The organism is Streptomyces sp. NPDC101166 (assembly GCF_044768125.1).
Lineage (GTDB): Bacteria > Actinomycetota > Actinomycetes > Streptomycetales > Streptomycetaceae > Streptomyces.
Map to the genome: position 1 here is coordinate 282,630 of NZ_JBIWPF010000003.1, position 113,890 is coordinate 396,519.

Annotated in this window: 107 protein-coding genes and 1 riboswitch (2 of these 108 only partly in view); of the genes, 32 read left to right on the forward strand and 75 right to left on the reverse strand. The window is 72.3% G+C overall.

Translation table 11 applies throughout. The features are described 5' to 3' along the window. The 8 genes from trpB to hisI form a co-directional block, all read right to left on the reverse strand. Nucleotides 1-767, reverse strand: partial view of a tryptophan synthase subunit beta gene (trpB, locus tag ACIRS4_RS08105; RefSeq protein WP_404191693.1) — the 5' portion only. The gene continues 517 nt to the left of window position 1, outside the view; 767 of the gene's 1,284 nt are visible here — the first part of the coding sequence; it begins with the start codon at nt 765-767; its stop codon lies beyond the left edge, outside the window. Nucleotides 768-845: 78 nt separating this feature from the next. Continuing rightward, nucleotides 846-1,073 (reverse strand): tryptophan biosynthesis modulator TrpM, encoded by a 228-nt coding sequence (gene trpM / locus ACIRS4_RS08110; protein WP_404191696.1) that lies wholly within the window; start codon nt 1,071-1,073, stop codon nt 846-848. 23 nt (nt 1,074-1,096) lie between these two features. Continuing rightward, nucleotides 1,097-1,906 (reverse strand): indole-3-glycerol phosphate synthase TrpC, encoded by an 810-nt coding sequence (trpC, locus tag ACIRS4_RS08115; RefSeq protein WP_351093124.1) that lies wholly within the window; start codon nt 1,904-1,906, stop codon nt 1,097-1,099. A gap of 139 nt (nt 1,907-2,045) precedes the next feature. Continuing rightward, the gene (locus tag ACIRS4_RS08120; protein ID WP_404192112.1) at nt 2,046-2,477 is read right to left on the reverse strand and encodes a DUF2752 domain-containing protein; all 432 of its coding nucleotides are present in this window, start codon (nt 2,475-2,477) and stop codon (nt 2,046-2,048) included. Nucleotides 2,478-2,666: 189 nt separating this feature from the next. Then, complete coding sequence (locus ACIRS4_RS08125; protein WP_404191698.1) at nt 2,667-2,918, reverse strand: HGxxPAAW family protein; 252 nt, start codon at nt 2,916-2,918, stop codon at nt 2,667-2,669. Nucleotides 2,919-3,076: 158 nt separating this feature from the next. Further along, nucleotides 3,077-3,730 carry a TIGR02234 family membrane protein gene (locus ACIRS4_RS08130; protein WP_404191700.1) on the reverse strand — a complete coding sequence of 218 codons (654 nt, stop codon included), beginning with the start codon at nt 3,728-3,730 and terminating at the stop codon, nt 3,077-3,079. Between the two features lie 71 nt (nt 3,731-3,801). Next, complete coding sequence (locus tag ACIRS4_RS08135) at nt 3,802-5,289, reverse strand: anthranilate synthase component I (RefSeq protein WP_404191703.1); 1,488 nt, start codon at nt 5,287-5,289, stop codon at nt 3,802-3,804. Nucleotides 5,290-5,300: 11 nt separating this feature from the next. Then, the gene (hisI, locus tag ACIRS4_RS08140; protein ID WP_404191706.1) at nt 5,301-5,693 is read right to left on the reverse strand and encodes a phosphoribosyl-AMP cyclohydrolase; all 393 of its coding nucleotides are present in this window, start codon (nt 5,691-5,693) and stop codon (nt 5,301-5,303) included. 130 nt (nt 5,694-5,823) lie between these two features. Between hisI and ACIRS4_RS08145 the strand changes: the two genes are divergently transcribed. Both ACIRS4_RS08145 and ACIRS4_RS08150 read left to right on the forward strand, forming a co-directional pair. Continuing rightward, nucleotides 5,824-6,459 carry a TIGR03085 family metal-binding protein gene (locus tag ACIRS4_RS08145; RefSeq protein ID WP_404191709.1) on the forward strand — a complete coding sequence of 212 codons (636 nt, stop codon included), beginning with the start codon at nt 5,824-5,826 and terminating at the stop codon, nt 6,457-6,459. A gap of 11 nt (nt 6,460-6,470) precedes the next feature. Beyond that, on the forward strand, nt 6,471-6,869 hold the full coding sequence (locus ACIRS4_RS08150) for a VOC family protein (RefSeq protein ID WP_404191711.1): 399 nt from the start codon (nt 6,471-6,473) through the stop codon (nt 6,867-6,869). 9 nt (nt 6,870-6,878) lie between these two features. Here ACIRS4_RS08150 and ACIRS4_RS08155 read toward each other — a convergent pair whose 3' ends face one another. The 9 genes from ACIRS4_RS08155 to hisD all read right to left on the reverse strand — a co-directional run bounded on the left by ACIRS4_RS08155 (nt 6,879) and on the right by hisD (nt 13,997). Next, on the reverse strand, nt 6,879-8,138 hold the full coding sequence (locus ACIRS4_RS08155) for an MFS transporter (protein WP_404191714.1): 1,260 nt from the start codon (nt 8,136-8,138) through the stop codon (nt 6,879-6,881). A 163-nt stretch (nt 8,139-8,301) separates the two neighbouring features. Next, complete coding sequence (gene hisF / locus ACIRS4_RS08160) at nt 8,302-9,057, reverse strand: imidazole glycerol phosphate synthase subunit HisF (RefSeq protein WP_404191718.1); 756 nt, start codon at nt 9,055-9,057, stop codon at nt 8,302-8,304. Further along, on the reverse strand, nt 9,054-9,449 hold the full coding sequence (locus ACIRS4_RS08165; RefSeq protein ID WP_404191721.1) for a RidA family protein: 396 nt from the start codon (nt 9,447-9,449) through the stop codon (nt 9,054-9,056). Before ACIRS4_RS08165 ends, hisF begins: the two co-directional genes overlap by 4 nt. Then, complete coding sequence (priA, locus tag ACIRS4_RS08170; protein WP_404191724.1) at nt 9,446-10,171, reverse strand: bifunctional 1-(5-phosphoribosyl)-5-((5-phosphoribosylamino)methylideneamino)imidazole-4-carboxamide isomerase/phosphoribosylanthranilate isomerase PriA; 726 nt, start codon at nt 10,169-10,171, stop codon at nt 9,446-9,448. Before priA ends, ACIRS4_RS08165 begins: the two co-directional genes overlap by 4 nt. Beyond that, nucleotides 10,168-10,818: an imidazole glycerol phosphate synthase subunit HisH gene (hisH, locus tag ACIRS4_RS08175; RefSeq protein WP_404191727.1), complete on the reverse strand. Its 651-nt coding sequence runs from the start codon at nt 10,816-10,818 to the stop codon at nt 10,168-10,170. The genes priA and hisH overlap by 4 nt, the downstream gene beginning before the upstream one ends. Then, nucleotides 10,809-10,973, reverse strand: a complete 165-nt coding sequence (locus ACIRS4_RS08180) for a hypothetical protein (RefSeq protein ID WP_177244423.1) — start codon at nt 10,971-10,973, stop codon at nt 10,809-10,811. The genes hisH and ACIRS4_RS08180 overlap by 10 nt, the downstream gene beginning before the upstream one ends. Before the next feature lie 2 nt (nt 10,974-10,975). Then, nucleotides 10,976-11,569 carry an imidazoleglycerol-phosphate dehydratase HisB gene (hisB, locus tag ACIRS4_RS08185; protein WP_130437248.1) on the reverse strand — a complete coding sequence of 198 codons (594 nt, stop codon included), beginning with the start codon at nt 11,567-11,569 and terminating at the stop codon, nt 10,976-10,978. Continuing rightward, entirely contained in the window at nt 11,566-12,675 is a 1,110-nt protein-coding gene (locus ACIRS4_RS08190; RefSeq protein WP_404191732.1) for a histidinol-phosphate transaminase, read from the reverse strand. Before ACIRS4_RS08190 ends, hisB begins: the two co-directional genes overlap by 4 nt. Continuing rightward, nucleotides 12,672-13,997 carry a histidinol dehydrogenase gene (gene hisD, locus ACIRS4_RS08195; RefSeq protein WP_404191735.1) on the reverse strand — a complete coding sequence of 442 codons (1,326 nt, stop codon included), beginning with the start codon at nt 13,995-13,997 and terminating at the stop codon, nt 12,672-12,674. The genes ACIRS4_RS08190 and hisD overlap by 4 nt, the downstream gene beginning before the upstream one ends. Before the next feature lie 174 nt (nt 13,998-14,171). Between hisD and ACIRS4_RS08200 the strand changes: the two genes are divergently transcribed. From ACIRS4_RS08200 to ybaK, 4 genes are all read left to right on the forward strand, one after another. Next, nucleotides 14,172-15,752 carry an oxidoreductase gene (locus tag ACIRS4_RS08200; protein WP_404192115.1) on the forward strand — a complete coding sequence of 527 codons (1,581 nt, stop codon included), beginning with the start codon at nt 14,172-14,174 and terminating at the stop codon, nt 15,750-15,752. 107 nt (nt 15,753-15,859) lie between these two features. Then, entirely contained in the window at nt 15,860-16,897 is a 1,038-nt protein-coding gene (locus ACIRS4_RS08205) for a hypothetical protein (RefSeq protein ID WP_404191738.1), read from the forward strand. 11 nt (nt 16,898-16,908) lie between these two features. Further along, entirely contained in the window at nt 16,909-17,649 is a 741-nt protein-coding gene (locus ACIRS4_RS08210) for an LON peptidase substrate-binding domain-containing protein (protein WP_404191740.1), read from the forward strand. Between the two features lie 16 nt (nt 17,650-17,665). Beyond that, nucleotides 17,666-18,169 (forward strand): Cys-tRNA(Pro) deacylase, encoded by a 504-nt coding sequence (ybaK, locus tag ACIRS4_RS08215; protein ID WP_404191743.1) that lies wholly within the window; start codon nt 17,666-17,668, stop codon nt 18,167-18,169. Nucleotides 18,170-18,652: 483 nt separating this feature from the next. Here the strand turns inward: ybaK and ACIRS4_RS08220 are convergent, their stop codons facing one another. From ACIRS4_RS08220 to ACIRS4_RS08235, 4 genes are all read right to left on the reverse strand, one after another. Continuing rightward, a complete protein-coding gene (locus ACIRS4_RS08220) occupies nt 18,653-19,345 on the reverse strand; it encodes an AAA family ATPase (RefSeq protein WP_404191746.1) in 693 nt (230 codons plus the stop codon). Between the two features lie 34 nt (nt 19,346-19,379). After that, the gene (locus tag ACIRS4_RS08225; protein WP_404191748.1) at nt 19,380-20,204 is read right to left on the reverse strand and encodes an ABC transporter permease; all 825 of its coding nucleotides are present in this window, start codon (nt 20,202-20,204) and stop codon (nt 19,380-19,382) included. Nucleotides 20,205-20,320: 116 nt separating this feature from the next. Further along, nucleotides 20,321-21,298 (reverse strand): ABC transporter ATP-binding protein, encoded by a 978-nt coding sequence (locus tag ACIRS4_RS08230; protein ID WP_404191751.1) that lies wholly within the window; start codon nt 21,296-21,298, stop codon nt 20,321-20,323. A 155-nt stretch (nt 21,299-21,453) separates the two neighbouring features. After that, complete coding sequence (locus tag ACIRS4_RS08235) at nt 21,454-22,674, reverse strand: NYN domain-containing protein (RefSeq protein ID WP_404191754.1); 1,221 nt, start codon at nt 22,672-22,674, stop codon at nt 21,454-21,456. Between the two features lie 221 nt (nt 22,675-22,895). Here ACIRS4_RS08235 and ACIRS4_RS08240 point away from each other — a divergent pair, with 221 nt between their 5' ends. Continuing rightward, nucleotides 22,896-23,060 carry a hypothetical protein gene (locus ACIRS4_RS08240; protein ID WP_165430298.1) on the forward strand — a complete coding sequence of 55 codons (165 nt, stop codon included), beginning with the start codon at nt 22,896-22,898 and terminating at the stop codon, nt 23,058-23,060. Nucleotides 23,061-23,132: 72 nt separating this feature from the next. Here ACIRS4_RS08240 and dnaE read toward each other — a convergent pair whose 3' ends face one another. Further along, nucleotides 23,133-26,672, reverse strand: coding sequence for a DNA polymerase III subunit alpha (gene dnaE / locus ACIRS4_RS08245; protein ID WP_404191757.1), 3,540 nt, complete (start codon nt 26,670-26,672; stop codon nt 23,133-23,135). Between the two features lie 369 nt (nt 26,673-27,041). On the opposite strand from dnaE, the gene ACIRS4_RS08250 reads away from it, so the two are divergent. From ACIRS4_RS08250 to ACIRS4_RS08265, 4 genes are all read left to right on the forward strand, one after another. Next, nucleotides 27,042-28,391, forward strand: a complete 1,350-nt coding sequence (locus ACIRS4_RS08250) for a DUF2252 domain-containing protein (RefSeq protein ID WP_404191760.1) — start codon at nt 27,042-27,044, stop codon at nt 28,389-28,391. A gap of 92 nt (nt 28,392-28,483) precedes the next feature. After that, nucleotides 28,484-29,176 (forward strand): hypothetical protein, encoded by a 693-nt coding sequence (locus ACIRS4_RS08255; RefSeq protein ID WP_404191763.1) that lies wholly within the window; start codon nt 28,484-28,486, stop codon nt 29,174-29,176. Nucleotides 29,177-29,245: 69 nt separating this feature from the next. Then, a complete protein-coding gene (locus tag ACIRS4_RS08260) occupies nt 29,246-30,058 on the forward strand; it encodes a thioredoxin domain-containing protein (RefSeq protein WP_404191766.1) in 813 nt (270 codons plus the stop codon). Between the two features lie 75 nt (nt 30,059-30,133). Next, on the forward strand, nt 30,134-31,816 hold the full coding sequence (locus tag ACIRS4_RS08265) for an alkaline phosphatase D family protein (RefSeq protein WP_404191769.1): 1,683 nt from the start codon (nt 30,134-30,136) through the stop codon (nt 31,814-31,816). Between the two features lie 16 nt (nt 31,817-31,832). On the opposite strand, the gene ACIRS4_RS08270 is transcribed toward ACIRS4_RS08265, so the two are convergent. Then, nucleotides 31,833-32,402, reverse strand: a complete 570-nt coding sequence (locus ACIRS4_RS08270; RefSeq protein ID WP_404191772.1) for a dienelactone hydrolase family protein — start codon at nt 32,400-32,402, stop codon at nt 31,833-31,835. 122 nt (nt 32,403-32,524) lie between these two features. Between ACIRS4_RS08270 and ACIRS4_RS08275 the strand changes: the two genes are divergently transcribed. Next, a complete protein-coding gene (locus tag ACIRS4_RS08275) occupies nt 32,525-33,661 on the forward strand; it encodes a mechanosensitive ion channel family protein (protein ID WP_404191775.1) in 1,137 nt (378 codons plus the stop codon). Nucleotides 33,662-33,683: 22 nt separating this feature from the next. Here ACIRS4_RS08275 and ACIRS4_RS08280 read toward each other — a convergent pair whose 3' ends face one another. The 6 genes from ACIRS4_RS08280 to ACIRS4_RS08305 form a co-directional block, all read right to left on the reverse strand. Then, nucleotides 33,684-34,424 (reverse strand): SDR family NAD(P)-dependent oxidoreductase, encoded by a 741-nt coding sequence (locus ACIRS4_RS08280; RefSeq protein WP_404191778.1) that lies wholly within the window; start codon nt 34,422-34,424, stop codon nt 33,684-33,686. A 96-nt stretch (nt 34,425-34,520) separates the two neighbouring features. After that, nucleotides 34,521-36,107 (reverse strand): Na+/H+ antiporter, encoded by a 1,587-nt coding sequence (locus ACIRS4_RS08285; protein WP_404191780.1) that lies wholly within the window; start codon nt 36,105-36,107, stop codon nt 34,521-34,523. 114 nt (nt 36,108-36,221) lie between these two features. After that, nucleotides 36,222-36,698: a GNAT family N-acetyltransferase gene (locus tag ACIRS4_RS08290; protein WP_404191783.1), complete on the reverse strand. Its 477-nt coding sequence runs from the start codon at nt 36,696-36,698 to the stop codon at nt 36,222-36,224. Further along, nucleotides 36,695-37,639, reverse strand: a complete 945-nt coding sequence (locus ACIRS4_RS08295) for an RluA family pseudouridine synthase (RefSeq protein WP_404191786.1) — start codon at nt 37,637-37,639, stop codon at nt 36,695-36,697. The genes ACIRS4_RS08290 and ACIRS4_RS08295 overlap by 4 nt, the downstream gene beginning before the upstream one ends. 98 nt (nt 37,640-37,737) lie before the next feature. Next, nucleotides 37,738-38,385: a signal peptidase II gene (lspA, locus tag ACIRS4_RS08300; protein WP_404191790.1), complete on the reverse strand. Its 648-nt coding sequence runs from the start codon at nt 38,383-38,385 to the stop codon at nt 37,738-37,740. Between the two features lie 67 nt (nt 38,386-38,452). Then, the gene (locus tag ACIRS4_RS08305; protein ID WP_404191793.1) at nt 38,453-39,844 is read right to left on the reverse strand and encodes a TraR/DksA C4-type zinc finger protein; all 1,392 of its coding nucleotides are present in this window, start codon (nt 39,842-39,844) and stop codon (nt 38,453-38,455) included. Nucleotides 39,845-40,447: 603 nt separating this feature from the next. On the opposite strand from ACIRS4_RS08305, the gene ileS reads away from it, so the two are divergent. Continuing rightward, nucleotides 40,448-43,591 carry an isoleucine--tRNA ligase gene (gene ileS, locus ACIRS4_RS08310; protein WP_404191796.1) on the forward strand — a complete coding sequence of 1,048 codons (3,144 nt, stop codon included), beginning with the start codon at nt 40,448-40,450 and terminating at the stop codon, nt 43,589-43,591. Between the two features lie 221 nt (nt 43,592-43,812). Here the strand turns inward: ileS and ACIRS4_RS08315 are convergent, their stop codons facing one another. From ACIRS4_RS08315 to rsmH, 16 genes are all read right to left on the reverse strand, one after another. Beyond that, a complete protein-coding gene (locus ACIRS4_RS08315; RefSeq protein WP_404191799.1) occupies nt 43,813-45,012 on the reverse strand; it encodes a DivIVA domain-containing protein in 1,200 nt (399 codons plus the stop codon). 54 nt (nt 45,013-45,066) lie between these two features. Then, nucleotides 45,067-45,351, reverse strand: a complete 285-nt coding sequence (locus tag ACIRS4_RS08320; protein WP_404191802.1) for a YggT family protein — start codon at nt 45,349-45,351, stop codon at nt 45,067-45,069. 63 nt (nt 45,352-45,414) lie between these two features. Next, nucleotides 45,415-46,056, reverse strand: coding sequence for a cell division protein SepF (locus ACIRS4_RS08325; RefSeq protein ID WP_130437220.1), 642 nt, complete (start codon nt 46,054-46,056; stop codon nt 45,415-45,417). 128 nt (nt 46,057-46,184) lie between these two features. Next, nucleotides 46,185-46,919, reverse strand: a complete 735-nt coding sequence (locus tag ACIRS4_RS08330) for a YggS family pyridoxal phosphate-dependent enzyme (RefSeq protein WP_404191805.1) — start codon at nt 46,917-46,919, stop codon at nt 46,185-46,187. 6 nt (nt 46,920-46,925) lie between these two features. Continuing rightward, nucleotides 46,926-47,654: a peptidoglycan editing factor PgeF gene (pgeF, locus tag ACIRS4_RS08335; RefSeq protein WP_404191807.1), complete on the reverse strand. Its 729-nt coding sequence runs from the start codon at nt 47,652-47,654 to the stop codon at nt 46,926-46,928. After that, entirely contained in the window at nt 47,651-48,868 is a 1,218-nt protein-coding gene (ftsZ, locus tag ACIRS4_RS08340; protein WP_404191810.1) for a cell division protein FtsZ, read from the reverse strand. Before ftsZ ends, pgeF begins: the two co-directional genes overlap by 4 nt. Before the next feature lie 288 nt (nt 48,869-49,156). Then, nucleotides 49,157-49,951, reverse strand: coding sequence for a cell division protein FtsQ/DivIB (locus ACIRS4_RS08345; protein WP_404191812.1), 795 nt, complete (start codon nt 49,949-49,951; stop codon nt 49,157-49,159). A 78-nt stretch (nt 49,952-50,029) separates the two neighbouring features. Continuing rightward, on the reverse strand, nt 50,030-51,115 hold the full coding sequence (murG, locus tag ACIRS4_RS08350; protein ID WP_404191815.1) for an undecaprenyldiphospho-muramoylpentapeptide beta-N-acetylglucosaminyltransferase: 1,086 nt from the start codon (nt 51,113-51,115) through the stop codon (nt 50,030-50,032). Between the two features lie 6 nt (nt 51,116-51,121). Further along, complete coding sequence (gene ftsW / locus ACIRS4_RS08355; RefSeq protein WP_404191818.1) at nt 51,122-52,486, reverse strand: putative lipid II flippase FtsW; 1,365 nt, start codon at nt 52,484-52,486, stop codon at nt 51,122-51,124. Between the two features lie 72 nt (nt 52,487-52,558). Beyond that, nucleotides 52,559-53,986 carry a UDP-N-acetylmuramoyl-L-alanine--D-glutamate ligase gene (gene murD, locus ACIRS4_RS08360; protein WP_404191820.1) on the reverse strand — a complete coding sequence of 476 codons (1,428 nt, stop codon included), beginning with the start codon at nt 53,984-53,986 and terminating at the stop codon, nt 52,559-52,561. Then, nucleotides 53,968-55,041, reverse strand: a complete 1,074-nt coding sequence (gene mraY / locus ACIRS4_RS08365; protein ID WP_130437212.1) for a phospho-N-acetylmuramoyl-pentapeptide-transferase — start codon at nt 55,039-55,041, stop codon at nt 53,968-53,970. Before mraY ends, murD begins: the two co-directional genes overlap by 19 nt. Continuing rightward, nucleotides 55,038-56,453, reverse strand: coding sequence for a UDP-N-acetylmuramoyl-tripeptide--D-alanyl-D-alanine ligase (murF, locus tag ACIRS4_RS08370; protein WP_352246300.1), 1,416 nt, complete (start codon nt 56,451-56,453; stop codon nt 55,038-55,040). The genes mraY and murF overlap by 4 nt, the downstream gene beginning before the upstream one ends. A 4-nt stretch (nt 56,454-56,457) precedes the next feature. Then, nucleotides 56,458-57,978, reverse strand: coding sequence for a UDP-N-acetylmuramoyl-L-alanyl-D-glutamate--2,6-diaminopimelate ligase (locus ACIRS4_RS08375; protein WP_404191825.1), 1,521 nt, complete (start codon nt 57,976-57,978; stop codon nt 56,458-56,460). A gap of 170 nt (nt 57,979-58,148) precedes the next feature. Next, a complete protein-coding gene (locus tag ACIRS4_RS08380) occupies nt 58,149-60,119 on the reverse strand; it encodes a peptidoglycan D,D-transpeptidase FtsI family protein (protein WP_404191828.1) in 1,971 nt (656 codons plus the stop codon). A gap of 5 nt (nt 60,120-60,124) precedes the next feature. Then, nucleotides 60,125-60,613, reverse strand: coding sequence for a septum formation initiator family protein (locus tag ACIRS4_RS08385; protein WP_404191831.1), 489 nt, complete (start codon nt 60,611-60,613; stop codon nt 60,125-60,127). Nucleotides 60,614-60,641: 28 nt separating this feature from the next. Then, entirely contained in the window at nt 60,642-61,571 is a 930-nt protein-coding gene (gene rsmH / locus ACIRS4_RS08390) for a 16S rRNA (cytosine(1402)-N(4))-methyltransferase RsmH (protein WP_404192118.1), read from the reverse strand. 502 nt (nt 61,572-62,073) lie between these two features. On the opposite strand from rsmH, the gene ACIRS4_RS08395 reads away from it, so the two are divergent. The 4 genes from ACIRS4_RS08395 (at nt 62,074) to ACIRS4_RS08410 (ending at nt 67,748) form a co-directional block, all read left to right on the forward strand. Further along, nucleotides 62,074-62,652: a beta-class carbonic anhydrase gene (locus ACIRS4_RS08395; protein WP_404191833.1), complete on the forward strand. Its 579-nt coding sequence runs from the start codon at nt 62,074-62,076 to the stop codon at nt 62,650-62,652. Nucleotides 62,653-62,824: 172 nt separating this feature from the next. Beyond that, on the forward strand, nt 62,825-63,856 hold the full coding sequence (locus ACIRS4_RS08400) for an AAA family ATPase (protein WP_404191836.1): 1,032 nt from the start codon (nt 62,825-62,827) through the stop codon (nt 63,854-63,856). After that, a complete protein-coding gene (locus ACIRS4_RS08405) occupies nt 63,856-65,223 on the forward strand; it encodes a DUF58 domain-containing protein (protein WP_404191839.1) in 1,368 nt (455 codons plus the stop codon). The genes ACIRS4_RS08400 and ACIRS4_RS08405 overlap by 1 nt, the downstream gene beginning before the upstream one ends. A 2-nt stretch (nt 65,224-65,225) precedes the next feature. Further along, nucleotides 65,226-67,748, forward strand: a complete 2,523-nt coding sequence (locus ACIRS4_RS08410) for a DUF3488 and DUF4129 domain-containing transglutaminase family protein (RefSeq protein WP_404192120.1) — start codon at nt 65,226-65,228, stop codon at nt 67,746-67,748. 162 nt (nt 67,749-67,910) lie between these two features. Here the strand turns inward: ACIRS4_RS08410 and ACIRS4_RS08415 are convergent, their stop codons facing one another. The 3 genes from ACIRS4_RS08415 to ACIRS4_RS08425 all read right to left on the reverse strand — a co-directional run bounded on the left by ACIRS4_RS08415 (nt 67,911) and on the right by ACIRS4_RS08425 (nt 70,189). Next, nucleotides 67,911-68,312 (reverse strand): DUF3040 domain-containing protein, encoded by a 402-nt coding sequence (locus tag ACIRS4_RS08415; RefSeq protein ID WP_130437204.1) that lies wholly within the window; start codon nt 68,310-68,312, stop codon nt 67,911-67,913. 287 nt (nt 68,313-68,599) lie between these two features. Continuing rightward, complete coding sequence (locus ACIRS4_RS08420; protein ID WP_404191843.1) at nt 68,600-69,421, reverse strand: methyltransferase; 822 nt, start codon at nt 69,419-69,421, stop codon at nt 68,600-68,602. A 168-nt stretch (nt 69,422-69,589) separates the two neighbouring features. Continuing rightward, a complete protein-coding gene (locus tag ACIRS4_RS08425; RefSeq protein ID WP_404191846.1) occupies nt 69,590-70,189 on the reverse strand; it encodes an SAV_6107 family HEPN domain-containing protein in 600 nt (199 codons plus the stop codon). Nucleotides 70,190-70,363: 174 nt separating this feature from the next. Here ACIRS4_RS08425 and ACIRS4_RS08430 point away from each other — a divergent pair, with 174 nt between their 5' ends. The 4 genes from ACIRS4_RS08430 (at nt 70,364) to ACIRS4_RS08445 (ending at nt 76,013) form a co-directional block, all read left to right on the forward strand. Further along, complete coding sequence (locus tag ACIRS4_RS08430) at nt 70,364-71,344, forward strand: ATP-binding cassette domain-containing protein (RefSeq protein ID WP_404191849.1); 981 nt, start codon at nt 70,364-70,366, stop codon at nt 71,342-71,344. Beyond that, nucleotides 71,316-73,400: a YhgE/Pip family protein gene (locus ACIRS4_RS08435; protein WP_404191852.1), complete on the forward strand. Its 2,085-nt coding sequence runs from the start codon at nt 71,316-71,318 to the stop codon at nt 73,398-73,400. Before ACIRS4_RS08430 ends, ACIRS4_RS08435 begins: the two co-directional genes overlap by 29 nt. A gap of 50 nt (nt 73,401-73,450) precedes the next feature. Continuing rightward, entirely contained in the window at nt 73,451-74,077 is a 627-nt protein-coding gene (locus tag ACIRS4_RS08440; protein WP_404191854.1) for a TetR/AcrR family transcriptional regulator, read from the forward strand. Between the two features lie 448 nt (nt 74,078-74,525). After that, on the forward strand, nt 74,526-76,013 hold the full coding sequence (locus ACIRS4_RS08445; protein ID WP_404191857.1) for a phytoene desaturase family protein: 1,488 nt from the start codon (nt 74,526-74,528) through the stop codon (nt 76,011-76,013). 16 nt (nt 76,014-76,029) lie between these two features. Here ACIRS4_RS08445 and ACIRS4_RS08450 read toward each other — a convergent pair whose 3' ends face one another. The 6 genes from ACIRS4_RS08450 to ACIRS4_RS08475 all read right to left on the reverse strand — a co-directional run bounded on the left by ACIRS4_RS08450 (nt 76,030) and on the right by ACIRS4_RS08475 (nt 80,881). Continuing rightward, nucleotides 76,030-76,986 (reverse strand): hypothetical protein, encoded by a 957-nt coding sequence (locus ACIRS4_RS08450; protein WP_404191860.1) that lies wholly within the window; start codon nt 76,984-76,986, stop codon nt 76,030-76,032. 55 nt (nt 76,987-77,041) lie between these two features. Further along, nucleotides 77,042-77,965 carry a methylenetetrahydrofolate reductase [NAD(P)H] gene (metF, locus tag ACIRS4_RS08455; protein ID WP_404191862.1) on the reverse strand — a complete coding sequence of 308 codons (924 nt, stop codon included), beginning with the start codon at nt 77,963-77,965 and terminating at the stop codon, nt 77,042-77,044. Nucleotides 77,966-78,090: 125 nt separating this feature from the next. Then, nucleotides 78,091-78,738, reverse strand: coding sequence for a thiamine phosphate synthase (gene thiE / locus ACIRS4_RS08460; RefSeq protein WP_404191865.1), 648 nt, complete (start codon nt 78,736-78,738; stop codon nt 78,091-78,093). A 78-nt stretch (nt 78,739-78,816) separates the two neighbouring features. Beyond that, on the reverse strand, nt 78,817-79,182 hold the full coding sequence (locus ACIRS4_RS08465) for an Rv2175c family DNA-binding protein (protein WP_404191868.1): 366 nt from the start codon (nt 79,180-79,182) through the stop codon (nt 78,817-78,819). Nucleotides 79,183-79,256: 74 nt separating this feature from the next. Next, a complete protein-coding gene (locus ACIRS4_RS08470) occupies nt 79,257-80,498 on the reverse strand; it encodes an NAD(P)/FAD-dependent oxidoreductase (RefSeq protein ID WP_404191871.1) in 1,242 nt (413 codons plus the stop codon). A gap of 32 nt (nt 80,499-80,530) precedes the next feature. Next, complete coding sequence (locus ACIRS4_RS08475) at nt 80,531-80,881, reverse strand: hypothetical protein (protein WP_404191873.1); 351 nt, start codon at nt 80,879-80,881, stop codon at nt 80,531-80,533. Nucleotides 80,882-80,933: 52 nt separating this feature from the next. Further along, nucleotides 80,934-81,045: riboswitch (TPP riboswitch) on the forward strand. Here ACIRS4_RS08475 and thiO point away from each other — a divergent pair. The 5 genes from thiO (at nt 81,043) to ACIRS4_RS08500 (ending at nt 86,207) form a co-directional block, all read left to right on the forward strand. Continuing rightward, nucleotides 81,043-82,215 (forward strand): glycine oxidase ThiO, encoded by a 1,173-nt coding sequence (gene thiO, locus ACIRS4_RS08480; protein WP_404191876.1) that lies wholly within the window; start codon nt 81,043-81,045, stop codon nt 82,213-82,215. It overlaps the preceding riboswitch by 3 nt. After that, entirely contained in the window at nt 82,212-82,412 is a 201-nt protein-coding gene (gene thiS, locus ACIRS4_RS08485; RefSeq protein WP_404191879.1) for a sulfur carrier protein ThiS, read from the forward strand. Before thiO ends, thiS begins: the two co-directional genes overlap by 4 nt. Before the next feature lie 3 nt (nt 82,413-82,415). Further along, nucleotides 82,416-83,210, forward strand: a complete 795-nt coding sequence (locus ACIRS4_RS08490) for a thiazole synthase (RefSeq protein ID WP_404191882.1) — start codon at nt 82,416-82,418, stop codon at nt 83,208-83,210. Between the two features lie 131 nt (nt 83,211-83,341). Next, nucleotides 83,342-85,291, forward strand: coding sequence for a Stk1 family PASTA domain-containing Ser/Thr kinase (gene pknB / locus ACIRS4_RS08495; RefSeq protein WP_404191885.1), 1,950 nt, complete (start codon nt 83,342-83,344; stop codon nt 85,289-85,291). Nucleotides 85,292-85,325: 34 nt separating this feature from the next. Next, nucleotides 85,326-86,207 (forward strand): deoxyribonuclease IV, encoded by an 882-nt coding sequence (locus tag ACIRS4_RS08500; protein WP_404191888.1) that lies wholly within the window; start codon nt 85,326-85,328, stop codon nt 86,205-86,207. 33 nt (nt 86,208-86,240) lie between these two features. On the opposite strand, the gene ACIRS4_RS08505 is transcribed toward ACIRS4_RS08500, so the two are convergent. Then, on the reverse strand, nt 86,241-86,873 hold the full coding sequence (locus ACIRS4_RS08505) for a sulfite oxidase-like oxidoreductase (protein ID WP_404191891.1): 633 nt from the start codon (nt 86,871-86,873) through the stop codon (nt 86,241-86,243). Nucleotides 86,874-87,047: 174 nt separating this feature from the next. On the opposite strand from ACIRS4_RS08505, the gene bfr reads away from it, so the two are divergent. Then, the gene (gene bfr, locus ACIRS4_RS08510; protein WP_404191893.1) at nt 87,048-87,527 is read left to right on the forward strand and encodes a bacterioferritin; all 480 of its coding nucleotides are present in this window, start codon (nt 87,048-87,050) and stop codon (nt 87,525-87,527) included. Between the two features lie 31 nt (nt 87,528-87,558). Here the strand turns inward: bfr and ACIRS4_RS08515 are convergent, their stop codons facing one another. From ACIRS4_RS08515 to ACIRS4_RS08525, 3 genes are all read right to left on the reverse strand, one after another. After that, a complete protein-coding gene (locus ACIRS4_RS08515) occupies nt 87,559-87,786 on the reverse strand; it encodes a bacterioferritin-associated ferredoxin (protein ID WP_404191896.1) in 228 nt (75 codons plus the stop codon). A 157-nt stretch (nt 87,787-87,943) separates the two neighbouring features. Then, nucleotides 87,944-89,296 (reverse strand): class II 3-deoxy-7-phosphoheptulonate synthase, encoded by a 1,353-nt coding sequence (locus ACIRS4_RS08520; RefSeq protein WP_404191898.1) that lies wholly within the window; start codon nt 89,294-89,296, stop codon nt 87,944-87,946. A 145-nt stretch (nt 89,297-89,441) separates the two neighbouring features. After that, nucleotides 89,442-90,944 (reverse strand): hypothetical protein, encoded by a 1,503-nt coding sequence (locus ACIRS4_RS08525; RefSeq protein WP_404191901.1) that lies wholly within the window; start codon nt 90,942-90,944, stop codon nt 89,442-89,444. 135 nt (nt 90,945-91,079) lie between these two features. On the opposite strand from ACIRS4_RS08525, the gene ACIRS4_RS08530 reads away from it, so the two are divergent. Together ACIRS4_RS08530 and ACIRS4_RS08535 are read left to right on the forward strand one after the other, a co-directional pair. Beyond that, the gene (locus ACIRS4_RS08530; RefSeq protein WP_358795328.1) at nt 91,080-91,142 is read left to right on the forward strand and encodes a trp operon leader peptide; all 63 of its coding nucleotides are present in this window, start codon (nt 91,080-91,082) and stop codon (nt 91,140-91,142) included. A 140-nt stretch (nt 91,143-91,282) separates the two neighbouring features. After that, the gene (locus ACIRS4_RS08535; protein ID WP_404191903.1) at nt 91,283-93,172 is read left to right on the forward strand and encodes an anthranilate synthase family protein; all 1,890 of its coding nucleotides are present in this window, start codon (nt 91,283-91,285) and stop codon (nt 93,170-93,172) included. On the opposite strand, the gene ACIRS4_RS08540 is transcribed toward ACIRS4_RS08535, so the two are convergent. The 4 genes from ACIRS4_RS08540 to ACIRS4_RS08555 are packed head-to-tail and all read right to left on the reverse strand — an operon-like array spanning nt 93,169 to nt 96,967. After that, nucleotides 93,169-94,197: a 6-phosphofructokinase gene (locus ACIRS4_RS08540; RefSeq protein WP_404191905.1), complete on the reverse strand. Its 1,029-nt coding sequence runs from the start codon at nt 94,195-94,197 to the stop codon at nt 93,169-93,171. The two genes, ACIRS4_RS08535 and ACIRS4_RS08540, sit on opposite strands and share 4 nt — an antisense overlap. Nucleotides 94,198-94,256: 59 nt before the next feature. Continuing rightward, a complete protein-coding gene (locus ACIRS4_RS08545) occupies nt 94,257-94,934 on the reverse strand; it encodes a response regulator (RefSeq protein WP_404191908.1) in 678 nt (225 codons plus the stop codon). Continuing rightward, complete coding sequence (gene macS, locus ACIRS4_RS08550) at nt 94,931-96,169, reverse strand: MacS family sensor histidine kinase (RefSeq protein WP_404191911.1); 1,239 nt, start codon at nt 96,167-96,169, stop codon at nt 94,931-94,933. Before macS ends, ACIRS4_RS08545 begins: the two co-directional genes overlap by 4 nt. Nucleotides 96,170-96,196: 27 nt before the next feature. Beyond that, a complete protein-coding gene (locus tag ACIRS4_RS08555) occupies nt 96,197-96,967 on the reverse strand; it encodes a lysophospholipid acyltransferase family protein (protein WP_404191914.1) in 771 nt (256 codons plus the stop codon). Nucleotides 96,968-97,113: 146 nt separating this feature from the next. On the opposite strand from ACIRS4_RS08555, the gene ACIRS4_RS08560 reads away from it, so the two are divergent. Both ACIRS4_RS08560 and ACIRS4_RS08565 read left to right on the forward strand, forming a co-directional pair. After that, nucleotides 97,114-97,893, forward strand: coding sequence for an alpha/beta hydrolase (locus ACIRS4_RS08560; RefSeq protein ID WP_404191917.1), 780 nt, complete (start codon nt 97,114-97,116; stop codon nt 97,891-97,893). Continuing rightward, nucleotides 97,886-98,626: a hypothetical protein gene (locus tag ACIRS4_RS08565; RefSeq protein ID WP_404191920.1), complete on the forward strand. Its 741-nt coding sequence runs from the start codon at nt 97,886-97,888 to the stop codon at nt 98,624-98,626. Before ACIRS4_RS08560 ends, ACIRS4_RS08565 begins: the two co-directional genes overlap by 8 nt. 56 nt (nt 98,627-98,682) lie before the next feature. On the opposite strand, the gene ACIRS4_RS08570 is transcribed toward ACIRS4_RS08565, so the two are convergent. From ACIRS4_RS08570 to ACIRS4_RS08595, 6 genes are all read right to left on the reverse strand, one after another. Next, on the reverse strand, nt 98,683-99,429 hold the full coding sequence (locus tag ACIRS4_RS08570; RefSeq protein WP_404191923.1) for an endonuclease/exonuclease/phosphatase family protein: 747 nt from the start codon (nt 99,427-99,429) through the stop codon (nt 98,683-98,685). Nucleotides 99,430-99,512: 83 nt separating this feature from the next. Further along, nucleotides 99,513-100,466, reverse strand: a complete 954-nt coding sequence (locus ACIRS4_RS08575) for an ROK family glucokinase (protein WP_404191926.1) — start codon at nt 100,464-100,466, stop codon at nt 99,513-99,515. Between the two features lie 53 nt (nt 100,467-100,519). After that, the gene (locus tag ACIRS4_RS08580; protein ID WP_404191929.1) at nt 100,520-101,026 is read right to left on the reverse strand and encodes a DUF5304 domain-containing protein; all 507 of its coding nucleotides are present in this window, start codon (nt 101,024-101,026) and stop codon (nt 100,520-100,522) included. A gap of 56 nt (nt 101,027-101,082) precedes the next feature. Beyond that, nucleotides 101,083-102,249 carry an ArsA family ATPase gene (locus ACIRS4_RS08585; RefSeq protein ID WP_404191932.1) on the reverse strand — a complete coding sequence of 389 codons (1,167 nt, stop codon included), beginning with the start codon at nt 102,247-102,249 and terminating at the stop codon, nt 101,083-101,085. A 123-nt stretch (nt 102,250-102,372) separates the two neighbouring features. Next, the gene (locus ACIRS4_RS08590; protein WP_130437173.1) at nt 102,373-102,813 is read right to left on the reverse strand and encodes an SRPBCC family protein; all 441 of its coding nucleotides are present in this window, start codon (nt 102,811-102,813) and stop codon (nt 102,373-102,375) included. Between the two features lie 93 nt (nt 102,814-102,906). Further along, complete coding sequence (locus tag ACIRS4_RS08595) at nt 102,907-103,704, reverse strand: metallophosphoesterase (protein WP_404191935.1); 798 nt, start codon at nt 103,702-103,704, stop codon at nt 102,907-102,909. Nucleotides 103,705-104,014: 310 nt separating this feature from the next. On the opposite strand from ACIRS4_RS08595, the gene ACIRS4_RS08600 reads away from it, so the two are divergent. Beyond that, the gene (locus ACIRS4_RS08600; RefSeq protein WP_404191937.1) at nt 104,015-105,811 is read left to right on the forward strand and encodes an AMP-dependent synthetase/ligase; all 1,797 of its coding nucleotides are present in this window, start codon (nt 104,015-104,017) and stop codon (nt 105,809-105,811) included. A gap of 51 nt (nt 105,812-105,862) precedes the next feature. Here ACIRS4_RS08600 and ACIRS4_RS08605 read toward each other — a convergent pair whose 3' ends face one another. The 7 genes from ACIRS4_RS08605 to ACIRS4_RS08635 form a co-directional block, all read right to left on the reverse strand. Then, complete coding sequence (locus ACIRS4_RS08605; RefSeq protein ID WP_404191940.1) at nt 105,863-107,449, reverse strand: GMC oxidoreductase; 1,587 nt, start codon at nt 107,447-107,449, stop codon at nt 105,863-105,865. Between the two features lie 101 nt (nt 107,450-107,550). Then, nucleotides 107,551-108,693 (reverse strand): glycosyltransferase family 4 protein, encoded by a 1,143-nt coding sequence (locus ACIRS4_RS08610; protein ID WP_404191943.1) that lies wholly within the window; start codon nt 108,691-108,693, stop codon nt 107,551-107,553. A 31-nt stretch (nt 108,694-108,724) separates the two neighbouring features. Then, nucleotides 108,725-109,915: a hypothetical protein gene (locus ACIRS4_RS08615; RefSeq protein WP_404191946.1), complete on the reverse strand. Its 1,191-nt coding sequence runs from the start codon at nt 109,913-109,915 to the stop codon at nt 108,725-108,727. A gap of 63 nt (nt 109,916-109,978) precedes the next feature. Continuing rightward, nucleotides 109,979-110,986: an NlpC/P60 family protein gene (locus ACIRS4_RS08620; protein WP_404191949.1), complete on the reverse strand. Its 1,008-nt coding sequence runs from the start codon at nt 110,984-110,986 to the stop codon at nt 109,979-109,981. A gap of 214 nt (nt 110,987-111,200) precedes the next feature. Beyond that, the gene (locus ACIRS4_RS08625; protein WP_404191952.1) at nt 111,201-112,235 is read right to left on the reverse strand and encodes an NlpC/P60 family protein; all 1,035 of its coding nucleotides are present in this window, start codon (nt 112,233-112,235) and stop codon (nt 111,201-111,203) included. 210 nt (nt 112,236-112,445) lie between these two features. Then, a complete protein-coding gene (locus ACIRS4_RS08630) occupies nt 112,446-113,789 on the reverse strand; it encodes an NYN domain-containing protein (protein WP_404191954.1) in 1,344 nt (447 codons plus the stop codon). A 37-nt stretch (nt 113,790-113,826) separates the two neighbouring features. Then, on the reverse strand, nt 113,827-113,890 hold the end of the coding sequence (locus tag ACIRS4_RS08635) for a hypothetical protein (RefSeq protein ID WP_020939540.1). The gene runs 176 nt beyond the window's last position; the window shows 64 of its 240 coding nt (coding positions 177-240); the start codon falls outside the window, past its right edge; its stop codon occupies nt 113,827-113,829.

The window sequence follows — 113,890 nt, forward strand, 5'->3', positions numbered from 1 at the left end:
GCGTGGAAGAGGCCGATGGCGTTGGAGCCGCCGCCGACGCAGGCGACGGCCGCGTCGGGGAGGCGTCCGGCGCGCTCGAGGAGCTGGCGGCGGGCCTCGACGCCGATGACGCGGTGGAAGTCGCGGACCATGGCCGGGAAGGGGTGCGGGCCGGCGACGGTGCCGAACAGGTAGTGGGTGCGGTCGACGTTGGCGACCCAGTCGCGGAAGGCCTCGTTGATGGCGTCCTTCAGCGTCCGGCTGCCGGACTTCACCGCGACGACCTCGGCGCCGAGCATGCGCATGCGGGCCACGTTGAGGGCCTGGCGCTCGGTGTCGATCTCGCCCATGTAGATGGTGCACTCGAGACCGAACAGAGCGCAGGCGGTGGCGGTGGCGACGCCGTGCTGTCCCGCGCCGGTCTCGGCGATCACCCGGGTCTTGCCCATGCGCTTGGTCAGGAGGGCCTGGCCGAGCACGTTGTTGATCTTGTGGGAGCCGGTGTGGTTGAGGTCTTCCCGCTTCAGGAAGACCCGTGCGCCACCGGCGTGTTCGGCGAACCGCGGCACCTCGGTGAGGGCGCTGGGGCGGCCGGTGTAGTTGACCAGGAGGTCGTCGAGTTCCCTCGCGAACTCCGGGTCGTGCTTGGCCTTGTCGTACTCGACGGCCACCTCGTCCACGGCCGCGACGAGGGCCTCGGGGATGAACTTGCCGCCGAAGGCCCCGAAATAGCCTTCTGGGCTGGGGGTCTGCCCCTCGGGGTCGGGGATGAAGAACTGACTGGGCATGCGAATACCTTCACGGTGAGTTGTGTGTGGATGCACTAGTCGCCGTGGGGGCGGGGATCAGTCGTCGGCCGCGGACAGTCAGTGGCTTGTCGCGCCCGCGCGGCGGTGGCCGCACATCAAGCAGAGCCCCGCGCCCCTCACGGGGCGCTGCTGCCATCGCATGCCGTTCACCTGCCCGGGTTCGTCACCGATGACGTACCGGACCCGGCGGCCGTGGACCCGGCGGGCGGGTGCGCGGCAGCCTCGCGGGCGGCAGCCGCGCGCGAGGCGGGCGTACCGGTCCACGGTCGTCACGGTGAGAGTCATCGCCGGCCAGCCTACCGAAAAGGTCAGCCGCGGCCGTGCCGCAGTGCCGGGTGCTCGCCCGCGGCGACCAGGTCGGCCACCGCCGTCCTGGGGTCGCGGCCGGTGACGAGGGACTCGCCGACCAGGACCGCGTCGGCGCCGGCGTTGGCGTACGCGATGAGGTCGTGCGGGCCGCGGACACCGGACTCGGCGACCTTGACGATGTGGTCGGGGATCTCGGGGGCGACCCGGTCGAAGGTGCCCCGGTCCACCTCCAGCGTCTTCAGGTTGCGCGCGTTGACGCCGATCACCTTGGCGCCCGCGTCCACCGCGCGCTCGACCTCGTCCTCGTCGTGCACCTCGACGAGCGGGGTGAGGCCGATGGAGACGGCGCGCTCGATCAGCGACTCCAGGGCCGGCTGGTCGAGGGCGGCCACGATCAGCAGCGCGAGGTCGGCGCCGTAGGCGCGGGCCTCCCAGAGCTGGTACGAGGTGACGATGAAGTCCTTGCGCAGGACGGGGATGTCCACGCGCGCGCGGACCGCCTCCAGGTCGGCCAGCGAGCCGCCGAAGCGGCGCTGTTCGGTGAGGACGGAGATGACGGCCGCGCCGCCCGCCTCGTAGTCGGCGGCGAGTGCGGCCGGGTCGGCGATCGCGGCCAGCGCGCCCTTGGACGGGCTGGAGCGCTTGACCTCGCAGATGACCTTGACGCCGTCGCCCCTGAGCGCGGCGACCCCGTCCTTGGCGGCGGGAGCCTTGGCCGCGCGCTCCTTGAGCTCGTCGAGGCTGACGCGCGCCTGCCGCTCCGCGAGGTCGGCACGGACTCCGTCGATGATCTCGTCGAGCACACTCACGCGAGCGGCCCCCTTCCAGACGGGTGACAGTTCGGGCGACCAGTGGAAACCCCTTGGCCACTGCGATGGTATCCGGAGGAACCCGAAGGCCTCACATCCGCTTGACAGCGGTCCCACCACCTGGACTTTCGCCCCGCGATCAAGGATGCAGCCAGCTGCCGAACGGCAGGTTCCGGACAACTGTGAAGACCAGGAGCGCCACGCCCAGTGCCCACTGGTGCGCCGGCCGGAGGTCGAGGCGGACGGGGCGGCCGCGGGCCGCGCGGACCACCCAGAGGGTCCACAGCGCGGCGAGGAGCGGGTAGGCGGCCACGGCCGGCGCGTTGGCGTGCAGAGCGGTCACGAGGTCGCCGTGCACGAGGGCGTGGGCGCCGCGCAGGCCGCCGCAGCCGGGGCAGTACAGGCCGGTGAACCGCAGGAGCGGGCAGACGGGGTAGTGGCCGGGCTCGTTCGGGTCGACGGTCCCGACGTAGGCGAAGGCGGCGGCGACGGTCGCGAGGAGGGTGGCGGGCACGGCCAGCCGTCCGAGGGCGTGTTGCGAAAGTCCCGTCCGGCTCGCGACGCCTGGCACGCGCGCTCGGGCGGTCCCCCGGGCCGGGGGCGTCGCGGGGGGCGGCGGGGGCGGCGGTGTCACGCTGCGGCTGTCGGCGGTCACGCCTGGAATTGTGCCCCGCCCGGACGCCGCGCGCGCGTGAGGGGCGGCCGGTCGGTAACCGGCCGCCCCTCACGGCGACACATGAGTCCTTGCGGACAGCCCGGATCAGCTCTCGGCGGTGGCCGGGGCGGGGCGGGCCGCGACCTGGTGCACCGGGTGGACCTCCTTGGGCTGGCCGAGGCCCATCGCGCGCATCACGGCGCCGACGACGCCGCCGAGGACGACGATCACCATGCCGGCCCAGAAGCCCAGCGGCTCGGCCATCACCATGAACGCGCCCGCGACGCAGAAACCGATGATGGCGATGGTGACACCGGTCCAGGCGGCCGGGGTGTGTCCGTGGCTGCTGCCCGCCATGACTTTGCTCCTCGTTGCTGTCTGTGGTTCGCACGTGTTGCACGTGTCCGAGCCGGAGGCTCGCCGTCCATTGTCCCGTACGCGTACGCGTGGCGGATGCGGGGGTCGGTTCCCGGGGCGTCTGTTCCGCCACACCGGGGGCCGAGGGGCGATCGGCGTCAGGCGGGGCCCGTGCCCGTCGGGTCCTCGCCGCGGTCCAGGGCCTTCCAGATCTCCTCGGGGCGGTCCGGGTCGGCGGCGGCCGGGGCCCTGCGGCGGGGGCGGGGGGCGCCGCCGCGCTCGTAGCGGCCGGACATGGCGGGCCACAGGCTGCCGTAGCGCAGCGCGAGCAGTCCGGCCAGGAGGATCAGGGCGCCGCCCGAGGCGGCGGCGTAGGGCCAGCCGGTGTGGGTGAGGGAGGCGACAGTGGCGGAGGTGTCGCCGGAGGCCTGGGCGGCCTTCTCGTCGAGCGCGGAGCTGTCGGAGGCGCCGAAGAGGGAGGCGGCGACGATCCCGGCGCCGGAGAGCGCGAGCAGGACGGCGACCGCGAAGCGGCCGGCCCTGCGGACGGCGAAGACGGCGACGAGCGCGGCGAGGCCCACTATGGCGAGCGCCGCGGGGACGCCGGTGACGTCGCTGCCCTGGGCGGTCAGGGAGAAGTCGCCGCCGGGCACCGTCACCGTGCCCTGCGACCAGCGCTGCCGGGTGGCGAGCAGGGCCACGGCCGCGCCCAGCGCACCGCACAGCAGGGCGAGGGCGAGACTCCGGCGGCCGGACCGGGCGGGGGCGGCGGTTTCGGATCGGGGGGGAGGAACAGCAGTCACGTACCCCACTATCGCCTGAACCCCGCCCGTTCCGTCACCCGGGGTTGCGTGAGAAGTACCCCACTCGCCTTGGAAAGCGCCTACTTCCCCAGCCGGTTCGCGGTGTGTACCGCGCGCAGGACGGCGGCGGCCTTGTTGCGGCACTCCTGGTCCTCGGCGACCGGGTCGGAGTCGGCGACGATCCCGGCGCCGGCCTGGACGTAGGCGGTGCCGTCGCGCAGCAGGGCGGTGCGGATGGCGATGGCGGTGTCGGAGTCGCCGGCGAAGTCGAGGTAGCCGACGCAGCCGCCGTACAGGCCGCGGCGTGAGGGCTCCAGTTCGTCGATGATCTGCATGGCGCGGGGCTTGGGGGCACCGGAGAGGGTGCCGGCGGGGAAGCAGGCGGTGAGGACGTCGAAGGCGGTGCGGCCGGGCGCGACCTTGCCGGTGACGGTCGAGACGATGTGCATGACGTGGGAGTACCGCTCGATCGACATGAAGTCGACGACCTCCACCGAGCCGGGTTCGCAGACCCGTCCGAGGTCGTTGCGGCCGAGGTCGACGAGCATGAGGTGCTCGGCGCGCTCCTTGGGGTCGGCGAGGAGTTCGTCGGCGAGGGCCTGGTCCTCCTGCGGGGTGGCCCCACGGTGCCGGGTGCCGGCGATGGGGTGGACCATGGCCCGCCCGTCCTCGACCTTGACCAGGGCTTCCGGGCTGGAGCCCACGACGTCGAAGCCGTCGAGGCGGATCAGGTACATGTACGGGGAGGGGTTGGTGGCCCGCAGCACCCGGTAGACGTCCAGGGCGCTGGCCGTGCACGGCGTCTCGAAGCGCTGGGAGGGGACGACCTGGAAGGCCTCGCCCGCGCGGATGCGCTCCTTGACGTCCTCGACGGCCGCCCGGAAGTCGGGGCCGCCCCACAGGGCGGTGTACTCGGGCAGTTCTGAGGGCGGCAGGACGGCGGGCGGCTGGGCGACCGGGCGGGAGAGGTCGGCCTCCATGGCGTCGAGGCGGGCGACCGCGTCCGCGTGGGCCTCGTCGACGCCCGTGTCGAGGTCGTTGTGGTTGATCGCGTTGGCGATCAGCAGGACCGAGCCCTCCCAGTGGTCCATGACGGCGAGGTCGCTGGTGAGGAGCATGGTCAGCTCGGGCAGCTTCAGGTCGTCGCGTTCGCCGGGGCCGATCTTCTCCAGGCGGCGGACGATGTCGTAGCCGAGGTAGCCGACCATGCCGCCGGTGAAGGGCGGCAAACCCTCCTGGTGGGGGGTGTGGAGGGCCTCGATGGTGGCGCGCAGGGCGGCGAGGGGGTCGCCGTCGACGGGGACGCCGACGGGCGGCACGCCGAGCCAGTGCGCTTGGCCGTCGCGGGCGGTGAGAGTCGCCGCGGACCGCACGCCGACGAAGGAGTACCGAGACCACTGAAACGCCGTGCGGCCGTTCTCCGCGGACTCCAGCAGGAAGGTGCCGGGGCGCTCGGCGGCGAGCTTGCGGTAGAGGGCGACGGGGGTGTCGCCGTCGGCGAGGAGCTTGCGGGTGACCGGGATGACCCGCCGGTCGGTGGCCAGCTTGCGGAACGTCTCGAGGTCCATGGCGGCTGACCTTACTGATCCGGGGCGGTGACGCCGGAATCGGCGGTCTCGAGGAGCACGTCGGCGTCGAAGCAGGTGCGGTCGCCGGTGTGGCAGGCGGCGCCGACCTGGTCGACCCGGACCAGCACGGTGTCGGCGTCGCAGTCGAGGGCGACGGACTTCACCCACTGGAAGTGGCCGGAGGTGTCGCCCTTGACCCAGTACTCCTGTCGGCTGCGGGACCAGTAGGTGCAGCGGCCGGTGGTGAGGGTGCGGTGCAGCGCCTCGTCGTCCATCCAGCCGAGCATGAGCACCTCACCGGTGTCGTACTGCTGGGCGATCGCGGGGACGAGCCCGTCGGGGCTGCGCCTGAGGCGCGCGGCGATCTCGGGGGCGAGGCTGCTGCGGGAGGGCGTGCTGGTCATGGGGCCATTGTGCCGCGCGGGAGTGACGGTCCCCGGCCGGCGTCCACTGGATGGGCACGGCGGGGCCGGGGCCGGCCCTCGGCCGGGGTGACGGGTGGGCGGACCCGCCGCGCGGTCGTAGGCTGACGGCATGTCGACTTTCGCCAAGCGTGAACGGCTCCTCCTCGCCGACCTCTTGGAAACCGCGGGTCCGACCGCGCCGACCCTGTGCGAGGGCTGGCAGACCCGTGACCTGGCCGCGCACGTGGTGGTGCGCGAGCGGCGGCCGGACGCCGCCGGGGGTCTGCTCATCAAGCAGCTGGCGTCCCGGCTGGAGCGGACGATGGAGGAGTTCGCCGCCAAGCCGTACGCGGAGCTCATCCAGTTGATCCGTACCGGGCCGCCGCGGTTCTCGCCCTTTCAGCTGAAGCCGGTCGACGAGGCGGCCAACACGGTCGAGTTCTACGTCCACGCCGAGGACGTGCGTCGTGCGCAGCCCGAATGGTCGGCGCGCGCGCTCGACCCGGTGTTCCAGGACGCGCTGTGGTCGCGGCTGGAGCGCACGGCCCGGCTGACGGGCCGCTCGGCCCCCACGGGGCTGGTGCTGCGCCGCCCGGACGGTCGTACGGCGGTCGCCAATCGCGGCACGCCGGTGGTGACGGCGACCGGCGAGCCGTCGGAGCTGCTGCTGTTCCTGTACGGCCGGCAGAGCGCCGCCCAGGTGGACCTGGCCGGCGACCACGAGGCGATCACCAGGCTGCGGGGCGGCAAGCAGCTCGGGATCTGAGAGGACGAGCCGTGATCAAGGTCGCCATGACGAGCGTGTACGTCGACGACGTCGCCGAGGCCCACGCGTTCTACACGCGCGTGCTGGGGTTCGAGACCCGTATCCACATGGATCTCGGCGGCGGCGCCCTGTTCGTCACCGTGGGCGCGCCCGAGGGGGCCCAGCCGGATCTCCAGCTGCTGCTGGAGCCCGGTCAGGGGCCCATCGCGGAGCCGTACCGTGCGGCGCTGCGGGAGGCGGAGCTGCCGTGCATCGTCTTCTCCGTGGACGACATCCACGCGGAGTACGAGCGGCTGCGCGGCCTCGGCGTCCGGTTCGCGCAGACGCCGCGGGAGCAGGGGCCGGTGATCTCGGCCGTCCTGGACGACACGGTCGGCAACTTCGTGCAGCTGGCCCAGCCGAAGGAGTGAGCGCTCCGGTCAGCCGGGGAGTTCGGCGCGGCGCAGCGCCGGGACGGCGAGGGCGACGGCCCCGCCGAGCGCGCAGACGGCCGCGCTGACGGCGAACATCGGGCCCGTGCCCCAGACCTGGACCGCGGCGGCGGACACCGGCATGCTCAGCGGGGCGAGACCCAGGCTGACCAGGCCGGAGACGGCGCTGACACGGCCCAGGAAGGCGGGGTCGGACTGGGTCTGCAGGAGGGCCCCGCACAGGGCGCCGCTGAGACCTGCCAGCAGTCCGACCGCCAGTGCGGCGCCGGCGGCCCCGGCGACGGTGGGCACCTGGGCGAGGGCGCCGATGGCGGCCGAGCCGGCGATGACGGCGGCGCCGGCGACCAGCCCGGCGTGCGGCACGCGTCCGCGTACGGCGAGCAGCAGGGAGACCGCGCCCGCACCGACGCCGAAGGCGGCGAGGATCCAGCCCATGCCGGCGGCGCCCCAGCCGCGTTCGTCGGCGAGCAGGGTGAGGCCCACGTTGAGGGGGCCGACGAAGCCCAGGTCGCCGAGGGCGATGGCCAGCATCAGGGGCGCGAGTACGGGGTGCCGGCGGACGTACCCGAGACCGTCCGCGAGGTCGCGCCAGGGGGTGGGGCGCCGTTCTGCGGTGTCGGCCGCCTCGTCCAGGGGCGGCGTCGCGACCCGCAGGGTCACCAGCAGTGGCAGGGACACGGCGATCAGCAGTCCCGCGACGGCGAAGGCGGCCGCCGCCCCGCCCGTCGCGACGGCCAGGCCGCCGAGCGGGGCGCCGACGACGTTGGCGGCGCGGACCGCGAGCCCGCGCATGCCTTGCACCCGGGCGAGCTGTCCCTTGCCGGTGAGCCGCGCCGGCAGCGCGCCCACGGCGGGCAGGAACACGGCGTCGACGGCCCCGAACACCAGGGCGAGCAGCGCGAGGAGCCACAGGCCGGGGTGGGCGAGGAACAGCAGGGCGGCGACGGCGAGCACGGCGGCGCACCGCAGGGCGTCGCTGCCGATGACGACCCGACGCGGCCCCAGCCGGTCGACGATCACTCCCCCGCCCAGCATGAGCAGCGCCCGGGGAAGGGCGCTGACCGTCATCACCAGCCCGGCCTCGGCAGGCGTCCCCTCCTGCACCGCCGCCCAGGAGAGAGCGAGGTAGTACACCCCGTCCCCGACCATGGAGGCCGTGTAGGCCCCGACCCAGCGCAGCACGTTCCCGTCCCGATGAGCGGGCCGTTCGACGACCGGCTCGGCCGGAGCGGTGACCGGTGACGTCACTGTGGGACCTCTCTCCTCAGACACGGGCGGCGGTCGGCCTCAGGGCCGTCTCGGCCTCCTCGATCAGTCCGCGGTACAGCTGGATCCGCAGTGGATGTTCTTCTCGTGACAGTCCGTGAGTAAGCCCCGGCCACCTGGTGACCGGGGCTTACTCACGGGGGTGTCAGCGGACCGGGTGGCCCGCTTCGCGGAGGGACTGTTTCACCTCGTTGATGCGGAGGTCTCCGAAGTGGAAGACCGAGGCCGCCAGGACCGCGTCCGCGCCCGCTTCCACGGCCGGGGGGAAGTCGGTGAGGCGGCCGGCGCCGCCGGAGGCGATCACCGGGAGGGTGACGTGCTTGCGGACGGCGGCGATCATCTCCAGGTCGTAGCCGTCCTTCGTGCCGTCGGCGTCCATCGAGTTCAGCAGGATCTCGCCCGCGCCCAGTTCGGCCGCCCGGTGCGCCCACTCGACGGCGTCGATGCCGGTGCCCTTGCGGCCGCCGTGGGTGGTGACCTCGAAGGAACCGGAGGCGGTGCGGCGGGCGTCGACCGAGAGGACCAGCACCTGGCTGCCGAAGCGCTCGGCGATCTCGCGGATCAGCTCCGGGCGGGCGATCGCCGCGGTGTTGACGCCCACCTTGTCCGCGCCTGCCCGCAGCAGCTTGTCGACGTCCTCCGGGGTGCGCACCCCGCCGCCGACGGTGAGCGGGATGAACACCTGCTCCGCGGTGCGGCGCACCACGTCGTAGGTGGTCTCGCGGTTGCCCGACGAGGCGGTGATGTCCAGGAACGTCAGCTCGTCGGCGCCCTCGGCGTCGTACACCTTGGCCATCTCGACGGGGTCGCCCGCGTCGCGCAGGTTCTGGAAGTTGACGCCCTTGACGACCCGGCCGTCGTCGACGTCCAGGCAGGGGATGACTCGTACGGCCAGGGTCATGCGGGGGCTCCTCGGAATGCCTCCACCTCGACCTCGACGACCAGGCTCGGGTCCACGAAGCCGGAGACGATGATCATGGATGCTGCGGGCCGGACGGTGTCGAACAGCTCCTTGTGCGCACGTCCGACCTCCTCCACGTCCCGCGCGTGAGTGAGGTACATGCGCGTGCGCACCACGTCGTCGCGGCCAAGGCCCAGCTCCGCCAGGGCCGAGAGCGCGACGTTGAAGGCGTTGACCGTCTGCTCGTACGGACCGCCCCCGGTGATCTGGCCGTCCACGGTCGAGGTGCAGCCGGCGACGAGCACCAGGCCGTTCGGCAGTTCCACCGCCCGGGAGTACCCGAAGGTCTCCTCCCAGGGCACGCCGGTCACAACGCGTCGCAGATCGCTCACCGGGCTACCGCCTCCAGAGCCTCTTCCAGGGTGAACGCCTTGGCGTAGAGCGCCTTCCCGACGATCGAGCCCTCGACACCGAGCGGCACGAGTTCGGCGATGGCGCGCAGGTCGTCGAGGGAGGACACGCCGCCGGAGGCCACGACGGGGCGGTCCGTCGCCGCGCACACGTTCCTCAGCAGTTCCAGGTTCGGCCCCTGGAGGGTGCCGTCCTTGGCGATGTCGGTGACGACGTACCGCGCGCAGCCCTCCGAGTCGAGGCGCTCCAGCGTCTCGTAGAGGTCGCCGCCGTCGCGGGTCCAGCCGCGGCCGCGCAGGGTCGTGCCGCGTACGTCGAGACCGACGGCGATCTTGTCGCCGTGCTCGGCGATGACCCGGGCGACCCACTCGGGGGTCTCCAGGGCGGCCGTGCCCAGGTTGACCCGGGTGCAGCCGGTGGCGAGGGCGGCGGCGAGGGTGTCGTCGTCGCGGATGCCGCCGGACAGCTCCACCTTGATGTCCATCGCCTTGGCGACCTCCGCGATCAGCTCGCGGTTGTCCCCCGTGCCGAACGCGGCGTCCAGGTCCACCAGGTGCAGCCACTCGGCGCCGGACCGCTGCCATGCGAGGGCGGCGTCGAGCGGGGATCCGTAGGAGGTCTCGGTGCCGGACTCGCCGTGGACCAGGCGGACCGCCTGGCCGTCGCGGACGTCGACGGCGGGGAGGAGTTCGAGCTTGCTCACAGGGTTCCGATCCAGTTGGTGAGGAGCTGGGCTCCGGCGTCGCCGGACTTCTCGGGGTGGAACTGCGTGGCCCACAGGGCGCCGTTCTCCACCGCGGCCACGAACGGCTTGCCGTGCGTCGACCACGTCACCTTGGGGGCCCGGATCGCCGGGTTGTGCGACTCGAGCGACCAGTCGTGGACGGCGTAGGAGTGCACGAAGTAGAAGCGGGCGTCGGCGTCCAGGCCGGCGAAGAGCTCGGAGCCGGCGGGCGCGTCGACGGTGTTCCAGCCCATGTGCGGGACGATCTCGGCCTGCAGCGGCTCGACCGCGCCGGGCCACTCGTCGAGGCCCTCGGTCTCCACGCCGTGCTCGATGCCGCGCGCGAACAGGATCTGCATGCCGACGCAGATGCCCATCACCGGGCGCCCGCCGGACAGCCGGCGGTCCACGATCCAGTCGCCGCGCGCTTCGCGCAGGCCCTTCATGCAGGCGGCGAAGGCGCCGACGCCCGGCACCAGCAGCCCGTCGGCGTTCATGGCCGTGTCGAAGTCACGGGTGATCTCGACGTCGGCCCCGGTGCGCGCGAGGGCGCGCTCAGCGGAGCGGACGTTGCCGAAGCCGTAGTCGAAGACCACGACCTTCTTGCTCGCGGTGCTCAATTCCACACCTCCAGCCGCATGACGCCGGCGACGAGACACATCGTGGCGCCGATGGAGAGCAGCACGATGAGGCTCTTGGGCATCTGCTGCTTGACGAAGGAATAGATGCCGCCGGCGAGGAAGAGGCCGACGACGATCAGCAGGGTGGACAGTCCGGTCATGCCTACAGCGCGCCCTTCGTGGACGGGAGGATGCCGGCCGCGCGCGGGTCGCGCTCGGACGCGTAGCGCAGAGCCCGGGCCAGCGCCTTGAACTGGCACTCCACGATGTGGTGCGCGTTGCGCCCGTAGGGCACGTGCACGTGCAGCGCGATCTGCGCCTGGGCGACGAAGGACTCCAGGATGTGCCGGGTCATGGTGGTGTCGTACTCGCCGATCATCGGCGCCATCTTCTCCGGCTCGGTGTGCACGAGGTAGGGGCGGCCGGAGAGGTCGACGGTGACCTGGGCGAGGGATTCGTCCAGCGGGACCGTGCAGTTGCCGAAGCGGTAGATGCCCACCTTGTCGCCGAGGGCCTGCCGGAAGGCGGCGCCGAGCGCGAGCGCGGTGTCCTCGATGGTGTGGTGGGAGTCGATGTGCAGGTCGCCGTCGGTCTTGACGGTGAGGTCGAACAGACCGTGCCGGCCGAGCTGGTCGAGCATGTGGTCGTAGAAGCCGACGCCGGTGGCGATGTCGGTCTTCCCGGTGCCGTCGAGGTCGATCTCGACCAGGACGGCCGTCTCCTTGGTCGTACGCTCCACGCGTCCAACGCGAGTCATGAACCCTGCTCCTTCTTGATCTCCCGGACCGCGTCGAGGAACGCGTCGTTCTCTTCGGGCGTGCCGGCGGTGACCCGCAGCCACCCGGGCACTCCGTTGTCCCGGACCAGGACGCCCCGGTCGAGGATCTTCCGCCAGACGGCGTGGGCGTCGTCGAACCGGCCGAACTGCACGAAGTTGGCGTCCGAGGCGGTCACCTCGTAACCGAGGCCCAGCAGTTCGCTCACCAGGCGGTCCCGCTGCTCCTTCAGCTGCTCGACGTACTTCAGCAGCGTGCCGGTGTGCTCCAGCGCGGCCAGGGCGGTCGCCTGGGTGACGGCCGACAGGTGGTACGGCAGCCGGACCAGCTGCACGGCGTCCACGACGGCCGGGTGCGCGGCGAGGTAGCCGAGGCGCAGTCCGGCCGCGCCGAAGGCCTTGGACATCGTGCGCGAGACGACGAGATTCGGCCGGTCCTCGAGCAGCGGCAGCAGCGAGTCGCCGTGGCTGAACTCGATGTACGCCTCGTCCACGATCACCATGGACGGCTTTGCGGCCTGCGCCGCCTCGTACAGCGCGAGGACGGTCTCGGCCGGGACGGCGGTGCCGGTGGGGTTGTTGGGGGTGGTGACGAAGACGACGTCGGGCCGGTGCTCCGCGATCGCCTTGCGCGCGGCGGAGACGTCGATGGTGAAGTCGTCGTGGCGCGGGCCGGAGATCCAGCCGGTGCCGGTGCCGCGCGCGATGAGGCCGTGCATCGAGTACGACGGCTCGAAGCCGATCGCGCTGCGGCCGGGCCCGCCGAAGGTCTGCAGCAGCTGCTGGATGATCTCGTTGGAGCCGTTGGCCGCCCACACGTCGGCGAGGCCGACCTCGTACCCGGTGGTGTCGGTGAGGTACTCGGCGAGCCGGGTGCGCAGTTCGACGGCGTCGCGGTCGGGGTAGCGGTTGAGGTCCCGGGCTGCCTCGCGCACCCGCTCGGCGATCCGCTCGACCAGCGGCTCGGGCAGCGGGTAGGGGTTCTCGTTGGTGTTCAGCCGTACGGGGACGTCCAGTTGGGGCGCGCCGTAGGGGGACTTGCCGCGCAGCTCGTCCCGTACGGGAAGATCGTCGATTCCGAAGTTCACTTGCTCGTCGGTACCTTCCAGCCGAACCTTGCCTTGATGGCCGCGCCGTGCGCCGGCAGGTCCTCCGCTTCCGCCAGCGTGACCACGTGGTGCGCGACGTCGGCCAGCGCCTCGCGCGTGTAGTCGACGATGTGGATGCCGCGCAGGAAGGACTGCACGGACAGGCCGGAGGAGTGGCAGGCGCAGCCGCCGGTGGGCAGGACGTGGTTGGAGCCGGCGGCGTAGTCGCCGAGGGAGACCGGGGCCCAGGGGCCGACGAAGACCGCGCCGGCGTTGCGCACCCGGGCGGCGACGGCGGCCGCGTCGGCGGTCTGGATCTCCAGGTGCTCCGCGCCGTAGGCGTCGACGACCCGCAGGCCCTCCTCGATGCCGTCGACGAGGACGATCGCGGACTGCCGGCCCTTGAGGGCGGGGAGGATCCGGTCGTCGATGTGCCGGGTGGCCGCGACCTGCGGCTGCAGTTCCTTCTCGACCGCGTCCGCCAGCTCGACGGAGTCGGTGACCAGCACGGCGGCGGCCAGCGGGTCGTGCTCGGCCTGGCTGATGAGGTCGGCGGCGACGTGCACCGGGTCGGCCGTGGAGTCGGCGAGGACCGCGATCTCGGTCGGGCCGGCCTCGGCGTCGATGCCGATCTTGCCGGTGAAGTAGCGCTTGGCGGCGGCGACCCAGATGTTGCCGGGGCCGGTGACCATGTTCGCGGGCGGGCAGGACTCGGTGCCGTGCGCGAACATCGCGACGGCGGTCGCGCCGCCCGCCGCGTACACCTCGTCGACGCCGAGCAGGGCGCACGCGGCGAGGATCGTCGGGTGGGGCAGGCCGTCGAAGTCGGCCTGCGCCGGCGAGGCGAGCGCGATGGACCCGACGCCGGCCTCCTGGGCCGGGACGACGTTCATCACGACGGAGGACGGGTAGACCGATCGCCCGCCGGGCGCGTACAGCCCGACGCGCTCCACGGGCACCCACTTCTCGGTCACGGTGCCGCCCGGCACCACCTGGGTGGTGTGCGTCTCGCGGCGCTGGGCGCGGTGGACGAGGCGGGCGCGGCGGATGGACTCCTCCAGAGCCGCGCGCACGGCCGGGTCGAGTTCCTCCAGCGCGCGCGTGAGGGCCTCGGCGGGCACCCGCACCTGGTCGAGGCGGACCCCGTCGAACTTCTCGGCGAAGTCGATCAGCGCCGCGTCGCCCCGATGATGCACGGCCTCGCAGATCGGGCGCACCTTCTCCAGGGCGGCCGAGACGTCGAAGTCGGCTCGGGGCAGCAGGTCGCGCAGGGCGGGGCCCTCGGGGAGGGCGTCGCCGCGCAGATCGATTCGGGAGATCACGTCGTCAATTCTCTCAGACCGGAATCGGGGGGCGTCCGCGCGTATCAATGGCTGATACAGAACCTGGCCGGATTCGGAAGATCCCCCTCAGCCGTAGCGTCAGCGGTCGGCGGGGCGGGCATCAACGGTTGCGCGGGGACCGTGAGCCGTGAGCAGCAGGAGGGACACGACAGCGTGACCGAGGGGGCCGGCATCCACGCCGGACAGGACGTGCCGGAGGATCTGACCGCCGCCGAGGCGGGCATGTGGGAGGCCTTCCGCAACGGCAGTGTGTACGACCTGAGCAGTGGCGAGGCGGTCGTCGACGATCCGCACGGGGGCCATCCGTGGGGCGCGGAGCGCACGGTGCGGGCGCGGATCGTGGCCTGGCTGCTGCTGGCGGGGCCGACCGCGCTCGCGGGCCGGGTGTCCTCGCTGAAGCTGACCGGCGTGCAGATCAGCGGCACGCTCGATCTGGCGGGCGGCACGGTGGAGCCGTACGTCGAGCTGGAACGCTGCCGGTTCGAACGGGACGTGCTGCTTCCGGAGGCGCGGGTGACGACGCTGCGGATGGTGGACTGCTCGGTGCCCCGGCTGGAGGCGGCCCGGCTCCAGACGGAGGGCGATCTGCATCTGCCGCGCTGCCGCTTCCACAACGGGGTGCGGCTCACCGACGCGCACATCGGCACCGATCTGCTGCTCAACCAGGCGATCGTCTACCGCGACCGCACCGGGCGCTCGATCGCCGCCGACGGTCTGACCGTCGGCCAGGACCTCCAGGCCGAGCTGCTGGAGTCGCACGGCGAGCTGCGGCTGCGCAGCGCCAAGATCGGCGTCTCGCTGAGTCTGCGCGGGGCGCGGCTGGCGAACCCGTACACCCGGTTCGCGCTGAACGCGCCGCAGCTGACGGTGGAGCGCTCGGTCTATCTGACCCCGGCAGGCGTGGGCGGCACGGCGCTCAGCGGGACGACCCCCGCGCGCGGGACGCGCGTCCAGCGCTTCGAGTGCCGGGGCGGGGTGCGGCTGGACGACGGGCGGTTCGGGGACGCCGTCGACCTGGAGCGGGCCCGTTTCGATCTCACCGACGAGCAGGAGCTGTCGCTGCGCCGGGTGCAGACGCCCGAGCTGCGCTTCCTGGGGGAGAAGCCGCAGCGGGGCAAGGTGGTGCTGTCGGGGGCCCGGGTGGTCAACCTGGTGGACCGCGCGGCCGCCTGGCCGGGCCCGGGGCGTCTGCACATGGGCGGCTTCGCTTACGAGAATCTGGTGCCGCAGGGTCCGTTTCCACTGGCCGAGCGGCTGGAGTGGGTCGCGGCGGCGACCGCCGAGTACAACCCGGAGCCGTACGAGCGGCTGGCGGCGGTGCTGCGGGCAGGCGGCGAGGACGAGGACGCGCGCGAGGTGCTGCTGGCCAAGCAGCGCCGGCGGCGCGAGACGCTGCCGCCGGCGGCGAAGCTGTGGGGGTACGTGCAGGACTGGGCCGTCGCCTACGGGTACCGGCCGGGCCGGGCCGCGGTGTGGATGGCGGTGCTGTGGGCGGCGAGTTCGCTCGCGTTCGCGCACGCCGACCATCCGCCGGTGAACCCTCAGGGGCACCCGCCGTACAACCCGGCGCTGTTCGCCCTGGATCTGCTGCTGCCCGTGATCGACCTCGGCCAGACCGGCCAGTGGCGTCTGAACGGCGGCTGGCAGTGGCTTCAGGCGGCGATGATCCTGCTGGGCTGGATCCTGGCCACGACGGTGGCGGCGGGCGCGACACGGCTGCTCCGGCGCGGTTGACCCCAGCGGCAGTTTTACCTTCCCTTGACCTGAGGTCATACAACTTTCCACAGAATGCCTTCGCCCTCTGGCGCATCCAGGAGTCGCGGCTTTTCAATAGCGAAACCATGGCTCTGCTGCCCCCCTTCATCCGTGCCCCGCGGACGGTCGCGTCCCGGCGCGCGCGGACCATCGCCCCCCACCTCCTCGCAGGGCTCCCCGCCGACGACGAGGTGCTCCTCGACGCGCCCGACGACCGTCTCGGACCCGCGCTGGTCGCGGCCGGGCTCGGCACGTACGAGGCCGCCGCCGCGCTCCTGGCCGACACCCGTGACCGGGCCGAGTGGGAGTACCGCGACCGGTACGCGACCCGCCTCGCGTCCTTCGCGTGTTCGCGCCCCGAATGGTTCGAGGAGTGGCGTGCCGCCGCTCCGCGCGACCCCGACGTCCTGCTGGTGGCCGCCCAGCTCTCGGTGACCCGCGCCTGGCCCTCCCCGGCCCGCACCGAGCTGCTGCGCGAGGTGAGCCCGCTGATCACGGCGGCCGCGCAGAGCGACGTCCGTGACCCGGTGCCGTGGCGGATCGCGCTGGACCACGCGCGCGGCACCCGGGCCGGCCACACGTACTTCGGCGAGCTGTGGGAGGCCGCCGTGCGGCGCGCCCCGCACCACTACGGCTGCCATGTGGCCGCCAAGCGCTATCTCGCCGAGTCCTGGCACGGCTCGCACGGCGAGTGCTTCGACTTCGCCGACCGGGCCGCGCAGGACGCCCCGGCGCACTCGCTTCTCCAGGCGCTGCCGGTCCGCGCGGCCTTCGCCTACCTGACCGACGGCTGCGGTCCCGAGGTGCCGCGCGCCCGGCTCGACGACGCCGCCGACCGGGCCGCCGTCCTGTCGGCGCGCTTCCCGGCCGCCGACCCCTGGACGGCCGAGATCCGCAACCTCCTGACGTACGTCCTGGTCCGCCTCGGCCGACGCGACGACGCCCTCGCCCAGCTGCGCCTGATCGGCCCGTACGCCACGTCCTTCCCCTGGGGCCGGCTGTCGGACGACCCGCTGGGGCACTTCCTCGCGGTGCGCGAGGGCGTGATCGCGGGACCCTCCGGGCAGCCGTCGGGGCATCCACTCGGTGGGCACGGGGAACACGCGCGCCCCCCGGACCACTAGGCTTCTGCGCCGTGACCACCGTCCGGCTGCCGCTCTTCCCCCTGAACTCGGTCCTGTTCCCGGGGCTAGTCCTCCCGCTCAACGTCTTCGAGGAGCGCTATCGCGCCTTGATGCGCGATCTGCTGAAGACGCCCGAGGAGGAACCGCGCCGCTTCGCCGTCGTCGCCATCCGCGACGGCCACGAAGTCGCGCCCAGCTCCCCCGGCATGCCCGATCCGACGGCCGCCCCCGAGCGGGGCCCCGCGGCCGGCTTCGGCGACGATCCGGCCCGGGCGTTCCACGGCGTGGGCTGCGTGGCCGACGCGGCGACGATCCGGGAACGGGCCGACGGCACCTTCGAGGTGCTGGCGACCGGGACCTCCCGGGCGCGGCTCGTGTCGGTGGAGGCGTCGGGGGCGTTCCTGACGGCGGAGCTGGAGGAACTGCCGGAGGAGCAGGGCGACGAGGCCGGCGCGCTCGCCGAGGGCGTGCTGCGGGCCTTCCGCCAGTACCAGAAGCGGCTGGCGGGCGCACGGGAGCGCTCGCTGGCCACCGGCGCGGACCTGCCGGACGAGCCGTCGGTGGTGTCGTACCTGGTGGCCGCCGCGATGATGCTGGACACCCCGGCCAAGCAGCGGCTGCTCCAGGCCCCGGACACCGCCTCCCGGCTGCGCGACGAGCTGGAGCTCCTGCGCGCGGAGACGGCGATCCTGCGCAGCCTGCCCTCGCTGCCCGCCGCGGAGCTGACCCGCGGGCCGACGAGCCTGAACTGACGGACGGAAGGCAGGCATGGCGAAGAAGGCCAGGAAGACCCAGCAGGCCGGCGGGACACCCGCCACGGTGGCCCTGTCGGCCGCGGGCGTGGACTTCACGGTCCACTCCTACGACCACGACCCGGGCCACCCCTCCTACGGCGAGGAGGCGGCCGAGGCGATGGGCGTCTCGCCCGACCGGGTCTTCAAGACGCTCGTCGCGGACGTGGACGGCGCGCTGACCGTCGCGGTGGTCCCAGTCGCGGGCTCGCTGGACCTGAAGGCGCTCGCCGCGGCGGTCGGCGGCAAACGCGCCGCCATGGCGGACCCCGCTCTCGCGGAGCGCACCACGGGCTATGTGCGCGGCGGCATCTCGCCCCTGGGCCAGCGCAAGCGGCTGCCCACGGTGCTCGACGACTCGGCGAAGGCCCACGCCACCGTGTGCGTCTCGGCGGGCCGGCGGGGCCTGGAGGTCGAGCTGTCCCCCACCGCACTCGCCGAACTCACCGACGCGGTGCTGGCACCGATCGGCCGCGCCTGATCCGAGCGGACCTCCGCGGCCCGGGCGGGCCCGATCGGCCGCGCCTGATCCGAGCGGACCTCCGTGGCCGGGCGGGCCTCTGGCCGGACGGGCCTCCCCAACGGGGCGGGCCGCGCGTGATCCGGACGGGCCCCCGTGCCCGGGCGGGCCTCTGGGCGGGCGGGGTTTCCGTGCCCGGGGGGGGGCCATGGCCGGGCGGGTCGCGCTTGATGCGCGGGCCTCCGTGGCCCGGGCGGACCCCTGGCCGGACGCACCTCCCTAACCGGGCGGGCCGCGCGTGATCCGGACGGGCCTCCGTGACTGGGCGGGCCCTCCCTGGCCGGACAGGCCGCGCGTGATCCGGACAGGCCTCCCTGGCCGGGCCTGCCTCCGTGGCTGGGCGGGCCTCCGTGGCCGGGCGGGCCGTGCTTGATCCGGGCGGGCCTCCGCGACAGGACAGGCCTGCGTGGCCGGGCGGGCCGCCCTCGGCTGTGGGGCTGAGCGCTACTCGGCCGGCTCGGCGGGGCCGGCTGCGGGGGCCTTCGGGGGCGGCGCCTGGGGGTACGGCTCCGGGTCGCGGGGGCCGAACAGGGCGGTGAGGGCCAGGTGGACCAGGAGCGCGGCCACCGGCCAGGCCAGCCAGGCGCCCTTCGCGGTGAGCTTCAGCGGGCCGGAGAACGTCTTGCCCTGGCCCGCCGCCTTCGCGGACGCGATGACGTCCTGGGCCGGGCCGAGCCATATCCCGAGCCGCCACGCCACGAGCGAGGCGAGGAAAGCGCCCACGGCCAGCGCGACGACCAGGGGCACTCCGCCGCGCCGCCGCCACAGGAAGACCGCGAGCGCGCTCAGCGCGCCGCAGGCCAACGCCAGCAGCGTGAACGTCCCGTCCGCGCCCGCGGCCTGTTCGCCCTCGGCGTCGGCCGGATAGACCACCCAGCGGCCGTCCAGCACGCCGCCGACCAGCGGCAGCCGCGGCGCGAGCCACACCCACAGCAGACCGAGGACCAGACCGGCCACCGCTACCGCGACGGTGACCACGGCGGCTTCCCGCAGCTCGGTCTTCATGCCCGGGCCGTCCTGCCCGTACGAGACGGGGGCCGCCGCGCCCGGATACTGAGGATGCCCGCCCGGCGGGGGCCAGGCCTCGTGCGCGGACGGGTCGTGCGGGGGCGGAGGGGGAGTCAGCGGTGCGGTCACCCTGACATCGTGCCAGGCGAGCCGGTGGGACGCGTCATCGGACGGCGGCCCGGCGGTACGCCCAGGTCGCGACGGCCAGCGAGATGACGCCGACACCGGCGCACACCGCGAGGTCGCCGAGGACGAAGGCCCAGTCGGGGCTGGTCCGGAAGGTCCGCGCGAAGGCCTCGACGCCGTAGGTGGAGGGCAGCAGGTCGCGGGCGAAGCGGACCGCCTCCGGCATCCGGTCGGGCGGCAGCACGCCGAGCAGCAGCGCCGCGGACATGCCGAGCTGACCGAGCACGGTGGCCAGCTCGGGCCGGGGCGCGAGCAGCCCGAAGGCCGCGCCGAGCCCGGACAGCGCGGCGCCCGCGAGCGGGATCACCAGCGCCAGCACCCACAGGTGGGCCACCGGCAGTCCGAACAGCGCGCAGCCGAAGAGGGCCGTCACCAGCGTCCCCGGGACGGTGAAGGACGCGTACGCGCCCGCCGCGCCCAGCACGACCGCCGCGGGCGGCACCGGGAGGGTCGCGTAGTGGTCCAGGCCCCCGCTCGCCCGCAGCTGGCCGAAGTACTGGGCGAGCAGGTTCAGCGCGACGAAGGCGACGACGAGGACCGCCGAGCCGGCGACCACGGCCTGCGCCTCGCGTCCGCCGTCGACGACCCCGCGCATCATGATCAGGATGCCGACCGACTGGAAGGTCGCCACGAACAGCAGCGGGATGCGCGCCACGCGCGCGCGGGACAGCTGCGCCCGGTAGACGGCCGCGAGCGACGGCCACAGCCGGGCCCGCGGGCCGAGCTCGGCCGCCTCCCGGGCCGGCTGCCCGTCCACGGCCAGGACGCTGTTCGGCAGAACCTCTGCGGGTACGACACTCACGTCGCGCTGCTCTCCCTCTCGAAAGTCCACTCCGCCAGTCGTCCTGTTCGGTACGGATGCCGTGGCTGTCGTGCTCAACCCGGTCGCCGTGGCGCCGGTGCCCGCGGCCTGTGTGCTCACACCCTCACCAGCCCTTGGCGGGCGGCGCCGCCGAGCGCCAGGTAGACGTCCTCCAGGCTCGGCGTGGCGAGGGTGAAGTCGTCCAGGGCGGCGAAGGCGGCCCCACCGGTGACGGTGGCGACGATCGCGCGGGCCTCCTCCGGGGCCAGCCGCAGCGTCCAGCGGCGCCCGGCCTCCAGCGCCCGCTCGCGCAGCGCGGCGACCTCGGGCACGTCCAGTGGGGGCCGCTCCCGCCACACCAGTTCCACCCGCACCTCGCCGGCGACGCGTTCCTTCAGCCCGGACGGCGTGTCACAGGCGATGACGCGACCCCGGTCGAGGACGGCGACCCGGTCGAGGACGGTCTCGGCCTCGATGACGTTGTGGGTGACGAGCAGGACGGTGGTCCCGCGCTCGGCGCGTCGGCGGTCCACGGCGGACCACACGGCGCGCCGGGCGACGGGGTCCATGCCGGTGGTCGGCTCGTCCAGCACCAGCAGGGGCCGCTCCCCCACCAGGGCGGTCGCGAAGCAGGCCAGCCGGCGCTGACCGCCGGAGAGTTTGCGCAGCGGCCGGCCGGCGAGCGGGGTGAGCCCCAGTTCGTCGAGGACGTCGTCCCGCTCCCGGCGGGCCTGCCCGACGTCGAGGCCGCGCAGGCGTCCGGTGGTCTCGGCGGCGAGGGAGACGGTGAGTTCGTCGAGCGCGGTGGACTCCTGGCCCAGGTAGGCGAGGAGCCGGGCGGCCCGCTCGGGGTGGCGCACGATGTCGTGGCCGAGGATCTCCACGCTGCCCGTGTCGGGGCGCATCAGCCCGGTGACCTGGCGGACGAGGGTGGACTTGCCGGCTCCGTTCGGCCCGAGCAGCCCGAAGATCTCGCCGCGCCGGACCTCCAGCCGTACGTCGTCGGTGGCGCGGACCTCCGGTGTGGCGGGGGATGATCCGCGCCGCCCGCGCACCGCCGGATAGGTCTTGGTCAGGTCGCGCACGGCACACACGACCTCATGCCGGTGCCGAGGTGCCGATGCCGCGCGCGTACTCACAAGGGACGAGACTACGGGGTCGGCACCCCCCGCTCCCCCTCGGGGGCGTCCCAGCCGCCCCCTCCGGCCACTCCACGGCGTCCACGCCCCGCGAGTTCGCGGTGCGCCGCTCAGTCGGCGGCCGGGCTTCGTTCCGCTGCCGTGCGGATGTCGACCTCTCGCCAGAAGCCCGCCCGGATGGCGTAGCGGTCGTGTTCGTCGATCTGGTCGTCCTTGTGGGCGAGCAGGCCGAAGCGCGCCGCGTAGCGCAGGAGTTCGCCGTCGACGCGGTGGGGGATGCGCGGGTACATGCCGGACAGCTTCTGCAGATGGCTCTGGTCGCCGAGGCGGTCCGTCCAGCGCCGGGCGAAGACCTGCCCGACCTCGAAGGGGTCGCCGCCGACGGTGGTGATGTCCTCCTCGCGGTCGGCCCACCGCTGCTCGGCCGTGGTGAGCTGGGCGAGCGTCGGCATGGAGGAGGCTTCGGCCGGTTCGGCGGCGACACCGGGCCGGTCCACCCAGCCCTTGTCGGAGGACCAGCGCAGGGTCGCCGTCGTGGGGTGCTGGACGGCCTGGGCGCCGGGGGTGCGCAGCGCGGCGAGGTCCTTGGGGGTGGGGACGCCCTTCGGCGTGGGGAGGCGTTCCTGTGCGCCGTTCTCGGAGGCGGGGGGCGCGGGCACGCGCTCGCCCTCCTCGGCGGGCCGTTCGCCGGCGGGGGCGAGGCCGGAGTCGGGCAGCGGCGCGGAGAGGATCGCGGCGATCTCGGGCCGGGGCGCGGGCGGAGGCGCGCAGACCCCGCCGTGGTCCTTGGCGCGCACCGCCTTGGTGATCCACGTACGATCCAGGACGCGCCGTTCGTCGGCCTCGGCGACCAGGTCCTCGGACTGGTTGTAGTCGCCGTCGGCGGCCTGGACGGCCCACAGGTGGACGGCGACTCCGTGCTCCTTGGCTGCCATCATGCCCGGCAGCAGATCGCCGTCGCCGGTGACCAGGACGACGTCGGAGCAGGCGCGGTTGCGGGCCAGTTCGGTCAGCTCGGCGTGCATGGCGGCGTCGACGCCCTTCTGCGCCCAGCGGCCGTCGCTGCGGGTCAGGGCGCCCAGGCGGACGGTGACCCGGGGCATCACGCGCAGCCGGCGGTGCTCGGGCTGGGGGACGCGGTCGGGGGCGCCGTCGAACCAGTAGATGCGCAGCAGGGGGCGTTCCGTGTCGGACTCGGCCTGTTCGCGCAGTCCCTGGACGAGCGCGGAGTGGTCGACGGTGATCCGGGACCGCGAGGGCTCCCCGGCGAGGAGACTCGCGGCGGCCCCCAGCAGATACCCGGCGTCCACCAGGACGATGCAGCGGTCCACACGACTCACCCTCTTTCCGGGAGGTTTGCTTCGGGCTTGCTTCGAGTCTGCCCGACGGCGCGAGGGTTAACGGCCCGAACTCGATCTTCGGCGTGGCGTTTCGGGGCGGGACGCTCCGACCAAGCCTGTCACAGACGGTAATTATCCGACATGCGGTGTAAGTCGGGCTATGTGAATCTGGTCGCGGCCCTGGCCCCAACCCTCGAAGGAGGCAGATCCCCATGGCCAAGAACAAGAACCGTGAGCGTAAGCAGCCCCAGTCCCAGCGCGGTCGGCAGGAGGCCCAGCAGCCTTCCCTGGAGACGCAGAGCGAACCGCACCTCGCGCAGCCGACACCCGGCGACTCGGCGCACAAGGGCCGGCAGAAGCGTTTCGGCCACAACTGACGTCTTCACACACCGAGGGGCGCATCCGTCGCAGGATGCGCCCCTCGGTGTGTCACCGCGACCGCGCCGCGGTCAGCCGGCCAGACAGGACGGGCCGAGCAGCACCTTCAGATCGCCGAAGAGCGCAGGGTCGGGCTTGACCCGGTGCCGGTCCAGGCGCAGCACCGTCGTCTTGGTGGGACCCTGGAGCTTGATGCGGACCTCGCTGTCGCCCTTGTGATGGCTGAGGATCTCGCCGAGGCGGCTGACCATCGGCGGGGTGACCTTCACGGCCGGGATGGTGAGCACCACGGGCGCGTTGGCGCCCGCGTTGGACAGGTCGGGGACCATCAGCTCCATCGCGACCAGCCGCGGCACGTCCTCCCGCTTGTCGAGGCGTCCCTTGACGAAGACCACGGCGTCCTCGACGAGTTGGGTCGACACGAGCTGGTAGGTCGCGGGGAAGAACATGCACTCGATGGAGCCCGCGAGGTCCTCGACGGTGGCGATCGCCCAGGCGTTGCCCTGCTTGGTCATCTTGCGCTGGAGGCCGGAGATGATGCCGCCGATGGTGACGACCGCGCCGTCGCCGAAGTCACCGCCGGTGAGCTGGGAGATGCCCGCGTCCGCCTTGTCGGACAGCACGTGCTCCAGGCCGAACAGCGGGTGGTCGGAGACGTACAGGCCGAGCATCTCGCGCTCCTGCGCGAGCAGGTACGTCTTGTCCCACTCGTCGTCGGTGAACTGCACGTCGAGACCGAAGCCGGGCTCGCTGCTCTGCTCCTCGCCCATGCCGCCGAAGAGGTCGAACTGTCCCTCGGCCTCCTTGCGCTTGACCGCGACCACGTTGTCGATCATCGGTTCGTACTGCGCGGTGAGGCCCTTGCGGGTGTGGCCCATCGTGTCGAAGGCCCCGGCCTTGATCAGCGACTCCGTGGTGCGCTTGTTGCACACGACCGCGTCGACCTTGTCGAGGTAGTCGGGGAAGGAGCTGTACTTCCCCTTCGCCTTGCGGCACTTGATGATCGACTCGACGACGTTGGTGCCGACGTTGCGCACGGCGGAGAGGCCGAAGAGAATCACGTCGTCGCCCTGGGCGGCGAAGTTGGACATGGACTCGTTGACGTTCGGCGGGAGCACCTTGATGCGCATGCGGCGGCACTCGTTGAGGTAGATCGCGGACTTGTCCTTGTCGTCCTTGACCGAGGTGAGCAGCGCCGCCATGTACTCGGCGGGGTAGTTCGCCTTGAGGTAGGCGGTCCAGTAGGACACCAGGCCGTACGCGGCGGAGTGCGCCTTGTTGAACGCGTAGCCGGCGAACGGGACCAGCACGTCCCACAGGGCCTGGATCGCCTCGTCGCTGTAGCCCTTGTCGCGGGCGCCCTTCTGGAACAGGACGAAGTTCTTCGCCAGTTCCTCGGGCTTCTTCTTGCCCATCACACGGCGCAGGATGTCGGCCTCGCCGAGCGAGTACCCGGCGATGATCTGGGCGGCCTTCTGCACCTGCTCCTGGTAGACGATCAGGCCGTAGGTGACGTCCAGGACCTCCCTGAGGGGCTCTTCGAGCTCCTTGTGGATGGGGGTGATCTCCTGGAGCTTGTTCTTGCGCAGCGCGTAGTTGGTGTGGGAGTCCATGCCCATCGGGCCCGGACGGTAGAGCGCGGAGACGGCGGAGATGTCCTCGAAGTTGTCGGGCTTCATCAGCCGCAGCAGCGAGCGCATGGGTCCGCCGTCGAACTGGAAGACGCCGAGGGTGTCGCCGCGCTGGAGCAGTTCGAAGGTCTTGGGGTCGTCCAGCGGGAGGCTCAGCAGCTCCAGGTCGACGCCCTTGTTGGACTTCACCATCTTGACGGCGTCGTCCATGATCGTGAGGTTGCGCAGGCCGAGGAAGTCCATCTTCAGCAGGCCGAGCGACTCACAGCTCGGGTAGTCCCACTGGGTGATGGTCACGCCGTCGGTGTGCCTCACCCACACGGGGACGTGCTCGGTGATGGTCTCGCTGGACATGATCACGCCGGCGGCGTGGACGCCCATCTGCCGGACCAGGCCCTCGACGCCCTTGGCGGTGTCGATGACCTTCTTCACGTCCGGCTCGTTCTCGTACATCCCGCGGATCTCGCCCGCCTCGCTGTAGCGCGGGTGCGAGGGGTCGGTGATGCCGTTGAGGTCGATGCCCTTGCCGAGGACGTCCGCGGGCATCGCCTTGGTGAGGCGGTCGCCCATCGCGTACGGGTAGCCCAGCACGCGCGCGGAGTCCTTGATCGCGTTCTTGGCCTTGATCTTGCCGTAGGTGCCGATCATGGCGACCTTGTCGGCGCCGTACTTCTCGGTCACGTACCGGATCACCTCGACGCGCCGGCGCTCGTCGAAGTCGATGTCGACATCGGGCATGGAGACGCGCTCGGGGTTGAGGAACCGCTCGAAGATCAGGCCGTGCGGGATCGGGTCGAGGTCGGTGATGCCCATGGCGTAGGCCACGATCGAACCGGCGGCGGAACCTCGGCCGGGGCCGACCGCGATGCCGTTGTTCTTGGCCCACATGATGAAGTCCGCGACGACGAGGAAGTACCCCGGGAACCCCATCTGGATGATGACGTCCATCTCGTACTCGACCTGCTTCTGGCGGTCCTCGGGGATGCCGTCCGGGAAGCGGCGCTCCATGCCGCGGCGGACCTCCTCCTTGAACCAGGTGACCTCGGTGTAGCCCTCGGGGATGTCGAACTTGGGCATGAGGTTCTTGGCCTCGAACATCCCGGTGGTGTCGATCTGCTCGGCCACCAGGAGCGTGTTGCGGCAGCCCTCCTGCCAGGCGTCCGAGGAGTCGATGGCGTACATCTCGTCCGTGGACTTCAGGTAGTAGCCGGTGCCGTCGAACCGGAAGCGGTCGGGGTCGGAGAGGTTCTTGCCGGTCTGGATGCACAGCAGCGCGTCGTGGGCGGTCGCCTCGTGCGCGTACGTGTAGTGCGAGTCGTTGGTGACCAGCGGGGGGATGCCGAGCTTCTTGCCGATCTCCAGCAGGCCGTCGCGGACCCGGTGCTCGATCTCGATGCCGTGGTCCATCAGCTCCAGGAAGTAGCGGTCCTTGCCGAAGATGTCCTGGTACTCGGCGGCCGACTTCAGCGCCTCGTCGAACTGGCCGAGGCGCAGCCGGGTCTGGAGCTCTCCCGAGGGGCAGCCGGTGGAGGCGATGAGGCCCTCCGACCACTGGGAGATGGTCTCCTTGTCCATGCGGGGCCACTTCTGCAGCCAGCCCTCGGCGTAGGCGTCCGAGGAGAGCCGGAAGAGGTTGTGCAGTCCCGTCTCGTTGGCCGCCCAGATTGTTTTGTGCGTATATCCGCCCGAACCTGACACGTCGTCGCGCTTCTGATGCGGCTGGCCCCACTGGATCTTGCGCTTGTTGCGGCGCGACTCGGGCGCGACGTACGCCTCGATGCCGATGATCGGGGTGACCCCGGCCTTCTTCGCGGAGTGGAAGAAGTCGTACGCCCCGTGCAGGTTGCCGTGGTCGGACATCGCGATGTGGGTCATGCCCATCTCGTTGCACGCGTCGAACATGTCCTTGAGCCGCGCGGCACCGTCCAGCAGCGAGTACTGGGTGTGGACGTGCAGGTGCGTGAACGGCGGCTTTGACACGGCTCGGCCTCCAGGCGGGAAACTCGACGACAGGCTGCGGGCAGCCCGGGGGGTCCTTGCGCTATGAGCGTCCGCTCAGGGCGCGTGATCCGGTGCCGTGCATCGCAAGGCGCCGGAGCCTCCTGGCAGCGGAGCTACCAGGAGGCTTCGGCAACGCGGCGAGGTGCGGTGCCAGGGCGCGCGACCCGGACGGGCATAGCGCAAGGACCCCCAAGGGGGACAGCGTCGAAGTCTATGCCTCGGCGGTGACACTCCGGCGGCTCCCCCGCGTACCTTCTCAGCGGGTCGCGGGCACTTCCGCGCGCGGCCGCACGTTGCACGACGACAGAGACGCTGTCGTCCATGTCATGCACCAGGAGGCACCCCGCGATGTCGGTTCCGCAGCTCAACGACGAGCCTCGCGGCGAGGAGATCCTCGCCGTCTTCGACACCGCCTTCGGCGCGCTCCTGGCCGCCGACCCGGCCGCGTTCCGCGTGAAGTTCCGCAAGATGGCCGCGTCGGCCTTCGCCTTCTACCGGGGCACGGCGTGCCTCTTCTACCACGACCTGGACCGGGAGAACCCCGGGCGCGGCGACGGCCGGGAGTTCAGCGGTCCGTACCTGGACGAGCGCACCTCGCGCGTGTGGATCCACGGCGATCTGCACGCGGAGAACTTCGGCACCTACATGGACTCCCAGGGCCGTCTGATCTTCAACGTCAACGACTTCGACGAGGCGTACGTCGGCCCGTTCACCTGGGACCTGAAGCGGTTCTCCGCCTCCATCGCGCTCGTCGGCTACGCGAAGGCGCTGTCGGACGAGCAGATCACCGAGCTGGTGGAGGTGTACGCGGGCGCGTACCGCGAGCGCGTGCACGCGCTGGCCGGCGGCGCCAAGCGTGACGAGGTGCCGCCGTTCACGCTGGACACGGCCGACGGCCCGCTGCTCGGCGCGCTGCGGGTGGCCCGCTCCCTGACCCGCTTCGGGCTGCTGGACTCGATGACCGAGATCCGTGACTTCGAGCGCCGCTTCGCGCCGGGCGGCGGCGCCATCGAGCTGGACGCGGCCACGCGCTACAAGGTGCTGGCGGCCTTCGACGGCTATCTGGAGACGCTGCCGGAGACGTCCTTGGCGCGCCCGGACTCCTACCGGGTCAAGGACGTCGTGGGCCGCCGGGGCATCGGCATCGGCTCGGCGGGCCTGCCGTCGTACAACATCCTGCTGGAGGGTCACAGCGACGCCCTGGAGAACGACGTCGTGATCTACATCAAGCAGGCCCAGACCCCGGCGGTCTCCCGCCATGTCACCGATCCGGCGATCCGCGACTACTTCCAGCACGAGGGCCACCGCACGGTGATCTCCCAGCGCGCCCTGCAGGCGCACGCGGACCCGTGGCTGGGCTGGACCGAGCTGGACGGGGCGGGCCAGCTGGTCGCCGAGGTCTCGCCGTACGCGGTGGACCTCGACTGGGGCGACATCGACGACCCGGAGGAGATCGCGGCCGTCGTCGCCGACCTGGGCCGGGCCACGGCCACGATGCACGCGGCGGCGGACGACACCTCCGGCGAGTCGCTGGTGCCGTTCTCCACCGAGCGGGCGATCGACGCGGCCATCGCGGCCGACGAGGACGGCTTCGCGCCGCTCCTGGTCGACTTCGCGCACTCCTACGGCGCACGCGCGCGTGCGGACCACCAGATCTTCGTCGACCTGTTCCGCAACGGCCGGATCCCGGGGCTGTGACGGAAGTCCTCGCCCCGTCCATAACGAATAGGGCTCCGACGGGGACCCTTTAGCGGTCCCTTACCGCACCGCGTGACACACTTTCCAGCGCCATGGACATATCCGGGACCCGACTCAGAGCCGTACGCGCGGCGCTGTTCACGGCCTTCGTCGTGACGCTCAGCACCGCGTCGCACGTCCTGCTGTCCCGGGCCCCGCTGCCGCTCAACACGGTGGCCGCCGTCGCGGCCGCCGTGTTCGCCCTGGCCTACGCCCTCGCCGGCCGCGAGTGCGGCTTCGGGCGGATCGCCGCGCTGCTGATCCCGCTGGAGCTGGCGGCCGACACGGTCTTCACCACCGGCCAGCACGTCTGCTACGGCCGGGCGGGCGGCCCCGTCGCCGGCCCGCTGGCCTCCGTCGGCTGGGACGTGCTGTGCGGCGACGGCACCCGCGTCGGCGCGCCGCTGGCCGAGGTCGCCGGCGCCGACCCCGCCAGGCTGGGCGGGGTGCTCGCGCACGCCGACCCGGCCACCGCGTGGCTGCTCCTCGGCGCCCATGTCGTCGTCGGGTCCGTCGCGGCCGCCTATCTGCGCCGGGGCGAGCGGGCGCTGGCCCAGTTGCTGCGGGCGGCCGCCGCGACGACGTTCCGGCCGCTGCTGCTGGCCGTCTCCGCCGTGACCGTACGACGTGCCCCGGCGGCCCGCCGCCTGCCGCGGCCCGCGCACCGTGCGGCCACCGCCCGCGAACGGATCCTCGTGCACTCCCTGGGACGCCGCGGCCCACCGCGCCGGGCCGCCCTCGTCTGAGCACGACCAAGTCCCCACACACGTATTCCGCGCACCCGTGTCGTGCGCGTCCCACAGGAGAACACCCATATGAGCAAGCGGAACACCCAGGCGGCGAAGACGGCGGCGCGGGAGCGGCTGCGCGTCGAACGCGAGCGCGAGGCCAAGCGGGCCAAGGTCAAGCGGCAGGTCATCGTGGCCCTGTCGGCCGTCGGCGTGCTGGCGTTGGCCGGCGGCATAGGTTACGCCGTCGTCCAGGCCAACAAGCCGGGCTACTGGGAAGAGGCCAAGGACGCCAAGCTGGTCAAGCCGGCCAACACCACCGGCGCGAACGGCACGACCGTCGTCATGGGCAAGAGCAGCGCCAAGAACACCCTCACCATGTACGAGGACCCGCGCTGCCCGGTCTGCGCCCAGTTCGAGCAGACCGTCGGCGCGACGGTCAAGGCCGACTACGACGCCGGCAAGTACAAGATCCAGTTCGTCGGCGCCACCTTCCTCGACAACGGCCTCGGCGGCGAGGGCTCCAAGAACGGGCTGAGCGCCCTGGGCGCCGCGCTGAACGTCAGCCCGGAAGCCTTCCTGGAGTACAAGACCGCGCTCTACTCGGCGAAGTACCACCCCGAGGAGAGCGACGACAAGTTCAAGGACGACAGCTACCTGATCAAGGTCGCGGACACCGTTCCCGCCCTGAAGGGCAACAAGAAGTTCCAGGACGCCGTGAAGAACGGCACCTTCGACAAGTGGGCCCTGGAGATGTCCAAGACGTTCGACGACAGCGGGGTGAAGGGCACGCCGACGCTGAAGTTGGACGGCAAGACGATGACCGGCCCGGGCGGCCAGAACGCGCCGATGACGGTCGAGGACTTCAACACGGCGCTCACCAAGGCCCTCAAGGGCTGACGCGCAACCCAAGAGCGGGCGAACTTTCGGCAGTTCGCCCGCTCTTTGGCGTACTGGTCAGTAATCTGATCGCCTGTGACCAGTCGATACAGATCAACTGAGAGCTCCTCCGCGCCCGTTGAAGGCGCCGCCTCCCTCGCCCCGCGCCGCCGTACGGTCGTCAAGGCCGCGGCCGCCACCGCCGTGCTGGCCGGGCCGCTCGCCGCCGCGCTGCCCGCCCGGGCCGCCGCACAGACCCCGGCCTTCCTGCACGGCGTCGCCTCCGGGGACCCGCTGCCCGACGGGATCCTGCTGTGGACCAGGGTGACGCCCACCGCCGAGGCCATACCCGGCTCCGGGCTCGGCCCGGACACCGAGGTCGAATGGATCGTCGCCGAGGACAGGGCGCTCACGCGCGTCGTGGCCAAGGGCTCCGTGACCGCGACCGCGGCCTCCGACCACACCGTCAAGGCCGACGTGCGCGGCCTCTCCCCGGCCACCGACTACTGGTTCCGCTTCTCGGCCGGCGGGACCGACTCGCCGGCGGCGCGCACCCGCACCGCGCCGGCGGCCCAGGCGTCGGTGGCGAACCTGCGCTTCGGCGTGGTCTCCTGCGCCAACTGGGAGGCCGGCTACTTCTCCTCCTACCGCCATCTCGCCGCCCGCGGCGACCTCGACGCCTGGCTGCACCTCGGCGACTACATCTACGAGTACGGCACCGGCGAGTACTGCGCGCGCGGCACCGTCGTACGGCCGCACGCGCCCACGCACGAGATCCTCACGCTGGCCGACTACCGCACCCGGCACGCCCGGTACAAGACGGACCCCGATCTCCAGGCCCTGCACGCCAAGGCGCCGGTCATCGCCATCTGGGACGACCACGAGATCGCCAACGACACCTGGTCGGGCGGCGCGGAGAACCACACCGAGGGCGCGGAGGGCAGCTGGGCGAGCCGTCAGGCGGCCGCCAAGCAGGCCTACTTCGAGTGGATGCCAGTCCGCCCCGCGCTCGCCGGCACCACCTACCGCCGGCTGCGCTTCGGCAAGCTCGCCGACCTCTCCCTGCTGGACCTGCGCTCCTTCCGCTCCCAGCAGGTCAAGTTCGGTGACGGTCACGTCGACGACCCGGAGCGCACGCTCACCGGCCGGGCCCAGCTCGACTGGCTCAAGGCGGGGCTGACGGCGTCCGACACCACCTGGCGGCTCGTCGGCAACTCCGTGATGATCTCGCCCCTGGCCCTCGGCGCGCTCCCGGCGTCCCTGCTCAGGCCGCTCGCCAAGCTGCTCGGCCTGCCCCAGGAGGGCCTCGCCCTCAACACCGACCAGTGGGACGGCTACACCGACGACCGCCGCGAAGTCCTCGCCCACCTGCGGTCCAACGCCATCCGCAACACCGTCTTCCTCACCGGCGACATCCACATGGCCTGGGCCAACGACGTGCCCGTGAACGCCGGGACCTATCCGCTGTCCGCCTCGGCCGCCACGGAGTTCGTGGTCACCTCGGTGACCTCCGACAACCTCGACGACATCGCCAAGGTCCCCGAGGGCACCGTCGCCGCGGTCGCCGCGCCGCTGGTCCAGGCCACCAACCGCCACGTCCACTGGGTGGACACCGACCGGCACGGCTACGGCGTGCTCGACATCACGGCCGAGCGCGCGCAGATGGACTACTACGTCCTGTCCGACCGCACACGGGCCGACGCGACCTCCGCGTGGTCCCGCTCGTACCGCACGCGCAGCGGTACGCAGAAGGTCGAGCGGACGTACGACCCCGTGTGACGGCCGGTCACGGCCGCTACAGCGTGTCGAGGAAGCCGAGCGCCACCCGCCAGGTGGCCTCGGCGGCCTCGGCGTCGTAGTCGGGGAGACCGGGGTCGGTGTAGAGGTGGCCGGCCCCCGCGTACCGGTAGACCTCCACGTCGGCCCCCGCGCGGCCCATCTGCAGGTACCAGGCGCTCAGCCAGTCGTCCGGCTCGAACGGGTCCGGCTCCGCCACGTGCAGCTGCACCGGCAGCTCGTCCACCGAGGCGTTGGGCGCGAGGTCGGAGGTGCCGTGCAGGAGCAGCAGGCCGCGCGCCTTGGCGTCGCCGAGGGCGAGGGTCTGCGCCACGGACGCGCCGAGCGAGAACCCGGCGTAGACCAGGCCCCGGTCGGAGTAGGGCGCGGCGGCCAGGACCGCTCTCCTCAGCAGCTCGTCCTTGCCGATGCCCTCGTTGTGGGCCATGCCCTCCTCGACCGTGTCGAACGTATGCCCGTCGAACAGGTCCGGGGCCCACACTTCGTGCCCGGCGGCACGCAGCCGGTCCGCCGCCGCACGCACCGCGGGGCGCAGTCCATAGGTCGAATGGAAGAGCATGATGTTCATGAGGCCATCGTGCCAGTAGCCACTGACAACGCCTCCTGAGCCGCCCCTCGCAGCACGGCACGTGGGACTCTTCACAAAAGGCACATGTTCAAGGTCCGGCCGAGCCGGTTACGCGCCAAGGCATGGAGAACCTGCTCCGCCCCGTGATCGTGGTCGGGGGTTCGGTCCTGCTGACGTTGTTCATCGGCTGGGCCACCGACCGACTGTTGTCCAAAGCCGACCAACGGCACCCCGAGACCCCCTTGTGGGGTCTGCTGCGCCGTGGCCGGATCCCGTACCAGCTCGTGCTGTGCGCGGCGTTGTTGAGAGGATCGTACGACGAGGCACGTCTGCTCCAGGAGCACCAGGCCGCGGTCGGCCGGACGCTGACGCTGACGCTGATCGGCGCGGCCGCCTGGCTGGTGATCAGGATCGCCGGCGCCGTCGTCGAGACCTCGTACAGCCGCTACGCGCGCATGCACCGCGACGCGGCCCGGGTGCGGCGGGTGCGCACCCAGGTGTCGCTGATCATGCGGGTGGTCTCCGCCGTCGTCGGCGTGGTGGCCGCGGCGGCGATGCTGCTGACGTTCCCGGCGTTCCGCGCCGCGGGCGCCTCGCTGCTGGCCTCGGCCGGAATCCTCGGCATCGTCGCCGGTGTCGCCGCGCAGTCCACGCTCAGCAACCTGTTCGCCGGGCTGCAGATCGCCTTCGGCGACATGGTGCGCATCGGCGACACGGTGGTCGTGGACGGCGAGTGGGGCACGGTCGAGGAGATCACCCTGACCTTCCTGACCGTGCGGACCTGGGACGAGCGCCGGATCACCATGCCGGTCTCGTACTTCACGTCCAACCCGTTCGAGAACTGGTCGCGCGGCACACCGCAGATGACGGGCATCGTCTACTGGCACGTCGACCACTCGGCCCCGCTCGACGCGATGCGCGAGAAGCTGCGGGACATCCTGCGGGAGTCCCCGGCCTGGGACGGCCGCGCCTACGGCCTGGACGTCACGGACACCACCCCGAGCACCATGCAGGTCAGGGCTCTGGTAACGGCGAAGGACTCGGACGACATTTGGACGATCCGGGTCACCGTCCGCGAGCGGATGATCCGCTGGCTGACCGAGGAGCACCCCTACGCGCTGCCCCGCGTCAGCACCGCGGACGCCCCGCTGCCGCCCGGCTCCCCGCAGGGCGAGGCGTCACACGACGGTGCGACGGGCCTCGACAAGACGCCCCCGCGTCAGCGGCGCGCCCATGAACCGTCGGGGGCGGATCGCTGAACCGAGGGCTCCTCGTGGGTCCTCAATGTCCGCGCTCCGCGCCGCCGTTGACCTGCACGATCTGCGAAGTGACGTGTCCGGCGCCCGGGGAGGCCAGCCAGCGCAGTGTGGCGGCCACGTCCCCGGGCGTCGCGGCGCGTCCGTTCAGCGTCTGCGCCACGAGCCGCTCCCGCCGCTCCTCGTCGATGGCCCCGCCGAAGAACTCGGTGTCCTCGACGTATCCGGGCGCGACGACGTTCACGGTGACGCCCTCCGGTCCGAGCCGACGGGCCAGATCGTGCGCGTACGGATGCAGCGCGGCCTTGGCGCCGCCGTACGCTCCGCTTCCGGAGCCCCGGTAGGCGGCGATCGAGCTGACGAACAGCACCCGCCCGCCCGGCCGGGCCAGCCGGTCCTTCAGCGCCTCCGTGAGCAGGGCCGCGGTGAGGGTGTTGAGCCGGAAGTTGACGGTCCAGTCGTACGCGACCCGGTCGAGGGGATCGTCGCTGTCGGGCTGCGGCTCCAGTTGCCCGGTCCCGCCGGCCCCGTGGACGAGCACGTCCACCGTGCCGAGGGTCTCCTCGACGAACAGCGCCACCTGCCGCACCTCGTCGGGCTCCGCGAGGTCCGCGGCGTAGGTGAGCGCTCCGTCCACCCCCGCCTTCTCCAGCACCTCGCGGCGCCGCCCGAGCAGCAGCACCCGATCCCCGTCCGCCGCGAAGCTCCGCGCCGCGGCGAGCCCGATGCCCGTACCTCCGCCACTGATCACTACGTTGCGTGCCATGTCCCCGACCCTAAGGTCGCCCCCGCCCCCCTCAGGGCCGGTTCACAACCCCGCCACGAAGAACGAACCCGCCGGTCACCTCACGCGGGCGGGAGTTCACTTCAGACTGCGCACGTCGAGGTGCCGGAGCACGCGGTCCACGATCTCGGGGTCCGCCCCCGGCTCGCTGCGCGCGGCGACCACCTCGTGCCGGGCCGCGCTGAGCATCTCCCCCTGGATCCGGCGCACCCGCTTCAGCCGCCGCACCCGGTGCTCGTGCCCCTCGCGCCGCTCGTCCTCCCCCATGTCCGGACTGATCCGCAGTCCGATGTCGAAGGCCCTGCGCACCATCTGCTCCGACAGCTCCTCCGGCAGTTCCTCCTCCGCCTCGATCTCCCGCAGCCGGCGCTTCGCCGCCTTCGCCGCGCGCACCGCGAGCTGCTTCTCGAACTCCTTCTCCCGGCCCGTGTCGGCCTGCACCCCCAGCCGCCGCACCAGCCACGGCAGCGTCAGCCCCTGGAGCACCAGCGTCCCCATGATCACCCCGAAGGCGATGAACACGATCTCGTCCCGTTTGGGAAAGCCCGCCCCCAGGTCGGTCTCCAGCGGGATGGCGAGCGCCAGCGCCACCGAGGCCACACCCCGCATACCGGCCCACCACATGACCACGGTCTCCCGCCAGGTCATCGGGATGTCCTCGTCGTGGTCCCGCTTGGCGTGCATCCGCTGGGTGAGCCAGGTGGCCGGCAGCAGCCACATCAGCCGGACCAGCACGACGACGACCAGCACGGCCGCCGCCCACCCCAGCATCTCCCCCCACCGCCCGGACGCCGTGCGGATCGCGTTGTGCAGCTCCAGCCCGATCAGCCCGAACGCGACACCGGTGACCAGGGTGTCGACGATGTCCCAGAAGGTGTGGCCGGCCAGCCGGGTCATCACGTCGTCGGGATCGGTGGCGTACTCCGCGAGGAACAGCGCGGTGGTGAGCACCGCGAGCACCCCGGAGCCGTGGAACTCCTCCGCCATCACATAGGAGGCGTAGGGCACGAGGAGCGTCATCCCGATCTGCAGGGTGGCGTCCCCGAGCAGGTCCATCAGCTTGTTCGCGCCCCACCCGAGCGCGACGCCCACGGCCACCGCCACCACGGCGGACAGCACCAGGTCCAGCCCCGCCTGCCACGGTGAGAAGGTTCCGCTGACGACGGCCGCGATCGCCACGTGGTACAGCACGATGGCCGTGACGTCGTTGAAGAGCCCCTCGCCCTCCAGGATGGACACCAGCCGGCGCGGCAGCCCCAGCTGTCCGGCCACCGCGGTGGCGGCGACCGGGTCCGGCGGCGCGACCAGCGCCCCGAGCGCGAAGGCGGCGGCGAGCGGCAGCCCCGGCACGATCGCGTGGGCCACGGTGGCCACGCACGCCATCGTGACGAACACCAGCGCGACGGCGAGCAGGAAGATCGGCCGTTTGTTGGCCGTGAACTGCCGCCAGGAGGTCCGCCGCACCGCCGCGTAGAGCAGGGGCGGCAACAGCAGCGGCAGGATCAGACCGGGCGGGACGTTCACGTTGGGCACGAAGTCGAGGACCGCCAGGACGATCCCCAGCAACGTCATCAGGACCGGCGCGGGCAGCCCCCACCGGTCTCCCAGCGGGACGCTCACCACGGCCCCGAGCAGAAGGACGAACAGCAGGGCCAGCTGATCCACGGTCAGTGCTCCGGCGGTCTAGAAGATCACGAACAACCAGGGCTCCAGCCTGTCACGCTCGCCCCGCTTGTCACCGCCTTGCCCGTTTCGACGCCGCGACACCCGTGAGCGCCGTTACAGCACGCGTCGCATCGCCCGGTGCGGCATCCCCGCGTCCGGGAACTCCGGCCCGTACGCCCGGTATCCCAGCCGTTCGTAGAACCCCAGCGCGTGCGTCTGCGCGTGCAGGTCCACCGCGGTCAGTCCGCGCGCGCGAGCCGCCTCCTCGATGCCCCGCACCAGCGCGGCCCCGACGCCGAGCCCGCGTGCCTCCCGGGAGACGGCGAGCCGCCCCAGCGAGCCCACCGACGGGCCGCCGTCGGCGGTCTTCGCCGCGGCCGCCGCTCCGTACAGCAGCCGCCCGGTCCCCAGCGGCACGCCGTCCTCGCGGACCGCCAGCACATGCACCGCGCCGGCGTCGTAGGCGTCGTACTCGATGTCCTCGGGGACGCCTTGCTCCCCGACGAAGACCTCCTTGCGGAGCGTGAAGCACGCCTCCCGGTCGGCGGGGTCCTCGGCGACGCGCACCGCGTACGCGGGCGTGCCGCTCATCCGTAGGTCTCCTCGCGGACCTGGTCGAGGGCCTGCTGAAGGTCGTCGGGGTAGCCGCAGGCGAACTCGGCCCATCGACCGTCGCCGGGGTGCTCGAAGCCCAGCCGCACCGCGTGCAGCCACTGCCGGGTCAGGCGCAGCCGCTTGGCGAGCGTCGGGTCGGCCCCGTACGTCAGGTCGCCCACGCACGGGTGGCGGTGGGCGGACATGTGGACGCGGATCTGGTGCGTGCGGCCCGTCTCCAGCTTCACGTCCAGCAGGGAGGCCGCGCGGAAGGCCTCGATGAGGTCGTAGTGGGTGACGGAGGGCTTGCCGTCGGCGGTGACCGCCCACTTGTAGTCGTGGTTGGGGTGCCGCCCGATGGGCGCGTCGATGGTGCCGCTGGTCGGGTCGGGGTGGCCCTGGACCAGCGTGTGGTACCGCTTGTCGACCGTGCGCTCCTTGAACTGGCGCTTCAGCGACGTGTACGCGTACTCCGACTTGGCGACCACCATCAGCCCGGACGTGCCCACGTCGAGGCGGTGCACGATGCCCTGGCGCTCGGCGGCGCCGGAGGTGGAGATGCGGTACCCGGCGGCGGCGAGCCCGCCGATGACGGTCGTCCCCGTCCAGCCCGGCGAAGGGTGCGCGGCCACGCCCACCGGCTTGACGATCACGACCACGTCGTCGTCGTCATGCACGATCTCCATGCCCTCGACCGGCTCGGCGACGACCTGCACCGGCGCGGGCGCCTGGGGCATCTCGACCTCCAGCCAGGCGCCGCCGTGCACCCGCTCGGACTTCCCGACCACCGCCCCGTCGACCGTGACCTTCCCCGCGGCGGCGAGCTCGGCCGCCTTGGTGCGGGAGAAGCCGAACATGCGGGAGATGGCGGCGTCGACGCGCTCGCCCTCCAGGCCGTCGGGCACGGGCAGGGTACGGATATCGGGAATCGTGCTCACCCGTCGAGTATGCCGGACGGGCGCGACCGCCCCGCACGGGCCTGTGGACGACCCCCCGCCTGTGGACGCCCCGGCGGCCGGGACGGCTCCCCGGCAGCTCAGTCCTTGTGGACGGTGCCGTCCGGGTCGAGGCCCTTGAACGACAGCAGCACGATCAGGATGCCGCCGCACACGATCGCCGAATCGGCGAGGTTGAAGACCGCGAAGTGCTTCGGGGCGATGAAGTCCACCACCGCGCCCTCGAAGACGCCCGGCGCGCGGAAGATCCGGTCGGTGAGGTTGCCGAGCGCACCGCCGAGCAGCATGCCGAGCGCGATCGCCCAGGGCAGGCTGTACAGCTTGCGGGCGAGCCGGGCGATCACCACGATGACGGCCGCCGCGATCACCGTGAAGATCACGGTGAAGGCCTCGCCGAAGCCGAAGGCGGCGCCCGCGTTGCGGATCGCCTCGAAGCGCAGCCAGTCCCCGATGATCTCGATCGGCTCGTGGTGCTCCAGCTTGGCGACGACGATCATCTTGCTGATCAGATCGAGGGCGTACGCGAACGCGGCGACCCCGAACAGCACGGCGATCCGGCGCCTGCCGCGGGGCCGCCCGGCGGAGCCCTCGCCCGCCCCCTCCGCGCCGGACGCCTCGCCCGGAGCCGGCGTGCCGGCGCTTCCGACGCTCGCGTCGGGCTGCTCCGGCTCGCCCCCCGCCGCTTCCGGGGTGTCCGGCGTACCGATGATGCGCTCCGCCTCTGCCACGTGAGTCCCTCAACCTAGGTACCTGACTGAGGACGAGGGTACGGCACGCCCCTGGGCAGGCAGGCGATCAGTACCGGCGCTCCTGTTTCTGCTTGCACTCCACGCACAGTGTGGCCCGCGGGAAGGCCTGCATCCGGGCCTTGCCGATGGCCTTTCCGCAGTTCTCGCAGAGGCCGTAGGTGCCGGCGTCCAGCCGCTCCAGGGCGTGCTCGGTCTGGATCATCATCTCGCGCGCGTTGGCGGCGAGCGCCAGTTCGTGCTCGCGCGTGATGTTCTTGGTGCCGGTGTCCGCCTGGTCGTCGCCGGCGCCGTCCCCGGAGTCCCGCATGAGACCCGCGAGGGCCGCCTCGGAGGAGACGAGCTCCGCGCGCAGCCGATCGAACTCGGACTGCAGTTCGGCGCGGGCCTCCTCGACCTCTTTGGGGGTCCACGGCTCCTCACCGGGGCGTACCGCCAGGTCGCCCGCCTCGGCCGCGGCGGGCCGTGCCTTGGGAACGGCGTTCTTCGCCGCCGTGGCCGTGCCAGGAGTCTTCTTCGCAACCACTGTCGTGGCTCCCGTCTGCTCCGCGGCCGAGGCCGCGCCCGCCTTGTTGGCCCTGCTCTTCCTGACGGCGCCTTGCTCGCCGCCCCCCTCCGCGACGGCGCCGCCGTCACCACCCCGCCCCGCTCCCTCACGGCCCGCAGCACGACGGCCGGCGGCAGCGCGGGGCGCGCTCTGCGCGCGGTCGGCCGTCCCGGTCGCGGCCCCGGCCGGGGAGGCCTTCGCCCGCGTCGCCTTCTCGGCCGCCTTCCTCCGCGCGCCCCGCTCCGTCACGCCGCCCGTCCTGTCCGCGGTGACGCTCGCCTCGGCGGTCGCGGGGATCTTCCCGGCGGCCTCCCTCGACCCGCCCGCCCGCGCCGCGTCGGCGTTGCGAGCACTCGCCTTCGCAGCCGTCTTCTTGGAGACCGCAGTCTGATCGGCGGCCACGGTCTCCTTGGCGACCGCCGCCTTCTTCGCCGCCAGCGTCCTCTTCTTGGCCGTCGCCTTCGTCCGCGCGTCCGGCGTCGCCGCCACGGTGCTTTCCGCGGCGGTGTCCATGACCGTGGCCGCGTCGGCGGCCGGCCCCGCACGCGTCGCTCTCTTCACCGCCGTCTTCCGCACCGCCCCCGTGGCCGCCGCCTTCTTCCCAGCCGCTCCGCCGTCCGCCGCCTTGCCCCCGGCCGCAGTCCTGCCCGGCCCCGCTGCCTTCTTCCCTCCGGCGGAGCCCGTCACCCCCGCCCCGCTCCTTCCCGCCCCCGCGGCCGCCTTGCCGCCCCCACTCGCCTTTTTCTGCCCCTTGGCGGCGCGCTCCGAAGCAGCGGACGCCGTCACGGCGCGCGTGGCGCCGCCACCTCGCGCGTCGTTTCCGGCCACACCGCCGGAGGCATCCGCGGATCTGCCGGACGCCGACTGCCGTACGGCGGTCTTCTTCGCCACCATGCCGCGGCCCCTTCACATATTGTGATCTTGCGCGCGAATCGTGCTGGGACGATAAATCGACTTGGGTCCCGCGGCAACGGGGCGCACCGCCCGATTCGCCCGCCTCGCGCACGCCGCGCGGCGGACCTGCATGCGTTGTGCCCAACTCCCCGCGAGGTAATCCGCCCAGTTCGCCGTCCCGGGACCCGGACCAGCACATCGCACCATTCGGGTCATATCGGACCTTGGTCCGCGCCTCGTCCACAGCCCCGGAAATCCGGTCGGCCGTCGTCCGCGCCGCGCCGTACACTGGGCGGAGCGAAAAGCGTGGATGGGGACGAGTAGCGGCGTACGCAGCCCAGAGCGACCCGGGGACGGTGGAAGCCCGGGGGCGAGCGCGACGTGAACATCACCCCGGAGCCGCCGGAAGAAAGCCACGGGCGACAGCCGCAGGCGAGTAGAACCGGCATCGCGACCCCAATGAGGGGGCTCGCCGGCGTGCAGGACGCACCGGAGAGCCAAGGAGGGTGGTACCGCGGGAGCGCGCCGCACACGGCGTAGACAGGCAAGAAGGCTCTCGTCCCTCCGACGGAAGGCAGTACGTCCGCCGGAGGAAGCTCGCCGATGACAACGCCGCAGTACCGCCAGGTGCCCGCCCAGGTCGACCTGCCCGCCCTCGAGCACGCCGTGCTCGACTTCTGGCGCGAGCAGAAGATCTTCGCCAAGAGCCTGGAGCAGTCCGAGGGCCGCCCCGAGTGGGTGTTCTACGAGGGCCCGCCCACCGCCAACGGCATGCCGGGCGCCCACCACATCGAGGCCCGCGTCTTCAAGGACGTCTTCCCCCGCTTCCGCACCATGCGCGGCTATCACGTGGCCCGCAAGGCCGGCTGGGACTGCCACGGACTCCCGGTGGAGCTGGCGGTCGAGAAGGAACTGGGCTTCAGCGGCAAGAAGGACATCGAGGCCTACGGCATCGCCGACTTCAACGCCAAGTGCCGCGAGTCCGTGCTCCGCCACACCGACGCCTTCGCCGAGCTGACGACCCGCATGGGCTACTGGGTCGACCTCGACGACGCGTACGTCACGATGGACCCCGAGTACATCGAGTCGGTCTGGTGGTCGCTGAAGGAGATCTTCGGCAAGGGCCTGCTGGTCCAGGACCACCGCGTCGCCCCCTGGTGTCCGCGCTGCGGCACCGGCCTGTCCGACCACGAGCTGGCGCAGGGCTACGAGACGGTCGTCGACCCTTCCGTGTACGTCCGTTTCCCGCTCACCTCCGGTCCGCTCGCCGGCGAGGCCGCCCTCCTGGTGTGGACGACGACCCCCTGGACGCTGGTCTCCAACACGGCCGTGGCCGCGCACCCCGAGGTCGCCTACGTCGTCGCGACCGACGGCGAGGAGAAGCTCGTCGTCGCCGAGCCGCTGCTCGCCAAGGCGCTCGGCGAGGGCTGGGAGACCACCGGGCAGACCTTCACCGGCGCCGAAATGGAGCGCTGGACCTATCAACGTCCCTTCGAGCTGGTGGAGTTCCCGGCCGAGGCGCATTTCGTCGTCAACGCCGAGTACGTGACCACCGAGGACGGCACCGGTCTGGTCCACCAGTCCCCCGCCTTCGGTGAGGACGACCTCAAGGTCTGCCGCTCCTACGGCCTGCCCGTGGTCAACCCGGTCCTCCCCGACGGCACCTTCGCGCCGGACGTCTCCATGGTCGGCGGCGTCTTCTTCAAGAAGGCCGACGAACGGCTCACCGAGGACCTCCAGCAGCGCGGTCTGCTGTTCAAGCACATCCCGTACGAGCACAGCTACCCGCACTGCTGGCGCTGCCACACCGCGCTGCTCTACTACGCGCAGCCGTCCTGGTACATCCGCACCACCGCCGTCAAGGACCGTCTGCTCCAGGAGAACGAGAAGACCAACTGGTTCCCCGAGTCGGTCAAGCACGGCCGCTTCGGCGACTGGCTGAACAACAACATCGACTGGGCGCTGTCCCGCAGCCGCTACTGGGGCACCCCACTGCCGATCTGGCGCTGCGAGGACGACCACCTCACCTGCGTCGGCTCGCGCGCGGAGCTCAGCGAGCTCACCGGCGCCGACCAGTCGGAGCTGGACCCGCACCGCCCGTTCATCGACGCGGTCACCTTCGGCTGCCCGCAGGAGGGCTGCGGGAAGACGGCCACACGCGTGCCGGAGGTCATCGACGCCTGGTACGACTCGGGGTCCATGCCGTTCGCGCAGTGGGGCTACCCGTACAAGAACAAGGAGCTGTTCGAGAGCCGTTACCCGGCGCAGTTCATCTCCGAGGCCATCGACCAGACCCGCGGCTGGTTCTACACGCTGATGGCGGTCGGCACGCTGGTCTTCGACAAGTCCAGTTACGAGAACGTCGTCTGCCTCGGCCACATCCTCGCCGAGGACGGCCGCAAGATGTCCAAGCACCTGGGCAACATCCTGCAGCCGATCCCGCTGATGGACCAGCACGGCGCGGACGCGGTGCGCTGGTTCATGGCGGCCGGCGGCTCGCCCTGGGCGGCCCGCCGCGTGGGCCACGGCACGATCCAGGAGGTCGTCCGCAAGACGCTCCTGACGTACTGGAACACGGTCGCCTTCCAGGCCCTGTACGCGCGCACGTCCGGCTGGTCCCCCTCCGAGGCCGACCCGGCGCCCGCCGAGCGGCCCGTCCTCGACCGCTGGCTGCTGTCCGAACTCCACGCCCTCACCGACCAGGTGACGCAGTCCCTGGAGGCCTACGACACCCAGCGCGCCGGCAAGCTGCTCTCCGCGTTCGTCGACGACCTGTCCAACTGGTACGTGCGCCGCTCGCGCCGCCGCTTCTGGCAGGGCGACAAGTCCGCGCTGCGCACGCTGCACGAGGTCGTGGAGACGGTCACCAAGCTGATGGCCCCGCTGACCCCGTTCATCACCGAGCGGGTCTGGCAGGACCTCGTCGCACCGGTCACGCCCGGCGCCCCGGAGTCGGTGCACCTGTCCTCCTGGCCGGAGGCGGACCTGTCCGCGATCGATCCGGAGCTGTCCCGGCAGATGGCGCTCATCCGCCGTCTGGTGGAGCTGGGCCGCGCCACGCGTGCGGAGTCGGGCGTCAAGACCCGCCAGCCGCTGCGGCGCGCCCTGATCGCCGCGGCCGGCTTCGACGCCCTCTCCCCCGAACTGCGCTCGCAGATCACGGAGGAGCTGAACGTCGAGTCGCTCGCCTCGCTGTCCGAGGTGGGCGGCAGCCTGGTGGACACGACGGCCAAGGCCAACTTCCGTGCGCTGGGCAAGCGGTTCGGCAAGCGCGTCCAGGACGTCGCCAAGGCCGTCGCCAACGCCGACGCGGCCGCGCTCTCCCTCGCGCTGCGCGAGGGCACGGCGTCGGTGGAGGTCGACGGCGAGACGATCACGCTCGGCCCGGACGAGGTGATCATCACGGAGACGCCGCGCGAGGGGTGGTCGGTGGCGTCCGACTCCGGTGCGACGGTCGCCCTCGATCTGGAGATCACCGAGGAGTTGCGGCGTGCGGGGCTGGCCCGTGACGCGATCCGTCTGATCCAGGAGAGCCGCAAGAACAGCGGTCTCGACGTCGCCGACCGCATCGCGCTCCGCTGGACGGCGACGGACCCGGCGGCCGTCGAGGCCCTGAACGGCCACGCCGCTCTGATCGCCGACGAGGTCCTCGCCACGGACTTCGCCCAGGGCGAGGCGGACGACACCTACGGCGCTCCGTTCACCGACGAGGCTCTGACGCTGACGTTCCGCCTCCGTAAGGCGTAGCGCCCGCCCTGAGCAGATCAACGGCGGCTGCCCCGAACCGGGCAGCCGCCGTTGTGCGTTCCACCGTCGTCGCGCGCGGGCCGTGTGGGAGACGCCGGAGCAGCGCCCGCCGCTCCCGTCGGTTCTCGAGCGCAACGCGCGTAAAAAGGGCGGGGCCCCGGATAGGAATCCGGGGCCCCGCCCTTTGAACGCTGCCGACGCCTGAGGCGTACTACTGGCCGTCAGTTGTCGTCCTCGTCGATGAGGAAGCCACGCATCGGCGAGGGAGCCTGCCCCATCGGGGAGGGACCCTGCGGTCGTACCGGCGCCATCGGCTGGGTCATGGCGGGAGACATCTGCTGCTGGCCGCCGTAGGACGGAGCAGCGGGGCTCGGGCCGCCCATGCCCTGGTTGCCGCCGTAGGACGGGGCGCTGGCGCCGGCCGGAGCCATGGAAGGCGCCGGGGACGGCGGCAGGGAAGCCGTGGCCGGGGTGCGCGGCGGGGCGAGGGAGTCGTCCGCCTGCGTCTCCAACTGGCGCAGCTGGGACTCCAGGTACGACTTCAGGCGCGTACGGTACTCGCGCTCGAAGCCGCGCAGGTCCTCGACCTTGCGCTCCAGCGTGGCGCGAGCGGACTCCAGGGAGCCCATCGCGACGCGGTGCTTCTCCTGAGCGTCCCGCTCCAGGGCGTCGGCCTTGGCCCGGGCGTCACGCTCCAGACCCTCGGCGCGCGAACGCGCCTCGCCGACGATCTTGTTGGCCTCGGAACGGGCCTCCGCGATCGCCTGGTCGGCGGTCTGCTGGGCCAGCGACAGGACACGGGCGGCGCTGTCGCCACCGGGGCCTCCCTGACCGGGGCCGCCCATCGGACCGCCCATGGGGCCGCCCATCGGACCGCCCATCTGCTGCTGCATGGGGGGCTGACCGCCCATCGGGCCCTGGCCCATCGGGCCCTGACCCATCGGGCCCTGACCCATCGGACCCTGACCCATCGGACCCTGACCCATCGGACCCTGACCCTGGGGACCGCCCTGACCGCCGCCGGGGCCGGCGGGCAGCTGCGGGGCACCGCTCGGCAGCTGGGGCGGCCCACCCATGGGGCCACCCATCTGCTGCTGCGGCGGGCCCGATATGCCGGCGGGCACCGGAGCGCCGGGACCTCGCATGCCCTGCTGGGGCATGCCCTGCTGCTGTTGCGGCGGCATGCCCTGCTGCGGGCCGTCCTGCTGCTCCGGGGGCTTGCGCATGTTCTGCTGGTTCTGGGCAGCAGCGCGCGTGGCCGCGGCCAGTTTGGCGCGCAGGTCCTCGTTCTCGCGGAGCAGACGGGTCAGTTCGGCTTCGACCTCGTCGAGGAAGGCATCGACCTCGTCCTCGTCATAGCCTTCTCGGAGGCGGACGGTCGTGAACTGCTTGTTCCGCACGTCCTCGGGGGTCAACGGCATCTCTTCACCTCAACGTAGTCGTCGGCATTCGGCAAGACGGTAGTTCACATCGACTCACAGCTGCCTCACGATCGTGATCAGGATGTAGACGATGATCATCAGTACGAAGAAGGACAGGTCGAGCGCCACGCCCCCGAGACGCAGCGGCGGGATGACCCGCCGCAGAAGCTTGAGCGGTGGATCGGTGACAGTGTAGGTGGCCTCCAGAACGACCACCATCGCCTTGCCGGGTTGCCATGAGCGGGCGAACTGGAAGACGTAGTCCATGACCAGTCGGAAGATGAGCACGATGAGGAAGACCATCAGCGCGATGTAGACGACATCCAGGACCACGCTCATGTTCGGTGCTTCCCTCTCCCCTGCTCACACGCTCACTCGTACTGCTGTTTCCGGCCGAGTCTCTCAGCTCTGGTTGAAGAACCCGCCCTCTGCGATGCGGGCCTTGTCCTCCGCCGTGACATCGACGTTAGCAGGCGACAACAGGAACACCTTCTGCGTCACCCGCTCGATGCTGCCGTGAAGACCAAACACCAAACCGGCCGCAAAGTCGACAAGTCGCTTTGCGTCTGTGTCATCCATCTCAGTCAGATTCATGATCACCGGAGTGCCCTCACGGAAGTGTTCCCCGATGGTACGGGCCTCGTTGTACGTCCGGGGGTGCAGCGTGGTGATCCGGTACGGCTCTCGTTCCGACACGACCTTGGGCATGATCACCGGTGCGTTCTTCTCCAGGGACTGGCGTTCTTGTGTGATGGATGCCACGGGCGCGATGCGCGCGGGGCGTCCGGATTCCGCGGGGAGCGAAGCGGCCCGCGCCACCGGCTCGCGTGGCGCGGGCGGTTGGACGATACGCACCTCTTCGTCCCTTTGGGACTGATGTGCGACATGTGCCTGGTGCGGCGGCTCGTGCCGCCGGTGATCGCGCTCGGGCTCCGGGTCGAGCTCGGGTTCGAAGTCGTCGTCGGGGTCGAAGCCCCGGCCGTCGTACCCATCGTCCTCCACGAGGCCGAGGTAGACCGCCATCTTGCGCATCGCGCCGGCCATTCTCTGAGTCCTCCGCTCTGTGGTGGATCGGCTGACGACTGCCAAGTCCCGCGATCCACGTGGTCCTTACGCCCGCTGTCAAGCGGTAATGACCATATTTTCTGCTGTGGTCCGACTTTCTGGCGACGTTACCCGAGCCTCGCGCGTACTCCGAGTACCGCAGTGCCGACGCGTACATGTGTCGCCCCGGCAGCCACGGCTTCCTCCAGATCCGCACTCATCCCTGCGGAGACCATGTTCGCAGTCGGATGGGCCCGGCGCAGGTCGGTCGACAAATCCATCAACCGCTGGAACGCCGCCCTTTGACGACCGGCGTACTCGCCGGTCAGGGGTGCGACGGTCATCAGTCCGTCAAGCCGCAGACCATCGGCGGCCGCGACGGCGGCGGCCAACTCCTCGACCGAGCCGGGCGACACGCCGCCCCGCTCGCCGACACCGCCCGAGCCGGCCGAACGCTCCGGCGCGTCGAGCGCGACCTGGATGAGGCAGCCCACCTCGCGCCCGGCCCGTGCGGCTTCCTTCGACAGGGCAGTCACCAGCTTGACGCGGTCGACGGACTGCACGACATCGGCGTAACCGACCACCGAACGGACTTTGTTCGTCTGCAGCTGGCCCACGAAGTGCCAGGAAAGGGGCAGATCCGAGCAAGCCGCGGCTTTAGGCGCCGCGTCCTGGTCGCGGTTCTCCGCGACGTGGCGCACGCCGAGCTCCGACAGGATCCGCACGTCCGCGGCCGGGTAGGTCTTGGTGACGACGATCAGGGTCACCTCGTCCCGCCGGCGCCCGGCCGCCGCGCACGCGGCGGCGATGCGCTCCTCCACCTTCGCCAGGTTCCCGGCGAGTTCGTCCCTACGGTCCGTCATGCCCTATCAGTCCAGCCAGACATATCCCGCGAGTCGCCCCGTGGTGCGGTCGCGGCGGTAAGAGAAGTGGTCCTGCGACTCCCGCGTGCACACCGGCGACTGCTCCCGGTCGTGCACCCCGAGGCGCGCGAGCTGCGCGTGCACTCCGGCGGTCACGTCGACCGCCGGCGTGCCCCAGCTCGTTTCGGCGTACGCCGCCGGCTCGACGGCGGCCACCTCGGCGCGCATCGCCGCCGGCACCTCGTAGCACCGGCCGCACACGGCGGGTCCGGTGCGGGCGACGATCCGGGCGGGTTCGGCGCCGAGCTCCACCATGGCCCGCACGGTGGCCGGGACGATCCCGGCGATCATGCCGGACCGGCCGGCGTGGGCCGCGGCGGCGACCCCCGCGACCGGGTCGGCGAGCAGGACGGGCGTGCAGTCGGCGGTGAGGACGGCGAGGGCGAGGCCGCGGCGGGCGGTGACGAGCGCGTCGACGTCGGGGACGGGCCCGTCTCCCGCGGGCTCGCCGACCTCGGCGACGCCGACGCCGTGCACCTGGTTCATCCAGACGACGTACTCCGGGTCGAGCCCGAGCGACTTCGCGGCCAGTTCCCGGTTGGTGCGCACGGCCCCGGGGTCGTCGCCGACCCCGCCGCCGAGGTTGAGCTGCTCATACGGAACGGCGCTCACCCCGCCCCACCGGTCGGTGAAGGCGAAGTGCGCGCCGCTCGCGCTCTCGCGCCGTCCTATCACTTCAGGAAGTCCGGTACGTCCAGCTCTTCGGCCGCGCTGTCGGTGTAGGTCCGCGACGACGGGACCGGCGGGGCGACCGGGATCTCGGCCACCGGCTCGGGAGCCGGCTCCGGGTCCTCCTTCGGGGTGACGCTGCCGAGCGAGCCGAAGCTCGGGCGGCTCTCCGGCTGACGCGCCGGGGCCGGCTCGTCCCGGCGGCTGGGCGCGGGGGACGCCGAGCCCGACGACGACGCGGAGCCGATGACGTTGTCGCGGCGGGCCGGGGGCTGCCCCCCGTCGAAGCCGGCCGCGATCACGGTGACCCGGACCTCGTCGCCGAGCGCGTCGTCGATGACCGCGCCGAAGATGATGTTGGCCTCGGGGTGCGCGGCCTCGCTGACCAGCTGGGCGGCCTCGTTGATCTCGAACAGGCCGAGGTCGGAGCCGCCGGAGATGGAGAGCAGCACGCCCCGGGCGCCGTCGATGGAGGCTTCCAGGAGCGGCGAGGAGATCGCCATCTCGGCGGCGGCCACCGCGCGGTCGTCGCCGCGGGCCGAGCCGATGCCCATGAGGGCCGAACCGGCCTCGGACATGACCGACTTGACGTCGGCGAAGTCGAGGTTGATCAGACCGGGCGTGGTGATGAGGTCGGTGATGCCCTGGACGCCGGAGAGCAGGACCTGGTCCGCCGACTTGAAGGCGTCGAGGACGGAGACCTGGCGGTCCGAGATGGACAGCAGCCGGTCGTTGGGGATGACGATGAGGGTGTCGACCTCTTCGCGGAGTTCGGCGATGCCGTCCTCGGCCTGGTTGGCGCGGCGCCGTCCCTCGAAGGTGAACGGGCGGGTGACCACGCCGATGGTGAGGGCGCCCAGGGAGCGCGCGATGTTGGCCACGACGGGCGCGCCGCCGGTGCCGGTGCCGCCGCCTTCACCGGCCGTCACGAAGACCATGTCGGCCCCCTTGAGGACCTCCTCGATCTCCTCGCGGTGGTCCTCGGCGGCCTTGCGGCCGACGGCCGGGTTGGCTCCGGCGCCGAGTCCGCGGGTGAGTTCGCGGCCGACGTCGAGCTTGACGTCGGCGTCGCTCATCAACAGCGCCTGCGCGTCGGTGTTGATGGCGATGAACTCGACGCCCTTGAGACCGACCTCGATCATCCGGTTGATGGCATTGACACCACCGCCGCCGACACCGATGACTTTGATGACTGCGAGGTAGTTCTGCGGTGCTGCCACGTCGAAGGCCTCTCGCCTCGAGTTACGTGTCGTCGGTTCGCGGGGGCGCTCAGCGCTCCGCGCTCCGGCGACTGATGCCGAATGGGACGGTCCGTTTCGCCGACCCGAACCCTAACCCTGAAGTTTAGGGTTACCAGTGTGTCTGTTCCTTGGAGTCTTCTGAACAGGACACTAAGTCGACAAGTGGCGCCCGTTCAACGAACACGCCGAACCTCCCGTTTTTCTTTTCACCCTATGTGATCAGCCGTAGCGGTGCCCAACCAGGGTGCTGGCCTGCGCTGATGTGCGTCAACTCGCGGATGACGCCGGGGCTGTGGGGACGCTGACGTCGAAGTGCCGTGCCCCCGGGGAGGCTTTCATGAGCGCGGTGAGGGTGCGGGCCTTCGCGGCGCCCTTCTCGGCGCTCCCCCAGGCGACCGTACGGCCACCGCTCAGGTCCAGCGAGATGTCGTCGTAGGAACGGACCTTGACCAGCCGGGCCTCCCGCGCGACGGCGGCCGGAAGCGCCCCCGCGGCCCGGACCGCCTCGCGGACCAGACGCGCCTCGCCGAAGCGGCGCATGCTCGCGGCGGCCGAACCGGAGGAAGCGGCTTCCAATTTCAGCAGCGGAACGCCCGCGGGCGCCTCGGAAACCGTGGCGAAACGGACGCCGTCATCGTCCACTTCCACGAAATTCCGCCCTTTTCGAACCAGCAGGACGGGCTTGCGTTCGGTCACTTTCAAGCCGATTTCATGCGGCCAGGAACGGACCACGTCCACCGAGTCGATCCGGGGCAACTCCGCGCGCAGGCGCGCCTCGATCGCGCCGGTGTCGACGGAGACCAGGGGCGAGCCGACCGGAACGGCCGCGGCGGCACGCACCTGGTCCGGTGTCAGCACCTGGGTGCCGACGACCGAGACGCGCTCCACCCGCAGCCACCGCGAGCCGTACAACGCCCAGACGACGCCCGCCCCGAGGAGCACCAGGACCACCGCGATGATGATGATCGTACGAAGCCGGCGTGGGCCCAGCCTCCGAAGGAGGGGCGGGCCGGACGGCTCCTGCGGGGGTGCACCGCGTTCGGCGGTGGCGGCTCTGGCCACGCGCGCTCCTTTCCGTGGCCCGGGGCGCCGGCCGGGGCGCCCCGGCCGGCGCCCCTCGCCGCCTGTCCGTTACGGGTCTCAGCGCGAGGCGATCGCCTCGTACACCATGCGGACGAGCAGCTCGTCCGCGTCCCGGCGGCCGAACTCACTGGCGGCGCGGGACATCTCGTACAGCCGGTGCGGATCGGCGAGCACGGGCAGGACGCTCTCCCGGACCCACTCCGGGGTGAGCTCCGCGTCGTCGACGAGCAGTCCGCCGCCCGCCTTGACCACCGGCTGGGCGTTCAGCCGCTGTTCGCCGTTGCCGATGGGCAGCGGGACGTAGGCGGCCGGGAGTCCGACGGCGGAGAGTTCGGCGACGGTCATCGCGCCCGCGCGGCAGAGCATCATGTCGGCCGCGGCGTACGCGAGATCCATCCGGTCCAGGTACGGTACCGGGATGTAGGGGGGCATTCCCGGCATCTGCTGGACATGGGGCAGTTCGTTCTTCGGCCCGACCGCGTGCAGGATCTGGATGCCGGCCTGCTGAAGCCACGGCGCGACCTGCTGGATCACCTCGTTGAGCCGGCGGGCGCCCTGCGAGCCGCCGGAGACGAGCAGCGTCGGCAGGTTGGGGTCGAGGCCGAACATGTGGCGGGCCTCCGGGCGCGCCGCGGCCCGGTCCAGGGTGGCGATGGAACGCCGCAGCGGGATGCCGATGTAGCGGGCGTCGCGGAGCTTGCTGTCGGGGGTGGAGACGGCGACGCGGGCGGCGTACCGGGAGCCGATCTTGTTGGCCAGTCCGGGGCGGGCGTTGGCCTCGTGGATGACGATCGGCACACCCAGGCGCTTGGCGGCCAGATAGCCGGGCAGGGCGACGTAACCGCCGAAGCCGACGACGACGTCCGCCTTGGTGCGCTCCAGGATCTGCTCGGTCGCCTTGATCGTGCCGCGCAGCCGGCCCGGGACGGTGATCAGCTCAGGGGTGGGCTTGCGCGGCAGCGGGACGGCGGGGATCAGCGCCAGTTCGTAGCCCCGCTGGGGAACGAGCGTGGTCTCCAGGCCGCGCTCCGTGCCCAGGGCTGTGATCCCCACGGTCGGGTCCTGCCTGCGCAGGGCGTCCGCGAGGGCGAGCGCGGGCTCGATGTGGCCGGCGGTCCCCCCACCGGCGAGTACGACATGCACCGAAATTCACCGCTCTCCGGACGAGCGCGCCGCCGAGGCACGCCGTCGCATCGTGTTCCATCTCCGGGGCCCCCTCAGGGAAGCAGAGCCCCCGGCTCCCCGTTTTCTACCAAAGCGGGGAGGCCGCATCGCAAGCGCTGCCCGCGCAGCGGGCTCGTCGCGTGCGAAGGCGATCAGCAGCCCGATGGCGAACATGGTCGGCAGCAGGGCGGACCCTCCGTAGGAGAACAGCGGGAGGGGGACCCCGGCGATCGGCAGCAGACCGAGCACCGCACCGATGTTGACCACCGCCTGCGCGGTGATCCAGGTGGTCACACCTCCCGCGGCGTACCTCACGAAGGGGTCCTCCGTGCGTCCGGCCACGCGGATACCCGCATAGCCTAGAGCCGCGAACAGGGCGAGCACCGACAGCGTCCCCGCCAGGCCCAGTTCCTCACCGGTGACGGCGAAGATGAAGTCCGTGTGGGCTTCGGGGAGTTGGCCCCATTTCTCCACGCTCGCCCCGAGGCCGGATCCGAAGATCCCGCCGGAGGCGAGCGCGTAGATCCCGTGCACGGCCTGCCAGCAGTCGACCTTGCCCGCCTGGGGCTCGGTGGCGCCCAGGCACTGGAGGCGGGCCATGCGGTTGTCGCTGGTCCGGATCAGGATGAAGCCGATCACCGCCGCTACGGACAGCACCCCGACGAAGAGCCGGGTGGGCGCGCCCGCCAGCCACAGCAGGCCGAACAGGACCGCCGTCAGGATGATCGCCGTGCCCATGTCGCCGCCGAGCATGATCAGTCCGAGCAGCATGAACGCGACCGGCACGAGCGGTACGAGCATGTGCTTCCACTGGGTCAGCAGCTTCCGGTCGTGTTTGCGGGCGAGCAGGTCCGCGCCCCACAGCACCAGGGCGAGCTTGCCGAACTCGCTGGGCTGGATCTGGAAGGAGCCGCCGAGCGAGATCCAGTTCTGGTTGCCGTTGACCGCCATCCCTATCCCCGGGATCTGCACCAGGACCATCAGGAAGACGGCGCCGGCGAGGATGGGGTAGGCGAGCGCCCGGTGCAGCTTCACCGGCATCCGGGAGGCGATCAGCAGCAGCGCCCCGCCCATGGCGGCTGCGAGGAACTGCTTGCGGAAGAAGAACGAGCCCGGCAGCGACATCTGCAGCGCCTTGATCTGCGAGGCCGAGTAGACCATCACCAGACCGAGCACGGTGATCAGCAGGCTGCCGCCGAGGATCAGGTAGTAGGCGGTCAGCGGCCGGTCCCAGGCCTTGCGCGCGCGGGTGTACAGCCGCAGCACGGGGTTCTCCGGTCGCGGCGGGGAGGCGGCGGGCCTGCGGACGGCGCGCTGGACGGGCGGACGCCCGGTTCGGCTACCGGGCACCGCGGCCTCCGCTGAAGGTGAACCTCGACGGTCCCACGCGTCCCTCCCAAGGTCCGCCCGGCGGCGGCCGGGTCACGCGCCGAGTTCGCGAACGGCCTCCGCGAACGCGTCACCGCGCTGGTTGTAGTTGGCGAACATGTCCATGGAGGCGCAGGCCGGGGCGAGCAGCACCGTGTCGCCGGGCCGCGCCAGCCGCTTCGCCTCCTGGACGGCCTGGAGCATCGCCCCAGTGTCGGTCCGGTCGAGGTCGACGACGGGTACTTCCGGGGCGTGTCGCGCGAGGGCGTCCCGGATCAGCTCCCGATCGGCGCCGATGAGGACGGCCCCGCGCAGCCGCGCGGCCGACTTGGCGACCAGTTCGTCGAAGGTGGCGCCCTTCGCCAGTCCGCCCGCGACCCAGACGATCGACTCGTAGGCCGCCAACGAGGCTTCCGTGGCGTGGGTGTTGGTGGCCTTGGAGTCGTCGACGTAGGAGACGCCGTCCACGTCGGCCACATGGGCCATGCGGTGGGCGTCCGGGACGAAGGCCCGCAGGCCGTCCCGGACGGCTTGCGGGGGCACCCCGAAGGCGCGCGCGAGGGCCGCCGCGGCCAGGGCGTTGGCGACGTTGTGCGGGACCGGGGGGTTGACGTCGGAGACCTCGGCGAGCTCCTGGGCGTTCTTCTGCCGGTTCTCGACGAAGGCGCGGTCGACCAGGATGCCGTCCACGACGCCGAGTTGGGAGGGGGCCGGTGCGCCGAGGGTGAAGCCGATCGCCCGGCAGCCCTCCTCGACGTCGGCCTCGCGCACCAGGTCCTCGGTGGCCTTGTCGGCGACGTTGTAGACGCAGGCGACCCGATTGCCCTCGTAGATGCGCCCCTTGTCCCTGGCGTACGCCTCCATGGAGCCGTGCCAGTCGAGATGGTCGGGGGCGAGGTTCAACACGGTGGCGGAGTGGGCCCGCAGGGACGGCGCCCAGTGCAACTGGTAGCTGGAGAGCTCCACGGCGAGGACGTCGTACGGCTCCTCGCCGAGGACCGCGTCCAGCAGGGAGACGCCGATGTTGCCGACGGCCGCCGCACGCAGGCCCGCCGCCTTGAGGATGGAGGCGAGCATCTGCGTGGTGGTGGTCTTGCCGTTGGTGCCGGTGACGCAGAGCCAGGGAGCGGCCTTCCTGCCGTCCAGCTCCCGCAGCCGCCAGGCGAGTTCGACGTCGCCCCACACCGGCACCCCGGCCTCGCGAGCCGCGGTGAACAGCGGCTTGTCGGGCTGCCACCCGGGCGCGGTGACGATCAGTTCGGTGCCTTCGGGCAGGGTCGTCCCGTCACCGAAGCGCACGGTGACGCCGAGCGCCTGGAGTTCGGCGGCCTGGGCACGCGCGCGCGGGTCGTCGCCGTCGTTGACGACGGTGACCCTCGCGCCGAGTCCGTGCAGCACCTTGGCCGCCGGGACGCCGGACACGCCGAGTCCGGCGACGGTGACGTTCTTGCCCTGCCAGTCGGTCACTTGTCCGCTGCCCATCCCGCGTAGAAGAGGCCGAGTCCGACGATGACGCAGATGCCCTGGATGATCCAGAAGCGGACCACGACAAGGACTTCGGACCAGCCCTTGAGTTCGAAGTGGTGCTGGAGCGGCGCCATCCGGAAGACGCGCTTGCCGGTGAGGCGGAACGAGCCGACCTGGATGACCACCGACATGGTGATGAGGACGAACAGGCCGCCCATGATGGCCACCAGCAGCTCGGTGCGGGAGCAGATGGCGAGGCCGGTGAGGACGCCGCCGAGCGCGAGCGAACCGGTGTCGCCCATGAAGATCTTGGCCGGCGAGGTGTTCCACCACAGGAAGCCGAGGCAGGCGCCCATCAGCGCGGCGGAGATGACCGCGAGGTCCAGCGGATCGCGCACCTCGTAGCAGGCGTTGGGGTTGGTCAGCGTCTCGCCGTTGGCGCAGGACTCCTGGTACTGCCAGACGCCGATGAAGGTGTAGGCGCCGAAGACGAGGACCGAGGCGCCGGTGGCGAGACCGTCCAGACCGTCCGTGAGGTTCACGCCGTTGGACATCGCGAGGATCATGAACAGCGCCCAGACGACGAACAGCACCGGGCCGATCGACCAGCCGAAGTCCGTGATGAACGACAGCTTGGTGGAGGCCGGGGTGTTGCCCCGGGAGTCGGCGAACTGCAGCGAGAGCACCGCGAAGCCGATGCCGACGATCAGCTGGCCGGCCATCTTCGCCTTGGCCCGCAGCCCCAGGGAGCGCCTCTTGACGATCTTGATGTAGTCGTCGAGGAAGCCGACCAGGCCCATGCCGCACATCAGGCCCAGCACCAGCAGACCGGTGTAGGTCGGCGGCTTGCCCGTGATCAGCTTGGACAGGAAGTACGCGGCGACCGTCGCCAGTATGAAGGCGATGCCGCCCATGGTCGGCGTACCGCGCTTGCTGGCGTGCTCGCGCGGGCCGTCGTCGCGGATGTACTGGCCGTAACCCTTGCGCGCGAGCAGCTTGATCAGCAGTGGTGTGCCGACCAGGGTCAGGAAGAGGCCGATGACTCCCGCGAACAGGATCTGCTTCATCATCGGGCCGCGACCTCACCCTCGGCACCGGTGTCGAGCAGCGCCTGTGCGACGCTCTCGAGACCGACCGAACGGGACGCCTTCACGAGTACGACGTCTCCCGGGCGCAACTCGCTGCGCAACAGGTCGACCGCCGCCTGTGCGTCGGACACGTGCACCGACTCCTCACCCCACGAACCCTCGTTATATGCGCCCAGTTGCAGCCAGGCGGCTTCCCTGCCCCCGACCGCGACGAGCTTGCTGACGTTGAGCCGGACGGCGAGCCGTCCGACCGCGTCGTGCTCGGCGAGCGCCTCGTCCCCGAGCTCGGCCATCTTGCCGAGCACCGCCCAGGTCCGCCGACCCCTGCCGATGGCAGCCAGCGCGCGCAGTGCGGCACGCATGGACTCGGGGTTCGCGTTGTAGGCGTCGTTGACGATCGTCACGCCGTCCGGGCGCTCGGTGACCTCCATCCGCCAGCGGGAGAGGGAGCCCGCCTCGGAAAGCGCGGTGGCGATCTCTTCCGCGGACATGCCCAGCTCATGGGCGACGGCGGCCGCGGCGAGCGCGTTCGACACGTGGTGCTCACCGTACAGGCGCATGGTCACATCGCTGCACCCGGAGGGTGTGTGAAGGCTGAAGGCGGGCTGTCCGCTGTCCGTGAGTCGCACGTTCTCGGCGCGTACGTCCGCTTCGCCGGACTCTCCGAAAAGGATCACCTTCGCCTTCGTTCGGGAGGCCATGGCCCGGACCAAGGGGTCGTCCGCGTTGAGGATCGCGGTGCCGCCCTCGTCGGCCGGCGGCAGGCTCTCGACGAGTTCGCCCTTCGCCTGCGCGATCTGCTCGCGACCGCCGAACTCGCCGATGTGGGCGGAACCGACGTTCAGGACGAGTCCGATCCTCGGCGGCGTAAGACCAGTGAGGTAGCGGATGTGGCCGATGCCGCGGGCGCCCATCTCCAGCACCAGGAAACGGGTCTCCTCGGTGGCGCTGAGCGCGGTGAGCGGCAGCCCGATCTCGTTGTTGAGCGAACCGGGCGTCCACACGGTGGGCGCCTTGCGCTGGAGCACCTGGGCGATCAGGTCCTTGGTGCTGGTCTTGCCCGCCGAGCCGGTGAGGGCGACGAGCGTCGTGCCGAGCTCGCGCACGACGTGCCGGGCGAGGGCGCCGAGCGCCGCCTGGACGTCGTCCACGACGATCGCCGGCACGCCGACGGGGCGTGACGCCAGGACGGCCGCCGCGCCCGCCTCGACGACGGCGCGCGCGTAGTCGTGGCCGTCGGCGCGTTCGCCGACGAAGGCGACGAAGAGGCTGCCGGGGCCGGCCTCACGGGAGTCCCGGACGACGGGTCCGGTGACCTGGACGGACGGATCCGGTATGTCGTGCGTCTGCCCGCCGACGACTTCGGCGATCTCGGCGAGGGAGAGGGCGATCACAAGTTCATCCCTGGGTCTTCTGGATAGCTTCGCGAAGCACCTGGCGGTCGTCGAAGGGACGGATCACGCCGGCGATGTCCTGGCCCTGCTCGTGGCCCTTGCCCGCGACCAGCACGGTGTCCCCGGCCTGGGCGCGGCCGACGGCCGCGGCGATCGCGGCGGCCCGGTCCTCGAAGAGCTGCACCTCGCCGCGTTCGTGGGAGGGCACGGACGCCGCGCCCTGGAGCATGGTCGCCAGGATCGCGAGGGGGTCCTCGGAGCGGGGGTTGTCGGAGGTCAGCAGGGCGGTGTCGGCGAGCCGGGCGACGGCGGCGCCCATCGGGCCGCGCTTGGTGACGTCACGGTCGCCGCCGCAGCCGAGCACGACGTGCAGCCGCCCCTTGGTGACCTTGCGCAGCGCCCTGAGGACCGACTCGACGGCGTCCGTCTTGTGCGCGTAGTCGACGACCGCGAGGTAGGGCTGGCCGGCGTCCACGCGCTCCAGCCGGCCCGGCACGCCCGGCACGGCGGCGACGCCGTCGGCGGCGGTCTGCGGGTCGAATCCGGCGGCGGCGAGGGCGACGATCGCGGCGAGGGCGTTGGCCACGTTGAACGGGCCGGCGAGCGGCGACCTGGCGGCGATGCGGCGGCCGTCGGGGCCGATGACGGTGAACGTCGAGTCCATCGGGCCGACCTGGACGTCCACGGCGCGCCAGTCGGCGTCGGGGTGGCCCTCGGCGGAGAAGGTGACGACCGGGACCGTGGCCTCGTCGATCAGGCGGCGGCCGTACTCGTCGTCGAAGTTGACCACGCCGAGCTTGCTGCGCTCGGGGGTGAAGAGGCTCGCCTTGGCCTGGAAGTAGTCCTCCATGCCGGAGTGGAACTCCATGTGCTCCGGGCTGAGGTTGTTGAAGACGGCGATGTCGAAGACGCAGCCGTCGACCCGGCCGAGGACCAGCGCGTGGCTGGAGACCTCCATGGCGACCGCCTCGACGCCGCGCTCGCGCATGACGGCGAACAGCGCCTGGAGGTCGGTGGCCTCGGGCGTGGTGCGCTCGGACTTGATGCGCTCGTCGCCGATGCGCATCTCGACGGTGCCGATCAGCCCGGTGGCGCGGGCGGTCCGCAGGCCGCCCTCCACGAGGTAGGCGGTGGTGGTCTTGCCGGAGGTGCCGGTGATGCCGATCTGGAGCAGGTCGCGCCCCGGGTGGCCGTAGATGGTGGCCGCCAGCTCGCCCATCGACCCGCGGGGGTCGTCGACGACCAGGACCGGCAGGCCGGTCGCGGCGGAGCGCTCGGCTCCGGTCGGGTCGGTCAGGACGGCGACGGCGCCGAGGCCGACGGCCTGGGTGACGAAGTCGGCGCCGTGCAGACGGGCCCCCGGGAGCGCGGCGTACAGGTCGCCGGGGCGGACGGCGCGCGAGTCGTGGGTGATGCCCGTGACCTCGGCGGGACTCCCCGGCTGTTCGGCGCCCAGCTGATCGGCGAGCCGCGCGAGGGGTGTCGCGGAGCTGTGAACCGGTCGCGGCGGTCCCGGATAGGTCACGGAAGCGCCTTTCTGGGCGGTTTGGGACTGATCAGCGTGTGGCACGGCGGTGAGCGTACCGGGCGCACCCGCCCGGGAGCGAAGTGAGGGCTCGGACGGGGGCCGGCGCGAGGCGCTGTTCCCCGGGTCGGGAGTGATCATGGTCACGGGCTGGTTCCTGGCTGTGGTGTTCACGGGGAGAAGGAGACGGGCAGCTTCGCGGGCTTCGCCCCGGTGGGCGGGATCTGGAGGGATTTCAGGGAGAACTCCATGACCTGTTTGAAGACGGGGCCGCAGATCTGACCGCCGAAGTAGCTTCCCTGGGTGGCGTTCTGGATGGCGCAGTACACGGTGACGCGGGGGGCGTCGGCGGGGGCGAATCCGGCGAACGACGAGGTGTAGCCGCGGTACTTGCCGGTGGCCGGATCCACGCGGTTGGCGGTGCCGGTCTTGCCCGCCACGCGGTAGCCGGGGATGCGCGCCTTGGTGCCGGTGCCCTCCTCGTCGTCCACGACCGACTCCAGCATCTGGGCGAGGGTCCTGGCCGTCTTCTGGCTCACCACGCGCTTCTTCTGCGGGGCGTCGGCCGGGGTGAAGCGTCCGTCGGGGCCCTTGGTGCCGCGTACGAGGCTCGGCTGGACGCGGACGCCGCCGTTGGCGATGGTCGAGTAGACGGAGGCCGCCTGGAGCGCGTTGACGGACATGCCCTGGCCGAAGGGGATCGTGTACTGCTGCGAGGTCGACCAGGCCCCGGGCGCCGCGAGGATGCCCCGCGTCTCGCCGGGGAAGCCGAGCCCGGTGGCGCGGCCGATGCCGAACTCGCGCAGGTAGGAGTAGAGCACCTTGTTGGCCTCGGACTGCGTTTTGCCGAGCTGGCCGGTGGCCAGGATGGTGCCGATGTTGCTGGACTTGGCGAGCACGCCGTTGAGCGTGAGGTACCAGGTCGGGTGGTCGATGTCGTCCTGGAAGAGCCGGTCGCCTCGGTGCAGCCGGTTGGGCACGGTGACGTGCGTGAGCGGGGTGGCCGCGTTCTCCTCCAGGACGGCCGCCATCGACATCACCTTGGCGGTCGACCCGGGCTCGAAGGCGTCCTGGACGGCCGCGTTGCCGAGGGCCTCGGGGCGGGCGTCGGACAGGTCGTTGGGGTCGAAGCCGGGCGAGTTGGCCATGGCGAGGATCTCGCCGGTGCGGGTGTCCTGGACGATGACGTAGCCGCGGTCCGCCCGGGACTTCTCCACCTGCTCGGTGATGGCGTTCTGCGCGGCCCACTGGATGTCGCGGTCGATCGTCAGCTCGACGTCGGAGCCGGGCACGGCGGGCGTCTCGGTGGAGCCCGCGGTGGGCACCTGACGGCCGCCGGACTGGGCGTAGCGGATCTTGCCGTCCTTGCCGGAGAGCAGGGCGTTCAGCTGCTGCTCGACGCCTCCTCCGCCCTTGCCCTCGGCGTTGACCCAGCCCAGTATCCCGGCGGCGAGGCCCCCGTTGGGGTACACGCGCTTGCTGCTGGGCACGGAGAAGACGCCGGCGAGGACGTTGACGGTGGAGCGGTCGGTGTCCGACTTCGTGGCGAGCGCCGACTTCAGGTCCTTGATCTGCTTCCACACCTGTGGGGTCTGACGCCCGGCCAGCTTGGTGTAGCGCACCTCGGGGTCCTCGGGCCGCAGCTTCCTCACCAGGTCCGACTGCTCCTGGCCGAGGATCGGCGCGAGGAGGGCGGCCGCCCGCTCGGGACCGTCGTCGATCTTCAGCTGGTCGCGGGCGAACATCGTCGGGTCGGCGGTGATGTCGTAGGCGTCCTCGCTGGTGGCGAGGGCGACTCCGGAGCGGTCGGTGATCTCGCCGCGTTCGGCGGTCAGCACCTGGCCGACGTACCGGTTGCGCTCGGCCTTGGCGGCGTAGGTGCTCGCGTCGACGGCCTGGACCTGGAGCAGGCGGACGACGAAGGCGGCCATCACGAGCGTGAGGGCGAGGCCGACCATGCGCAGCCGGGGGCGGGGGCTGCCGAGCCGGATCACGCGCGGGGCCGCCGGCCGGGACGCCGCAGGGCGGCGGGCGGGGCGGGCGCCGGGGCCGGGGCGCCGTGTCCTGGCCGCGGGACGGGCGGGCCGGGCGGGCCGGGCGGGGCCGGGCACGCGCCGGCGCGGCGGTTCCCTGTCGGACACTTCCGTCACCTGCCGTCAGTGGTGGGGGTGGCTGCGTTCGGGGTGTCGCCCGGCGCGGGCGGCGCCGGGGCGCCGGCCCCGATGACCTCCGGCGGGCGCACGGCCACGGGGGCGTCCCGCGCGGAGGACAGGCCGGCGGGGGACGGGACGCCCTTCACGGCGCCGTCGGGGCTGAGGAAGGCGGGGTCCCCGCCGGGCACCATGCCGAGTTCGCGGGCGCGGCGCTGGAGGGCGTCCGGGGCGGAGTAGGAGTCGATGTCCCGCTGGAGCGCCTGTTCCTCGTCGGTGAGGCTCTTGGTGTCCTTCTGCAGATCGTCCATCTTGAACGACCCTTCGCTGAGGGCGGAGTTCAGCACGAGCAGGCCGATGAGTCCGCCGCCGAGGAGGAGGACGACCAGGAGGACGAACGGTGTGCGGGCCGCCCGGCGCGGGCCGGCCGGGAAGAGGCGGGCGAGCCGTGCGGCCCTCCCCCTCAGCTCGGGTTCGCCGCTCACTCGCCCTCCCCCGGGCTGGTCGCGCCCCTCATTCGACGTCCTCCCTGATGCGCTCGGCCCCGCGCAGCCGCGCGGGCGCGGCCCGCCGGTTCTCGGCGACCTCTTCCTCGGTGGGAAGTTCGGCACCGCGCGTGAGCAGCTTGAGCCGGGGCTGGTAGCGCTCGGGGACGACCGGCAGTCCGGGCGGCGCGGTGGTGGCGGCTCCGGCCGTGAGCACCTGCTTGACGAGCCGGTCCTCGAGCGAGTGGTACGACAGCACGGCGATCCGGCCGCCGACGTCGAGGGCCTTCACGGCGGCCGGCACGGCCCTTTCCAGCACGGCGAGTTCACCGTTGACCTCGATGCGCAGGGCCTGGAAGGTGCGCTTGGCCGGGTTGCCGCCGGTGCGCTTGGCGGCCTGCGGGAGCGCGGAGCGGATCAGGTCGACCAGGCGCGCGCTGTTGGCGAACGGCTCTTTGTCCCGTTCGCGGACGATCGCCGAGACGATCCGCTTGGCCTGCTTCTCCTCGCCGTACGCCCGCAGGATGCGCACGAGTTCGCCCGCCGGGTAGGTGTTGAGGACCTCGGCGGCGCTGACGCCGGCCGACTGGTCCATGCGCATGTCGAGCGGGGCGTCCTGGGCGTAGGCGAAACCCCGGTCGGCCTCGTCGAGTTGCATGGAGGACACGCCGAGGTCGAACAGGACGCCCTGCACGCGCGCAATGCCGAGCCGGGCGAGGACGGCGGGGAGTTCGTCGTAGACGGCGTGCACGAGATCGGCGCGGTCGCCGAAGGGGGCGAGGCGCTCGCCGGACAGGCGCAGGGCCTCCTTGTCCCGGTCGAGGGCGACGAGCCGCGCCTCGGGGAAGCGCGTCAGCAGGGCCTCGCTGTGGCCGCCGAGGCCGAGGGTGCAGTCGACGACGACGGCTCCGGGCTGTTCCAGGGCGGGGGCCAGCAGGTCCAGGCAGCGCTGGAGCATCACCGGGACGTGTCGAGCCTCGCCCTCCCGTCGCCCGGCTCCGCCCTTGTTCTCATGCGCTTCGCGCCCCTGCACTGTGGGCACCTCTCAGGTCCGGCGGGCCCGTACGCACCGCCGGGTCCCCGCCCGCTCGAAGAAGGGGAGGCCCGCCGGCGCCGGAAGCGTCAGCCGACCGGGAGCGGGAGGAGGCCGAGCCGTACGTACGCGCCGCGCACGCGGGGAGATCTCCGGCGGCCGCGCCGGGGTCTCTCGGGGAATTCAGTCCAGCGGGGAGATCGCAGCCTCCCGCTTCGCGTCACTTTAGTCCACCCTGTGTCGCGGTCAATCAACCGGCCTGCGCGTCGCGGCTCCACGCGCGCGTGAAGCGGCGCACCGCTCGAAATCACCCGTTCGGGTGCCCGCCTCTCACTCTTGTGGCTTACCTCACAAGTGCGGCGTGATGACGCTCTTTTTCCCTCCCCACCACAGGACCGGAACGGTGGTGACCAGTAACGTCATAGTCATGACGACTTCCGCATCCGTACCCGTCGAGTCCGCCGGCACCGTGGGCGGCGGCACCGTGACCGACCGCCTCGTCGCGGCGAACGAGCGGTACGCCGCGGCGTTCGCCGACCCCGGCATGGACGCCCGGCCCGTGCTGCACGTCGCCGTGGTGGCCTGCATGGACGCCCGTATCGACCTGCACGCCGCACTCGGCCTGGAACTCGGCGACTGCCACACGATCCGCAACGCGGGCGGCGTGGTGACCGACGACGTGATCCGCTCGCTCACCATCAGCCAGCACAAGCTGGGCACGCGCAGCGTGGTCCTCATCCACCACACCGGCTGCGGCCTGGAGGCGATCACCGAGGACTTCCGCACCGAGCTGGAGATGGAGGTCGGTCAGCGTCCGTCCTGGGCCGTCGAGGCCTTCCGGGACGTCGACCAGGACGTACGGCAGTCGATGCAGCGGGTGCGGACCTCGCCGTTCCTCCTGCACACCGAAGACGTCCGCGGGTTCGTGTTCGACGTCAAGACCGGTCTCCTGCGGGAGGTCGACCCCGGGCGGGAAGCCGGTCCGGAGTCGGCACAAGAGGCCTGAGAGCTGACATACCGCTGTCAGTTGTCCACAGGCGAGTGACACGAAACGGTAACGGCGGCAAGAATGCGGTTGTGGCGTCACGCGAACGTTTTCCGCGTGGTGTCCGTATTCGGGGTGGGCCGTTGCGCGTGCAGAAGCGTCGGCCCGGAAAGAACGGGCCGAGGAGGGCCGGGTGACGACCTATGACGATCGAGCGAGCCTCACTGATCTGACCGCCACTGTGGAGCGTGTCCGCAGTTCGGTGGAAGGGGTGATCGAGGGCAAGCCCGAGGTCGTACGGCTTTCGCTGACCGTGCTGCTCGCCGAGGGACATCTTCTGATCGAGGATGTCCCCGGCGTGGGCAAGACGATGCTCGCGAAGGCGCTGGCGCGGTCGATCGACTGCTCGGTGCGGCGTATCCAGTTCACGCCCGACCTGCTGCCGTCGGACATCACGGGCGTGTCCATCTGGGACCAGCAGCACCACGTCTTCGAGTTCAAGCCGGGGGCGATCTTCGCGCAGATCGTGATCGGCGACGAGATCAACCGCGCCTCGCCGAAGACCCAGTCGGCGCTGCTGGAGTCGATGGAGGAACGCCAGGTCACCAGCGACGGGCAGTCCTACGAACTGCCCAGCCCGTTCATGGTGGTGGCCACGCAGAACCCGGTCGAGATGGAGGGCACCTACCCGCTGCCCGAGGCCCAGCGCGACCGCTTCATGGCCCGGGTCTCCATCGGCTACCCGAGCCCCGAGGCCGAGCTTCAGATGCTCGACGTCCACGGCGGGGTGAACCCCCTGGACGACCTCCAGCCGGTGGCGCACGCGCACGAGATAGTGAAGCTGATCGAGGCGGTCCGCGCGGTGCACGTCGCGGAGGCGGTCCGGCGGTACGCGGTCGACCTGGTCGCCGCCACCCGCACGCACCCCGACCTCAGACTCGGGGCCTCGCCACGCGCGACGCTGCATCTGCTGCGCGCGGCGAAGGCCTCCGCCGCTCTGAGCGGGCGTGACTACGCGCTGCCGGACGACGTGCAGAACCTCGCCGTGGCCGTTCTCGCCCACCGTCTGCTGCCCACCGCGCAGGCGCAGCTGAACCGGCGCACCTCGGAGCAGGTCGTCGAGGAGATCCTGCAGCGCACTCCCGTCCCGGCGGCCCCGCAGCAGCGCGGCTACGGCCTGGGCGCGGACGTGCAGTCGTACGGCCGGCCGCCGCGGGGGCTGTGATGGCCCACGGCGGGACGGGGCAGGCGGACACCGGCCGCGGGGAGAAGGGCGGCGCCCGCACCGCCCTGGCCGGTCTGACCACCCGCGGCCGCTCCTTCCTCGCCGCCGGCGTCGCCGCCGCGATCTGCGCATACGTCCTCGGACAGCCCGACCTGCTGCGGGTCGGGCTGCTGCTGGCCGCGCTGCCGCTGGTGTGCGCCGCCGTCGTCTACCGCACCCGGTACCGGGTCGCCGGAAGCCGCCGGCTCTCCCCCGGCCGGGTGCCCGCCGGCAGCGAGGCCCGCGTCCATCTGCGGATGGACAACGTCTCCAGGCTGCCCACGGGCCTGCTGATGCTCCAGGACCGGGTGCCGTACGTGCTCGGTCCGCGCCCCCGGTTCGTGCTGGACCGGGTCGAGCCGGGCGGCCGCCGCGAGGTGTCCTACCGGGTCCGCTCCGACCTGCGCGGCCGTTATCCGCTGGGCCCGCTCCAGCTGCGGCTGAACGACCCGTTCGGGATGTGCGAGCTGACCCGCTCCTTCTCGACGTTCGACACGCTGACGGTCGTTCCGCGCGTGGAGGCGCTGCCCGCGGTCCGGCTGAGCGGCGAGGCCAAGGGGTACGGCGACGGCCGGCAGCGTTCGCTGGCGCTGGCCGGCGAGGACGACGTGATCCCCCGCGAGTACCGCTACGGCGACGATCTGCGCCGCGTGCACTGGCGCTCCACGGCCCGCTACGGCGAGCTGATGGTGCGCCGCGAGGAGCAGCCCCAGCGGTCCCGCTGCACGGTGCTGCTCGACACCCGGGGGGCGGCCTTCCGGGGCGCCGGCCCCGACTCGTCCTTCGAGTGGGCGGTCTCGGGCTGCGCGTCGGTGCTGGTGCACATGCTGGAACGGGGTTTCTCGGTGCGGCTGCTGACGGACACGGGCGCCTCGGTGCCCGGCGAGGGCGCCGACGGTTTCGCCGGGGCCAGCCAGGAGTCGGCGGACGCGGCCGGGCTGATGATGGACACCCTCGCGGTGGTCGACCACTCCGACGGCACGGGCCTGTCCCGGGCGTACGACGTCCTGCGCGGCGGCAACGAGGGGCTGCTGGTGGCCTTCTTCGGCGAACTCGACGAGGAGCAGGCCGCGGTGGCCGGGAAGATGCGCCAGCGCAGCGGGGGCGCGGTCGCGTTCCTGCTGGACGACGACACGTGGGGGCGTGAACCGAACGAGGCCCCCGAAACGATGAACAGGACGAAGGAGCGGCTGCGGATGCTGCGCGAGGCGGGCTGGACGGCCGTGAGCGTGCCGCGGGGCGCTTCGCTGACCGAATTGTGGCAGCGGGCGGACCAGGAGCGTTCCGGTGTCGTGACCGCGGGCCGGACGAGCGGAGGGGAGGCGTGATGCTGAGCGGGCGGGCGCGCCTGACGCTGTGCTCTGCGGCGGCCACGCTTATGGCCTCCCTCGCGATGATGCCCCTGGTCGAGCCGGTCTCGTGGATCCTGCAGGCGGCGTTCCTGCTGGCGGTCCAGTCCGGGGTGGGCGCGGCGACGCGGCGGGTGCCGCTGGCCCGGCCGCTGACCGTGCTGGCCCAGGCGCTGGTGTCGCTGCTGCTGCTGACCCTGGTCTTCGCCCGGGAGCAGGCCGTCGCCGGGCTGATCCCCGGCCCGCGGGCCGTCCAGCACTTCGCCCACCTGCTGCAGGCCGGCGCGGACGACGTGGGGCGGTTCGCGATACCCGCGCCGCTGTCCGAGGGCATCCGGCTGATGATGGTCGCCGGTGTGCTGGTGATCGGCCTGGCGGTGGACACCCTGGCGGTGACCTTCCGCAACGCCGCCCCGGCGGGCCTGCCGCTGCTGGCGCTGTACTCGGTCGCCGCGGGCCTGTCGGACGGGGTCGCGGACTGGCTGTGGTTCCTGGTGGCCGCCGCCGGTTATCTGATGCTGCTCCTGGCGGAGAGCCGGGAGCGGCTCTCGCGGTGGGGCCGGGTCTTCGGCGGCGCGCCGCGCACGCCCGGCGGGCCGTCCGGCCCGGTGGCCCCGCTGCGCACCGGACGGCGTATCGGCGCGGTCGCCCTGGGCGTGGCGCTGGTGGTGCCGCTGCTGCCGCTGCCGGCGATCGGGAGCGGGCTGCTGGACGGCGCGGGCGACGGGGTGGGCGCGGGCAACGGCAGCGGGGGCACGATCTCCGCGGTCAACCCGCTGGTGTCGCTGCGCGACAGCCTGAACCAGGAAGAGGACCGCACGGTCCTGACCCTGCGCACCGACTCCGGCGACATCTCGGACCTGTACTTGCGGATCGTCTCCCTGGACGACTTCGACGGCACCACGTGGAAGCCCTCGAAGCGCCAGATCGTCGCCGTGCCGGACGACTTCCCGACGCCGGCCGGGCTGAGCCCGGACGTCAGGCGCTCCCCGGTGACGACCCGGATCAGGGCCGCCGACTGGTACGCCCAGGACTGGCTGCCGATGCCGTATCCGCCGAGCGGTGTGAAGATCAGCGGGAACTGGCGGTACGAACCGGTCGGCATGACCCTGGTGGGCGACCACGGCCAGAACACACGCGGCAAGACGTACGAGGTCACCAGCCTGGCGGTGCGGCCGACGGCGAAGCAGCTGGCCTCGGCGCCGGAGGCGGCCGGCTCGGTCAGGAACGACTACACCGAGGTGCCGTCGTCGTTGCCGGCGTCGGTGGCGAAGACGGCCCTCCAGGTCACCCGGGGCGCGCGCAACGACTACGAGCGGGCGGTGGATCTCCAGGACTGGTTCGCGGTCACGGGCGGCTTCGAGTACGACACCGAGGTGCAGGTCGGCAGCGGCAAGGACGCGATCTCCCGCTTCCTGCGGGACAAGCGGGGCTTCTGCGTGCACTACTCGTTCGCGATGGCGGCGATGGCCCGGACGCTGGGCATCCCGGCCCGGGTGGCGGTGGGCTTCGCGCCGGGCTCCCCGCAGGCGGACGGTTCGGTGGCGGTGAGCCTCAGGGACGCGCACGCGTGGCCTGAGCTGTACTTCGAGGGCGTGGGCTGGACCCGCTTCGAGCCGACCCCGACGCGGGGCACGACTCCCCCGTACACGCTGCCGGAGAACTCCGGTGACGCGATCGCCGAGCTGCCGCAGGCCTCCCGGTCGGCGAGCGCGGCGCCGTCGGCGCAGCCCTCGGCGAGCACCAGTTGCTCGGCGGCGGACAAGAAGGCCGAGGCCTGCCTCGGCGCGCTGCCGCTCGACGAGGCCGAGCAGGGCGGCGGCGGACCGCCGTGGTACGAGATCGGGGGCTGGACCCTGCTGGGGGCCGCGGCGCTGTTGCTGGCGCTGCTGCCGATGCTGTGGCGGATGAGACGGCGGTCGGTGCGGCTGGCGTCGGCCCAGCACACCGGTGCCGCGGGTGCCGCCGCGACCGCGGGCGGGGGCGGCGGCGGTCCTGGGCGGGGCGACGCCGGCGGCCCGCAGGCGGCTGACCCCGGACCGGGAGTGCTGCTGGACGTGCCGGCGCGGGAGACCGCGGAGGCGGCCGTCGCCCATGTCCTGGCGGTGTGGCGGGAGCTGACGGACACGGCCTGGGACTACGGCATCGCGCCGGACGACGCGCTGACGCCCAGGCGGGCGGCCGCGCGGATCGTCCGCCTGGGCGAGCTCGACGACACGGTGGCCGCGTCGGTGCACCGGGTGGCGGGCGCGGTGGAGCAGGTGCTGTACGCGCCCCGGCCACGGGCCGAGGCCGGGCTGGCCGACGAGGTGCGCGGGGTGCGGGCGGCCCTGCGGGCCCGGGTCGGGCGGCGCACCCGGGTGCGCGCGATCCTCGCGCCGCGCTCGGCCGTCCGGGCCGTCTGGGATCTCGCAGACCGCTGGACGGCTCTGAGGACGGCCTGGGCGGCCCGCCTGACAGCGCTGCTGCGCAGGCCGTCGGGAGAGCAGGGCCAGAGCCTGTAGGTCCTGTCCGGCGGATCATGCCGCCGACGCGGGGCCCGGGCCCTCGCCGGGCACGAGTGAGGGGGCGACCACCTTGTCGGGTGGTCGCCCCCTCATCGCTGTCCGGTGTCCCGATGTCGGCGCGGCGTTGCGCGGCCGGCTGTCAGGAGCATGGGGCCGGTTTCAGTGGCCGTGTCCGCCCTGCTCGTCGCGGCGGCGCTGCCAGCGCTGCTCGATCCGGTCCATCATGGAGCGCTTGGGCCGTCCCTGACCGCGTGGGTGCGCGGCGGCGCCGGCAGGCTGTTCGCCCGGCTTGGGGGCCTTGCGCCAGCCGGTCACGGCGAGCACCGCACACCCGAGCATGACGAGGAAGCCCACCACGCTGAGCCAGACCTGCTTGGCGACCATACCGGCCATGAGGAGCGCGATTCCCACGAGGAAGCCGGCGACTGCCTGGTAGACCCGCCGCCGGGTGTACGTACGCAGCCCGCTTCCCTCGAGCGCCGACGCGAACTTGGGATCTTCGGCGTACAGCGCTCGCTCCATCTGCTCGAGCATGCGCTGCTCGTGCTCCGAGAGCGGCACGGAGTCCTCCTCATCGTGCAGTCGCCGGGGCGACCCGGGGGGTCCCTTCAGGATAGGCAGGGAATCGCCCCCGTGAAACCCGCCCCTCTACGCCAATTGGCCAACCGGAGCCCGCCATGGGCGTCCCGGACTCGCTGGGGGTTCCATTCCCCAGCGGCCGACCCGTCATGCCGGGCGGTCTCCCTCGATCATACGGCGCACAGCGCCCGAACGGGGGGCCTGTGGCGTACTCCATGTGCGGCCAAGTCGCTGATCAGCGTGTGCCTGACGGCCGCCCCACCGGTGACTCAGGCCTCCTTCGCCCCTCGGGTCTCGCCGAGGACGTGGAGCTGGGTCGCCACGGAGTGGAAGGCGGGCAGCCCGGCGGCGGCCTCCTCCAGCTTCAGCAGCGCTTCCAGGGCGCCGGGCTCGGTGTCCACGAGCACGCCGGGCACGAGGTCGGCGAAGACCCGCACGCCGTGCACCGCGCCGACCTCGAGGCCGGCGCCCTCGACCAGGCCGGTGAGCTGTCCGGCGGTGAAGCGGTGCGGCACGGGGTCGCTCTCGCCCCAGCGGCCGGCCGGGTCGGTGAGCGCCTGGCGGGCCTCCGTGAAGTGACCGGCGAGGGCCCGCGCGAGCACGGCTCCGCCGAGGCCGGCGGCGAGCAGGCTGAGCACACCCTCGGAGCGCAGCGCGGCCACCGCGTTGCGGACGCCCTCGGCGGGGTCGTCGACGTACTCCAGGACGCCGTGGCACAGGACGGCGTCGTAGCCGCCGCGTTCGACGACGTCGAAGAGGCCGTGCGCGTCGCCCTGGACGCCGCGGACGCGGTCGGCGACGCCCGCCTCGGCGGCGCGGCGCTCCAGCGCGAACAGCGCGTTGGGGCTGGGGTCGACGACGGTGACCCGGTGCCCGAGCCGGGCCACGAGCACGGCGAACTGTCCGCTGCCGCCGCCGGTGTCCAGTACGTCGAGCGACTCCCGCCCGGTGGCCTTGACCCGGCGGTCCAGGGCCTCCTGGAGAACGTCCCAGACGACGGCGGTACGGAGAGCGGCGCGGGGGCGGGAGTCGGAGCGCAGCGACGTCGTCTCGGGGCGGTGGGGGGCGGGAGGGCGCATCGGGTCCGACACGGCAGTTGACTCCTCGGCGCGGCACCGCCTCTTGCGCGGCGGAGCGAACGGGGCGCCTTCCCGGCCCCGGTCGAGGGGGAAGGCTTCAGGCGCCTTCCACCCTATTGCCTCGCGGCGATCGCCTCAGCGCCGCACCTGGTCACCGTGGCGTCGGGGGGCGTCGCCGTCTCATCCCGCGTCCGGCATGTCCCGGCCCTCCCCCGGGGCGCCCCGCCCCTGCGCTCCGGGGCGGGGCGGCGTGCCTTCTCGGTGCTGTGGTCCGTCCTGGCGGGGCTGGGGCAGGGCCGGCTGGAGGACCAGCATGCGTTCGACGATGCGGAGGAACATCGCCACGTCCCGTATGAGGTCGTCGGCGTCCCTGCGGCCGGCCGCGCCGGGGATGCCGGCCTCGGCCCGGGCGCGGCGGCGGGCCCCGGACGCGAAGAGCGCGCTCCACTCGGTGAGTTCGGGCGCTATCTCGGGGAGCACTTCCCATGCGCTCCGGATGCGGGCCCGGCGCTTGGGCGAGGTCTCGGGCCGGCCGCGCGCGGCGAGCACGGCGGCGGCGGTGCGCAGGGCGGCCAGGTGGGCGATGGCGTAGCGCTCGTTGGGGGTTTCCAGGACGGCGGCCTCGTCCAGTCCGGCGCGGGCCTGGGCGAGCAGGTCGAGGGCGGCGGGCGGGGCGGTGGTCCGGCGCAGCACGGGGTGCACGTCGCTCGCCGGTCCGGTCAGTGAGGGGGCAGGGCCGAAGGCGCGGCGCCGGTGGGCGGCCGCGGGGTGGCTGGCCATGACGAACCTCCTGTCGTCTGTGTGACGGCACGGCCCGATACGGGGTGCCGTATGTGCCCATCGTGGGGTATGGCACTGACAATCCGTTCTGACCTGGGCTTTTGCTTCGAGCGAAGGTTCGCGTTAGTTTTTGCACTGACCAGTCAGTTCAATTAGTGGGACACAGGGGGAACTGTGGACGGAGTCGGTGTCACAGCCGACGGCCTCGGGCTCCGCGGGCCACGCGGGTGGGCGTTCCGCGGCGTCGGCTTCCGGGCGGAGCCGGGCTCGCTGATCGTGATCGAGGGGCCGTCCGGGTCCGGCCGGACGAGCCTGCTGCTCGCGCTCACCGGCCGCATGAAGGCCACGGAGGGCACGGCGACGGTGGGCACGGCACGGCTGCCCAAGCAGGCGGCCGGGGCCCGCCGGGTCAGCGCCCTGGCCCATGTCGCCGGGGTCACCGACCTGGAGCCGGCCCTCACCGTCGGCGAACACCTGCGCGAACGGGCGCTGCTGGAGCGGCGGTTCTCCGGTTCCGTGCGACAACTGCTGCGCCCGCGCGCGGAGAAGGCCGCCGAGCTGGACGCGCGCGTGGACGACGCGCTGGCCGCCGCCGGGCTCGACGTGGAGTCGCTGGCCAAGGGCGCGCGGACGGCCGTTCGCGATCTGGAACGGCTGGAGGCGCTGCGGCTGTCGGTGGCGCTGGCCCTCGTCGGCCGGCCGGGACTGCTCGGCGTGGACGACGCCGATCTGAAGCTGTCCGAGGCCGAACGCGCCGACGTCCGCTCCCTGTTCGCGTCCCTCACAGCCGGCGGGACGACGGTCGTGGCGGTGTGCGGCGACGCCCCCGAGGACGCGGTCAGGGTGACGACGTCCGGCCAGGACGGCGAAGCCGGCGCGACCGGGGCGGGGGGCCCGGAACCGGACGCGGCTCCCGAGGCGGAGGGCGGCACGGACGCCACCGCCGAGGGGAAAGCCGGGGAAGCCGGGGAAGCCGGGGAAGACGGAATGGCCGGGGAAGCCGCCGAGGACGCGGCGGAGACGGCTACGACGACCGACGCGACAGCCGGGGACGCCCCCGCCGGCGCCCGCGACGACGACCGCGACACCGACGGCCGCGACACCGACGACAAGGAGGACTCGGCGGATGCGCTCCCCGAAACTGGCCGCGCTTGAGCTGCGCCGCTTCGGCCGGGGGCGGCTCCCCCGCGCCGCCCTGGTCGCCCTCCTGCTGCTGCCCCTGCTCTACGGCGCGCTGTACCTGTGGTCCTTCTGGGACCCCTACGGACGCCTCGACCGCATCCCCGTCGCGTTGGTCAACGACGACCAGGGGGCGAGCGTAGGCGGCAGGAGGCTCGCCGCCGGCGACGACATCACCGAGGGGCTGCGGGACAGCGCGACCTTCGAATGGCACGAGGTGAGCGCCGCGCAGGCACGCGCGGGCGTGGAGGACGGGACCTACTACCTGTCGCTGACCATGCCGGCCGACTTCAGCCGGCGGATCGCCTCCAGCTCCGGCGAGACCCCCGAGACGAGCGCCCTCCAGGTCCGCACGAACGACGCGAACAACTACATCGTCGGGCAGATCTCACGGACGGTCTTCAGCGAGGTGCGCACGGCCGCCTCGACGAAGGCCTCGCGCTCCTTCCTCGACAAGATCTTCATCTCGTTCTCCGACATCCACGGCAAGACCGTGGAGGCCGCCGACGGAGCCGACAGACTGACCGGCGGCATCGGAAAGGCCGAACAGGGCTCCAAGGACCTCGCCGACGGGCTGAAGAAGGCCAAGACGGGCAGCGACAAGCTGGCCAAGACGCTGACGAAGCTCGACAAGGGCGCCGGCGACCTGGCGGACGGATCACGCAAGGTCGCGGACGGCACACAGACGCTGGCCGACAAGGTCAACGGCATCGACGCCGAGGTGGGGCCGTACGTCGCGAAGAACGAGAAGACCATCGGGGACACCGCGCAACTCGTCGCCGACTCAGCCAAGGTGGTCAGCGGCCACCTCGCCACGCTGGTGAAGTCCGCGCCGATCGCCGCCAAGGGCGCGCACACGGCCGCCGACACACTGGCCGGCGTCTACACGGCGCGCTGCGAGACCCCGGTGCTGCCCGACCCCGCCTGCGCCGACCTGAAGAAGGCCAGGGACGCGGCCGCCGACGCCGCGTTGATCGCCGACGACGTCAACACGCTCATCGCCGACCAGAACGGCGACCTCACGACGCTCCGCGCGAACCTGGGCACGCTGCAGAAGCAGTCGCAGGCCCTCGCCGACCGCGCCCCGCGCCTGTCCGAGGACCTCACCGACGCCGTGTCCAGGATCAACGAGCTGAACGAGGGGGCCGGGAAGGTCGCCGCCGGCGCGAAGAAGCTGCACACCGGGCTCGGCGCCGCCGACACCGGCGCCGGGAACCTCGACAAGGGCGTCGGCAAGCTCAAGACCGGCGCGGACGACCTCAACGGCGGCATCTTCAAGCTGGTCGACGGCTCCGGGAAGCTCGCCGGCGGACTGCACGACGGCGCCGAGCGGATCCCCGACTACGACGAACCGGCCCGCGACGCGCGCACCGCCGTCATGGCGGACCCGGTGCGCCTCGCCAGCCAGGACCTGCACAAGGCGCCCAACTACGGCACCGGGTTCGCCCCGTACTTCATCCCGCTGTCCCTGTGGGTGGGCGCGATGGTGGCGTACATGCTGATCGCGCCGATGAACCGGCGAGCGCTCGCCGCCGGCGCCTCGGCGTGGCGGATCGCGCTGGCGGGCTGGCTGCCGGTGGTGGCGATCGGCGTGCTGCAGACGACCGCGCTGATGGCGGTGCTGCACTGGGCGGTCGGCCTGCGGATGGAGCGGGCCGCCGGGACGGTGGGCTTCCTGTTCCTGGTGACGGCGTGCTTCGCGGCGCTGATCCAGTGGCTCAACGCACGCTTCGGCGCGGCCGGCCGCATCCTCGTGCTCGCGCTGCTGATGCTCCAGCTGACGTCGGCGGGCGGCACGTACCCGGTGCAGACCAGTCCCGGCTTCTTCAACGCGATCCACCCCTACCTGCCGATGAGTCACGTCGTGGACGCGCTGCGCCGGCTCATCACGGGCGGCGGCCTGGAACCGGTGTGGCACGCGTGCGTGGTGCTCGTCGTGTTCACCGCGGGCGCCCTCGCGCTGACCGCGCTGTCCGCACGACGGCGCCAGGTGTGGACGCTGGACCGGCTGCACCCGGAGCTGAGCCTGTGAGCACGCGATCCCGCCCTCCCGCGAGCCGGGTACCTGTGACAATCAGGGGCATGGAAAGCACCACCACGCCGGGCGGCCGCACCCGCCGCGAGGCCACCCGGCAGAAGCTCTACGAGGCAGCCGTCACCCTCATCGCCGAGCAGGGCTTCTCCGCCACCACGGTGGACGAGATCGCCGAGCGGGCCGGGGTCGCCAAGGGCACGGTCTACTACAACTTCGCGAGCAAGTCCGTCCTCTTCGAGGAGCTGCTGCGGCACGGGGTGGGCCTGCTCACCGCCTCTCTGCGGGACGCCGCCGAGCGCACCGCGCGGGAGGGCGGCAGCCGGGTGGACGCGCTGGACGCGATGATCCGCGCGGGCCTCGTCTTCATCGACCGCTATCCGGCGTTCACACAGCTCTACGTGGCCGAACTCTGGCGCACCAACCGGGCGTGGCAGTCCACGCTGATGGTGGTGCGGCAGGAGGCGGTGGCCGTCGTCGAGGGGGTGCTGCGGGAGGGCATCGAGGGCGGGGAGTTCAGCGAGGAGATCGATGTGCAGCTGACCGCGGCAGCGCTGGTCGGCATGGTCCTCGTGGCCGCGCTGGACTGGCAGTCCTTCCAGCCGGAACGCTCCCTGGACGACGTCCACGCGGCGCTGTCCCGGCTGCTCCAGGGACGGGTCAGCGGACGCCCGTAGGGCGACCGGTCCTCAGGCGCTTTCCCGTGCGCCCTGGGGATGAGCACTCACGGCTGAGTACGCGTACCTAGTGGGGGAGATGAGTACGCGCGCGGATGGGTGCCGGTCCGCGGGAACGGGAGAGTGAAGGCACGGGAAGGGGCACGGCACCGGCACCGCCGACACGGGGCGGCGGAACGGCGCCGGTCCTGGACCGCTCCTTCCGCCGGCCAGGTCGGCGGGAGCGAGGCACGGGGGGACCCGGGGGAACGACCGAACGGGGGAACACGGGGGAACGGGGGAAGCACGAGGAGGCGCCGGTGCGCGGTGGTCCATCGGGGGATGTGACCACCACGGACCGGCGCTTTCGTGCGAGAGCCGGCGCCCCGGCGACGACGCGCGTGTCCCGTCCCGGGTGGACGACGGGCCGGGGCCGTCACTGTCAGTCGCGGCCGATAAAGTCGCGGGCATGGCACGGATTGCGGTGATCGGCGCTGGGATGGGCGCGTTGGCGGCCGCCGCCCGGCTGGCCGTGGCAGGTCACCGGGTGGTGGTGTACGAGCGTACGGAGACGTACGGCGGTGCGGTGCGCCGCTTCGAGAGGGACGGGTTCGCCTTCGACACCGGGCCCGGCCTGCTGCCGCTGCCCGCGGTCTGGCGCGACCTGTTCGTCAAGACCGGCAAGGAACCCCTGGAGGACCGCGTCGAGCTGGTGCAGGTCGACCCGTCGGCACGCCATGTGTTCGCGGACGGCGCCGAGGTCGCCCTGCCGAACGCCTCACGCGCGGGAGTCGTCGCCGCCCTGGAGGAGTCGCTCGGGGCGGGGGCCGGCCGGCGCTGGGGCGACTTCCTCGTCCGGGCCCGGGAGGCCTGGGACCGCACCCGCCGGCCGCTCCTGGAGGAGCCGCTGTGGGCCGACTGGTCGGTGCTGGGCGAGCGCGAGCCCTACCCCTCGGTGCCGCACAAGCGGCTGCTGCGCACCCGGCGGGCCGGCACCCTGGCCGAGGTCGGCGCCTGGGAGCTGCGCGACGCCCGCCTCGCCGCGCTGCTGGAGAGCCACGCGCTCGCGTACGGCCTGGATCCGCGCGTCACCCCGGCGAGCGCGGCCGTGCTGCCGTACATGGAGCACGCGTTCGGGATGTGGTACGTGCGCGGAGGGATGCGGGAGCTGGCCCGCGCGGTGTACGAGCGGTGCGTGGCCCGCCGGGTCGAGTTCGTCTTCGGCGCCGAGGTGACGCGCGTGCTGGAGAAGGACGGCCGGGCGGTGGGCGTGGAGTCGGCCGACGGCGGCTCCGGAGAAGGCACGGTCGCTGAGGCCGACTTCGTCCTCGCTCCGGGAGGGTTTCCCGGGCTCGCCCCGCGCGCCCATGACGAGGTGCCGCCGCAGGCGGGCCTGCCGAGCCGGCTGACCGTGCTGCTGGCTCTGCGGGGCGGGCGTCCGGAGGGGGCCGCCCATCGGACGGTGGTGCACACGGACGACCGCGAGGGCGAGCTGGAGAGCCTCTTCGGCACGGCGCCGGGGGCCCCGGCGAGCCCGACGGTCACGGTGCTGCGGCCCGACGACCCGGCCCTGGTGCCGGACTCCGGCCATGAGGCGGTCGCCGTCAGCTGCGTGGTCCCCGCGGGGGCGGATGTGCCGGCCGACGCCGTGGAGCGGTTGATCGACGCCGCCGGGCGGGCCGTCCCCGGACTGCGGGACCGCCTCCTGTGGCGCGAGGTGCGCACGCCCGCCGTCGTCGCGGACGAGACCGGCGCCGCGGGCGGCGCCGTCCCGGCGCCGGCGCTGGCCGCGGCCGGGGGACGGCTGCTGCATCCGTCCAACTCCACCGGTGTGGAGGGCCTGTACACCGTGGGCGGCTGGTCGCACCCGGGCGGTGGGCTGCCGCACGCCGGCATGTCGGGTGCGCTGGTGTCCGGACTGATCGTGGAGGGACCGGAGTTCCGGGGCTCGCAGTGAGCGGGCCGCGCGGGCGTCAGTACCGGTACTGCTGCTCGTCGTAGCCGTTGCCCTGCTGCCGGCCGTCGCCCTGGTAGGGGTAGTGCTGGTCGGACGGCAGGTCGCCGCCCAGGGAGTCGTCGCTGCGCTGCTGCGGGACCCACACCCCGCCGGAGGGGGTCTCCCCGTAGCCGCCGGAGCCGTACTGGTCCTGGCCGTAGGCCTGCTGACCGTACTGCTGCTGGCCGTACCCGGTGTCGTAGGAGCCCGAGCCGTAGGTCTGGGTGCCGATGTACGGGTCGGAGTAGGCGGCGTACTGCTGTTCGCCGGCGGAGTCGTAGCCGTACTGCTGCTGACCGTACCCGGAGTAGCCGTCGTGGCCGTAGCCCTGGTCGGCGCTCTGGGCGGCCGTCGCGTACTGGTCCTGGGGCTGGGTGGCGGCCGCGTAGGCGGAGTCGCTGTACACGCCGTAGGAGCCGGTGTCGTCGGGCAGGGGCTGCGGCTCGTAGACGGCGGTGGTCCCGGCGGCCCCGCGGGCGGCCGGGGTGAAGACGTCGTCGTGGTCGTCGTCGTAGGAGTCCTTGTCGCCGCCGTAGGACATGCGGTCCCCGCTGAACGGGGCTTCGGCGTCCCGGCCGTAGGAGTCGGCGTCCTCCTCGGCCGGCTCCAGGCCGGAGACCTGCAGGACGGGGTCCTTGCGCTCGGCCCGGCCACGGCGGCCCTTGACGGCCTCCGCGCCGGGGCGGCTGACGGCCCAGCCGGCGGAGAAACCGCGGCGGAACGACAGCGTCACATAGGTCTGGCCGACCGCGAAGGCGGCGGCACCCAGACCGATGACGATGACGTTGGGCATCAGCACGCCCAGCACCACGCCGAGGAAGCCGGCGAACGCCAGCAGCCGGTAGCGCAGCCGCGCCTTGTACTGAAGCAGCACCTCGCCGAGCAGCCACAGCGCGACGACGCCGAACGCGATGTAGAGGACCGTCCAGCCCATGTACGCCCCTCTCCCAGTGGCCGCACGCAGTGTGACGCATCACGGTGCGGCAGGTCTAGGCCTGCGGCGGGTGGTGCAGGCCCAGGTTCTCGTAGATTTCCAGCGTCGCCGTGGAGTTGTTGAGCGTGATGAAGTGCAGTCCGGGCACTCCCTCGGCGAGAAGCCGAGCGCAGAACTCCGTGGCGAAGTCGATGCCAATGGAGCGTACAGCGGCCGGATCGTCTTTGGCTGTGAGGATGCGCTCTTTCAGCTCGGCCGGGAAGTGGGCGTTGCTGAGCTGGGGCAGCCTCTCCAGCATCTTCACACTCGTCACCGGGAGGATCTCGGGGATCACCGGGGTCGGGCAGCCGGCCGCCGCCACCCGGTCGCGCAGCCGCAGGTAGGACTCGGGCTGGAAGAACATCTGGGTGATGGCGTAGTCGGCGCCGGCCCGGCACTTGTCGACGAAGTGCGCGACGTCCTTGTCCCAGTCGGCGGAGCGCGGGTGCATCTCGGGGAACGCGGCGACACCGACGCAGAAGTCGCCCGACTCCTTGATGAGCCGGACGAGTTCGGCGGCGTAGGTCAGGCCGCTCGGGTGCGGCACCCACTCCCCCATGGGGTCGCCGGGCGGGTCGCCGCGCACGGCGAGCATGTTGCGGATCCCGGCGTCGGCGTACTGGCCGATGATGTTGCGCAGCTCGGCGACGGAGTGGTCCACGGCCGTGAGGTGCGCGACCGGGGTGAGGGTGGTGTCGACGACGATCTGCTGGGTCTCCTTGACCGTGGTCGCCCGGGTGGAGCCGCCGGCGCCGTACGTCACCGACACGAAGTCCGGGGCGACCGCCTCGACCCTGCGGAGGGCGTTCCACAGACTGCGCTCGCCCTTGGGCGTCTTCGGCGCGTAGAACTCGAACGAGTAGGTCGTCTTGCCGGTGGCCAGGATGTCGCGCACGGTACGGGCGCGGTCGGTCCTGGTGGATGCGGTTCCGAGGGCCATACCCGCAGGTTAGTCAGGGCGTGACGGCACCCCAACCAGATCCCGGAAATTTGCCCGATTTGCCGGACTGCTGTCCACCCCTTGGACAATCGGCCGGACACTGTCGGACATCGACCGGCCGGAAATCACACCTTCCGCAGCCGCTCGGCGAACTCCGCCGCCGCGGCCCCGGGGTCGTCCGCCTCCGTGATCGCGCGCACGACCACGACACGGCGGGCGCCGGCGTCCAGCACCTCGTCGAGGCGGGCGAGGTCGATGCCGCCGATGGCGAACCAGGGGCGGTCGGTCTCGAGGGCGGCCGTGTGGCGCACCAGGTCGAGGCCGGGGGCGTGGCGGCCGGGCTTCGTGGGGGTGGGCCAGCACGGGCCGGTGCAGAAGTAGTCCACGCCGTCCTGGAGGGCGGCTGCCCCGGCCTCCGCCTCGGCGTGCGTGGAGCGGCCGACGAGCACGTCGTCGCCGAGGATCGCCCGGGCCGCGGGGACCGGCAGGTCGCCCTGGCCGAGGTGGAGGACGTCGGCGCCCGCGGCGTGGGCGACGTCCGCGCGGTCGTTGACCGCCAGCAGCCTGCCGTGCCGGGCGCACGCGTCGGCGAACACCTTCAGGTGCTCCAGCTCCTCCGCCGCCTCCATCCCCTTGTCCCGCAGCTGGACGATGTCGACGCCGGCGGCGAGGACCGCGTCCAGGAACTCCGGGAGGTCGCCCTGGCGCTTGCGGGCGTCCGTGCACAGGTACAGACGGGCGTCGGCGAGGCGGGCGCGGGCGGTGTCGGTCATGCGTGGGTCCCCCGTGGGCGGCGGCCTGCGGGGGCCCGAAAGCCCCCGCAGGCCGGATGGTCGTCCGGAACGAGCTCCTCAGACGGCGAGCGCCTGGGCGCGGCGCTTCACCTCCGTGCCGCGATTCTCGCTCAGGGCCTGGGCCGGCGTACCGGGCAGGCTGTCGTCGGGGGTGAAGAGCCACTCCAGCATCTCTTCGTCCGTGAAGCCGTCGTCCCGCAGCAGCGTCAGGGTGCCCACCAGGCCCTTGACGACCTTGTCCCCGTCGATGAAGGCGGCGGGCACGTGCAGCGCGCGGTTCTCGCCGCGGCGCACGGCGATGAGCTGGCCCTCCTTGACCAGCTGCCGCACACGTGTCACCTCGACGTCGAGCATCTCTGCGATGTCGGGCAGGGTGAGCCAGGCGGGGACGAGAGCATCGATCTTTGCGTCAATCTCGGTCACGGGGTCAAGGGTAGGCGCTCGGGCCGGGTGGCCGCGATGGCTCCCCCCGCCCGAGCGCGGCGCTCCCGGGAAGATCAGGCAATCGCGTTCTTCAGCGGACGGGACGGGTCCGCCAGCACGCCCGCGTCCATGCGGCTGCCCGCCTCGATCAGCCGCCTGCCCTGTGCCAGATCCCGAGGGCGGCCCACGGCCAGAAGGGCGACCAGGTGCTCGTCGCGCAGCCAGCACACGCTCCAGGCCGGTCCCGCCGGGTCGCCGCGCCACACCATGCGGTCGGCGGCGCCGTGGTGGCCTGCGTACTGGACGAAGCGGCCGAACTGCTCGGACCAGAAGTACGGCACCGGGTCGTAGGCCTCCAGGGGCTCCCCGGTGGGCTCGCCGAGGATGTTGGCGGCGACCGTGCGCGGGCCCTGGAGGGCGTTGTCCCAGTGGTGGACGAGGAGCCGTTCGCCGTAGCGCGCCGAGGGGAAGGAGGCGCAGTCGCCGACCGCGTACACGTCCGGCACGCTGGTGCGCAGATGGGCGTCGGCGAGGACCTCGCCGTGCGCGCCGAGCTCGATGCCGGAACCGGCCAGCCAGGCGGTGGCGGGGCGGGCGCCGATGCCGACCACGACGGCGCCGGCGGGCAGCCGCGATCCGTCGTCGAGGACGACCTCGCCGGGTTCGACGCGCTCCACGCGTGCGCGGGTGCGCAGTTCGGCGCCGCTGTCGGCGTACCAGCCGGCCATCGGGGCGGCGACCTCGGCGGGCAGGGCGCCCGCGAGCGGCCGGTCGGCGGCCTCGACGACGGTGACGGCGCAGCCGGCGTCGCGGGCGGCGGTGGCGAACTCCGCGCCGATCCAGCCGGCGCCGACGACCACGACGTCGTGTTGCCGGGCGAGGACGGGCCGCAGCCGTTCGGCGTCGTCCAGGGTGCGCAGCAGATGGACGCCGGGCACGCCCTCCGCGCCGGGCAGCCGGATCGGTTCGGCGCCGGTGGCGAGGACCAGGACGTCGTAGGGGACCGGGCCGGCCTCGGTGTCCAGGACGTGCTCGGCGGGGCGCAGGCCGAGCGCCTCGCTGCCGAGCCGCAGGCCGATGCCGAGGCCGTCGAAGTCGACGTCGAAGGCGGAGCCCTCGGCCTTGCCGAGCAGGACCGCCTTGGACAGCGGCGGCCGGTCGTAGGGTTGATGGGGTTCGGCGCCGATCAGCGTCACCGTCCCGTCGAAGCCCTGCTCGCGCAGGGCGACCGCGGTCTGCACCCCGGCCATGCCCGCGCCGACGACGACCACGCGCCGCCCGGCCGTACCGACTTCGTCCCGTCTCTGCTCGCTCACCTGATCACCTTAGACAACTGACGGATTGTCAGTCAGCCGTCGTGCTCCGTGACCTGCTCCACAACGCTCGTCCCGCTGCCGGGCTGCGACTCCCACTCCCATGTCTCGTCGAGGCGGACCCGGCCGTCGGCCAGCTCCACCACCGTCGACACGCAGTGCCCCGAGGACGTCGTCCCGTCGTGCTTGAGCTGTACGTACCGGAAGTCGAGCCGGTCCCCGATACGGGTACCCACCAGATGCCCTCTCACGACGTCGCCGCCCGCGTAGTCCGCCCAGATCACACCGTCGCGCTCGTGGTACGAGAAGCGGGTGCGGGTGCCGACCTGGCCGGGGGCCTGGTCGGCGACGGGGGCGAGGACGAGACCGTCGAGCGAGGGCGGCACGGGGTGGGACTCCCTTACTGAGACATACGAGGCCGGGCTAGGGTGGCCAACCTAGAGCACTCGCGGGAGCCCGGACGCACCGGGCTGAGAGGGAGGCTGGCGGCCTCCGACCGTACGAACCTGATCCGGGTCATGCCGGCGAAGGGAGGGGCTGGACGCCCATGTCCGCACGTACGTCAGACGTCCTCGTCGTCGGGGGCGGAATCATCGGCCTGGTCACGGCGTGGCGGGCCGCGCAGCGCGGTCTGGTGACCGCGGTGGTGGATCCCGAGCCGGGCGGCGGGGCCGCGCGGGTGGCCGCCGGGATGCTGGCCGCCGTCACCGAACTGCACCACGGCGAGCAGACGCTGCTCGGCCTGAACGTGGAATCGGCGCGCCGCTACCCGGAGTTCGCGGCCGAGCTGAGCGACCTCACCGGTCACGACCTCGGCTACCGGCGCTCGGGCACCCTCGCGGTGGCGCTGGACGCCGACGACCGGGCCCATCTGCGTGAACTGCACACCCTGCAGCAGCAGTCGGGGCTCACGTCACAGTGGCTGTCGGGGCGGGAGTGCCGGCGACTGGAGCCGATGCTCGCGCCGGGCGTGCGCGGCGGGCTGCGCGTGGACGGCGACCACCAGATCGATCCGCGGCGGCTGGCGGGTGCGCTGGTGGTCGCGTGCGAGCGGGCGGGCGTGGTCTTCCACCGCCGCTGGGCCGAGCGGCTGTCCGTGGGGTCGGTGGGGGGCGGCCGGGCCGACGGGGTCGTCACGGACGACGGGACGGCGCTGAAGGCGGGGCAGGTGGTGCTCGCGGGCGGGAGCCTGAGCGGGCGGCTCGCGGGGGTGCCGCGGGAGCTGCTGCCGCCGGTGCGGCCGGTGAAGGGGCAGGTGCTGCGGCTGGCCGTGCCGCCCCGGTACGCGCCGTTCCTGAGCCGCACGGTGCGGGCCGTGGTGCGCGGCAGCGACGTCTACCTGGTGCCGCGGGAGAACGGCGAGCTGGTCGTCGGCGCGACGAGCGAGGAGCTGGGCTGGGACACGACGGTGACGGCGGGCGGCGTCTACGAGCTGCTGCGCGACGCCCATGAGCTGATCCCCGGGATCAGTGAACTGCCGCTGACGGAGACGCGCGCGGGGCTGCGTCCCGCGTCGCCGGACAACGCGCCGCTGCTCGGGCCGAGCGGTCTGGACGGGCTGCTGCTGGCCACCGGTCACCACCGCAACGGCGTGCTGCTCACCCCGGTGACCGGGGACGTGCTGGCGCATGTCCTGACCACGGGCGAACTGCCCGACATGGCCCGCCCGTTCACACCCCGGCGCTTCGGCGCCGCCGCACTCTCGGAGCAGCCCGCATGAACATCCACGTCAACGGCGAGCGGCGGGACGTCGCCGCCGGCACCGCGCTCGACGCCATCGTACGGTCCCTGACGGCGGCGCCCTCCGGGGTGGCGGCCGCGCTGAACGAGACCGTCGTCCCGCGCGCGCGGTGGGCCGCCACGGCCCTCGCCGAGGGGGACCGGGTGGAAGTCCTCACGGCCGTCCAGGGAGGCTGAACCATGACCGACGATCCCCTCGTCCTCGGCGGCACGACGCTGTCGTCCCGCCTGATCATGGGCACGGGCGGCGCGCCCAGCCTGGAGGTGCTGGAGCGGGCGCTGGTCGCGTCCGGGACCGGGCTGACGACGGTCGCGATGCGCCGGGTGGACCCTTCGGTGCACGGGTCGGTGCTGTCGGTGCTCGACCGGCTCGGGATACGGGTGCTGCCGAACACGGCGGGCTGCTACACGGCCGGGGAGGCGGTGCTGACGGCGCGGCTGGCGCGGGAGGCGCTGGGGACGGACCTGGTGAAGCTGGAGGTCATCGCGGACGAGCGGACGCTGCTGCCGGATCCGGTGGAGCTGCTCGACGCGGCGGAGACGCTCGTCGACGACGGGTTCACGGTGCTGCCGTACACCAACGACGATCCGGTGCTGGCGCGGAAGCTGGAGGACGTGGGGTGCGCCGCGGTGATGCCGCTGGGCTCGCCGATCGGGTCCGGGCTCGGGATCCGCAACCCGCACAACTTCCAGCTGATCGTCGAGCACGCGCGTGTGCCGGTGATTCTGGACGCGGGGGCCGGTACGGCGTCGGATGTGGCGCTGGCGATGGAGCTGGGGTGTGCGGGGGTGATGCTGGCGTCGGCGGTGACGCGGGCGGCGGATCCCGAGCGGATGGCCCGCGCGATGCGGGCGGGGGTGGAGGCGGGCCGGCTGGCCCGGCTGGCGGGGCGGATTCCCCGGCGGTACTTCGCCACGGCGTCTTCTCCCGCGGAGGGCTTGGCCGTGCTGGATCCGGAGCGTCCCGCGTTCTGATCGCTCCGCCCGGGCGGAGCGTCGGGCTGCGGCTCCGGGGCAGGTCCGCGCTCATGGCATGCGTCACAGGTCCGCTGCAGTGCGGTGGCGGGTGGGGTGGGGGTGTCGGTGCGGGCTCGTAGACTCGCTGCGTGGACACGACCCTTCAGGACCCTCTGGTCGGGCAGGTGCTCGACGGGCGCTATCGCGTGGAGGCGCGGATCGCGGTCGGCGGGATGGCCACGGTCTACCGGGCCGTGGACACCCGCCTCGACCGCGTGCTCGCGCTCAAGGTGATGCATCCGGCCCTCGCGAGCGACGCCTCCTTCGTCGACCGCTTCATCCGGGAGGCCAAGTCCGTCGCCCGGCTCGCCCACCCCAACGTCGTACAGGTGTTCGATCAGGGTGCGGACGGGGCGTACGTCTACCTCGCCATGGAGTACATCGCCGGCTGCACGCTGCGCGACGTGCTGCGTGACCGGGGGGCGCTCCAGCCGAGGGCCGCGCTGGACATCCTGGAGCCGGTGCTCGCCGCGCTCGGCGCCGCGCACCGGGCCGGGTTCGTGCACCGGGACATGAAGCCCGAGAACGTGCTCATAGGGGACGACGGGCGGGTCAAGGTCGCCGACTTCGGTCTCGTGCGCTCCGTGGACACCGTCACCAGCACCACCGGCGCCGTCCTCGGCACCGTCTCCTACCTGGCGCCCGAGCAGATAGAGCACGGCACGGCCGACGCGCGCGTGGACGTGTACGCGTGCGGCATCGTGCTGTACGAGATGCTCACCGGCGACAAGCCGCACGAGGGGGGCACACCCGCCGTCGTGCTGTACAAGCACCTCCACGAAGACGTGCCCCCGCCCTCGGCCGTCGTGCCGGGTCTGGCCTACGAGCTGGACGAGCTGGTCGCCTCGGCGACGGCCCGCAACCCGGACGTACGCCCGTACGACGCCGTGGCGCTGCTCTCCCAGGCGCGGGCGGCGCGCGCCGCGCTCACCGAGGAGCAGCTGGACGCGTCGCCCCCGCAGGCCCTGTCCGCGGAGCACGACAACGCCGAGGACCGCACGAGCGTGATCCCGCGCTCCCTCACGGTCCCCAGGCCCCTGCCGATCGGCGAGAACGACCCGGCCGACCGGGCCGACGGGGACGGGGAAGGGCTCGACCGGACGTCCCGGTTCCGCAGCCCGCCCCCGCTGCCGCCGCAGCGCCGCTCGCTGCCGCCCCGGGGCCGGACGGTGGCGATCGTCACCCTGGTCCTGCTGGTCCTCGGCGTCGGCGCGGGCGTCTGGTACATCAACTCCGGACAGTTCACCAAGGTCCCGGCGGTGCTGACCCAGACCGAGGAGCGGGCCAGGCAGCGGCTGGAGGCGGCCGGGCTGGAGGCCGGCACCACGAAGCACGAGTTCAGCGACACCGTCGCCCGTGGCACGGTCATCTCCACCGACCCCGGGCCGGGCTCCCGGATCCGCAAGAACGACGCGGTGACGCTCGTCGTGTCCGACGGGCCCGAGACGGTGAAGGTGCCGTATCTGAAGGGCTTCCGGCTGGCCAGGGCCAAGGCCCAGCTGAAGGACGACAGCCTGGAACCGGGCATGGTCACCCAGGAGTTCGACGAGGACGTCCCCAAGGGCGCCGTCATCCGCAGCGACCCCGAGGCGGGCACCGAGCGCCGCGCGGGCACCGCGGTCGCCCTGATCGTCAGCAAGGGCAGCCCGGTCGACGTCCCGGAGGTCGTCGGCGACAGCCTGGCCGACGCCCGGGCCGCGCTGACGGAGGCCGGCCTGAAGGTGAAGGTCGCCGCCGGGCAGGTCAACTCCGAGTACGACAAGGGCCAGGTCGCCGCCCAGTCGCCGGCGCCGGACAAGCGGGTCGCCGAGGGCGACACCGTGACGCTGACGCTGTCCAAGGGGCCGGAGATGGTCGAGGTCCCGGACGTGGTCGGCTCCAGCGTCGACGACGCCAAGCGGCAGCTGGAGCAGGCAGGGTTCGGGGTCAAGGAGGACAGGGGCCTGCTGGGGCTGTTCGGGGACACCGTGAAGAAGCAGTCGGTGGACGCCGGGGAGACCGCGCCCAAGGGGTCGACGATCACGATCACCATCCGGTGACCGGGCAGTCCCGCAGGCGTGACACCCTGGGCGGGTGAGTCCTCAAGCGTCACCGTTCCCCTCCCGCAACCCCGTCGGCGGCCATGTCCCCGTGGCCGGCGGTCTGCACTCGGTCGGAGTGGCCTACGCCCGCGAGCTGAAGGCCGAGACGCTCCAGGTCTTCGTCGCCAACCCGCGCGGCTGGGCGACCCCGGCCGGGAACCCGCGGCAGGACGAGGCGTTCCGTGAGGCGTGCGCGGCCGCGTCGACGCCGGCGTACGTGCACGCGCCGTACCTGATCAACTTCGGCTCGCACACCGAGGCGACGGTCGAGAGGTCGGTGGAGTCGCTGCGGCACTCGCTGCGCCGGGGCCGGGAGATCGGCGCGCTGGGCGTGGTCGTGCACACGGGGAGCGCGACGGGCGGACGGGACCGGTCCGTGGCGCTGAAGCAGGTGCGGGAGCACATGCTGCCGCTGCTGGAGGAGCTGACCCACGACGACGACCCGTGGCTGCTGCTGGAGTCCACAGCCGGCCAGGGCTCCTCGCTGTGCTCGCGGACCTGGGACTTCGGACCGTACTTCGAGGCGCTGGACGCCCATCCCAGGCTCGGCGTCTGCCTGGACACCTGTCACGTCTTCGCCGCCGGGCACGATCTGACCGGCCCGTCCGGCATGCACCAGACCCTCGACCTGCTGGTGGACACCGTCGGCGAGGGACGGCTCCGACTGATCCACGCCAACGACTCCAAGGATGTGGTCGGCGCGCACAAGGACCGGCACGAGAACATCGGGTCCGGCCACATAGGCGAGGATCCGTTCCGTGCCCTGATGACCCACCCGGCCACCGTCGGCGTGCCGCTCGTCATCGAGACGCCCGGCGGCAAGGAAGGCCACACGGCGGACGTGGAGCGGCTGAAGAAGCTCCGGGACGGCTGAGCCGGCCAGACCGCGGAACGGCTGAGCGGCCGGTTACAGCTCCGGCCCCTCCCCCGGTTCCTCCTGGTAGGAGTACCGCTGCTCCCGCCACGGGTCGCCGATGTTGTGGTAGCCGCGCTCCTCCCAGAAGCCGCGTCGGTCGGCGGTCATGTACTCCACGCCGCGGACCCACTTCGGGCCCTTCCAGGCGTACAGGTGGGGGACGACCAGACGGAGCGGGAAGCCGTGTTCGGCGGTCAGGAGTTCGCCGTCCTTGTGGGTGGCGAAGATCGTGCGGTCGGAGGCGAAGTCCGGCAGGCGCAGGTTGGAGCTGAAGCCGTACTCCGCCCACACCATCACATGGGTGACGTCGGCGGCGGGCGGCGCGATGTCCAGGATCGTGGCTGCCGGGATCCCGCCCCACTCGGCGCCGAGCATGCTGAACTTCGTCACGCAGTGCAGGTCGGCGACGACGGTGGTGTACGGGAGGGCCGTGAACTCCTCGTGGTTCCAGCTCCGCTTGCCGCCGTCGGCGGTGGCGCCGAAGACGCTGAACTCCCAGCGCTCCGGACGGAACTTGGGCACCGGCCCGTAGTGGGTGACCGGCCAGCCGCGCTGCAGTCGCTGCCCCGGCGGAAGCTCGGACACTGCTGCTTCTCCCGTTTCCCGCTCCACCGGCTGACCCATGACTCCATCCTGACAGACCCCCGACGCCGCCCATGACCCGCCATGGAAGGAAACGGGCAACTGCCACTGAGCATGGACTAACTTACTAAGTACGCACTTACTGGACGATCTTCGATCAGCGGTGAAATCATGCGGCGGCAACCTCCTGATTCCCCACGTGGAAGGAGTCCCGCGATGCAGGGCGACCCCGAGGTCATCGAGTTCCTGAACGAACAGCTCACCGCCGAGCTCACCGCGATCAACCAGTACTTCCTGCACGCCAAGATGCAGGAGAACTTCGGCTGGACGCGGCTCGCGAAGTACACCCGGCACGAGTCGTTCGACGAGATGAAGCACGCGGAGGTGCTCACCGACCGCATCCTGTTCCTGGACGGCCTGCCGAACTACCAGCGGCTGTTCCATGTGCGGGTGGGCCAGACGGTGAAGGAGATGTTCGAGGCCGACCGGCAGATCGAGGTGGAGGCCATCGACCGCCTCCGGCGCGGGATCAAGGTGATGCGCGAGAAGGGCGACATCACGTCCGCCAACATCTTCGAGTCGATCCTTGCGGACGAGGAGCACCACATCGACTACCTCGACACCCAGCTGGAACTGGTGGAGAAGCTCGGGGAGGCGCTGTACATCGCGCAGCTCATCGAGCAGCCGGAGAGCTGAACCGGCGCCGCGGGGCTGGGCCGCCGCGGGGCTAGGCCGCTTCGTCGAGCCGGGCGGTGAGCACCTGCTCACCCTGGTCCGCCTGGTCCCGGCGCGGGCAGGCGCCGCGGCCGAGGATCGCCTGGATACGGCGTACGCAGGACCCGCAGTCCGTGCCGGCCTTGCAGGCGGAGGCGATCTGGCGCGGGGTGCAGGCGCCGTTCTCCGCGTGCTGCTGGACCTGTGCTTCCGTCACCTGGAAGCAGCTGCAGACGAACACGCGGATCCACCTCCCGCCGGGATTGATTGCTGTCGCCGTCCCGTTGATCGGTGAGGCTAACCTAACCTTACCCGGGGCTCAGGAGACGCAAAAGTGGAGGGGGCGCGGATCGTATGTGATCCGCGCCCCACCCCGTCCGCCCGTCACGGGCGGATCACTACTGGTCCCGGTACATCTCCGCGACGAGGAAGGCCAGGTCGAGCGACTGGCTGCGGTTGAGCCGCGGGTCGCAGGCCGTCTCGTAGCGCTGGTGCAGGTCGTCGACGAAGATCTCGTCGCCGCCGCCCACGCACTCGGTGACGTCGTCGCCGGTCAGCTCCACATGGATGCCGCCCGGGTGGGTGCCGAGGCCCTTGTGGACCTCGAAGAAGCCCTTGACCTCGTCGAGCACGTCGTCGAAGCGGCGCGTCTTGTGCCCGGAGGCCGCCTCGAAGGTGTTGCCGTGCATCGGGTCGGTCACCCAGGCGACGGTCGCGCCCGAGGCGGTGACCTTCTCGACCAGCTCGGGCAGCTTGTCGCGGACCTTGTCGGCGCCCATGCGGACGATGAAGGTCAGCCGGCCCGGCTCACGGTCGGGGTCGAGACGCTCGATGTACTGCAGCGCGTCCTCGGCCGTCGTCGTCGGGCCGAGCTTGATGCCGATCGGGTTGCGGATCCTCGAGGCGAACTCGATGTGCGCGTGGTCCAGCTGCCGGGTGCGCTCACCGATCCACACCATGTGCCCGGAGACGTCGTAGAGCAGGCCGGTGCGGGAGTCGACGCGGGTGAGCGCGGACTCGTAGTCGAGCAGCAGCGCCTCGTGCGAGGAGTAGAACTCGACGGTCTTGAACTCCTCCGGGTCGGCCCCGCAGGCGTGCATGAAGTTCAGCGCGCTGTCGATCTCGCGGGCGAGCTGCTCGTAGCGCTGGCCGGACGGGGAGGAGCGCACGAAGTCCTGGTTCCAGGCGTGCACCTGGCGCAGGTCGGCGTAGCCGCCGGTGGTGAAGGCGCGCACCAGGTTCAGCGTGGAGGCGGAGGCGTGGTACATCCGCTTCAGCCGCTCCGGGTCGGGGACGCGGGCGGCCTCGGTGAAGTCGAAGCCGTTGACGGAGTCGCCCCGGTAGGTGGGGAGGGTCACGCCGTCGCGGGTCTCGGTGGGCTTGGAGCGCGGCTTGGAGTACTGGCCGGCGATGCGGCCGACCTTCACCACGGGCACGGACGCGGCGTACGTCAGCACGGCGCCCATCTGCAGGAGGGTCTTCAGCTTGTTGCGGATGTGGTCGGCGGACACCGCGTCGAAGGCCTCGGCGCAGTCGCCGCCCTGGAGAAGGAACGCCTCTCCCTTGGCGACGGCCGCCATCCGGGCGCGCAGCTGGTCGCACTCGCCCGCGAAGACGAGCGGCGGATACGACTCGAGGTCCGCGATCACTGCGCGCAGAGCCTCGGTGTCGGGGTACTCGGGCTGCTGCGCCGCGGGCAGGTCTCGCCAGGTGTTGCCAGCGCTCGGGCTGGACTTAGCGTTCACGGTCACGCCCTCAACCCTACGGGGTCACCCAGGGCGTCCATCCCGATGCCCAGAAAATGAGACGAAGCGCGCTCTGACGCCGGCGGCGGGGGCCGGACCCTTGTGCGGGGCCCGGCCCCCGGCCTGGGCGTCAGTGCCGGCGGCCTGGGCGTCAGTGCCGGTTCTGCACCGCCGGGTCGGTGAAGTCGACGGCGAATACCGTGCGCAGCGACATCGATTCGGTGCCGTTGTAGTTCAGGCAGGCGTCACCGTCGCCCGTTTCCGGGTCGATGGCCTTGAAGTCCTCCGGATAGGCGGCCTTGAGCGACTTGCTCGGGCAGATGTGCTCGGTCAGGCCCCACAGCTCCTCGACCGGCTCCGTGCCGAGCCTCGGCCAGTAGCTCAGGGCCTGGGGGGTGCCCACCGCCCAGTTGCCGGTGGCGAGGTTGTCCCTGGTGCAGGCCGTCGGGGCGCGGGTGTCGCCGGCCCAGGTGTGCGAGAAGACGGCGGGCTTGGTGCCGCAGCCCTTGTGGAAGTCGAAGTGCAGCAGACCCTGGTCGTCCGTCCAGGTCATACCGCCCTGGAGGCCTCGGTACCGGGAGGCGGCGTAGGCGTCCTGGATCACCGTCTTGCCGCCGGAGAGGTTGAGCAGCCCCGGATAGGTCGCGGCGTCGGCCGGGTTCAGCTGGTAGCGCACCACGCGTCCGCCGTCGGCCTTGCCGAACCACTCACCGGTGACCAGCTTGAAGGGACCGCTGCCGGTCTTGTCGAGCGAGAGCCACGAGTAGCACAGCGAGTCCGCGTCGGGCACGCCGTTCACGGCGTCGTCGCTGCACCCGCCGGAGGGCGGCGCGGAGACCTGCTTGTAGTAGTGGACCTGGGGCAGCACGTACGGGTAGCCGCAGGCGCTGGACCTGCCGCCGTTGATGCCGGACGTGCTGACGCCGGAGCCGTAGACGTCGACCTTGGCCAGTTTCTCCACGTCGAAGACGCGGATGCCGCCGGTGGTGTCGGTGACGTAGAGGTAGTTCGAGTACCAGACGATCCCGCCGGCGTGGCCGGTGACGAACGTGAAGTTCGAGGCGGCGGACGACGTGCTGGTGGGCTGGGCGAGCAGCACGTGCCGGTACTTGCCGGTGTCCCGGTCGATGAGGCTCAGCTTGAGCAGGTTGTTGGTGCGGCAGCCGGTCGTCTCGGCGGCGGTGTCGCGTTCGTACGTGTTGTAGTGCCAGGCGACCGCCAGGGCGCGCTTGCCGTTGATGGTGCCGTCACCCCCGTCGGCGGTGCCGGTGCTGCTCATGCCCTGCGGCCACCAGCGGCCCGTGTCGTCGTCGCCGTGGGCCGACGACCAGCACCAGGAGACCTTGCGGGTGACCGGCGGCAGCGCCTTGGTCTCGTCGCCCACGCAGGACCGCATCGAGCGCAGGTTCATCCAGGGGTCGGCCGCACCGGAGGAGTTGGTCGTGTAGTCGGTGGTGAGCACCTGCGCCAGGCTCGCGTGGTCCGTGAGGTGGTTGGCGTAGAGGTTGTTCGTCGCGGCGACGTAGCTCGTGTCGGTCATCTTGAACCGGTCGCCACTGAGCGCCAGTTTGGTCATCGTCGGCTGGTCCACGGCTGTCGCGGCCGGCCCTGTGAGGCCGGAGAACAGCGCGGCCGCCGCGGCGACGAAGGCCAACGGCCTCAGTCTGCTCGTTAAAGACACACCCACCCCTTGAGTTCTGATCTAAACACGTCAAGCAAACGCGATCATAAGCCGAATCCGAATCCGCGAACCGTGCCGCGACGGGGCGGGTGGGGTAGGGTGCGGCGCATGTTCGCGCACTCGACCCACATCCGGAACTGGTGGTGGACCGCTCATCCGGCGGCCCACTGACTGCGCGTACGCACGACTTCGCGAAGGCCGCCCGAGGGCGGCCTTCGGCGTTTCTCCGCCGGTCGTCCCTCCCGGCCCCCGCACCTTCCCGCCTCCCCTCCCCCGCTCGACCCCGGTGCACCTGAGAGGACTCCCGACCCATGAACCTGCTGGACCTGACGCACGACTCCCGCCCCTTCGCGCTGCTGCGCCGGCGCGCCCCGGGCCATGACGAGCAGACGGTGGAGCTGCTCCTCGGCCCGGTCACCACCCACGAACGTCTCGCCGACCTGCCCGACGAGGGCCTCGCGCTCGTGCCGTTCCGCCAGATCCGCGAGCGCGGCTTCGACGTCCGCGACGACGGCACTCCGCTGGCCTTCCTGACCCCCGAGGAGCGCCACGAGATCCCGCTCTCCGTCGCCCTGGAGCAGCTGCCCGGGCACGGGGTGCGCGTCGAGGGCGGCGCCTTCGACGTCGACGACGACGAGTACGCGCGGATCGTCGAACGGGTGCTGCGGGACGAGATCGGACGCGGCGAGGGCGCGAACTTCGTCATCCGGCGGACGTTCGAGGGGCGCATCGCCGGCTTCTCCAGGGCCGACGCGCTCGCTCTGTTCCGGCGGCTGCTGGAGGGCGAGCGGGGCGCGTACTGGACGTTCGTCGTGCACACCGGGGACCGGGTGCTGGTGGGCGCGAGTCCCGAGGTGCATGTGCGGATGTCCGGCGGCACGGTCGTGATGAACCCGATCAGCGGGACGTACCGCTATCCGGCCGAGGGGCCGAGTCCCGAGCATCTGCTGGACTTCCTCGGCGACGGCAAGGAGATCGAGGAGCTGTCGATGGTCGTCGACGAGGAGCTGAAGATGATGTGCACCGTCGGCGACATGGGCGGGGTGGTGGTCGGGCCCCGGCTGAAGGAGATGGCTCACCTCGCGCACACCGAGTACGAGCTGCGCGGCCGGTCCTCCCTGGACGTGCGGGAGGTGCTGAGGGAGACGATGTTCGCGGCGACGGTGACCGGGTCGCCGGTGCAGAACGCCTGCCGGGTGATCGAACGCCATGAGCCCCTCGGGCGGGACGGGACCGGGCGCGGCTACTACGCGGGCGCGCTGGCGCTGCTCGGGCGGGACTCGGGCGGGGCGCAGACCCTCGACTCCCCCATCCTCATCCGCACCGCCGACGTCGACGCGTCCGGACGGCTGCGGGTGCCGGTCGGGGCCACGCTGGTGCGCGGCTCGGACCCGGCGGGCGAGGTGGCGGAGACGCACGCCAAGGCGGCCGGCGTGCTCGCGGCCCTCGGCGTACGGCCGGGCAGGCCGCGGGAGGAGGGCGCACGGCCCCGGCTGGCCGACGACGCCCGGGTGCGGGCGGCGCTGGACGGGCGGCGGGCCTCGCTGGCGCCGTTCTGGCTGCGGATGCAGGAGCGCTCGCGGGATCTCGACGGTCACGCGCTCGTCGTCGACGGCGAGGACACCTTCACGGCGATGCTCGCGCACGTGCTGCGTTCGGCCGGGCTCGCGGTGTCGGTCCGGCGCTACGACGAGCCGGGGCTGCGGGAGACGGTGCTCGGGCACGAGGGCCCGGTGGTGCTGGGCCCCGGCCCGGGCGACCCGTCCGACCTGACCGACCCGAAGATGCGGTTCCTGCGCGAGCTGACCGCGCGGGTGATCCGGGAGCACCGGCACGGGGTCCTCGGCGTCTGCCTCGGCCACGAACTGATCGCGGCGGAGCTGGGGCTGGACGTCGTACGCAAGGAGGTCCCGTACCAGGGGGCGCAGACGACGGTCGACTTCTTCGGGCGTGAGGAGACCGTCGGGTTCTACAACAGCTTCGTGGCGCGGTGCGACGACGACGCCCGGCAGGAGCTGACCGCGCACGGGGTCGAGGTGAGCCGGGCGGACAACGGCGAGGTGCACGCCCTGCGCGGCGCGGGCTTCGCCGGTGTGCAGTTCCACCCGGAGTCGGTGCTGACCCTCGACGGGGCGGCGATCGTAGGGGAGTTGATGCGGTCGCTGCGGCCGGCCGGTCAGGCCGTGGCCGAGAACGGTTAGCCGAAGAAGACACCGGCCTCGGCGTACAGTTCGGGATCCACCGTCTTGAGCCGGGCCGTCGCCTCCGCGAGCGGGACGCGGACGATGTCCGTGCCCCGCAGGGCGACCATCGTGCCGAAGTCCCGCTCGTGGACGGCGTCGACGGCGTGCAGGCCGAACCGGGTGGCGAGCCAGCGGTCGTAGGCGCTCGGGGTGCCCCCGCGCTGCACGTGTCCGAGGACCGTGGTGCGGGCCTCCTTGCCGGTGCGCTTCTCGATCCGGCCGGCCAGCCACTCGCCGACGCCGGAGAGCCGCACATGCCCGAAGGAGTCCAGCGAGCGGTCCTTGAGGACCATGTCGCCGTCCCTGGGCACGGCGCCCTCGGCGACGACCACGATCGGCGCGTAGGAGGACCGGAAGCGGGAGGTCACCCAGGCGCACACCTGCTCGACGTCGAAGGGCTGCTCGGGGATCAGGATGACGTTGGCGCCGCCGGCCAGGCCCGAGTGGAGGGCGATCCAGCCCGCGTGGCGGCCCATCACCTCCACGACGAGCACGCGCATGTGCGACTCGGCGGTGGTGTGCAGGCGGTCGATGGCCTCGGTGGCGATGCCGACCGCCGTGTGGAAGCCGAAGGTGTAGTCGGTGGCCGACAGGTCGTTGTCGATGGTCTTCGGCACGCCGACGCAGGGCACGCCGTGCTCCTCCCCCAGGCGCGCGGCGACGCCGAGCGTGTCCTCGCCGCCGATGGCGACGAGGGCGTCGACCCCGTCGTGGGCGAGGGTGTCGCGGATGCGGCGGACGCCGTCCTCCTCGTGCAGGGGGTTGGTCCGTGAGGAGCCGAGGACGGTGCCGCCCCGGGGCAGGATGCCGCGCACCGCCGGGATGCCGAGGGGGACCGACACCCCTTCGAGCGGCCCCCGCCAGCCGTCCCGGTAGCCGATGAACTCATGGCCGTGTTCCTGGACGCCCTTGCGGACGACGGCGCGGATGACGGCGTTGAGGCCGGGGCAGTCACCGCCCCCGGTCAGTACTCCGACGCGCATGACAGGTCCCTTCGCCGTGGGCCGAGACTGCCTGACGAAGGGTCAGTGTCGCGCGCCGCTCACTCGTCGTCGAGGCCGCGCTCTATGGCGTACCGGACGAGTTCGACGCGGTTGTGCAGCTGGAGCTTGCCGAGGGTGTTCTGCACATGGTTCTGGACCGTGCGGTGGGAGATGACGAGGCGTTCGGCGATCTGCTTGTAGCTCAGGCCCTTGGCGACGAGGCGCAGCACCTCGGTCTCCCGGTCGGTGAGCCGGGGCGCGTCCGGTTCGTCGGCTCCTGAGGCGGGCGCGGGCTCGGAGGCGAGGCGGCGGTACTCGCCGAGCACGAGACCGGCCAGGCCCGGGGTGAACACCGGGTCGCCGACGACGGTGCGGTGCACCGCGTCCACCAGTTCCTCCGTGGACGCCGACTTCAGCAGGTAGCCGGTCGCGCCGGACTTCACCGCCTCCAGCACGTCGGCGTGCTCGCCGCTCGCGGACAGCACCAGGACGCGCAGCGCCGGGTTGGCGGCGACGACCTCCTTGCAGACCTGCACGCCCGGCTTGGCGGGCAGGTTCAGGTCCAGGACGAGCACGTCCGGCGTGGTGGCCCGGGCGCGGCGCACGGCCTGCTCGCCGTCGCCGGCGGTGGCGACCACGTCGAAGCCGGACTCCGTGAGGTCCCGGGCCACGGCGTCCCGCCACATCGGGTGGTCGTCGACCACCATCACCCTGATCGGGCCCTGTACGTCGCTCATCGCCGTCCTGCCTTCCCCCGCTCGATGTTCTGCCGCGGCGCCTTCGGCACCGTCAGTTCGACCTCAGTGCCCTGGCCGGGCGTCGAGATCAGCTCGGCGCTGCCGCCGAGGTCGCGCAGCCTGCCCCGGATCGACTGGACCACGCCGAGCCGTCCCTCGCCCTCGGCCTGCGCGAGCCGTCCTTCCGGGATGCCGGGGCCGTCGTCCCGCACGGTGACGATCACCTTGTCGGGCTCGTCCTCGACCAGGATCCACGCGCGCGCGTCCGGCCCCGCGTGCTGCCGGACATTGTCCAGCGCGGCCCCGACGGCCGCCGCCACCTCCCGCGCGGCAGGCGGCGCGAGCGGCACCGGGGCGCCGGGCTCGGCCAGGGCGACCCGGGCGGCGGCGAAGGGGGCGAGCAGGGTCCGCAGGTCGGCCGGCCCGGTGTCCTCGTCGTCGGCGGGCTCGTCCACGATCCGTACGACGGCCCCCTCGGCCTCGTCCTCCGAGACCCGGGAGACCGGCACCAGTCCGCCGGAGACCAGCGTGCGCAGCGCCACCTCCTGCTCGCCGGCCATCCGGCCCAGCTCGGCCGCCTCTCCGCCGATGACGGCGCCCCGCCGCTGCACCATGGCCAGCACCTGCAGCACGCCGTCGTGGATGTCCCGGGCGAGCCGCTCCCGTTCCCGGGTCGCCGCCTCGATCTCCAGGGCGCGGGCGAGGGTGCGCTCGGAGGCGCGGGCGACCTCGACGACGTAGCCGATGGCGATGGCGGCGACCCAGACGAGGATCACGTTGTGCACGGTGTCGTGGGCCGGGGCGCCGCGTTCGACCAGGTTGGCGACGGCCACGGGGGTGGAGGCGAACACCGCCCAGCGCCAGCCGCCCTTGACGGCGAACGCGAGGACCGAGCCTGCGGTCCATATCGACGGCAGGGTGGGACCGCCCTCGACGATCCGCTGGTGGGTGTCGGCGAGCGGGGTGAGCAGGATGCCGGTGAGGGCGACGGCGAGGTCGACGGCGAGGAAGGGCTTGGTGCAGGCGGCGGCGTTCTGGACGCGGGGCAGGGTGGCGAGCGTCCAGACGCTCAGCACGGCGTAGTAGCCGACGGCGATGCCGGGACGGACGAACTCGTCGTAGGCGGTGGCGAACAGGCCGAGCGCGTACAGCATCGTCAGCACCCGGTAGGCGGTGAGCGCGCGCCACAGCGGCAGCTCGACCGACATCCGCATGACTCTCTCGCGTCTGGCCACGTCCCCCACCCCCCGGCCCGCCCCCCTCTAGGGCCCGGACCGCTCCGCCTTTTCCTTCTCCGCCTGTTCCTTCTCCGCGCGGGCCAGGGCCGCCTTCGCGGCCTTGCCCGCCTCCTTCTCGGCCTTCGCCGCCTCCGCGATCTGCCGCTTGGCGGCCGTCGCGTAGATGTCGACGTACTCCTGTCCGGAGAGCTTCATGATCTCGTACATGACCTCGTCCGTCACCGCGCGCAGCACGAAGCGGTCGTGGTCCATGCCGTGGTAGCGGCTGAAGTCCAGCGGCTTGCCGATGCGGATGCCGGGCCGCATCACCTTCGGCATCACCTTGCCGGGCGGCTGGATCTTCTCCGTGTCGATCATGGCGACCGGGAGGACGGGCGCGCCGGTGGCGAGCGCCACGCGCGCGAGGCCGCCGGGCTTGCCCCGGTAGAGGCGGCCGTCGGGCGACCGGGTGCCCTCCGGGTAGATCCCGAACAGCTCGCCGCGCTCCAGGACCTCTATCCCGCTCCTGATCGCCGCCTCACCCGCGCCCCGGGCGCCGGAGCGGTCCACGGGGAGCTGACCGACGCCCTTGAAGAAGGCCGCCGTCAGCCGGCCCTTCACCCCGGGCGTCGTGAAGTACTCGGCCTTGGCGATGAAGGTGACCTTGCGATCCAGGACAGCGGGCAGGAAGAACGAGTCCGAGAAGGAGAGGTGGTTGCTCGCCAGGATCGCGGGGCCCTCGGCGGGAACGTTCTCCAGGCCTTCCACCCAGGGCCTGAAGACCAGCTTCAGCGGCCCCCCGACGGAAACCTTCATCGCGCCGTACAACAACCGAGTGCCTCCTGTATGTGTAGATCAGACCATAACCCGGAGCGGCCGCGAAGGGCCCGACGGCCCTGGTCGGTGTCAGTGCGGTCGCGTACGGTGAACCTCACACGAAGACAGAAGACAGGAGACCGAAGGTGCCGGTCCTTCCTGGAGCCGAGCCGTACCGCCATGCCGGCGGGGAGGTCGGGGTCCTCCTCTGCCACGGCTTCACCGGTTCCCCGCAGTCGCTGCGCCCCTGGGCTCGGCAGCTCGCGGGGCACGGTCTGACGGTCTCGCTGCCGCTGCTGCCGGGGCACGGAACGCGCTGGGAGGACATGGTCCTCACCGGCTGGCCCGACTGGTACGCCGCGGTGGACCGCGAGCTGCGCATCCTGCGCGAGCGCTGTACGCGCGTGTTCGTGGCCGGACTGTCCATGGGCGGCGCGCTGGCGCTGCGGCTCGCGGCCAAGCACGGCGAGGGTGTGGAGGGCGTGATCGTCGTCAACCCGGCGAACCGGGTGCACGGTCTGTCCGCGTACGCCCTCCCGGCAGCCCGGCACCTCGTGCGGACGACGAAGGGGATCGTGGGCGACATCGCGAAGGAGGGCGTCGTGGAGACCGGCTACGACCGGGTGCCGCTGCACGCCGCGCACTCGCTGCGGACCTTCCTGCGGCGGGTCGACGGCGAACTGCCGCAGGTCACCCAGCCGCTGCTGCTCCTGCGCAGCGCGCGCGACCATGTGGTGCCGGCCGCCGACGCGGACCGGATCCTGGGCCGGGTGTCGTCGACGGACGTGACGGAGGTCCTGTTGGAACAGAGTTGTCACGTGGCGACGTTGGACCACGACGCGGACCGGATCCTCGACGAGAGTCTCGCGTTCATCGGCCGGCTCGCACCCAGTGTCGGCAAGGAAGGGACGACGGCAGGTGGCTGAGCACGACTCCGACCGCGGGGAGCAGGACGTGCCCTTCGACGAGGAGGCCGCGTGGGCGGCGATCGTCGCGGGCTACGGCGAGGAGCCGGCGGACCCGCCGGGCGCGAAGCCGTTCAAGCCGATCGAGGATCTGGCGCTGCTGGAGGCGGAGCCGAACGACGACGGGGCGGGGACGGGGGCCGGGGCGGGCTCCAAAGCGGGGCCGGTCTCCGTCGCCGACCCCGGCGCGCCCGTCGCCGACCCCGGCCCCCCCTCGGACGCGGGCGCGGGCCCGCAGAAGGGCGCGGATCCCGGTCCTGCCGCCGGGTCGGGCTCCGGCTCCGGCGCCGGCTCCGGCGCCGGCTCCGGCTCCGGCTCCGGTGACGATCCCGGTGATGGGCCTGCCGCGCCGCTGGGCAGTTCCATCTCCTTCGCGCCCGGCGTCGGCCCGCGCGACTACTCGCTGTCCGAGCCCTCCGACACGGACTTCGACGAGGACGACGAGGGCCACTTCGTGCCGCCCGAGCCGCCGCCCCTGCCGGCCGCCGACACCACCGCCAGGTTCGCCTGGCTCGGCGTGCTCGGCGGCCCGGTGCTGCTCCTGCTGGCGGTGCTGCTGGGCTGGGAGATGACCTGGTGGCTGACGACGGTCGGCATCGGCGGCTTCCTGGGCGGCTTCGCGACGCTGGTCATGCGGATGAACCCGGGCGACGACGAGGACGACGGCGACCCCGGGCGGGGCGCGGTCGTCTGACCAGGACGGCTCGGACGAAGCCCGGGGCCGCCGTCAGGTCCTGAGAGGTCGTGACGTCATGCGGCGGGCACGCGGAGCGCCGCCAGGACCGGGAGGTGGTCCGTGGCGGCCCGCAGGTCGGCCTCGCTGATCCCGGGCAGCCCGGTGGGCACCCCGCAGCCGAGCACCTCGACCTCCTTCGTCGCGAAGACGGCGTCGATACGGCGGTCGGGGGCGGCCGCGGGGAAGGTGAGCTCGCCGCCCCAGGGGGCGGTGGCCCGGCAGTCGAGCAGGGTGCCGGCCAGGCGCCGGAACGTGGGGCCGCCGGGCCGCTCGTTGAGGTCGCCGCCCGCGACCGCGTGCTCCACGCCCATCCCGGCCAGCCGGTCCAGGAGCATCCCGCCCTGCTCGTACCGCTCGTCCGCGTGCAGGCTCAGATGGCAGCCGAGGACGCCGAGCCGGGCGCCCGCGAAGCGGACCACGGCGGTGGCGAAGCCCCGGCGGTGACGGCCGGGAGTGCGGGGCAGCAGCACGTCCTCGGTGTGTTCGACGGTGGCCCGCAGCGAGCAGAGCACGGCGGGGCCCGCGGCCGTGCCGCCGCCGGTGAGGATCACCAGGCCGGTGGCCGAGGCGAGGCGGGCCAGTTGCTTGCGCCAGCGGAAGAAGATCGGGGCTTCCTGGACGAGGACCAGGTCGGGGGCGCAGGCGGTGATGACGCGGGCGAGGGCGTCGGTGTCGTCCCGCATCGAACGGATGTTGTAGGAGAGGACGCGGATGATGGGCGAACCGTCGGGCTCCGTGCGGGAGTTGGGGAGCGGCGTCATACAGGACAATTTACGCCCGATGACCGGGGGCGCGAGGCGTGCGCGTCCGCGCCGCCCCGCGCCCCTTTCATGCCGTGGGGCCGCTACATGACCGGATCGGGCTCGCGGGCCAGGTCCGCGGCACCGACCAGGCCCGCCTCGTTGCCGAGCTGGGCGGCGATCACGTCGGCGACCGGACGCCAGTTGCCGCCGACCAGCCAGCGCCGGTACGACTTGCGGATCGGGTCCAGGACGAGGTCGCCCTCGTCCGAGAGACCGCCGCCGACGATGAACGCGGACGGGTCGAAGAGGGAGGCTAGGTCGGCGAGACCGGCGCCGGCCCAGCGGGCGAGCTCCCGGTAGGAGTCGACGGCGACCGGGTCGCCCTGGCGGGCGGCCATGGAGATGTGCTTGCCCTCGATGCCGTCGGGCGTGCCGTCGCCGAGGCCGAGCAGGACGTCGGCGCGCTCGGGGGTGGCGTTGGCGCGCTGCTTGGCGTACCGCACGAGGGCGCGGCCGGAGGCGTACTGCTCCCAGCAGCCCTGTGAGCCGCAGCCGCACAGGAGGCCGTCGGGCACCATGCGGATGTGGCCGAACTCGGCGGCCACGCCGAAGTGCCCGCGGCGCAGCTTGTTGCCGATGATGATGCCGCCGCCGAGGCCGGTGCCGAGCGTGATGCAGATGACGTTGCGGTGGCCCTTGCCCGCGCCGAACTTGTACTCGCCCCAGGCGGCCGCGTTGGCGTCGTTCTCGACGACGACCGGGAGGCCGACGCGTGCTTCGACCTTGTCCTTCAGCGGTTCGTTGCGCCAGTCGATGTTGGGTGCGAAGTAGACGGTGGAGCGCTGCCGGTTGACGTAGCCGGCCGCTCCGATGCCCACGCCGACGATCTCGTGGCCGGCGCGCGCGCCCTCCACCGCCGAGGCGATGGCGTCCACGATGGCCTCCGGCGTGGAGGGGGTCGGCACCTTGAAGGTCGAGAGGATGTTGCCTTCCTCGTCGACCACGCCGGCCGCGATCTTCGTGCCGCCGATGTCGACGCCGATGGTGAGTCCCATGAATCCCTCAGTTTCGGTCGAGCCCCGCTACGGCCAACCGTACCCGAGTGGGGTCAGTCCAGGTCGATGCGCTGGGCCGGGCCGGGGTCGTCGCCGCCGTCGCCGCGGGGGGCGGCGGGGCCGTCTGAGGGGCGGCTCGGGTCGCTCGTCCGGGCCGTCCAGCGCTGCTCCTGGTGCTGGACGGCGGAGCGGTAGGCGGCGAGCAGTTCGCCGCCGGCCGCGGCGAGGTGGTCGAAGACGTCCGGGTTGCGCTCGATGACGGGTTCTACGGCGGCCTTGGCCTGCTCGACGACCTGGCGCACGACCTGCTGGGCGGCGGGCCCGGCGACCGCGCCGAGCAGCGGGGACTGAAGCCCGGAGAGCCGGTCGGCGACCGATTCGACGAGCTTGCGCAGCTCCTCGGCGGCCGAGCCCGGTGGCGGGCCGTGCTGGGCGCGGCGGCGGGCCCGTTCCTCGGCGAGGTCCTCGGCGCAGGCGGTGGCCCAGGCGTCGGCGTCGGTGGCGCGCGTCCGTCCGGAGCCCTCGTCGCCGGCGTCGGCTGTGGGGTGCTCTTCGCTCATGACGGCTCCTGACCACGGTTCGTCCCTACGACGTTACCCGAACGGCGCTGTGCCGTTCATCGTGCCTGCGGCCACAGCGTGGGGTCCGGCGCGAACCGGACGCGCAGTTCGCCGTCGCGCAGGGCGGCGCCGTCGACGGTGCAGCGGCGCAGCGCGGAGGGCAGCGGCACGATCCGGCGGAACGGGCCGACGGTGACGACGAGTTCGTCGCCGCGCCGGACGAGGTCGAGATCGTCGCGTATGGCGCCGGGCAGGGGGATGTGCCAGACGAGCACGCCGTCCTGCGCGACCCGGTCGGTGACGGGCCACTCGACCGGGGGGACGCCCGCGGCGACGTCGGGGACGGCGAGCGCGGTGAGGTCGTCCTCGCCGCGGGGGTCGTGGCCGAGGTGGGCGACGGCGCGGGCTCCTCCCCAGGCCACGAGGGTCTTGCGCTGCTGGGAGACGAACCGGGCCAGGGGGCCGCCGCCGTCGGCCGTCTCCTCGGGCAGGACGCGGTTGGCGACGAGGGACTCGACGGGCAGCGCGCGCAGGGCGAGGCCGAGGCGGGCGTCGCGCACGGCGTCCTCGCCGGCCGGGCCGGGCTCGGCGACCAGGCGTACGGCGGTGGCGCGGTCGGCCAGGACGGCCTGGACGGCGGCCAGTTCCAGGTCCCAGCGGGCGGTCGTCTCGTACAGCCACTCGGCGGGCATGGGGACCCCGGCGAGGCGGCCGAGGACGGGGCGCAGGGCGCGGGCGGCCTGGCGTTCCGGGGGGAGCAGGCGGCGGAGGTAGCGGCGCAGTTCCTCCGGGAGGGCGAGGAGCGCGAGGGCCTGCGGGGCGGGCGGGAGGTCGACGACGAGGAGGTCGTGGGTCTCGGCGAGGGCGGCGTCGCGCAGGGCGCGCAGGAGGGTGAGCTCCTCGGCGCCGGGGAGGGGCGTGACCTCCTCCGGGTCGAGGCGGGAGGCGCCGAGCAGGTCGAGGACGGTGGAGGCGCGGTCCTGGAAGGCGGCGAGGTCGTCCCGGAAGCCGCCGGTCGCGTCGGGGCGCCATGCGGTGAGGTGCGGGGTGAGCTGTGCCGGCGCGGCTCCTGTCGGTGCGCCGAGCGCGGCGCCCAGGGTGTCGGTGCGGTCGGCGCTCAGGACGAGGACCTTGGCGCCGCGGCCGGCCGCCTTCAGCGCGGTGGCGGCGGCGACGGTGGTCCGTCCGCTGCCGCCCGGGCCGGTGATCAGGAGGGTGCGCATGAGGCTGAACGGTAACGGACGATCAGCTTCCCCCCCGGCGGCCGGCGGACCGGGGGCGGCGGGAGCGCGGGGCCCCGCGCGCCTCGACGCCCGGCCCCGCTCACCGCGCCCCCGCCCGCGGGGCTACTTGCCGGACTCGACCCGCTTCTTCAGGCCTGCCAGGGCTCGGTCGATGATGACCTTCTCGGCCTTGCGCTTGATCATCCCCAGCATGGGGATCTTGACGTCCACCGTGAGGACGTACGTCACCTCGGTCGCCCCCGCGCCGGCCGGCTTGAGCAGGTACGAGCCGTCGAGGGAGCGCAGCATCTGGGACTTCACCAGCGTCCACGACACCTCGTGCTCGCCGGTCCAGGTGTACGCGAGGACCTGGTCGTCCTTGATCGCGCCCGCGTCCATGACGAGGCGGACCTGCTCGGCGCGCCCCTGCGCGTCGGAGGCGAGCACCTCGGCCTCCTTGACCTCGCCGGTCCACTCCGGGTAGCGGGCGAAGTCGGCGATCACTCCCATGACCTCGGCCGGCGCCGCCTCGATCGTGATGCTCGAACTGGTGTGCTCCGCCATCGCCCCGGCTCCTCCAGACGCGGTCCGTGTGTGCAGCGTGAAGGCTACCGCGCGTGCGCCGCGCTGTTGTCACCCCACCCTCGTACCGGCCCGTCAGAACTCCAGCGCCCACGGCTTTCCGGCCCCGGCGAAGTGGCCCACGTTGACGCACTCGGTGGGCCCGATCCGCATCCGGCGCGCCAGCGGCTGGTGGACGTGGCCGAAGAGGGAGTACCGGGGGCGGGTCCGGCGGATCGCGTCCAGCAGCGCCCGGCTGCCCCTCTCGAAGCGTCGCGCGACGGTGTCGTAGACGAGGTCGGGCACCTCCGGGGGGATGTGCGTGCACAGCACGTCGACCTCGCCGACGGCCTCGATCTTCGCCGCGTACTCCTCGTCGCCGATCTCGTACGGCGTGCGCATGGGCGTTCTCAGGCCTCCGCCCACGAAGCCGAAGACCCAGCCGCCGATCTCCACCCGCTGGCCGTCCAGCACCGTCGTCCCCTCACCGGCGAACTCGGGCCACAGCCGCGGGATGTCGACGTTGCCGTAGGTCGCGTACGTGGGGGTGGGGAACGCCGCGAACAGCTCGGCGTACTGCTTGCGCACCCCTCGTTCGATCACCTCGGCCCGGTCCTCGCCGACGCCCGCCCACAGCCGCGCGCCGAGCTCCCGCGCCTCCTCGAAGCGGCGGGCGGTGCGCAGTTCGACGAGCCGGTCGGCGTTCTCCACGCCGAAGAGGTCGGGGAAGATCCCGCGCGAGTGGTCGGCGTAGTCCAGGAAGAGCACCAGGTCGCCGAGGCAGATCAGGGCGTCCGCGCCCTCCCCCGCGCGGGCCAGGTCGCGCGCGTTGCCGTGCACGTCGCTGACCACGTGGATGCGTGTCCTGCCGCTGCCGGAGGGTGTGGGTGCCATGGCGATCAAGGGTAGGCGTGTGCGGCATACGTGAACAGTGGCGGCCGGAATACCGGTTACTGGCCAGTTAGTAAAGCGGTGGACTACTGTGCGCGAGGAAACACCCATCTGTGTGACGCAGCGAACATCTCGCCGGGCCCCCCTGTCAAAGAAGCCATACCGGCGGGTAACGTCCGGGCGGTCCAGTAGTGCTCAGGTTTCGGCCAACGGGTCCCGGCCCGTCGGCGGACCTGTGCACCGCCCGAGCCTTGGACCGCACCGTCGCATCGCACAACGTCGTGGCGCCGGCGCCCTATGAGGAGCAGCAGTCTTGCGCGAGTTCAGCCTTCCGGCTTTGTACGAGGTCCCCGCGGACGGCAATCTGACCGACATCGTCCGCAGAAACGCCGCGCAGCACCCTGACGTCGCCGTCATCGCCCGCAAGGCGGGCGGCGTCTGGCAGGACGTGTCGGCCACGGCCTTCCTGGCCGAGGTGCACGCCGCCGCCAAGGGCCTCATCGCCGCCGGCGTCCAGCCGGGCGACCGGGTCGGCCTGATGTCGCGCACCCGCTACGAGTGGACGCTGCTCGACTTCGCCATCTGGTGCGCGGGCGCGGTCACCGTGCCGGTGTACGAGACCAGCTCGCCGGAGCAGGTGGGCTGGATCCTCTCCGACTCGGGCGCCACCGCGGTCGTGGTGGAGCTGGACGCGCACGCCGCCGCCGTGGAGTCGGTGCGGGAGACGCTGCCCGCCCTCAAGCACGTGTGGCAGATCGAGAAGGGGGGCGTGGAGGAGCTCGGGCAGCTCGGCAGGGACGTCTCCGACGCGGCGGTCGAGGAGCGCAGCTCGCTCGCCAAGGCCGACGATCCGGCCACCATCGTCTACACCTCGGGCACGACCGGGCGCCCCAAGGGCTGTGTCCTGAGCCACCGCAGCTTCTTCGCCGAGTGCGGCAACATCGTGGAGCGGCTGCGGCCGCTGTTCCGCACGGGCGAGTGCAGCGTGCTGCTCTTCCTCCCCCTCGCGCACGTCTTCGGCCGGCTGGTGCAGATCGCCCCGATGATGGCGCCGATCAAGCTGGGCACCGTCCCGGACATCAAGAACCTCACCGACGAACTGGCCTCCTTCCGGCCGACGTTGATCCTGGGCGTGCCGCGCGTCTTCGAGAAGGTCTACAACTCGGCGCGGGCGAAGGCGCAGGCGGACGGCAAGGGCGCGATCTTCGACAAGGCGGCGGACACCGCGATCGCGTACAGCCGGGCGCTGGACCTGCCGTCGGGTCCGTCGATCGGCCTGCGGATCAAGCACAAGGTCTTCGACCGGCTGGTCTACAGCAAGCTGCGCGCGGTGCTGGGCGGCCGGGGCGAGTACGCGATCTCCGGCGGCGCGCCGCTGGGCGAGCGTCTCGGCCACTTCTTCCGCGGCATCGGCTTCACCGTCCTGGAGGGCTACGGCCTGACGGAGTCGTGTGCGGCGACCGCGTTCAACCCCTGGGACCGGCAGAAGATCGGCACGGTCGGGCAGCCGCTGCCGGGCTCGGTGGTACGCATCGCCGACGACGGCGAGGTGCTGCTGCACGGCGAGCACCTGTTCAAGGAGTACTGGAACAACCCGGGGGCGACGGCGGAGGCGCTGGCCGACGGCTGGTTCCACACCGGTGACATCGGCACCCTGGACGAGGACGGCTACCTCAGCATCACCGGTCGCAAGAAGGAGATCATCGTCACCGCGGGCGGCAAGAACGTCGCCCCGGCGGTGATCGAGGACCGTATCCGGGCGCACGCGCTGGTCGCCGAGTGCATGGTGGTGGGCGACGGGCGGCCGTTCGTGGGCGCGCTGGTCACCATCGACGAGGAGTTCCTGGACCGTTGGGCCGCCGACCACGGCAAGCCGGCCGGGTCCACCGCGGCGTCGCTGTGCGAGGACGCGGACCTGCTGGCCGCGGTCCAGACGGCGATCGACGACGGCAACGCCGCGGTGTCGAAGGCGGAATCGGTGCGGAAGTTCCGCATTCTCTCCTCCCAGTTCACGGAGGACTCGGGCCATCTCACTCCGTCGCTGAAGCTCAAGCGCAACGTCGTGGCGAAGGACTACGCGGCGGAGATCGAGGCGATCTACGCCAAGTAGCGCCCCTCTCAGCCCTCCTGACGGAGTCTCATCAGGCGCTCGGTTCGCGGGTCATGGCGCGGTGTCCTCGGCGAGGACCCGCGCCATCGTGCGTTCGGCGAGCGCGGTGATGGTGACGAACGGGTTCACCCCGATCGAACCGGGCACGAGCGAGCCGTCGGTGACGTACAGCTTCGAATACCCCTTCACCCGGCCGTAGTCGTCGGTCGCCTTCCCCAACACGCAGCCGCCCAGGGGGTGGTAGGTGAAGTCGTCGGCGAAGATCTTGCTCGGCGAGCCGAACAGGTCGTAGCGGTAGATGGTGGAGTTCGCCGAGTTGATCCGGTCGAACAGTTTCTTCGCCATGCCGACCGAGACGGCGCTCTGCGCCGCCGACCAGCCCAGCTTCACACCGCCCGTGGCGCTGTCGTACGTGAACGCGGCGCGCTGGGGGTTCTTGGTGATCGCCAGGTAGAGGCTGACCCAGTGCTCCAGGCCCGTGGGCAGCGGGGCGATCTCCGCGAAGACGGGGTTGGCGGTGTTGGCCCAGTCGTCGATGCCCATGACCGGCATGGTCGACTGGTTGGCGCCGACGGTGTCCCACAGGTGGTTGGCCCGCCCCAGCATCACGTTGCCGTTGGTTCCCCAGCCGGTCCCCACACTCGGCTCCAGCGCGGGCAGCGTGCCCGTCTCCCGTGCGCGCACGAGGAGTTCGCTGGTGCCGACGCTGCCGCCGCCGAGGAAGAGGTAGGTGCAGCCGTACTGCTTGGTCTCCACGACCTTCCCGGTGACGTCGATGCGGTCGGCGGTCAGGACGTACGTGCCGTCGGCGGCGCGGCTGACCGTGCGGACCTTCTCCAGGGTGTGCACGGTGACGTTGCCGGTGCCGAGCGCGGCGGCGATGTACGTCTTGTCGAGGCTGCGCTTGCCCTGGTTGTTGCCGTAGATGACCTCGCCGCCGAGCGCCGACTTCGTGGCCGTGCCGTCCGCCTCGCGCCGCATGTAGCCGAAGTCGTAGACGTTGGGCACGAAGGCGGTCTTCAGGCCGGCGTTCTGGGCGTGCTTGCGGGAGACCCGGGTGAACCGGTACCAGTCCGTGGACTCGAACCAGGCGGGGTCGACCGTGTTGACGCCGAGCATCGAACGGGCGCGCGGGAAGTAGGTGTTGTACATCTCGTTGACGTCGACCGTCGGGAACTGCTCGGCGAAGTAGGACCGTAGGGGGGTGACCGCCATCCCGCCATTGACGAGCGAACCGCCGCCGACGCCGCGTCCGACGTAGACGGACATGTCCGCGAAGTGCACGCGGTCCAGGACGCCGGGGTAGGCGCCGATGTCCTTGTTGACGACGTCCAGCCAGAGGAAGCTGGCGAGCGGGGCCTCGGTGCGGGTGCGGAACCACATGGAGCGCTGGTCGGGGGCGGTGGTGGAGCAGAAGACCTTGCCGTCGGGGCCGGCGGCGTTCCACAGGCGGCCCATCTCCAGGACGAGGGTGCGGATGCCGGCCTGGCCGAGGCGGAGGGCGGCCACGGCAGCGCCGTAGCCGGAGCCGACGACGATGGCGGGCGCGGAGTCGACGGCGTCGGGCTCGGCGGACTGGGCGGAGGTGAGGCCTATGCGGGTGAAGCCGAGGGTGGCCGCCGTCTGAAGGGCGGCCATACCAAGGATTTGACGTCTCGTCAGCTGACGCTGAATCAGGTTTGGTGTCATGTGCGCAGCATGGGCGGATTCTTCACATACCGCCAGAGGCTGCGCGGCTCCTACAACAGGTATTTCAGCCGATCCGCCAGCAGGTCCCAGCGCCACTTCTCCTCGACCCACCGCCGGCCGCGCTCGCCCATCCTGCGGCGCAGTTCCTCGTCGGCGAGGAGGGGGACGATCCGGTCGGCCGTGTCCTCGGGGGAGCCGCCGCGGACGACCCAGCCGGTCTCCCCGTCGAGGACGGCGTCGGGCGCGCCGCCGGAGTCGCCGGCGACCACGGGCAGCCCGGTCGCGGACGCCTCCAGGTAGACGATGCCGAGGCCCTCCACGTCGAGTCCACCGCGGCGGGTGCGGCACGGCATGGCGAAGACGTCGCCGGCGCCGTAGTGCGCGGGCAGCTGGGCCCAGGGCACCGAGCCGGTGAAGCGCACCGAACCGGCGACGCCCCGCTCGTGCGCCAGCCGGCGCAGCTCCTTCTCGTACGGCCCGCCGCCGACGATCAGCAGCACCGTCTCCGGCTCGGCGGCCAGGATCCGGGGCAGCGCCCGGATCAGCGTGTCCTGTCCCTTGCGCGGGACGAGACGGGAGACGCAGACGACGACCGGCCGGTCGGTGAGGCCGAGGCGCGCCCGCACCTCCTCGCCGCCGGAGCCGGGGTGGAAGGTCTTCTCGTCGACGCCCGGCGGCAGCTGCACCATGCGTGCGGCGGCGCCGGCGCTCAGCGCGGTCGCGATCCGCGAACGCGTGTACTCCCCGAGATAGGTGATCGTGTCGGTGGTCTCGCCGATCCGCCCGAGCAGCTGCCGCGCGGCCGGCAGCTGGGCCCAGCCGGCCTCGTGGCCGTGCGTGGTGGCGACCAGCCGGCGGGCCCCGGCCCGGCGCAGCGCGGGCGCCATCAGCCCGAGCGGCGCGGCGGCCCCGAACCACACCGAGGTGCACCCGTGCTCCCGCAGCAGCCCGACGGCCCGCCGGGTCGCGGCGGGCGTGGGCAGCAGCATCGTCGTCGAGTCGCGGACGACGGTGAAGGGCTGCTCGGCGTCGAAGGCGGCCGTCGCCTCGGCGCCCTCCCGGCCCCGCTTCCACGTGGACGCGTAGACGACGACCCGCTCGGGGTCGAGACGAAGCGCCATGTTGTGCAGGAACGCCTGGATCCCCCCCGGCCGGGGCGGAAAGTCGTTCGTCACGATCAGGGTCTTGTCCATCGCCGCCGACCCTATCCAACCGCCGGCCGGTTCAGCCGAGCTGCTCCTCCGCATAGGTTCGCCAGGTTGCGGTGAAGGCTTCCGGGGTGGTGTTCAGGGTGGTCCTCAGTGCCTGGTCGAGTGCGTCCGTTCGGCGGGGGTGGGCCGCGACGGCTCGGTAGAAGGCGTCGAGACGGGCCTCGCCCCAGTGGGCGGCGATCAGGCGGCAGGCCAGCCAGCCGGACTCGTAGGCGCGGGCCAGTCGGGTCGCGTCGCCGGTGAAGGCGAAGTCCTCGTCGGCGGGCAGGGCCGTCGGGGTGCGGCCCTCGGCTACGGCCTTCTGCAGTTCGGGGGCCACCTGGGGCGGGGTGCGGTCGGTGCCCCGGTAGCCGACCCAGTCGGCGTAGCCCTCGGACAGCCACAGCGGGGTGGACGGGCCGGTGTGGGCCCGGGTGGCGACGTGCGTGGTCTCGTGGGTGAGCACGACCTGCCGGCCCTCGGGGCCCAGGACGCCGTAGGCGTCGGGGTTGACGATGATCCGGTCCGCGGGGGCCCGGGGCGCGCCGCCGGTCTCGCCCGTGGTGACGGCGGCGATTCCCCGGTAGGAGGCGGCCGGCGAGCCGAGCAGCGCCGCCATGCCGTCCAGCGAACCGGGAACGAGGACGACGACGTGCCGCGCCCAGTCCTCGCCCCACGCCGCCGAGACCGCCGGGACCGCGCGGTCGGCCAGGCCGGCGAAGGCCCGCAGCTGCCCGCCGGTGCGGCCGACGCCGAGGATCAGGCTGTGCGCGCCCCGGGCGACGGTCACGGCGCCTTGGTCCCACAGCTGTGCGCCGGCCTTCGGCGCGGGCCGCTCCGAGGCCACCGCCCAGGTCCCGGCGGCGGTGCGGGCCAGACGCAGGGTGCGCGCGGCGGTCACCGGGGCCCGGTCGTAGCCGTCGATGCGGTAGCTGAGCTCGGCCTCGGCGGTGAGGGTGTCGCCGTCCCGGCGGGCCGAGGTGACCCGGTAGGACCAGGCGGCCAGCGGCAGGGACCGCAGGCGGGCGTACCCGGCGCGCTCGCCGGTGGCGGCGTAGCCGTGCGGGTCGTGGGCGAGGACGGCCGCGGCGCGGCGGTCGAGCAGGCGCTGCGCGGCGTCCTGCGCGGCGTCCACCGGAGGGCGCGCCCCGCCGCAGCCCACGAGGAGGGCCAGGAGCAGGGCCGTGACCGCTCGCACCCCTCGGATTCGCCTCTGCCCCGCCATCCCCCGATCGTACGGGGGGCCCGAGCCGGCGCCGCCGCTCCCGGCCGCGCCCCGCGCGGACCCCTACGGGCGCGTCACCGAGGACACCGGCATCATCCCCACCGGGTCGTAGCGGACCGGGGCGCCGGGATAGGGGGCGTGGATGACCTGGCCGTCGCCGACGTACATGCCGACGTGGCTGGCGTCGGAGCGGTAGGTGACGATGTCGCCGGGGCGGGCCTGGGAGAGGGGGACGCGGTGGCCGGCGTGCGCCTGGGCCTGCGAGGTGCGCGGGAGGGAGAGGCCGGCCTGTGCGTAGGACCACTGCACGAGGCCCGAACAGTCGAAGCCGGTGGGGCCGTTCGCGCCCCAGACGTACGGCTTGCCGAGCGCGGAGCGGGCGGCGGCCAGGGCGGCCGCGGCGCGGCCCGAGGCCGCCGCGCCGGGGCCCGACAGGTGGCCGCGGCCGGACCGGGAGGCACGGTCGAACGCGGCGCGCTCCGCTGACGGCAGGGAGTTCAGCAACTGCCGGGCCCTGGCGAGTTTCTGCTCGACGCTCTGCTTGTGCGCGGCGACCGCCCTGCGGCTCTTGTCCAGTTCACCGAGCCTGCGCAGGGCCTCCGTGCGTTCCTGGGCGAGTTCGCGCAACGCGCCCTGGAGGTCCTTGAGTTCACCGGCCTGGTGGAGGGTGATCCGGTCGAGGGTCAGCGCCCGGTCGAGGTAGTCGGCCGGGTCGTCGGAGAACAGCAGCGCCAGGGTCGGGTCGAGGCCCCCGGTGCGGTACTGGGCGCCGGCGAACGCGCCGAGCCGCTCGCGCAGGTCGTTGACGCGCGCCTGCTGACGGGCGACCCGGTCCTGCGCCTCGCCGACCTGGCGGCGCAGCGTCCCGGTCCGCTCCGCGGCCTCGTTGAAGGCCTCGGTGGCCTTCTCCGCCTGCTCGTAGAGGCGGTCGACCTCGGCGCGGGTGTCGTCGAGCGGTGCGGCGGGGGCCGGCACGGCGGCGAGGGCGCCGAAGGCTGCGGTCGCGACGGACAGGACGCCGAGGGCGCCCCGGTCGAACCCGGACGGTGCAAGGCGGCGATGGGACCCCACGGGAAGCCGCGCTCCTTCCACTGGCGGACGAGGAACGGGCCAGACAGTAGCCCCGCCACCGGGGGGCGACCAAAGACCTCCGCGGGCACACAACGTGACACCCCGCCTATGACGCAGGTCATGGGCGGGGTGCGGGGTCAGTTCACGTCGTGGCGATTCGCCCGTTCGGGCGGCACGGTGTCGTGATCTTGATGGCGTCGGCCGGCCGGTCGGCTCAGATCCGGACGCCGAACTGGAACGGCATGTTGCCGATCGACTCGTAGCGGACGACGGTGCCGGTGCGCGGGGCGTGCAGCACCTGGCCGTTGCCCGCGTAGAAACCGACGTGGTGCTGGTCGCCGTAGAAGATGACCAGGTCGCCGACCTTGAGGTCGGACTGGGAGTAGATCCGGGTGCCCGCGTTGGCCTGGTCCTGCGAGATGCGCGGGATCTTGACGCCGGCCTGGGCGAAGGCCCAGGAGGTCAGGCCAGAGCAGTCGAAGGAGGACGGGCCGGTGGCGCCGTAGACGTACGGCGAGCCGATCTTGCTCTGGGCGGCCTGGAAGGCGGCCATGGCGCGGCCCGAGGCGGGGGCGGTGTTGCCGAGGTCGACGCGGTCGCCTGCGTCACGGCTGGCGCGGGCGTCGGCGGCGGCGAGCGCGGCCTTCTCCTTGGCGGAGAGCGTGTTGAGCAGCTTCTGCGCCTCGGCCAGCTTGGACTGGACTTCCTTCTTCTTCTTGCCCAGTTCGGTCCGCGTGGTGGCGAGGTCCTTGAGCTTCTCGGACGCCTCGGCGCGGTCCTGGGCGAGTTCGCGCTGCTTGTCCTGGATCTTCTTCAGCGCCTCGACCTGCTGGGCGCTGAGCTGGTCGGCCGCGGAGGCCTTGTCCAGGTAGTCGTCCGGGTTCGACGACAGGAAGAGCTGGAGGGAGGAGTCGATGGAGCCGGTGCGGTACTGGGCCGCCGCCGCGAGACCTATGCTGTCGCGGAGCCCGTTGAGCTCGTCCTGACCACGAGCGACGTCGTCCTGGATGGTGGAGATCTCCTTCTGGAGCTTCTCCTGCTTCTCCTTGGCCCCGTTGAACTTCTCGGTGGCCTGCTCGGCCTGCTCGTAGAGCGCGTCGACCTTGGCCTTGACCTCGTCCTTGGTGGGCTTCTCACTGGGCGCGGCGTTGGCCGCCTGCGAGCTCAGGGCCACAGCGGCGGCGGCCGCGGTGGTCAGCACGGTGACTCGTGCGCGGCTCGGCTGCTTGGGTCGACGGTGGGACGCCACGGAGGACGACTCCTTCTTGTGAGTGATCACTCGTGTGGAGGTTCGAAGGCAGACCCTAGTGACCTCCCCGTGATCACTTCAAATCCTCAGCCAAAAAATCTCGGTGACACACCGCATTTTTTGACCTCAATCCACGTGGGGTGATGCCGGGTTGACGCTACGTTGCGTGACGATTGCGCCAATTCGGGCATTAAACCTTTACATTGACCTTCAGGTCAGTCGCTTCAGGAGTACCGCAGAAGCGACAGGGCGCGCCCCCGCCTTGGCGACCCCGTCGGCCACCTCGCGGTCGGTCGAGGCGACGATGACCGGCCGGCCCGGCGGCTCGGCGCGCACCAGTTGGCGGATGAGCTCGTCGGCGGTGACGCCCGGCTTGGAGAACAACACCCGCACCCCGCGCGGCGGCGCCAGCAGCACCGGCGCGACCAGTTCGGCCCCGTCGAAGACACAGGTGACCTCGGCACCGGTCTGCGCGGCGAGTTGGGAGAGCTGGCCGAGCAGGCGCAGCCTCTGCTTCTCCAACGGCATCTGCGGATAACCGGTCTTGGTGACGTTGTAGCCGTCGACCACGAGATGGGCCTGCGGCAACGCGAGCAACTGGTCCAGGATCGCCGGGTCGTTCTCCGACAGGGCGCGCGCAGCGATGTCCTTCGGGGTCATCCGCCCCGGTTCGACCGCGTCCACGGTCTGCGCCGGGCGGACCGACACCGGCGGCAACGCCAGTTCCCTGCGCAGCCCTTGGGCAGCCTCCAGCACGGTGTCCAGCAGCAGCCGCACCCGCATGTCCTCCACGCTGCGCCCCTCACGCGCCGCCCGCCGCGCGGCCTCCAGGGCGGCCTCCGCCTCCCCGAGCCGGGCCTTCAGCCGCCGTGACTCGCTCTCCGCGGCGGACACCTGCGCCTGCCCCTCGGCGCGCTGGGCCTCTGCCTCGCCCTGAGCCTTGCGCAGCGCCGCCTCACCGCGCTTGACGTCGCTGAGGGCCGAACGCAGCTTGCGGTGAAGCGATTCCGCTTCCCTCTTCGCCGCGTCCAGCTCGACGCGCAGCCGCTCGGTCTCGGTCCGGGTGTGCTCACGGGCCTGCGCGAGTTCCTCCCGCAGCCGCTCCAGCTCCGCCCGGCTCTCCTCGCCGGCCCGCTCCGCGTCCGCGCGCTGCGCCTCCTCGCCGGCCGCCGTGACCAGCTTCACCCAGTCGACGGGCCGCAGTACGTAGGCCGCGGCCGCCACATCGAGCGGATCCGCGGCCGGGGGCGGCGAGCCTGAGTCGAGGGCGCCGGCGAGTTCCGGCTGCGCCTCTCTGAACTTCTCGGCGATGCGCTGCCGGAACAGTGTGTCCGTCTCCAGCGCGGCCGCCATCGCGTTGCCCGCGAACTTGGCCCGGCGATTCGGGGCGAACCGGGCGTACTGCCGCAACTGCGCGGGCAGTTCCCCGACGGTCAGCCCGCCGAAGCCGTCCGAGACGATCTGCACGACCCGGCGGCGCACACCGTCGGGCAGCGGACGGTCGAGCACCTCAGCGGCGCCGTCGCCCGGCCCCCCGCCTGCGCTCTCCACCATCCGTCACACCCCAATTCCTCGCGGGCCCTCCCCACTCTCAGGAGCCGGCGCCCGGCCTGTCGACGAGTTCCACCTGGTCCACGGCATTGCACCAACGGCAC

Excerpts from the sequence above, each read along its gene's own strand:
- trpM (WP_404191696.1), bottom strand. The coding sequence starts at position 1,073 with ATGACTCTCACCGTGACGACCGTGGACCGGTACGCCCGCCTCGCGCGC.
- ACIRS4_RS08125 (WP_404191698.1), bottom strand. The coding sequence starts at position 2,918 with ATGGCGGGCAGCAGCCACGGACACACCCCGGCCGCCTGGACCGGTGTC.
- ACIRS4_RS08135 (WP_404191703.1), bottom strand. The coding sequence starts at position 5,289 with ATGGACCTCGAGACGTTCCGCAAGCTGGCCACCGACCGGCGGGTCATC.
- hisI (WP_404191706.1), bottom strand. The coding sequence starts at position 5,693 with ATGACCAGCACGCCCTCCCGCAGCAGCCTCGCCCCCGAGATCGCCGCG.
- ACIRS4_RS08145 (WP_404191709.1), top strand. The coding sequence starts at position 5,824 with ATGTCGACTTTCGCCAAGCGTGAACGGCTCCTCCTCGCCGACCTCTTG.
- hisF (WP_404191718.1), bottom strand. The coding sequence starts at position 9,057 with ATGACCCTGGCCGTACGAGTCATCCCCTGCCTGGACGTCGACGACGGC.
- ACIRS4_RS08180 (WP_177244423.1), bottom strand. The coding sequence starts at position 10,973 with ATGACCGGACTGTCCACCCTGCTGATCGTCGTCGGCCTCTTCCTCGCC.
- hisB (WP_130437248.1), bottom strand. The coding sequence starts at position 11,569 with ATGACTCGCGTTGGACGCGTGGAGCGTACGACCAAGGAGACGGCCGTC.
- ACIRS4_RS08205 (WP_404191738.1), top strand. The coding sequence starts at position 15,860 with ATGGCTCTGCTGCCCCCCTTCATCCGTGCCCCGCGGACGGTCGCGTCC.
- ybaK (WP_404191743.1), top strand. The coding sequence starts at position 17,666 with ATGGCGAAGAAGGCCAGGAAGACCCAGCAGGCCGGCGGGACACCCGCC.
- ACIRS4_RS08240 (WP_165430298.1), top strand. The coding sequence starts at position 22,896 with ATGGCCAAGAACAAGAACCGTGAGCGTAAGCAGCCCCAGTCCCAGCGC.
- ACIRS4_RS08250 (WP_404191760.1), top strand. The coding sequence starts at position 27,042 with ATGTCGGTTCCGCAGCTCAACGACGAGCCTCGCGGCGAGGAGATCCTC.
- ACIRS4_RS08255 (WP_404191763.1), top strand. The coding sequence starts at position 28,484 with ATGGACATATCCGGGACCCGACTCAGAGCCGTACGCGCGGCGCTGTTC.
- ACIRS4_RS08260 (WP_404191766.1), top strand. The coding sequence starts at position 29,246 with ATGAGCAAGCGGAACACCCAGGCGGCGAAGACGGCGGCGCGGGAGCGG.
- ACIRS4_RS08270 (WP_404191772.1), bottom strand. The coding sequence starts at position 32,402 with ATGAACATCATGCTCTTCCATTCGACCTATGGACTGCGCCCCGCGGTG.
- ACIRS4_RS08275 (WP_404191775.1), top strand. The coding sequence starts at position 32,525 with ATGGAGAACCTGCTCCGCCCCGTGATCGTGGTCGGGGGTTCGGTCCTG.
- ACIRS4_RS08280 (WP_404191778.1), bottom strand. The coding sequence starts at position 34,424 with ATGGCACGCAACGTAGTGATCAGTGGCGGAGGTACGGGCATCGGGCTC.
- ACIRS4_RS08290 (WP_404191783.1), bottom strand. The coding sequence starts at position 36,698 with ATGAGCGGCACGCCCGCGTACGCGGTGCGCGTCGCCGAGGACCCCGCC.
- ACIRS4_RS08305 (WP_404191793.1), bottom strand. The coding sequence starts at position 39,844 with ATGGTGGCGAAGAAGACCGCCGTACGGCAGTCGGCGTCCGGCAGATCC.
- ileS (WP_404191796.1), top strand. The coding sequence starts at position 40,448 with ATGACAACGCCGCAGTACCGCCAGGTGCCCGCCCAGGTCGACCTGCCC.
- ACIRS4_RS08315 (WP_404191799.1), bottom strand. The coding sequence starts at position 45,012 with ATGCCGTTGACCCCCGAGGACGTGCGGAACAAGCAGTTCACGACCGTC.
- ACIRS4_RS08320 (WP_404191802.1), bottom strand. The coding sequence starts at position 45,351 with ATGAGCGTGGTCCTGGATGTCGTCTACATCGCGCTGATGGTCTTCCTC.
- ACIRS4_RS08325 (WP_130437220.1), bottom strand. The coding sequence starts at position 46,056 with ATGGCCGGCGCGATGCGCAAGATGGCGGTCTACCTCGGCCTCGTGGAG.
- ACIRS4_RS08330 (WP_404191805.1), bottom strand. The coding sequence starts at position 46,919 with ATGACGGACCGTAGGGACGAACTCGCCGGGAACCTGGCGAAGGTGGAG.
- murD (WP_404191820.1), bottom strand. The coding sequence starts at position 53,986 with ATGGGCAGCGGACAAGTGACCGACTGGCAGGGCAAGAACGTCACCGTC.
- mraY (WP_130437212.1), bottom strand. The coding sequence starts at position 55,041 with ATGATGAAGCAGATCCTGTTCGCGGGAGTCATCGGCCTCTTCCTGACC.
- rsmH (WP_404192118.1), bottom strand. The coding sequence starts at position 61,571 with ATGCTCCAGCGCTGCCTGGACCTGCTGGCCCCCGCCCTGGAACAGCCC.
- ACIRS4_RS08395 (WP_404191833.1), top strand. The coding sequence starts at position 62,074 with ATGACGACTTCCGCATCCGTACCCGTCGAGTCCGCCGGCACCGTGGGC.
- ACIRS4_RS08405 (WP_404191839.1), top strand. The coding sequence starts at position 63,856 with ATGGCCCACGGCGGGACGGGGCAGGCGGACACCGGCCGCGGGGAGAAG.
- ACIRS4_RS08425 (WP_404191846.1), bottom strand. The coding sequence starts at position 70,189 with ATGGCCAGCCACCCCGCGGCCGCCCACCGGCGCCGCGCCTTCGGCCCT.
- ACIRS4_RS08435 (WP_404191852.1), top strand. The coding sequence starts at position 71,316 with ATGCGCTCCCCGAAACTGGCCGCGCTTGAGCTGCGCCGCTTCGGCCGG.
- ACIRS4_RS08440 (WP_404191854.1), top strand. The coding sequence starts at position 73,451 with ATGGAAAGCACCACCACGCCGGGCGGCCGCACCCGCCGCGAGGCCACC.
- ACIRS4_RS08445 (WP_404191857.1), top strand. The coding sequence starts at position 74,526 with ATGGCACGGATTGCGGTGATCGGCGCTGGGATGGGCGCGTTGGCGGCC.
- ACIRS4_RS08450 (WP_404191860.1), bottom strand. The coding sequence starts at position 76,986 with ATGGGCTGGACGGTCCTCTACATCGCGTTCGGCGTCGTCGCGCTGTGG.
- metF (WP_404191862.1), bottom strand. The coding sequence starts at position 77,965 with ATGGCCCTCGGAACCGCATCCACCAGGACCGACCGCGCCCGTACCGTG.
- thiE (WP_404191865.1), bottom strand. The coding sequence starts at position 78,738 with ATGACCGACACCGCCCGCGCCCGCCTCGCCGACGCCCGTCTGTACCTG.
- thiO (WP_404191876.1), top strand. The coding sequence starts at position 81,043 with ATGTCCGCACGTACGTCAGACGTCCTCGTCGTCGGGGGCGGAATCATC.
- thiS (WP_404191879.1), top strand. The coding sequence starts at position 82,212 with ATGAACATCCACGTCAACGGCGAGCGGCGGGACGTCGCCGCCGGCACC.
- ACIRS4_RS08490 (WP_404191882.1), top strand. The coding sequence starts at position 82,416 with ATGACCGACGATCCCCTCGTCCTCGGCGGCACGACGCTGTCGTCCCGC.
- ACIRS4_RS08505 (WP_404191891.1), bottom strand. The coding sequence starts at position 86,873 with ATGGGTCAGCCGGTGGAGCGGGAAACGGGAGAAGCAGCAGTGTCCGAG.
- bfr (WP_404191893.1), top strand. The coding sequence starts at position 87,048 with ATGCAGGGCGACCCCGAGGTCATCGAGTTCCTGAACGAACAGCTCACC.
- ACIRS4_RS08535 (WP_404191903.1), top strand. The coding sequence starts at position 91,283 with ATGAACCTGCTGGACCTGACGCACGACTCCCGCCCCTTCGCGCTGCTG.
- ACIRS4_RS08540 (WP_404191905.1), bottom strand. The coding sequence starts at position 94,197 with ATGCGCGTCGGAGTACTGACCGGGGGCGGTGACTGCCCCGGCCTCAAC.
- ACIRS4_RS08545 (WP_404191908.1), bottom strand. The coding sequence starts at position 94,934 with ATGAGCGACGTACAGGGCCCGATCAGGGTGATGGTGGTCGACGACCAC.
- ACIRS4_RS08555 (WP_404191914.1), bottom strand. The coding sequence starts at position 96,967 with ATGAAGGTTTCCGTCGGGGGGCCGCTGAAGCTGGTCTTCAGGCCCTGG.
- ACIRS4_RS08570 (WP_404191923.1), bottom strand. The coding sequence starts at position 99,429 with ATGACGCCGCTCCCCAACTCCCGCACGGAGCCCGACGGTTCGCCCATC.
- ACIRS4_RS08575 (WP_404191926.1), bottom strand. The coding sequence starts at position 100,466 with ATGGGACTCACCATCGGCGTCGACATCGGCGGCACGAAGATCGCGGCC.
- ACIRS4_RS08580 (WP_404191929.1), bottom strand. The coding sequence starts at position 101,026 with ATGAGCGAAGAGCACCCCACAGCCGACGCCGGCGACGAGGGCTCCGGA.
- ACIRS4_RS08585 (WP_404191932.1), bottom strand. The coding sequence starts at position 102,249 with ATGCGCACCCTCCTGATCACCGGCCCGGGCGGCAGCGGACGGACCACC.
- ACIRS4_RS08590 (WP_130437173.1), bottom strand. The coding sequence starts at position 102,813 with ATGGCGGAGCACACCAGTTCGAGCATCACGATCGAGGCGGCGCCGGCC.
- ACIRS4_RS08595 (WP_404191935.1), bottom strand. The coding sequence starts at position 103,704 with ATGGCACCCACACCCTCCGGCAGCGGCAGGACACGCATCCACGTGGTC.
- ACIRS4_RS08605 (WP_404191940.1), bottom strand. The coding sequence starts at position 107,449 with ATGGCCGCCCTTCAGACGGCGGCCACCCTCGGCTTCACCCGCATAGGC.
- ACIRS4_RS08610 (WP_404191943.1), bottom strand. The coding sequence starts at position 108,693 with ATGGACAAGACCCTGATCGTGACGAACGACTTTCCGCCCCGGCCGGGG.
- ACIRS4_RS08615 (WP_404191946.1), bottom strand. The coding sequence starts at position 109,915 with ATGGCGGGGCAGAGGCGAATCCGAGGGGTGCGAGCGGTCACGGCCCTG.
- ACIRS4_RS08630 (WP_404191954.1), bottom strand. The coding sequence starts at position 113,789 with ATGGTGGAGAGCGCAGGCGGGGGGCCGGGCGACGGCGCCGCTGAGGTG.